Below are 115343 nucleotides of genomic sequence, written 5' to 3' on the forward strand. Positions count from 1 at the left end.
ACCCCTGCAAAAATCATCAATCTGACAAAACAATTCTTCTAAACTAGACATAGGACGGAGGCGCTGAATCGTTAAACTTAATTTCAGCTTACTTGCCTCCTCCTTTTCTTATCCCGAACTGACGTTATCTAGCCTTCAATCTGCTAAATTTGCACCATAGAGTTTAGCACCTTTAAATTCAGCACCGACTACAACTGCATTCTTCATATCTGTGTTGTACAGTTTGGCGCTGGTAAAGTTGACACCTGTAAGGTTAGCTTCTGTAAAACTAGCGTCGGAAGCAAAAGCATTTAATAAATCTGCTTGCTTGAGATTAGCTCCAGTTAAATCGGCTCCTTCTAAGTTGGTATTAGTTAGATTAGCTTGCTCTAAGTTTGCATCTCTTAAGTCTGCGCCTATTAAGTGAGCGTTACTTAGATCTGCACCTTTGAGATCGCAACCTTGACATTCATTTGTTTCTATTAGTTGCTTGACATGGGCTGGATTTTCTGCTTTTACTGGAGCCACTATACAGATTGCACTAATTAATGCTGTAGTAGCTACTATAGGCAGTTTCATCTTTTTCCCTCAAAATCACCATAGGTTTGTATAACCTTATAACTAACAGAATGCCTCTATTTTTTTGATTTTACATCCTACAATTGGCTGAGATTAAAGTATAAATTTATATCAAATCAGTCTTAAGTAAGATGATTTTGCCTGCCCTTGGGTAGTTATCTAAGCTAAGTGCGATCGCAAATACAAATATGTCAGTGTATGAAAATATTTATGCCATCGTGCGCCAAATTCCTTCAGGAAAAGTAGCAACCTACGGACAAATAGCAGATTTGGCGGCATTATATGGTAGAGCGCGGATGATAGGCTATGCATTATATCGTGTAGATACGCGATCGCTTAATATTCCCTGGCATCGGGTAGTAAATGCTCAAGGTGAAATTTCTCATTCTCCGCGAAGGCACGGTACAGACTACCAGCAAAGATTACTTCTAGAAGCAGAAGGCATCAAGTTTAGTTCTGAAGGTAAAATCAACTTACGCGACTACCAATGGCAAAGTCGTTTAGCTCAAGACCTTTGAGTTCAAACCTCTAACCTGCCTCGCTATAAACGCAGTCAGTGTCAAATTAGGTAGCTTTGTTAATGTTGTATAACTTGTTGCCTATAAAGTTATTCATGTTAAAAACAATCTGCTTAATTATTTGACATAATGTTTTGCAATAGTTTAAAATTATACCTTAAGCTTAGTTCAATGCATTGATAAATAATATATTATAAATATTTCCTGCTAGCAAATAAATAGGTAGGCGAGAAAAAAATAGGTGGGTTTAATTCAAGCGATCGCAAGTTTTATAAATGCTACTTTCGTAATGAGTAGATATTACATACAAAGCCCATTGTAGAAATTTCTGTAAATAGTTGATTGCTTCGCAGTATGGTTGTGTTGAAGGCTGTAGTCTTTATTGTTAATTGAGGATTTCCTGCATGACAGACATTATCAAAATTCCCAAATCCTCTCACAAATTGGAATTTGCCCAAGAGCGGAAGAGATATTATCTGCCGCTATGTTTGTTAGCCAATGTAGTTGTTTGGGTTCCAGCCTTACTATATTTAATTGTTGCTCCAAAAACTTATACAAGCGAATCAGCGATCGTCTTGCCAGACGTGAAAAGAGGCGGAAACGTAGATTTACCTGGTATTGGTAAAGCTTCTTATGAAGACTCATCGCCATATTCGATTACTTCGCAAGACCCTAGAGAAAATTATAAATTTTTAGCATTAAGCGATCCTATTCTAGAAGCAGCAGCCGCCGATAGTAATATGTCAGTAGATGATTTTGGCGAGCCGCGAATTAAATTGCTAGATAACACTTCAATTGTAGAAGTAAAAATCAAAGGTAGAACGCCTCAAGAAGCACATAATAAATCTTTAGCATTTTACAAAGCATTTGAAGACAAGCTCACAGAACTGCGGACTCGCGAAGCGATAGAAAGAGACTTAGGAGTAAAAACAGCTTTAGGTGATTCGCAAAAAAAATTAGCATCAGCACAGAAAAGTTTAGCTGATTATCGAGCAAGTTCAGGCGTAGTATCAGCAGAACAAATCAACGAACTGAGTAATAACATCGAACAGTTACGCAAACAACGCGCTGAAGTCATGGCGCAGCAACAACAAGCTAATACTCGCTCCAACCAGTTAGCAAGTAATATGAATTTGTCAGCGCAGCAAGCTAACGATGCATTCGCTTTGCAGACAGATCAAATTTTTCAGCAAAACTTAAAAGATTACAGCGAAGCAAACGCTAGTATTACAGCCTTAAGCGCCAAATTTTTACCAAATCACCCCACAATAGTCTCAGAAAAAGCCAAACAAGATGAGGCTTATAAAGCATTGACAGAGCGCAGCCAAGCTATTTTAGGTAGACCAATAGATCCTAGGAGCTTGCAAAAGTTTAACTTAGGAAGTAACAGTTATGCTTCAGCTAGAGAAAGTCTATTTCAAGATTTAGTAACGGCTCAAGCAGAACAAAGAGGGATGCAAACTCAAGCTCAAGAGTTAGACAGACAAATTGCTCAGTTAGAAACAAGACTAAAGAGCATGACCAAGCAAGAGGCTACCTTAGAAGAACTCAAGCGCAATATGCAAGTTGCTGAGGCAGTATTTTCATCTAATTTGACAAGATTAGACATCAATAAATCAGACAATTTTGGCTCGTATCCCTTAATTCAAAAAGTTATAGAACCGAGCATACCCAAAAAACCCAGCGAACCTAAGCCATTATTTGTGCTAGCGGGAGCGACATTAGGTTCTATATTTATCACTGCCGGAATTTTACTATATTGGTGGCGCGATCGCCAAACTACAAAAATCTACCAAAGCTTTAAAAATAGAGAGCGGGAAATTATGTAAATTAACTATTACCAATATTTATGCGATCGCCGAGCAAAATGCAACCAAGAAACTTTCCCGAACGAGTAATCTGGTATTCCATAGTTGGTACGTATGCTTTTTATTTAATTGGTGGCATATACATTATAATTCCTGCGATCGCCTGGGTATTATTTTTTTATTTTTGTAAAAAGCTTTGGCAGCAAAACGATACAACTCCTGCTAGCGAAAAAATTCATATTCCTGTAATGGTCTGGGTCTGGGTAGCAGGAATGTTACTAGAAGAACTAGCCCTAATTATGGGGCATATAGACTTCGACTTAGGACTTACAGCCCTAATTAAATCGTCAATTGGTTGGGCAAAAGGTTGGGCATTTTTCGCCATATTTCCTTTAGTTAGCTGCTTGCAAATACGCCCCCAATTACTTTATCGCGCAGCTTGCATAGTTTGCTTGCAGACATTAATATTTGCGCCCATATTTATCCTTGCATACTACATTCACTTACCCGAATTAGTCTACGTTTCGCCCTTAAAAATTGTTGGCGGACCAGGACCAGAATTTTTTGAATTTAGATTCTTTGAAATCGACCCAGACAACGGCGAACCTCGCTGGCGACTATTTACACCTTGGGCGCCAGCATTAGGATTTGTTGCCAACATCTACTTTGTTTTTTCTTTGTATGAAAAAGACAAAAAATGGAAGTGGTGCGGCATAATTGGCAGTATTTTAATGTGCTTAATTACAGCATCGCGATTGGGAATTTTATGTTTACCAGCAGTTTCAATTATTGCATGGGCATTATCTAGTCTAGCGCGACCGATATTTCTAATTTTTATCGGCTTGTTGTCCTCATTAGCCGCAATTTTTGCCTCACCCGCAATTGAAGCCGCAACTACATTTTTAGACAAAGTTAAATCTTCCAGAGCAAGTTCCACAGAAGTAAGAGGAGCATTAGCAAGAATCGCTCTAAGTCGTTTTTCAGAAGCACCAATATGGGGACATGGCGCAGTAGAAAGGGGACCCCACCTAGTCCAATTTATGGTTATTGGCTCTCATAGCACATTCTACGGCATCTTATTCATCAAAGGCATAGTTGGCTTCATCGGCTACGTAGTACCGCTATTATCAAGCTTCGTAAACCTACTTATCAAAGCGCAGAAAAGTGAGACAGCAAAAGTAGGTTTCAGCATAGTATTACTCTTATTCTTCTACTCCTTCGCCGAAAACCTAGAAATGCTAGCTTACCTAATTTGGCCAGGTTTAGTAATGCTAGGAATAGCCTTCAAAGAAAAAAATTCCTCAATTCCACATCAACCCTAAAAAAAGTCTCAACCAACTCTCCCCCTTTACTGTCTGCGTCCTCTGCGTACGCCAGTCGCACAGGTGGGGGAACCCCCGCACGGCGCTGGCTCCTCTGCAGTTCGTTTTTCCAAACACATTAATGAGCAAAATTTCAGTCTTACTAGCTCCAGTCAAGCAAAAACTTTCCAGTCAATTTGTCCGTAACTTAGGTTGGCTAGGAGGTTCAGAAATAATTAACCGAGTTTTTCGGTTACTGACAACAGTTATTTTAGCTAGAAATCTCTCAGACTACGACTATGGATTGGCAGCGATTGTAATTACCACAGGAGAATTTGTAGAAGTATTTTCGCGCAACGGTATAAACGCCAAACTAATCCAAGCAGAACAAGCAGAACTAGCAGTTTTATGCAACTCAGCTTACTGGCTCAACTGGGTAATTTACAGTAGCTTATTTATCCTCCAGTGTCTCATCGCCTTCCCTATTTCCTGGTTTTACAAAGACAGCCAATTAATCCTACCTATTTGTATTACAGCCCTACTGTACTTAACATTTCCGCCAGCGATGATTCAATTTACCCTAATTCAAAGAGAAAATCGCTTTAAACTCATAGCCGCCAACAACTTTATTCAAATCACAGGTGGCAACATCATCACGGCTAGTTTAGCGGCATTAGGTCTAGGTATGTGGGCGATTGTATTAACTAGACTCTTAATGGCTCCTTTTTGGGTTATCTTTAACCGCATTTGTCATCCTTGGCGACCGAGTGCAAAATTTACAACCAAACATTGGGGAGAAATTTTTGCTTTTGGGCGTAATGTTTTAGGTAGCGAATTACTAAAAACTGCTGTAAATAACTTAGATTATTTAATAGTTGGTCGCTTATTAGGAATTAAAGTATTAGGGCTGTATTATTTTGCTTTCAACGCTGGGTTGGGTGTGAGTTTAAGTATTATCAACGCTATTAATACAGCAATATTGCCTCATTTGTGCGCGGTACGGGCGGAATGGACGCAATTTAAACAGCAGTATTTGAGCAGTCTAAAAACAATTGCCTGCGTCATCATTCCGATGGTAGTTTTGCAGTCAAGTTTAGCGCCTATTTACGTACCGATTGTATTTGGACAAAAATGGGTTGCCGCGCTGCCAGTCTTAATCTTAATTTGCTTATCAGCAATTCCTCGCCCCTTCGCCGATGCTGCTTCGCAACTACTTATCGCTATAGGTAAACCGCATCTAATCTTACGCTGGCATTTGATATTTACAGGTATCTTTATTACTGGAATTTTAATTGGCGTGCAGTGGCAAGCTATTGGCGTAGCTACATCGGTTCTACTTACTCACTTTATTTTCCTGCCCTTATTTACATTGTGGGCAACGCGCTATGTATTTTCTAAAGCTGTTTAGCGCGAATTACTCTTGTCGTTAACTTGGTAGCTGAGATGCAAAAAGTATCTGTAATTATTCCCACCTACAAAGCCGAAAAATTTATAGAGGCGACACTGCGCTCTGTTTTGGCTCAAACTTACACCAATATTGAAATTATTATCGTCGATGATGAATCGCCCGATCGCAGTATTGCCATTTGTCAGCAATTTACGGACCCTAGAATCAGCATCGTGCGCCAGAAAAATCGCGGACTGGCGGGCGCTAGAAACACAGGTATTCGTCACGCTCAAGGAGACTATCTAGCTTTTATCGATGCTGACGATATTTGGTTGCCAGAAAAGCTAGCCAAGCACGTACAGCATCTCCAAAGTTCGCCTCATGTCGGCGTTAGTTATTGCTGTTCTGCCTTTATTGACGAAACTGGGCAGCCTTTAGGTATCTATCAAATCCCTCAATATAAAGATATTACCCCGCCGATCGTGCTGTGTCGCAATCCAATTGGCAACGGTTCTGTAGGTGTATTTCGTAAAGAAGTTTTTGCGGCGATTAAGTTTGAAGACAACTTATATGGCACAGTTGAAGATTTTTACTTTGACGAGCATTTCCGCCAGTCCGAAGATATGGAATGTTGGATGCGGATTATTTTGCAAACATCTTGGCAAATGGAAGGTATTCCCGAAGCTTTGACGCTGTATCGAGTTAATACTTCAGGGCTTTCGGCTAACGTGCTAACACAGCTAGAGTTTCTGGAAAAGGTAATTGAAAAAACCCGTACTTACGCCCCCCAGTTTGCTGCCAAGTGGAAAAACCCAGCAATGGCTTATTATCTACGCTACTCAGCGCGGCGGGCAATTCGGATGCAAGATGGTACAACTGCTGTGCAACTAGCGCATCGAGCTTTAGCAACTCACTGGCGGATTATTTTAGAAGAACCGCGTCGTACCATATTAACTTTGGCTGCGGCTTATTCGATTTGGCTGCTACCTCAGTCTTTTTACAACCATATAGAGAATCTAGCTTTGAAAATAACTGGAGCTAATCAAAAACGGCGGATGCAGCAACTTAAATCTTAACTTAGGTGCAATCCACGATGCATACTATCATTACACTATCCCAAAACGTCAGAATTTTTTAATATTCTCAGTAGTTGTACGTTAATGCGAATAATTACTGACAGTATTTTCCCATTGAATTGAGGTAAAAACCTAGCACAAAAAGCTAAATGATCGGTAAAAATTCAATTGTTTAAAGATATTACGCTCAGTTAAATTTGTTTTGTAAAGTTGTTGTGTAGGTTAAATAAAGTAGTTATTCACAATCCAGAAAATACTTATTTGTTAAGCATCAACTTATACAGTGTTTGTTAAACGTAAAATTTAGCTAGTTATTAATATGATTAATTCTCGTTTTTGGCAATCAATCAAACAAGTAACCTGTCTAGCTGCTGTAGGGCTAGCGTTAACAGCAAGCACATCGCCGTTGAAATGTGCGGCTGTCACTCCGAGCGCAGCATACGAATGGAACAACGTCGCCATCGGTGGTGGGGGGTACGTAACAGGTGTATATTTACACCCATTACAAAAAGACCTTGCTTATATAAGAACTGATATCGGCGGATTTTTTCGTTGGGATGCTATTAATAAAAAGTGGATTCCTTTAAGCGATCGCAAATCATTAAAAGAGAGTAATTTCTATGGTGGAGAAGCCTTAGCGATTGACCCTAAAGATGCAAACGTTGTATATATTGCCGCTGGCAAATATACCGCTAGTTGGAGTGGATTGGGGACAATATTTAAATCTAGCGATCGCGGACAAACTTGGACTAAATTAAATATAGACTTGCCTATGGGTGGCAACGAAGACAAACGCTGGGTAGGAGAAAGACTAATCGTTAGTCCGCATAATTCTCAAGTTATTTATTTTGGTTCGCGCGTCAGCGGACTGTGGAAATCGACAGATGCAGGCAGCACTTGGAAGCAAGTAACGTCCTTTCCCGTTAAGCCCAGCAACAATATTGGGATTACATCGATAAACTTCGACAAAACATCAGGAAACGTTTACGCCAACGCTTACGGCAGCGGCATTTACAAATCTACAGATTCAGGCGCTACTTGGAGCAAAATATCAGGTAGCCCAGCAGAAGTCAATCGTTCGGCAATTGCTAGCGATGGGACGATGTACGTCACCCATACAGGCGGAGTGAGCAAATACAAAAATAACGTTTGGAAAACTATTACACCACCCACCGCCAAAGCCAAATTCAACGGTTTAACAATCGACCCCAATGACCCAGCACATATCCTGATAGTTTACGACCAGTACGACAAACACGACGACCCCAATAGAATATTTCAATCTACTGATGGTGGCACGACTTGGCAACAAAAGAAGCCAAGTTTGAACAATCAAATTGCTTGGTGGCGTGATTGGTATTTTGGTTCCTCCGCAGCATCCATCGCTTTCGACCCCAAAATTCCTGGCAAAGTTTGGTTAACAGACTGGTACGGCGTATGGCAAACAGATAAAATTAGCGCCAATCCCACCGTCTGGGCTAACTACGCCAAAGGACACGAGCAAATAGTTGCTTTTTCTCTAGCTGCACCTCCTCAAGGCTCTTTACTTGTTAGTGGCGTAGCAGATGTAGACGGTTTCAATCACAATAACGGACTTGATGCTATCCCAACTAAAGACTTTACTCGCACTGGTGCGTGGTTCCAAGATACCTACAGCATCGCCTACAGCGAAAGCAATCCCTTACAAATGGTACGTGTAGGCGGTCATAGATGGAGCAACAGCTATACTGGAGCAACTTCTACAGATGGCGGACAAACATGGAAACAGTTCCCCTCATTTCCCGCCAATCAAATGCCTCTGCGCGTAGCTATGTCTGCAAATAACGCCAGCCAACTTGTTGTTACTCTCAGCAACGGACTGCCTATTCGCAGCACTAATGGCGGAACATCTTGGAGTTCTGTATCGGGATTGCCAAAAGGACCTGGAGGCGCTTGGTATTGGGGTCAACCACTAGCCGCAGACAAAGTTACAGGAGGTACGTTCTACTACTACGGCGATGGCAAAGTGTATCGCAGTACAGATGGCGGTGCTAATTTTAAAGTGGTTAACTCTACACTCAGTAGCGAAAGTTGGGCAATGCTGAAAACAAAGCCAGGAACCAAAGGCGATGTCTGGCTGAGTTTAGATTGGAAGGGGCTACATCGTTCGCAAGATAGCGGTACGACGTTTACCAAAATTCCCAACGTAGAACGAGCTTATTTATTTTCTTTTGGTAAGCCAGCCGAAGGTAGCAATGTTCCCGCCTTGTACGTTTACGGCAATGTTACAGGTATGGGTGAAGGTATCTTTCGTTCTTTAGATAACGGTAAGACATGGGCGAGCATTGGGGACGTGCAAAAGCCAATCGGCAATCTTCCCAATGTTATGGAAGCTAGCCGACAGAAATTTGGCTTAGTATTTATTGGCACTAATGGTAGGGGTGTATATTATGGCACACCGCAAAACTAACAGGCTGTTTGTAGTAACAGCTTAACAGTCTAAATTTTTACTTTATTACGCGGCGTACGAGCTTGAGGAATTAAATAGTTTTTCGTTCGATTTCCTAAATCGTATCCTTCCTCATGTATCGGCGCTTTATACAGGTTTAGTTTTTGCTGAATTATTAACCACAAAAAGGGTAAATCGTCTACTAAATATCTTTTCCATAACCTTTTTGGTTCTAACATCATTCTGTACAACCATTCTAAACCTGCATTACTCATCCATTTAGGACTTCTCTTGACTTTCCCTGCTTCAAAGTCAATTGTTGCACCAATAGCGAAAAATATTTGGATACTAGGTAATTTATCTTTGTACTTACATATCCATTTTTCTTGCTTGGGCGAACCTACTCCCACAGCTAATACTGTTGCACCAGATCTATTGATTTTTTCAATTATGCGATCGCATTCCTGTATATTATTCTCAAATCCATAAGATGGAGAATGAGCGCCGACAATAATATTTCTCCCCACTTTATTGTTGATTTGTTCTTGAGCGAGCTTGGCAACCCCAGCACCCGCTCCTAGTAAGAAGATTTTTACTTCACTATCTGCTTTATGGTAGTGACAAAAAGCTGGAAATAGGTCTGAGCCTGATATTTTTTCCTTGATTGGCGTACCTAAAAATTTAGATGCATAGTATAATATCTTGCTATCGCATAATTTGTAATCAGCACTACCATATACTCGCAAAAAGTCTTTATCTGTCTGCAATCTTACTAAGTGATCTACGTTAGCGGTAAATACAACACCATTTGTTAGTTGCTCTAATACATCTGTTAGTTGTAAGCTGTCAATAGAAATGTTTAATACATTAACTTTTTCCGCACTCATCTGCTTGGTGTAATTTCCTTTATTTCAAAAAACGTACCTTCAAGCTAGAAGAAAGTAAGATGCTCCCTAGCCCAACTGACATTCAATAAGATTTAGAAAATCTAACTTAAAACTAGACCTATTCTACCTAATGTATAGATTATGCGATCGCCTGTGAATATAGGGCATCTATCAGTAGAATTAGGTTTTTTCATTAATGCATACTGTTAGTTTGACGACTATTACTACAAAGTTATTGAGCTAGTTCTAATTAGATAAATACATTGCAATTAGAATACTATAGATCGCGGTAATAACGCAAAGAAAGATTTGCTATTTCCCTAGCTTACAGAAGTTTTACTCTGATAACAGGTAGCAATTGTTGCTTAATTAACTAAGTACAAAAGTTTCTAACTTGTCAAAATAAGGTGAGATATGGATGTGGTAGAGCGTAGCGTTATACCAGGTACTTGCTACTTCTATGCGTATAAATACTCTATACTTTAACCTAAAATATTAATTACTCAATATATTTAACGTTGTATGCATTAAACGGACAATAACGAAGCAGTAGAAGTAAAATAACATACAAACCTTTGCAGAAAAAGATCCGTACTTATTACAGGTGTATTTAGTAAACCTCGTTATTATAGTATGTGGCAAGTTCATCTTTGCCATTCGCTCTCAATAACTTAATAGCCAGCAAAAAATATAAGTAGAGGAAAGCGATCGCACCCTTATCAGCGATTAGAATCAAAATGAGGAAAATTTCATTGCATTCACAACCATGCTGGAACAAGGCACGATCAGTATCCATACTGAAAATATCTTCCCAATCATCAAGAAGTCTCTCTACTCAGACCACGAAATTTTCTTACGAGAACTGGTTTCCAACGCCGTAGATGCCATCGAAAAAGTAAAAATGGTATCCCGCGCCGGAGAATACAACAGCGAGATAGGAGAGCCAGAAATTGCGATAACCGTAGATAAAGAACAAAAAACGCTAGCGATCGCAGATAATGGCATCGGGATGACAGCCGAAGAGGTGAAAAAGTACATCAACCAAGTAGCCTTTTCCAGTGCTGAAGAATTCGTGAAAAAGTACGAAGGCAAATCAGATAGAGCAATTATCGGTCACTTTGGGCTAGGATTCTACTCATCCTTCATGGTGGCACAACAAGTCGAAATCGATACCCTATCATACAAAGAAGGCTCTTCAGCAGTGCGCTGGACTTGTGACGGTTCGCCAGAATTTCGTTTAGAAGATTCATCTCGTACCCAGCGCGGTACGACAATTACGCTAACGCTACAAGAAGAAGAACTAGAATACCTAGAACCAGCACGCATCCGCCAGTTAATCAAAACCTACTGCGACTTTCTCCCCGTACCAATCAAACTCGAAGGCGAGGTTATTAACCGCCAAAAAGCACCTTGGCGCGAATCTCCTAGTAGCCTGACAAAAGAAGATTACTTAGAGTTTTACCGCTACCTGTATCCATTCCAAGATGAACCTTTGTTGTGGGTACACCTAAATACTGACTATCCCTTTATCCTCAACGGTATCCTTTACTTTCCCAAATTAGTACCGGATGTAGACGTTACCAAAGGACAAATCAAACTATTTTGCAACCAAGTATTTGTCAGCGAACATTGTGAAGAAATTATCCCCAAATTTCTCCTACCAATGCGGGGAGTAATTGACAGTACCGATATTCCGCTCAACGTATCGCGTAGCGCTCTGCAAACCGATCGCACAGTCCGTAAAATAGCTGATTATATTGCCCGAAAAGTAGGCGATAGGCTCAAAGAACTCTACCGTGACAATCGCCAAGAATACATTAGTAGCTGGCAAGATATCGGCACATTCGTCAAATTCGGCGCTCTCAACGACGAAAAGTTCAAAAAACAAATTGAAGACATCATTATCTATCGCACCACTTACGAGGCGAAAACAGAGACTCCAGCAGTTGAAGTTCAATCGCAAGAGGGCGATGCATGGCAAGATGTTTCTGCTGCGCCTAGCCTTCCCTACACCACAATTAAGGAATACTTAGAGCGCAACAAAGAGCGTCACGAAAACCGAGTATTCTACTGTACCAATGAAGCGACTCAAGCAACCTACATCGAACTGCACAAGCAGCAGGGTTTAGAAGTCCTATTTATGGACTCATTTATCGATACTCACTTTATCTCCTTTTTGGAGCAAGAATACGCCAACGTCAAATTCTCCCGCGTCGATTCCGAATTGGATGAAAGTCTTTTAGAAAAAGATAAAGCAGGGGAAATAGTCGATCCGAAAACAAATAAAACTCGCAGCGAACTAATTAAGGAGTTATTCGAGCAAGCTATCAACAAACCCAAAGTCAACATCCGCACCGAAGCACTAAAATCTGATAATCCTCAAGGTTCGCCACCTGCGATCGTATTATTACCAGAATTTCTGCGCCGGATGCGCGATATGAGCGCGATGATGCAGCAGCAAACAGCGCAGTTTCCAGAGGAGCATATTTTGCTTGTCAATACGACTCACCCCTTGATTCAAAACTTAGTCAGTTTAAGCGAAGGTGGGATATTGCAAGGCGATAGCAAGTCGCCATCAGCAGAACTTGCAAACCTAATTTGCCATCACGTCTACGATTTGGCACTAATGGCACAAAAAGGCTTTGATGCGGAAGGAATGACAGCCTTTGTCGAACGCTCGAACCAAGTGCTGACAAGGCTTACCGAACGCGCTGCAAGTAGCTAGATAAAGATGAGCGATCGCACATCTATAATAAATATGCGATCGCTCTTTTAAATTAGCAATCCAACTCCTTGTCTCCTTGTCTCCCCATCCCCCCACATCACAGAAATTATCCAAGAGTTCTACTCACCCGCTTTCTCCTAAGTACCGATACAATATAAGACTGCACATTAGTTAAAAATACAGGTAAGATATGTCGCGCAAATGTCAGCTAACAGGCAAAAAGGCAAACAACGCCTTTGCAGTCTCTCACTCCCACCGCCGCACGAAAAAGCTGCAAGAAGCCAATTTACAATGGAAACGCGTATGGTGGAGTCAAGGCAATCGTTGGGTAAGACTTAAGCTTTCTACCAAAGCCATCAAAACATTGGAAAGCAAAGGTTTAGCAGCAATGGCAAAAGAAGCTGGAATTGACTTAAATCGTTACTAAAATATTTCTAATTAGGGGCTAGCTGTTCAATTTTACTGCAGCAAGTAGCCCCTGCCAGATCGACAGTTAAAGCCAATGCTATTTTAAGGTTTTGAATAGTGAGGCGATCGCGTTTTTTGAATCGCCAATTAAGTTAAGATTGCTGCTCAAAAGCCTGTTTTACTGCCTCTAAATCTATACATAGTTGTTGGGCAATTTGCTCCACACTCATTCCTGCTTGCAACAGCAGAGGTACTGCTGCCAGTTTACCTTCTTTACGACCTTGCTCTAATCCTTGCTCTAGTCCTTGCTCTAGTCCTTGCTCTAGTCCTTCTTCTAAAGCCTCTTGGTAAACTTTAGTCTGCTTGAGTTCGCTTAATCCCAACATTTGTTCAATCTCCTGCCTGCTCAAGTTTGGAAACTTATAGACAAATACTGTTTCTACTAATTCTACAATTTTTCGCTGTTCGGCAGCATCTTTTAGTTCCTGTCTAGTTCTGCTAATTAGCTGTCTTGCTTGCTGCTGGGCAACATTTTCCTTAACGCCAATTAGTTGTAGCACTCCTAACCCTAGTGAGGCGCTAGCTATTTGTGTTGATAGCTCATCTAAATAGATGCGCTGCAAGCGAGGACTATTGGCAAAGTCTTGATACTGTGGTGGTAATCCTGGATCTAAACGACGTTTGGTGAATATTAGGATTCCTCGCCAGTCGTTTACAGGTTTATAGTCGTTCAAGTACAAGAAGATTTCGCTAAAAAAGCTGGGGATTAAAGTCAGTGAAGGAGTCGCCCCCTCCACTGCTCTCCAAAACGGAACGTGATAGTTTCCGATCATTCCGCTCCTCAGTAGTACGGTTGTTGTCATCAATACGTCATTACCAACATATCGTCTTCCCAGGTAAACTTATCTGGAAATCCTGGTGGCTTTGGCTTAACACTATTACAGTTAGATTTTGTACCATAACTGCCGTCAGTGGCAGTCTTTTTGTCGTGGCAGTGTCGATGGAGTAGTTGCCAATTGTTATACGAATTCTTACCACCCAATGATGTCGGAATTATGTGGTCGACTTCTATCGGCTCTCCGTATGTAAAGTAGTTTTTGCAGTGGGCGCATTTTCCCTTTTGCCGCTTGAGTAGGGTTGCTATTCTTGCGGGGGTCTGTGGGTGCGTTCCCCTTCTTGAACTCCAATATAGCCAGTTTCCGTCATAAGGCGATGAATTACCTTTCACTTTGACATGACGGGTAATTTCTGTTGAGTTATGTGGAATGAGTGTTAGGGAATTATTACCTTCCTTAGTAGCAAACGTCCAATTGTTGCCTTGTACTGTTTTAAAGTATTTACGGCTTGTCCAACTTCTACCTTTTTTTCGATGACGGCGGCGACCCCATTTAAGCAGTTTCCAGAAAGACAAATGCCATAACCTTTTAAAGGTTTTATGACTGGAGACAGTTGAAAAGTAGTTACACCAACCCCTTATAATTGGGCTTAGTATCTTGATTAAGGTTGCTTGGTCTAATCCCCGCGACCTATTTATTATTCCAGCTATCTTTCTGTAGTGCCTTTTCTGGCTCTCCTTACTGGGGGTGATAATAGTTTTAAACCCTAGTAATCCGCCTCTATGACTACCTGATTGATATTTGCCAACAGGGAATTGTTTGATGTTGAATCCGAGAAAATTAAACCCCGATTCTGTATCACCAAATTCATTCAGGGTGTGAGCGATTCTTGTTTTACTAGGTTTTAATTCTAACCCAATGCCGTTTAACCACTTTTCTATCTCTGTTTTACACAAATTTACTACTTCTATGTCTTTATGGAGAACAACGAAGTCGTCTGCGTATCTAACAAATGTAATCGATTTAAGCTTATCTCTAACACTCAATTGAGTGAAATCTGGTCGCTTCATATCTAATTTTGGGGCTAGACCCATGATTAGTTCTTCGATTCCATGTAGGGCGACGTTTGCCAGCAGGGGTGAGATAACTCCTCCTTGGGGCGTGCCTTCATTAGTAGGGAACAACTGTCTCCCATCCATTACACCAGCTTTTAACCAAGCTCGGATTTGTCTTTGCAGGGTGGGATAGGTATTTAGTTTTGAGAGAAGTACATCGTGGTTGATGCGGTCGAAGCATTTACTGATGTCGGCATCCAAGACGTACTTGGCTTTTTTATTTACCGCAATGTATATTGCTCCAATTGCATCATGGCATGAGCGTCCAGGGCGGAACCCGTAGGAATTTGGTTCAAATCGCGCTTCCCATTCTGGCTCCATTGCCATTTTGACTAGCGCTTGCAAGGCTCGGTCGTACATTGTCGGTATTCCTAATGGTCTTTTTTCCTCACTTCCTGGTTTGGGTATCCAAACTCGGCGTGTTGGTCTGACCTTTGTCCCCAGTTTGATTTTATTCATTAGGGTGAGACGTTGCTTTGGGGATAGTGCCTTAACACCGTCCACTCCTGCCGTCTTCTTACCTTGATTGTCCTGAGTTACCCGACGAACCGATAATGCTCTTGCCGCCCAAGAACTTATCAATAATTTCTGGAGTCTGCGAACTAGCTTGACGTTTCCACGACTAGACGCTTGGTATATCCGCTTTTGCAACTTAAAGACGCTACGTTCCAGCTTTTGCCAGTTGATATCGCTCCATTCATACATCGGACATGATGCCGTGTTCATAACTTATGCATTGCTACTTGTAGCTATACCTTCCGTATTACCGTGAGTCTGTTAGCTTATCCTGGTTATTACAACTAGGCGTTTGCTTCTGACTCGATCTTTCCATTCCGTTACCTGACTTGTGCCAGATTTTTCGTCTTAGCTGACTGCTCGAAGTATTCGACCTCTTCGAGAGTAGACGGATTGGTTACTTCGTTCCTCATTACCTTTGGTTTGTTCCGTTAGGATGTCATCTCTTCACCGAGCTTTTGGGTAACGTAGGTATGTCGGTTGGTAATCCTCATACCACCTTTTGCTTCTGCCCTTTTGGGACTTCCAGCGCGTATAGCCTTATTTCGCTGGTTCGGCGTAACGATGATTCACACAATGACTTTGCTTTCGCTATCCATAGGAACTTGCTTACGGGATACCACTTTTAGGCTAGTAGCTCTTTTCCGCTTTTATCCCCGCTTCACCGATTGAGGGCTAGTCGCTACAGTGGGGGATATGCTTTCACTCCTACGTCTGGAGGACAGGACTTGACGCTTTCTAGGATACTAACGCTCACCTGCAAGGTTATGAAGTTATCATTTGCAAGGGATTAAAGTGCGAACTCAATCCTGTTGGATTACCCTACAAATGTCGCCCATCCCCCGATTTATCGGTTTCGAGCGAACGAATCGCACTACAAGTCGCCTTTTGTGTCTCGATAGCCTTGAATTTCCAGGAAATATATTGGTAAGTCGGTGGCATAAATAGGCGGAACTAAAATACCATCAATCCGAAAGCTAGTCTGTTTGACTTCTTGGGATGCAAAACTGTAAGTTGATGTTCTCGGCGAATCGTTGCCGATGAGTTCAAATAGAATAGCGGGGTAAAGTTGAAACAGTTCGTAAAATAAGCTGTCTGTCTGCACTCTTAGTTCGGTGGCTGCACTTAATGAAAGTAAGATTCATTTTAGGGCTAAGAGCGATCGCGCTATAGTGAAATCCCCACTTGAGTTATAAAAAAGCGATCGCTCTTAGTTTTGGTATGATCGCGCCTCAGTAAAATCTCAACTTAAACCACAAATAAGCGATCGCACTTTAGTGAAATCTCAACTTGAACCACAAAAAGGCGATCGCGCTTAAGTCAAATCTCAACTTGAGCCACAAACAAGCGATCGCTCTTGGCATTGGTAAAAGCGATCGCGCTTCAGTAAAATCTCAACTTAAACTACAAAAAGGCGATCGCGCTTATGTGAAATCTCAACTTAAACTACAACAAAGCGATCGCTCCTGGTATTGTTAAAAGCGATCGCGCTTCAGTGAAATCTCGACTTGAGCCGCAATACATAGCGTCACGAAAACTGAATGTTTTACTGCTCCAACCAAGCGGCTAAAAGAATGAGCGATCGCACTTCTGGTTATGCGATCGCTCATTCTTTATACTCCGTAACCTGCACAGGCGGGTTTTGTCTGTTTAGCCGTGAATTCTATTATTTAGTTTAGAGTAGCTATTCTCTCTACATCTAAGCTAAGACTTGACTTTAGCCTAGTACCTGAAACAGCCTCTTCAATACATAAAGCTAATCTACATTCAACCGTTAATCTACGTAATTAATTACTTTAACTAAATTAATAGCGTACATTTGCGGTAGATATTCATATTTGCGACTTGCTACAACTATGTATAACTCTCTTGGCAGTGCAGTTATTAAAAGTTGCGGTTTTAATTTCCCTGGCAGAGTTTATTTATATTAAATAGCGGTCGTTGATTTTATGAATAAAAACTTACTAATGCTAGGAGGGCAAAAAGCGAAAAATAATGAGGGATTTACCCTAATTGAATTATTAGTAATTATATCTTTAATAGGTATTATGGCTGCATTTAGTGCGCCTTATATAAATTTTGGAGTTAACCCATTAAAAGATACTACTAATAGAGTTGCAAGCACCTTTAAACTGATGCGCGTTAAAGCAATGTCTCAAACTTCTGCTTATCGGATCAAGCAAGCTACCTCAACTACGTTGAAAATAGAACGTAATAAATTGTGTTCTGATTCAACTGGTTGGACTGTAGATGGTAGCTTTGATTCAGAAGATTTAACTTTAACCGAAGCCAAAGATTTCAAAGGGGCAGCTAAAAATACTGTTATCGAAATTATAGCCGCAACTGAAAATAGTTCAAACATTACGCCTTTGATAGAGGCGACAGGTTCGCCAGGCTGGAGCCTTTGTTTCAATAGTAGGGGATTAGCAAATAAAACTTTAAAACTTACTATAAAAGATTTAAAAACTGCTAAAACGAAAGATATTGAGATATTTCAAGGAGGCGGAGTTCAAATTTATGAATAAAATTTTTGCTGGTAAAAATCAAGGGCTGTCATTGGTAGAAGCATTAGTAGGAATGACAATTTTCTTGATTACTTTGGCATTCATGATTCCTTTACTTGCAACCAATCAATTTAATACAATCAATAGAGAAATCAAGACAGGAGCTATTTCTGTCTCGCAAAGAATTCTAGACGAGTTCCGCCAATCTCTAGACCAGCTACCCGCAGATGAGTGGGCAACAAAATTACCATTATCAGGAACAGAGACTAAGTTACCTTTACCCTACCCCTCTGGCACTGATATTTCATCCATAACAGAGCTTGGTAAAACTTATAGCGCAAAAATTATTTATTGCGAGGTTATTTCTCCTGCTACTACTAATCCTAACTGTGATGCCAATACTAGACAAATAAAATTACAAGTGAACTACAATGGTCAACCGATTTATACTGTTGAAACAATTTACACAAAGTTCCAATAAAGGTTTTACACTACTGGAACTTTTGGTCACTTTAGTTGTAGCCTCAGTTATAACTGGGTTGGCACTCAAACTAATAGTCGATCAGCGCCAACTCTTTTTAAACGATCAAAGCCGTACTCAAGTTAATCAAAACTTACGAGCTTCTCTAGATTTAGTCGGTGCTGATATTAAACAAGCTGGCGAACGACTAACAACAAGTACATTGCCAGTAGTGAGAGTCATAAATGGATCTGCGACCGATCCTAATGTTCCTGATGAGCTAGTATTGCAGCGTTTAGTCATTGCTGAAAGCCTACCAGTTTGTAAGACAGTTACTACTGGTACTACGACAAGTGAAATAGAAGTCTCTCAAAAAGGCGGTGCTGGATTGTGCAATGCCTCTTTTTCTAGTCCTACAGCCACTTTGCCTATTACCCTTAACCAGTGGAAAGATAGCCGTTGTGCTAAAGATGGTACTTCTGCTTGCGCCAGAGCTATAGATGTAAATCGCGCTACAGTCAGCAATCGATGTGTTGAGGAAAAGGATGGTACTGACAAAGAGTGCGTATGGGCTTATATTTACGATCCTGATACTAATCGAGGTGAGTTTTTCCTTTACGGTTTTGAAAGTCCTAAAGACACTCCAGATACGCCTACTAACGCTTATCGCGTGCATCGGGTTGATGGTGAAGCTTGGAAAAATACATACCCCTATGGTGTCCTGAGTTCTACTAATCCCACTAATCCTACTCTCTACATTTTGGAGCAGCGCCGCTATCGATTAAAAGACAATGTTTTAGAGTTAATTCTTAATGAACAAATACCACCTCCATCTAAATCTACATCTGATTTTTTAGTTGACAACCAAACATCACCAATAAGACTTGTTAACCAACTAAGTAATTTTCAAGTAAAAGCTTTGATGCAAAGTGGCAACACACCACTTACTAGAGAAGATTTTAACAACACAGCTATTGACGACTGGAAGCAACTTAAAGCAATCAAGATAGATGTAACAGCTATAAACCCAGCACCTAATTCTACTAAAGTTCCTAACCTTACCGTATCTGCACAGTTTTTCCCACGCAACGTTTCTTCTAAGTAACAGATAAATTTATGAAATACCAATATAAAAATTTTCAACAATTAATGCTGCTGAGGCTGGTGCGCTTACAAAAATATAACCATGAAGAATCAGGTTTTGTGCTAGTTATTGTAATTTCTATGGTGTTGATCCTGACATCTTTGCTAGCAGCCTACGGCTTACTTAGCAAAATTGAAACAGCAAGCACTAAATCTTCTGTGACTAGCAACACAGGGTTTTATGCAGCAGAGGCTGGGCTTAACCTACGAGCTAAACAGGTTCGAGACAAATTTAATGGATTCAATCGTCCTACTGGCACTCCTCCTGGAACTGCCCCTGAATACCTTGATGCTTTACAAAAGTGTTTAAGTAATACTGGTAGTTTAGGCAGTGGTGATTTCATCTGTAAGCGCCAAACTTTTAACAACCAAGAATTATTAAGCTACGTCATTGAACATCCAGATAATTTTGACCCTACAAAAAATATTATACAGATTAATTCTGGCGAACCTTTTGCTGGCTTGAGCGCTCAAGAATATCGTTACGATGTTACATCAGTAGCACTCAATTCTCAGGAGCCAAGTGCCATACTAGGAATGCGTTTCAAAAGCCGATTGATACCACTGTTTCAATTTGTTGTTTTCTACAACAATGACGCAGAATTTACTGTGCCACCAGATATGAACTTAAATGGTCCTATTCACAGTAACGGTGATTTGTATCTAAACGTTGGTAACAGTCGTATTTTGACAATTAATGGTGTAGTTAGTACAGCAGGCAAATTATATCGTGGCGAGAAGGTAGCATCGCAATGTGGGGGTAAAGTTAATATCTATACGGTTCTTGACTCTGTATCTAGTATCAAAGAGCTTAGTTGTGGTAGTGGCAGAACTGAGTACACTCAAAGTCAAGTCAGTGATTGGAAGAAAAATATTCTTGTTACCGTCCCTAAATTAGAGGTTCCTGAACCTGATGCCTTAGATGCTAAAGCAGGAAAAGATTATTGGGACAAAGCAGACCTACGAATTGTGCTTAAACTTGACTCTTCTAGTGGCAATCCAAGCGGTATTGAAATACGCAATCAAGATAAATCGGTAGACACGACGAAAACGAAAGCCCTTCTAGAGAGTTGCCCTACTAACACCACCACTACAACACTTAGAAATGAGTTAGATGGTACATCTAACTACGAGCAAAGTGACGTTGACCTGATAGTCAATTCAATTACTGGTTTTGCGGTTGGTAATGTAGTAAGAGTAGGAAATGATTATGATAGCAATATTATTACCAGTATAAATCCATTAACTAATACAATTAGATTGAAAAGGAGGCTAGGACACACTTATCAATCAGCTACTGTAGCCTCGAAAGATGACATCGTTAGTAAAGTGAGCGTCTCTACATCTAATACATTCTACAATTATCGAGAAAAAAATGGAGGTACGACAGGCAATGATGGTACGTACATTCGTATGCTCAATGTTGACGTTCGAGGTCTGTTGGACTGTATTCATTCACAAAGTTTAATGGGTAGTAAAGCCTTGAATGATGTTACTGAAAACGGTTTAGTCTGGTTTCTGACTGTAGATGGACCTAATTCAGAAACAGATGTAAACTCTAGTACGGCTCCTAATAACTCCAATAATTATGCTGTACGCCTTTACAACGGTGACTATTTATATTCAGGTCAAAGTGGTGCACCAGAAATTAAAGGTTTGACGATTGTTTCAGACCAAGCAGTATATATTCAAGGTAACTACAATCTTAAAGATGACTCAACAACTACTGGTATTAACGAAGGTGATAACTTAGCCACTACTACTGTTACTGAAAGGTGGAGACCAGCCTCAATCCTTGCTGACACAATTAATATTCTCTCCAAAAAATGGCAATTAGATGATTCCAATGGTCGGACATATAGTACAAGTAATGTACCGTCAGGCACAATTCAATATGATGATTCTAGACGAACTGCTGAAGAAACAACCGTTAATGCAGCATTCTTGTCTGGAACCACAATTACAGGTGGTAAAAATGGTACAGATGGTCAAGACAAGGGTAGCAATAGCAATAGTGGAGGTGTGAATAACTATCCTCGATTCCACGAACATTGGAATGGTACTGTTAAATTTAACTATAAAGGGTCGTTTGTAAGTCTCAATGCACCGCGTCGCACTAATTCGCCATTCTGCGGTAGCTATGATGCAACCAACTGCAATATTTATAGTCCTCCACAGCGTAACTGGGACTTCGATTCTGACTTCAAGAATGCTGCTAACCTACCACCACTTGCTCCTAGGTTTGTCTATTTAAGGCAGGAGGTTTTTTCTCGTAGCTTTGAGCGATAATCACTTTTATAACGCCAGCCGTTCAGTAAAATCATTAACCTTGTAAAAGAAGGACTTGTCTAATAAAAACAAGTCCTTCTTTGCTTTTGCCTACTACCAAACTCAAAGCTAAAGTATAACTACGCTCAATGTTTAAGATTGAAGTCATTATTTATACCTTCAAACAGCAAGATTTCCTACTAACATAGGTAATATATATCGTAGTTCACTATAGAGCCTAGCTCTTTGTAGGAAAGCAGTCATGTCCAGCCGCAAGCAACGTCGGGTAGTTCAGAAGCGCGATCGCCAAATTTGGCAACTATCCGCTACAAACTGTAAACAGCATACGTCATGGCTGCTACGCTGCTCAATACTTAGCGATAAAAACTCCCATTCATCTGGCTTCGTCTTGCCAACTGTAGCAATGGTGTCGCTAGTAGTCGTACTAATAACTACTGCGCTCGTATTGCGGGCTTTTGATCGCTCCAGAGAGGCTAGTAATGTCAGGGTAGATGCCGCAGTATCAAATGCTGCAAAACCTGGCATAGATCGCGCTAGAGCCAAAATAGATGCATTATTATCCGATCCGAGTTTGCCAAGAGACACTCCCACTGATACCGATTTTTACAATGCCCTGACTAGCAGCAGGTATGTATTAGGTGATGAAACACGCCTGAAACTGGTTTACGACATCAATAACAATAAAATTATTGAAAAACGACCTACAGCAACAACTCTAGAACAAGACGAAGCGATCGCAACTGCTTGGAAATTTCCAGTTGATACTGACAATAATGGTAAATTCGATAGCTATACACTATACAGTATTGTCTTCCGCAGTCCCAACCGAGGACAAGATGGTAGGTTTGAGCGCTCTAGAAATCCTCTAGAAGCAAGAACTCCACCAATGAAAGGTGCGCTGAGTAGACGCTGCGAATATACTGCTGGTACTAGCCCTAACTTGGTAGGTGACTCTAGTTGGTACAAATCAGGTAGTAACCTAACCAAAAGCTTTTTTGCCTACACTGCCACAGTGCCAATTGATACTCTGCCTATATCTCCCAATGTAGGTGCTGGCAACTATGAAGTGTATAGAGGAAATCGAGGTTTTTCTGCCCTGGAGTTTCAGCAAGATCGCAGTAGAGTTCCCCTAAATAGCAATGCTGTTTTGTTTCAAAACGACCTGGAACTTACTCCTGGTGTTGACTTTCGCATGAATGGCAGAATTTTTACAAATGCCAACTTACTGATCGGCGGGCATGAGGGTAAAGCGATTAGGCTCTATCAAATTAGTAGCAAAAACTCCTGCTTTTACAAAGAACAAAACAGTAAAATTACTGTCGGTGGCAACGTCGGTACAGGCAACGTAGCCGACGCACAAAATCAAACAGCGGTAACTGTCGATCTATTTAGAGGAGTAGGTAACGACCCAAGTACCTCCACAATCGATGGCAATAATAAATCTACAAGCGAAGTAGGAGGCAAAAGAGTAGGATACAACGATGCCGCCTATAGCAAGCGGATCGGGGCAATGAAGCAGGCTATGCTAGCTTTTTCTACAACTAATCCTCCCACAGTTGCCAGCGTCAATAGCATTACTCAGTACCCTTTTTCAGTTAAAGCAGCATTTAAAGCTAAGATTGAAGCACCTGGAGGTAGCAGCTTAAACGCTCAAGAAATTCTTGCCGAACAAGTTGAAACATACCTAAAAGATCGTACCCGTCGCGTTCCTTTTGCTGAAGTACCTGCCGCCGATGGGACAGGTGCTATTCTTCCAGGGGATAGCAATGGGATTGATACAAGCTCTGGGATTGTAGAACCAATCGCTAAATGGCGAGAGCCTACAGACACTAATACTGGTTTAGCGCTAATTGCAGCCAACCTACAACAGACTCAGCCCGAACAGCAGAGAGAAGATGGTGTAGAGACATACTTAGGCGATCGCATTAATGTAGGTAACAACTTACCTGCTTACTGGAAAAATCTGACTAAATATGTTACAGGACCTTTTGAAAAGCAATTTTTAGGCAGCGCGGTTAAATGGACTAATCCTAGCGACGAAGAACGCTATCGAACTACTCAAGTAGTCGCTCTCCCAGATGTAGGTATATCTAATCGAGATGGTTTTTGGGAAGATGCAGCCGCTAGACAACCAGCAACTAAATTATCTAATGTAGGCGGTTTGAGGATAATAACTGGGGCAGGAATTTATCGCAACTTAGCATCTACTTATACAGCTTTATCTGCTCCGTCTTTTCTTCCACTCCCTCCTACCATCCTTGATGGCAATAGAGCTATTCCTAATGCTCCACTTTTAGCAGGTGAAAGCTCATCTATTCCCTACACTTTAGTTTGGTCTGACACCATGCCTATGAGTGGTGGAGTCGATAACAGCAAAACACTAATCAATGAAAGTACAGCGCCAGCCGACTTGCGGATGAGAGCTACGGCTGTTTATCACTATGCAAACAATCCTGGAACTAGCCAGACTCCGATCGCTTGTGTCAGCAGCTATTACGATCCGACAAACGCAACTACTGCTAAAAATAGAGTTAATTTTGATGGTGGATACGGCATCGATACTGCTAGCGGTAAGTCAAACAATGGTGTTGTCTATCCTACTCCCTACACCAGCGATACAGATAGGTTTAGTGCGATCGCCTCTTATTTGCCAGAGTTGAAAGCTCAAGCAAAACTGATGTTTCCCAATGGGCGCGTCGTTAACGAACCTTTGCAGCAAGCCTTGCTCAAACTTAATGGTGGTGGCGGACTATTAGACAATACCAAACCCCTAAGTTTGGCGGAAAATTCAGCAATCGATACAGCTATTTGCGGTATCAAAATTTTGACCGATAGCTCCTTCAATCCCAGCACAGAGCCTATAGTGCCACATGGCGCAATTAGAGAAGCATCTTTTCTTAATGCTAGAGAAGTTCAAGCGATTCATAAGACGAATAATACGACTGACTACGATTTAGAACTAGAACAACGCCAGCCTTTAGAAGTACGAGTGACTGACCTCGATATGGGTCAACTTGCAGCTAAAACAATTGGGACAGCAAACCTTCAAGAATATCTTTTGCCTAACAGCGGTATTATCTATGCTAGTCGAGACGATGCGCTGCTCGATCTAAGTGACACGAGCATAGAAAGAGAGTTACTTAGTTCTACCGACTTCAAACTCGACCCTACACGCCGCCCAAACGGAATTAGGCTAATCAACGGTAGTAGTTTAGAACGAGATGATGATTATCGAGAAGAAGAAAAGGGACTAACTTTAGTTACCAATTTGCCAGCTTATATTCAAGGCGACTTTAACCTGCACCAACAGTCAGGCGATCGCACGCCTACTGAAGAATTTACCGATACCTTGGCAGATAACTGGAGCGATTTTTATACACGCAACCCAACACTCGATCCTAATTTTGCTTGTCGTAAGGGGCAAAGTGGGTGTGGTGGTAATGGCGATCGCTGGCGACCTGCAACTATCATCTCTGATGCCATGACGGTGCTATCAGGCAGTTTCCGCGATGGTTTCCGTGATGAAGGAGACTACGATCTCAATAACTATGCAGGTATTGCTCCTACTTTAAATCGCACTAAAAACGGCTTGTGGAACAATAGCTTTGTTCCTAGTGCCTTATGGTGGGATACAGGCAATACAGACAATGCTTATCCTAATGAAAAAACTGAGGATAGTTATGTAGGTTCCTACCTAACTAATGCCGTGACACCGATCCAACGGCGCGTAAATGCACCTGAATATGTCATGGAAATTTGCCGTAAAGTCCCTGTCTCCGAATGTAGACCGAGCGATTGGCTAGTTGGCTACGATAATAACGGCGATGGAGATATCGATGATAATGGGGAAAGCGATGTTAAATCTGCAAATCTGCCCCAAAACGCTGATGTTACTCGCTTAGGTGCAGGTACTACTGCTAGCGCTGCTTTGCGACCTAGCGATCGCCGTTACGCTCGTCGGGTTGCATTCAAACGTAGCACTGGCAATACACTAGAGTTATCTAATTGGTCTAGCCCTAACGAAGATAATATCACTCCAATAGCATTAGGAATAAATAATAGCGGTCAAGTTGCTGAATTTCCTTATACAGAAAATGTTCTGCCCAGAATAAGAAATAATGCTCTGTGGTTTAGAACAACAACTAATACTATTGGCGAACCATACAACAATCCTAGCTACGCAAACAATAGACCGCTAGCATATACAGGCAATACTAAATTTACGTCTCCTCTTACCCCTGAAATTGACAACGTAAATAGTCTCAACCTTCCAGAGAATAACCCTGCTTCTAGCTACACAGTTTGTACTAAAACTGCTGGTTCCTCTCAAAAACCGTTAGTCAATGATTCCACGCTTCTTGATGACGGAAATTGCGATCTTGACACAACCGTAGGGCAGCTAAATGCTTTAGATCCTAGTACATCTAATACAGATGCGATCGTTACACCTAGTCAAAAGGTAACTAATCAAAAGGGAAGCTTTGCTAGCGGGGAGGAAACAACTCTCACCCAGAGTGGTCGTATAAACGTTATCGATTTAGGCCTTGGAGCGCGGACTTTAGGAGAGGATAGTACGAGAGTAACAACAATTAAATTAGTAGGCGATGAAGACTCTATATTTGTGTTCCAAAAAAAAGGAGGAATCTTAAACTTTGCTAGCAATTCAAATTGTAGCCGTCGTAACAATACCTGCACCCGCAAAGGTGTAGCTATTGAACTAGATGGGGTTGATCCTAACAATGTATTCTGGGCATTAAATGCAGATACTCAATGGAACGAAGTAGATTCTAACAGCCCTCATAGAATGAAGGGGAATTTTATTAGTAAAGGGGCTGTTAATAGTCTCAAAAATGTAGTGATAGAGGGTCGTCTTTTGGGGGTTAACCGTCTACCACCACGTTCAAACTTTGTAAACAGTAGCATCAAAGCGATCGCTTCTACAGATCAGCCTTTGCTAGTACCAGTTTTACAAATACACACCCCCGAAGGAACTCCATCCACCAACACCAATCTCCCTATAAGTGGTAATATTGTCAATCGCTGGCTGCAAAATGTAGTCGCAAATAATGCTACAGTTAACGCTGTTTTTGTATCGGGCAACAGTCCAAGCCGCCCAGAAGAAAGCGATTTAGCAGGTTTGCATAACTTCGTTCGTTTTCAAGAAAACTGGTTAGAAAAGCCGCTCAATATTCAAGGCAGCTTTATTCAGTTAAAGCGCAGTGCTTATGCTACAGCGCCATTTGCTAATGTTTTAGCAGCAAAGCGATCGGCTAACGATGGAACTTTAAGCATTTTTGGCTATACCTCCACCTCTTATAACGGCAACATCATACCCTACTACAATCCACCAACTCGGCAATGGGGTTTTGATGTAGGACTTCTATCTCAAGCACCAGACCTATTTGCACAGAAATTTACCATACCCTCAGCTACTCCTCCCAACGAATTTTTTAGGCAAGTTGGTCGAGATGATTTATGGGTTAAAACTTTGTTGTGCGCTGCTCAAGGGTCGCAGGATAACTACACTTACGCTGTAGATCGAAGCGAACGAGGTAGTTGTGAATTTGCTCCATCTGCTTATAACGATTAATGGTGATTCGTCAAATTTAGCAACTGGTAGGTGACTAGGATCGTGTCCAAATTACGACTTTCAACTCAATCTAATCAAGCTGGTTTTACAATCGTCGAGTCTTTAGTGGCTATAGTTGTAGTTAGTATTTTAATGGCAGCAATTTCTCCTGTAATTACTCTTTCTGTAGCCACACGAGTTCAAGCAAGACGAATAGAGTTAGCATCTCAAGCTGCTAAAGCATATATTGATGGTATAAATTCAGGAGCGATCGCACCTCCAACTATTACTGTTGCACGAGAGACAAATCAGTATTTTTTAGATAGCGCCCCTGTTCCTAGTGCTTTGGCAGATTTGTACTGTGTAAATCTTGACAATATACCTGGTTGTAGTAGTAACAGCGCTCAGGATTTAGCAATTCAAGGGTTTCGCAGCCAATTTAGTGCGGATGCAGATGACGCGCAAAAAGGCTATCGTCTAGGTTTGCGTGTTTATAGGGCAGATGCTTTTAGCGATCGTGGTGCTTTGAATAAAGGGTCAAAACAAGCAACTTTTACTGGGGGACTTGGAAACCTTAAAACTCCATTAGTAGAAATGACAACGGAAATTGCCACGCAGGATACTCAGTTGCCAGATTTGTGCGATCGCTTTGGTGGCTGCCAATAGTCTCAAAAGTATAAAATTTTATACAAGTATGGAAGATTCAAGGTGATGAATGCTTTAAGATTTTTGCTCAACAGTTATTTAAAACCATCCAAGCTCAGGCAAGATAATAGAGGCTTTACATTACTAGAATTATTAGTGGCAATGGTTCTTGCCGCTTTAGTAGTTACACCTTTAATGTCGTTCACGATCAATATATTAGATAGCGATCGCCGAGAACAAGCTAAAGCAATATCAGCGCAAGAAGTACAGGCTTCTATTGAATACATTGCTCAAGACTTAGAACAGGCTGTCTATATTTACGATGCCATTGGATTAAATAACAACTCAAATTTAAACACTAATACAATTTCTGGAATCAAAGATCAGATTCCACCAGAAAAAGTAGCAGACGGTTGCTCTAACAATAGAAATACAACTTGTACGCCTGTTTTAGTCTTCTGGAAACGCGAACCTGTAGAGAAGGCTGTTCCGACTAATAGGAATAGTAAATGTAGTGGTATTTCCTCGAATTGTAATGATACATTCGTTTACTCTCTTGTCGCTTATTATCTAATTAAAGGTAATAATATTAATAACGTTTGGTCTAATAGCGCTCGTATTGCTAGGTTTCAAATAACGAATGGTGTGGTAGATCCTTTTAATCCTACAAATACAACAAATGGTATTCCTACTACTAACTATATTCAAGATCGAGAGCCTAGTCCAGGGTTTAATTTATTCGATCTTTCATTACCAGGTTCTAGTCTTTCAGATAAAATGAACCGCTGGCAAAAGTCATCATTAGCTTATACAAGCAAAGCTAATGTACTAATTGATTATGTTGACAGCAGTATTACTGAAATTTCCCCAAATTGCTCTGCAAACCAACAAACACCATCAACTTTAGTTGGTGGCTTTTATGCTTGCGTTGATGCCTCTAAAACTTCGGCACAAATTTTTATTAGAGGTAATGCTCTAGCTCGCTTACAACAAAGTAGTACCTATAGCAATAATCTTTCTGCTTATTTTCCTACTGCAAGTATTAAAGTTAATGGGCGTAGTTCGTTGGATGTTAATTAGGATTTTCCGCTTGGATTTATCTTTAATTCATATAGAAAATAAATTAATTTCATTTTAGAAATTTAGATATTATGCAAAACGATTTTAGTAAAAGTAGTAGTGACAAAGGATTTACGCTTATAGAAGTAATAGTCACTATAATCATAGTTGGAATTTTAAGTGCGATCGTTGCTCCGAGTTGGCTAAATTTTGTAGAAGTGCGCCGCCTTAATATTGCTCAAGATCAAATTTATCGCTCAGTACGTGAAGCCCAAAGCCAAGCCAAGAAAGAAAAGTTGCCTTGGCGAATCAGCATTAGAGAAAAGGATCAAATTGTACAATGGGCTGTACATCCAGCTTCACTTTCTCTAGAGAAAGCTACCTGGAATGACCTCAATAATAATATTCGTATCGATCCAGAGCCAGAAACAACTGGACAAAATCAAGATGGTTTATGGCAAACTCAATTTGACTATAGAGGAAATGTTAATCTTCTAAAACAAGTGACCTTATCTAGCAAAAATAATAATAAAGCTAAAAGATGTGTAGTTATATCTACACTTTTAGGAGCAGTAAGAACTGCAAAAGAACGTCCAACTGCAAATAATGAAGGCAAATATTGTTATTGATTTAATCAAACAATACCAAAGAAAAAAAGTAGCTTGCACGAGCTATAAAATCATCTCAGCAAGCTACTTAATTAATTCTTGGGCTTATGCCTACCCAGAACGGTTATTTATTTTTAAAGCTGCTTCACTTCAGAAACTAGCTTCGCCACCATATCTTTTGCACTGCCGAAGAGCATTGTAGTTTTATCCTTGTAGAACAACTCATTGTCTACACCAGCAAAACCCGTACTCATCCCGCGCTTAATTACAATTGTCTGTTTAGCCTTATCTACTTCCAAAATCGGCATTCCATAAATAGGACTTGCAGCATCATGACGCGCAGCAGGGTTAACCACATCATTCGCGCCAATTACTAAAGCTACATCTGTCTGCTCAAATTGAGGATTGATATCATCCATATCAGACAACTGTGGATAAGGCACATTAGCTTCTGCCAATAATACATTCATGTGTCCTGGCATTCTACCCGCAACTGGGTGAATTGCATACTTTACATCTACACCCATGCGCTCAAGCTGATCTGCCAACTCGCGAACGCTATGCTGTGCTTGCGCTACAGCCATCCCATACCCTGGCACAATTACCACAGAACGCGCGTAACCTAGCATCATTGCGCCTTCTTCAGGATCGATGCTGCGGACATTCTTCTCAATCTCAGCCGCACCTGCACCGCCACTAGCCGCGCCACCAGTGCCAAAAGCACCAAATAGAACGCTAAATAGCGAACGGTTCATCGCCTTACACATAATCTGAGTCAAAATTAACCCAGATGCGCCTACCAAAGCGCCAGCAATGATCAGCATATTGTTCATTACCACGAAACCAGCCGCACTAGCAGCGATCCCCGACAGCGAGTTCAACAGCGAAATTACTACAGGCATATCGCCGCCGCCGATGGGGATAACAAATAGTACGCCTAGCAATAACGAAACAGCAACTACTCCTAAAAATAGCGGCACATTTTCTGGCGATACCAATAAGTAGCCGCTACCTACAACAAAACCAATTAGCAGCAAAATATTAAACGGCTGCTGCAACGGAAAGGTGATTGGCGAACCACTAATTAAGCCTTGCAACTTGGCAAAAGCAACCATACTGCCTGTAAAGGTGACACCACCAATAAATACATCTAACAGCATGGAAACATTGGCATCTAGCGGTATGGGCGCAGAAGCATCAATCAACCGCCAAAACTCAGCTACCGCTACCAGCGCTGAAGCTAATCCCCCCAAACCGTTTAATAAACCTACCATTTGGGGCATTTCAGTCATCGCGACTCTTTGGGCAGCAATAGCACCGATCGCGGAACCTGTCGCTAACCCAATCAAAATCATCTCATAATTCAACACCTGCCGATCTAACAGCGTTGCTGCGATCGCAAGTAACATCCCCACCGACGCTAACAAGTTGCCATTACGGGCTGTAGCAGGCGATCCCAACTGCTTTAAACCGACAATAAATAACGATGCTGCAACCAAATAACTTAGCTGAATCCCAGTTGGCAAAAAATCGCTCACGCTTTTACCTCTTTTTTCTTAAACATTTGCAACATCCGGTCAGTAACTAAAAAGCCGCCGACTACGTTAATAGTTGCCAAGACAATAGCAATCAATCCCAAAATCACCGACAAGCTAGTATCTCTGCTGCCAGAAACAACTAACGCGCCAATCACAGCAATTCCCGAAATAGCATTAGCGCCAGACATTAACGGAGTATGCAGCGTAGGCGGTACTTTGTTAATGACTTCAAACCCAATAAAAGACGCTAATACAAACACAAACAAAGCAGCAATTAGTGTTTCAGTCACGGTTTAAACCCCAACAAAAGTCAAAAGTTAAAAGTCAAAAAGACTTCTTTATTTGCCCAAAAGTCAAAAAGATTTCTTTGCACTCTAGGATCGAAATCTTCCTAGAGTGCGATCGTCGGGCTTTGTCTATGTAAGCTAGCCAGCTATGTGCGGTTTTCCCCCTCAATAGACTGGCGTGCTACTTCAACCGCCCAGCTAAGAATTAATTGCCGATTGCTGAGTATTACTTGCTAGCGCATCCTTTACCCTTTGGTTGCGAATCTCGCCGCCATGAGTAATGCAAGCAGCATCAATAATATCGTCAGCAAAATTCAAGTCAATAGCGCTATCTTTAACCAAAAGCTGCACCAAAGTAGTCAAATTCTTGGCGTACATTTGGCTAGCATGAACGGGCATTGACGAAGGCAAGTTAATTGGACCAATAATTGTCACGCCATGCCATTGCACGTCTTTACCAGGCTCCGTACAAGCGCAATTACCACCTTGTTCGGCAGCCAAATCGACAATTACCGATCCTGGCTTCATTTGCGCTACCATTTCCGCAGTTACCAGCAAGGGCGCTTTCTTACCTGGAACTTGAGCCGTTGTAATTACTACATCCGATTGCTTAATGTGTTCGGTAACAACTTCTTGAGTGCGCTGCTTTGACGCTTCGGAAATTTCCTTGGCATAACCCCCAGCAGCAACAGTTTCCTCATTTAGCTGCACTTCAACGAACTTAGCCCCCAAGCTTTGGACTTCTTCTTTTACCGCTGGGCGAATATCAAAAGCCTCTACCACAGCGCCCAATCTCCGAGCCGTAGCGATCGCTTGCAGCCCCGCAACGCCCGCACCCATGACAAATACCTTTGCGGGGGCGATTGTGCCTGCGGCTGTCGTCAGCATGGGGAAATACTTAGGTAATGCTGCCGCTGCAATCAATACAGCTTTATACCCCGCTACCGATGCTTGAGATGATAAAGCATCCATGCTTTGCGCTCTACTGCTGCGCGGGATCAATTCAATACTAAAAGCTGTTACCCCACGCTGTGCTAACTTTTGGGCGATCGCAGGTTCTCCCAATGGATTGAGAAAACCAATCAATATCGCCCCTGGTTTAAGCATATCAACTTCCGATCGCCCATCTTCTCGCTCTTGGGGCAAACCTACTTTCAGCAGAATATCTGCTTCACCCCAAAGCTTTGCCGTATCGCTGACAATTTTTGCTCCTGCGGCTTCGTAAGCATCGTCGAAAAAGAAAGAGCGATCGCCTGCACCTGCTTCTACCCAAACTTCTAAGCCTTTTTTCACTAAACGCGCCACAGTATCAGGTACTAGCGCTACTCGACGTTCGCCGACTTCAATCTCTTTGGCAACCGCTATTTTCATGCAATCTCCTAAACTCAAAAAAACTTTTTTACCTATTCGCGTTCGAGCATTTGTAGTAATTTCCTCCTTGCAGGCGCGATCGCACTTGCCAGGAATAAGAATGTAGAGATTATGCTGACAGGCAACTTTTGCAACGGTTCTCTTTGTTTAAAGCGTTACATTTCGCCCATCCTAAACCGATCTCTTGCCTTCTTATCTGTGTCTTCAGATTATTTTATGAATGTGACATTTATATTAGCTAAAGTTTTTTGGTAAATGCTCTATTTTTTTAACGTAGAGTAAATCTTAGCAATTTGCTACTAGCTACAACTTACAATTTCTTCTTCCTCAAACTAAATTTTTATCATCAGCATATTTTGCCTTGGCTAATTTAGCTTACTTAGCTCTCGATTGTGCAGGGCAATATTTCAACTTTTTTAACATAAATCGTAAATTTAGATACACTGATACATATTCCGAAACAAAAAAATATTTTCTGGAGGAAATAATGATAGAGCGATCGCCAGCGTCAAATATCATAATTAATCGGGAATAGAGGCACTTTTTACCAGATTTAGCGTCTCAAGTAGTAAATTAATAAGTACAAAAACTTACTTTATATCTTGCCGAAAGCTATGTTAGCCACAAAAAATATGCATCGCCTACTTTCTGCCTTAGCTGTTACCAGTTGCCTAGTAGCTGGATTTCCAGCAATTATTTCCGCCCAAAGTTTGCCAGGATTTACCATCTTTAGCGGTGTCAAACGCGAAAACCAACTACCGTTTAGACTAGACTTCGGCGGGCAAGCAAGTCAGTGGGATCGCTATCGGTTAAGGATTCCCCCTAAACAACTCAAACTAGCAGCAGCGCAAATATCTGTTTCCTACCCCGATTATTACAAAGGTACTTTTGATACTGACAAAATAGAAGTCAGGATCAAAGGCAAAAAAGTCCCGCTGCAAGAAGTAGTTTGGAACAAAGAGAATCGCGCAGTAGAAATTTATCCTCAAGAGCCAATTCCTGCAGGTAGCCGCGTTGAAATAGTCTTCTCTAACGTCAAAAATCCTGGTTTTGGTGGTACATACTACTTCAATTGCCAAATTCAGTCACCTGGCGATGTCCCGCTACTGCGTTATGTCGGTACTTGGATTTTGAGTATTTCCTAAGCCCTAATTTAGTGATAGAATAGGCGATTGTGATTTTGTGACTAATTCCTAAAAATTTATGCAAAGAACATTAGGTGGCACTTGCCGCAAAAGAAAACGGACTTCGGGGTTTCGCGCTCGGATGCGGACCCCAGACGGTCAAAATGTAATTAGCGCTCGTAGAAGAAAAGGTCGTCATCGTTTGAGCGTGCAATAACGCCCCAAAATTACCGTAGCAGTGGCTTTAGCAAAGGCAAATCGACTCAAAGCGCGATCGGACTTCCAAGCAGTATTTCAAGCAGGAATTCGTCACAAAAGCTCTCACTTAACACTGAGAGCTTTACGCATGAAACAGTCAATGCCAACCCAAAGTGCCAAAATTGGCATTTCAATTAGTACGAAAGTTAGCAAACGGGCAGTAGTACGCAACCGGATCAAAAGGCAAATTCGTGCAGCCTTTCGTTCGTTGCTACCACAAATCGCCCCTCAGTGGCGGCTAGTTATTATCGTACAGCCCCAAGCCGTTGCGGATAAGTGCGATTATCAGCAATTTCTGCAAGAATTAGAGCAGTTGTTGACAAAAGCTGAGGCAATCGATGGGCATTCGTGAGGAAGTTTACTATGAAGGCGGTCCCCATATTGGGGAATTGATATTTGGCTTACTATTGGGGCTAACTATCGTTGCTTTGCCGCTATCAATTGGTGCTATAGTTCGAGCTTTATGGCTGCGCTATCGCATCACCAATCGCCGGATTACTGTAACTGGTGGTTGGCTAGGACGCGATCGCACCGACATTATTTATTCAGAAATAGTTAAAGTTGTCAAAGTTCCGCGCGGACTTGGTGCTTGGGGAGATATGGTACTAACTCTTAGAGATGGCAGTCGATTGGAACTAAGAGCAGTGCCCAAGTTTCGGGAAATATATGAGTACATCAACGAGAAAGTAGCTCTGAAAAATCCTCAAGTAGGTGCAAAAGTAGAAGAAAAGTCAGCTTGATTTTTCCTTAACACCCCAAGGGGCTTAATGCCCCTTACTTGCCGCTAAAGCATATTTAGCAAATTGGTATTGATGTAGCTAAGACAATTACGGTTAACGCTACCCGTAAATAGAAACCAGTATCGGATAAATTAGATTCAGACAAATTAACATATATCAGGTTAACAGCACGTAAATGGATTTTGGTATAGGGTTTCTTTCTAACAACGTGATGCTGCCGATCCTAGATTTTTTCTACGGGATCGTGCCTAGCTATGGACTAGCGATCGTGGCGTTGACACTGGTAATTCGCTTTGCACTTTACCCGCTAAGTGCAGGTTCAATCCGCAATATGCGCCGCACGCGAGTAACTCAACCTTTGATGCAAAAGCGCGTCAAAGAACTGCAAGAACGCTACAAAGACAATCCTGCTAAATTGCAGGAAGAAATGAGTGGCGTTTACAAAGAATTTGGCAATCCCCTCGCAGGCTGTTTGCCCGTATTAGTACAGATGCCTGTACTATTTGCCTTATTTGCAACCTTGCGGGGTTCGCCGTTTTCTGACGCAAACTATAACGTCAACGTCCAAATATTGCCTCAAGGACAAATTGAGCGCATTCAACCTCAAGCTTTCGCAACAACTCCCCAAAATATTTATATTGCTGATGGCGTACACGCGCCTTTAATTGCCGTTTTACCTGGCGGTAATAACCTGGCAGTAGGAGAAAAAACAAAAGTTGAATTTCAGACTGTAGAAGGCAAATCCTTAGCAGCCCTAGAAGCAGAACATCCCGAAACAAACCTCGTACCTAAACTCAAGGTCACGAAAGGCGAGGAACGGATCAAAATTAATGATGACGGCACTATAGAAGCCTTAGCCCCAGGCGAAGCAACAATTCAAGGTACGATCCCTGGACTTGCTGCAGATAAAGGATTCTTATTTATCGATGCTTTGGGTAGAGTAGGGGCTTTTGATGATGACGGTACGATTCATTGGGATATCGTAGGGATGATTCTGGGCTTCGGACTTAGTTTGTATGCCAGCCAGACTTTATCAGGGCAAGGCGCTACTGGCGGCAATCCCCAACAGGAAACAGTCAACAAAATTACTCCTGTCATTTTCTCAGGGATGTTCTTATTCTTTCCCCTACCTGCAGGCGTATTGATGTATATGCTGATTGCGAATATATTCCAGACAATCCAAACTGTAATAGTTTCCCGCGAACCGTTACCGGAAAACGTGCAGAAAATTGTCGAAGCCGAAGCAAAAGCCACAGAGAGCAAAAATAGAGAATCGCTGCCCTTTGAGCCAGGTAGTTCCAAAAAGAAAAAGCTTCAGGGTGAAAATGACTGATAGTACAAAGCAGAAAGGTCAGCAGTGGTTAGAATCATTGCTGAAATTAGCTGGAGTGGCTGCTGATGTGCAAGCAACAGAAGTAGATAGTGCCAGCAACTCCCCAGATGAAGTGAAAAATTATTGGCTAACAATTGACGAAACTAATCTTAGTGCCAATCAAGTAGAAAATTTGATTGGTACTCAAGGCACTGTTTTAGATGGCATTCAATATTTAGCTAATGCAGCTTTGAACTTGGGGCAAAAAGAGCAGCAAGCCTTTTATACCATAGAGTTGAACGGTTATCGGGCAAAACGCCAAGCCGAACTAGAAGAAGTCGCCAAATCTGCCGCAACCCAAGTTCTAGAATCTGGAGCAGAAGTGGAAATCAAATCGCTATCTTCTGCTGAACGGCGGCAAATCCACACGATTTTGCAAGATTACGAGGAGTTAGAAACCTTTAGTAAAGGCAAAGAACCCCACCGTCATCTAGTGGTGAGACTATTACAACCTACTGTGGATGAGTGATAATACTAAACGTCAAAAGCCAACAACTAAATTCATTCAGACATTTGTTGACTTTTGACTTGAATCCATCGCTAAACTAGAAGTGTATTGTCAGCTAGAGCAAAATAGCTACAAAGATTATTTTTTGTGAGGATAGCTAGATCGTCTTATGGAGGCAATTTACATCCCCCAATTGACTAAAGCGCCAGAGCGAACCGAGGTAGTGCAACTTGACGATTTTCTGCCTGGTTTGGAAACGCTCACTCCAGTACGCGGTCAAGTCAAGATTCAGCATCATGGTAATTATTTAGAGGTATCAGGTCAGGCAGAGACAATTATTACTTTAACTTGCCACCGTTGCTTGCAGCAGTATAACCACCGCTTGAGCGTCAACACATCAGAATTAATCTGGTTAGATGAATCTGTTAACCAGCCGTATGATGGACCATTAGAGCGAGAAGTAGCTGTAGAAGATTTAGTCGAAACTCTATCACCCCAAGGCTATTTCTATCCCAGCGAGTGGCTGTACGAGCAGTTATGTTTAGAAATTCCCCAAAGACAACTATGCGAAGCTGACTGTGCAGGTATTGCTGCAACTAAAGCTAGTGTCAATAAAACTCCCGAAAAACCTGTAGACAGTCGTTGGGCATCTTTAGAAGCACTGAAAAAACAGATACCCTAGTAAGAAGATTCTATCCTTCCCCTATTAGAGGGACAAGGGGACAAGGAGATAAGGAAGACAAGGGGGTTAGGGGGATCGAAACTCAAAACTACTTTAAGTGCCAATTATGAGCTTCCGAAACGAGTTTGAACTATTTCTCCGCGCCCGATATCCTTTGATATACGTTCCTACTTACGAAGAAGAACGGGTAGAAGCAGCAATTCGCCAAGAAGCTCAAAATCAAGGCAATCGGGCAGTATATACGTGGGATTTCGTTGATGGTTATCAAGGCAATCCTAACGATGCAGGATTTGGGCGGCGCAATCCCTTACAAGCTTTAGAATTTGTCGAAAAATTGCCAGCAAGTGCGGCGGCTGTTTTCATTTTGCGGGACTTTCACCGTTTTTTAGAAGATGTATCAGTATCTCGCAAACTGCGTAATTTAGGTAAACTTCTCAAGTCTCAGCCGAAAAATTTGGTACTGCTATCGCCAAGAATTGCTATTCCTGAAGACTTGAGCGAAGTGCTGACGGTGTTAGAATTTCCCTTGCCTAGCGCCGCAGAAATTAAAGTAGAAATAGAAAGGTTGTTAGGGGCTACAGGTCAATCTTTAGGCGCAAAACTTATCGATGAATTAGTCCGTTCTTGCCAAGGATTGTCAATGGAGAGGATACGCCGCGTATTAGCACGAGCGATCGCAACTCATGGGGAATTATTACCGGAAGATGTAGACTTAGTTTTAGAAGAAAAACGCCAAACTATTCGCCAGACACAAATCTTAGATTTTTACCCAACTACAGAGAAAATCTCCGATATTGGCGGTTTGGATAACCTTAAAGACTGGTTATTGCGACGCGGTGGCTCGTTTACAGAAAAGGCTAGGGCTTACGGTTTACCGTACCCGCGTGGCTTGCTGCTGGTAGGAATTCAAGGTACGGGCAAATCTTTGATTGCCAAAGCGATCGCTCATCACTGGCATCTACCTTTGCTAAGGTTAGATGTAGGGCGATTGTTTGCAGGTTTGGTAGGCGAATCAGAGTCGCGTACTCGCCAAATGGTACAGGTAGCAGAAGCTTTAGCACCTTGTATTTTATGGATTGATGAAATAGATAAAGCTTTTGCAGGCATCGGCAGTAAAGGCGATGCTGGTACTACTAGCCGCGTATTTGGGACGTTTATCACCTGGCTAGCAGAAAAAACTTCGCCTGTATTTGTGGTAGCAACAGCTAACGATATCCAGTCATTACCGCCGGAAATGCTACGTAAAGGGCGATTTGATGAGATATTCTTTGTCGGCTTACCCAGTCAAGAAGAACGGTTAGAAATTTTCAACGTTCATTTATCGAGATTGCGATCGCACAACCTCAAAAGCTACGATCTAAACCGCCTAGCTTATGAAACTCCTGATTTTTCTGGCGCGGAAATCGAGCAAACCTTAATTGAAGCCATGCATATCGGCTTTAGCCAAAACCGCGACTTTACCACCGATGACATTTTAGAAGCCGCTAGTCAAATTATCCCCCTCGCCCGTACAGCCCAAGAGCAAATTCAATTTCTCCAAGATTGGGCGAGTGCTGGTAAAGCCCGCCTTGCTTCAAAACACAGTTCGTTAAGCTGTCGCATTCAACAACAGTTGCAATAGCGCAATTTAATGCTTAAATTTGGTATGGCTAAATGATGAGGTATCAGCAATGAAGTGGTCAGCGGCTTTAATTAAGTTGGTGTTGGGAGTAATAATTGCGATCGCACTTCTCGTTACTGGTAGCGTAGCTTTAGCACTAATATTTATCAACCGTTCCTCTACACCGCCACCCAAACCCATCTTTGCTAACGACAGCGCTGCTGTCAAAAAGCAAGCTAAAGCTTCACCCTCAAGCACCGCAGCCAAATCTAAATTAGCAGCCAAACCTACTAGCGAACCCGTGTCTAGCCCTTCTCCTGCATCAGCATCTAGCACTAACAAAGTCAGAGTTACCTGGGAACAAGGCTTAAGTATCCGCACTGAACCAAGTTTGGAGGCAGAACGTATCGGCAGTATTGACTACAATCAAGAAGCGATCGTCTTAGAAAAAAGTCAAGACCAAAAATGGGAGCGCATCCGCCTGGAAGACAGAGAATTGGAAGGTTGGATAAAAGCAGGCAATACCGAGCCAGTAAAAACAGAATAAATTCTCCACTTAAGCTCCTTCAACCTTCGCACCTCTATGGTTCGTTTACAAAGGCATCAACGCCCGCTGACAAGTCGGACAAACAGCATGAATTGTTAGCTGACAATCTAACAAGTGATATCCTTCTTTCTCCGCAGTTTTGCTTCCAGTTTTGAGGATAGAATCGTTTTTGAACTCAATCGTCTTATTACAACGGACGCAAATTAAGTGATGGTGATGATGGGGGTAAGGCTGATTGATCTCGTAATGCTTGTGTCCTTCTCCCAACTCTAGTTCGCGCAGAATACCCATCCGCGCCATCAGTTTCAAGGTGCGGTATATAGTGGACAAACTAATACCTTTCGCCTGTTCTTTGGCTTCTAGTTCGTGATAGAGATCCTCGGCACTAAGATGTTCGCCACTGGGTAGTTCTTGAAAAACGTGCAGAATAGTTTCTCTTTGAGGAGTTAAACGCCAGCCGCGATCGTTGAGTTCTGCCTTAAGTGAGGTAGCTGTGTAGACAGTCATGACATCGTTCTCAAGAAAGCTTTGTTATTGATAATTCTACTAAATTTTTGCAGCGATTGTCAACAAGTCACCGTTATTGAGAATGATTGTTAATTGAGTATAATCTAACTTTATAAAACGTGCAAGTAGAATTATAAGTGGCGATCGCAGTAGGTTAGCAAAGAAGCGATCGCATTTAAGTAGAAAAGCTAGCCATCTTCTAATAGTTGTTTTAATAAACTAGGAGCAACCCAAAAGCCAACTTCTCGCAAACGTTCAAATGTTGGTTGTAATTCAAGTAAGCCAGTTCCAGCAGCATCTTTGAGAATACCTAATAATCCAATAACTGTTAAACCCTGATTCATAGCAATGCGTCTTGCTGCTTTATCATCCAGAATTACCAAGTCGGCTTTCAGTTGCTTTGCTAGCAAAATTGCTTCTTGTTCGCCAGGATCGAGCTTTCCTATTTCTAAACTCTGCAACCTTTCAACTGGTTGAATTTGCAACCACTCAGGAGGTTGAGCAATCCAGTTTTGGACAACAGGGGGTGACTGAAGAGCATTTAATTCATCAGCTACAGCTTGAGGAATTATTACAACTTTATATAGAACCTGTAATACTTCAATACAGTCAATCAGCAGTAAGTAACAAATGGGCGATGTATCAGAAACAATAATCACTGCGCTCTAAACTTACCGAGAGTTTGAATATCTTGCGCTAATTCCGCCTCGTCATAGTTTAAGTAAACACCCATACGCTTTAGGAAGGCATGAGTTTCCTGCCGAGATTGTAATTGCAATATCTGGCGAACTTCAGCAGTGCTAACTTCACCACAACGGTAAGCATCAGCAACAATCATTTCTAAGAGCCGACGTGAAACATCTCCCCACGCTCGATCTAAGCGTTGGGCTATTGGATCGGGAATTTCAACAGTAATTTGCATAAAGGAGTTAGCTATGGTTGTTTGCTTACTTCTATAGTATGCGATCGCGATCCTACTGCTACACTCAGATTAAATAGCTAGGATTTAGAAACCCCTCTACGATTTTTGCGATCGAATGAGTTATTTTATAAATTGGTTAAATTCTTAATTAGTGTCCTTTTTTATATTAGGCTAATTATTTATACATCAATGGTTAGCTATTTACTTTGGAATTAATATAATTTACTGCCTGTTCAACAGTAATTGTTTGCTCAACCGCTTCGTCAGGAATTTCAATATCAAATTCTTCTTCTAAAATTAGAACTAACTCTACTAAATCTAAAGAATCTGCTCCTAAATCTTTGACAAACGCAGCAGTTGGCGTAACTTCACTTATATCTACTGCTAGCTGTTCAGCTATAATGATTTGAATTTTCTCAAAAAGATTTTGTTTTGAGTTTTCGTTGTTAGGAAGTTCTACTTTTGAAGTTGGCGATTCTACTTTGTTAGAGTCAAATGTCAACTCTTGCTCTCTTGACTCATCCTCAGATTTATCTCTAATTTTGAAGTACCAGTAAAGATTTGCAACGGTCAAGTTTGATGCTTTTTCTATATTTGATGATACTAGACTTTGATGATGAGCAATAGCAGCTTGCTGAGTAATATAGTTTTCATACTCCTGACGCAATTCAGATTTAAACATCATTGCTAACTGGTCGAGTAAAGAGAGAGAATGAGATTTATGATACAAATTCTCATAGCATATTTGTTCTTGGGGAATTGCATCGCTAATTAGCTCTGTCTTAGCTGTTAATTCGTAAGTATTATCCGCACTTTTAAGTAGTTTGAGTTCAAATGGTGATAAAGTTCGCAGCCAATCAACTTGATTTTGCCAGGATGCTAGTACAGCCATATCGTGAGTATGGATTCGGCTCAATTCAGGGAACAGAAAGTCTAGCTCATCTTCAGTTTCACAATTATCTATAACATTAAGGGCATCTTGACGAATTTTAGCTTGGAGACGGGACAAGCGATCGCTAACTGCGGCTGCTTCGTTTTGCACTTGATAAGTTGAAATAATCGCTTGGTCGATTGCCCAGGCACATTCCAAACGGCGCAGTTGTCCTGCGGAACAAGTAACTTCTAATAATTCGCGATTGTCATAATCCGCCAACGCCTGAAATAACATTCCTCTAGCACCATCTATTTCAGCATTCCTCCGACTAGCATCTTGAATTTGCATTGCTGAACGTAAACGGTAAAGAGCCTGAGTAAATAACCCATAAGCTCTGACTAAAATTGTGCGGTGGTTTTTAAACTCAACATCAGTAGCTACTTGCTCGATTAGTTCTCTAATTTCTGCTCCTTGATCTTTCAAAGCTTGTTTAAGGTCAATAAAGCCCTCTTTGACCTCTAGCCTAAGCTGACCTACTTCCTTTTTTAGTTTTAATGTCTGGTGCAAATTAACTGCTGACAACACACCTACAGCAACAGTCCCTACTCCGATAAAGGCTGTTGTCGCTTGCAGTACACCTAAGCTGGACTGGATAGATTGTAAGCCTGCTTGAACAGCAGCAAATCCTTGATGCGTCTGATACATCTGTGCTGCTCCCATTATCATCTGAGCAGGACTAAATACAGTTGAGATAGGAGTATTTTGAGCCATCATTCCGACGGCTTGAGCTACAAACCTTCCTGTAGAAGCATCTCTAGCCAAACCTATTGGTACTCCAGAGGATGTAAAAACTTGTACGTACTTACCAGCTTCGATAGCAGCTTGAACAGTAGGGTCAAATTGGAACAGCATAGCTCTATTTATATTGTCAGCTAATTTTGTTCGAGCCTAGCTTCTACCTCAAAGCGAAGATAACCGTATTTCCTCGGTATTTTTTCTATAAATTTGGGAATACTAATCTGCAAGTAACCACATTGACTATACAGACTATATGAATACTGTTCTAATTGGCACTGAAGCGGTTGATTTGTTGTCGCGGATTACTGGGCAAAAGCTTAGTCAGAGAGACATTACGCCACCAGTAGTTTTTCTAGCTACTTTGGTGACTATTCTATCGGGTGTAATTTACGTTGATGGTGTGGTGACAAATGAGGAGAAGCAAAGACTACATAGTACGCTCAACCGATTTTCTCTAGCTAATAGCAGTTTAGGTCAGTTAACCCAGCTAATGTTGAAAGGAGTAGCAAAAGAGCAGATTTACAAAAAACTTGGAGAATTAACACCACTTATAGCTTTACTTTCACCATCACAACGATTGCTGTTAGTTGGCTTTGGCTACGAAATGTCAGCAGCCGATGGCGATATAGATATTCGCGAACAGAAGTATTTACAGATTGTTGCTAATCGTTTAGAGATTGCGCCCAGACATCTAGCAGTTATAGAAGCTAGCTTTAGTGGTCAAGGGGATTTTGAGAAAGAGGCTTTAGCAGAAGTACAGTCTCTACTAGACTCTGCGCGGTTTCATGACTTAGACGCTGTATTTATTAAAGCTGCTAGCGATTTAGTAGCAGTTTTACCTACTATAGTTGAGCCTACAGTAACTCAAAAACAAAACTTTTCTACTTACGAACAGCTAGCAGAGTTTCAAAAACATCGGCAGCAAATTGATGGCTTATGCTTTGAAATTTATAAGATTGTCAAAGACTGTGCTGATAGTGATTTTTTGCCTAGTACGCTTGAAAAGGAGGTAAAAACAATTTCCAATAAGCTGCAATCTCAAAGGTTTAGAGTAGCGGTCATAGGTGAGTTCAGTCAAGGCAAATCTACATTATTGAATGCTTTACTAGGTCAAGAAATTCAGCCTGTAAGAGCAGTTCCTTGTAGCGGAACAATTACCATTCTTAGATATGGCAAGCAAAAAAGAATCATTTGTCGCTATAAAGATGGACGCGAAGAAGAAATTTCACATGAAGAGTATAAAGACAAGGCATCCATTTCTAAACAAGCCGCATTAGATGGTCTTAGTGAGGAGCTTAGAAGCTCTGAGATAGACGAGATCATCTTTGAAAGTCCTGACCTAAGTTTATGCCAAAACGGTGTAGAAATTCTTGATTCACCAGGATTAAATGAACATCCACAGAGAACAGCTATTACTCAAAAATTACTTAAAGAGACAGATGCAGCTATTTTCTTAACAAATGCTATGCGTTTGCTTCCAGAGAAGGAAAAAGATTTATTACGAGATGTTAAAAGTCAGCTAGTTGACGGACAGGAGAACGAGCCTGCTGACAACTTATTTATATTAGTAAACTTTATGGATTTACTAGACGATGAAGAGGACAAAATTGATATAAAACAGCGGCTTAATAGTTTTATTAATGGTAAAAATCTGTTGATTAAAGGAGAAAAGCGCATTCATTATATCTCTGCTAAAGCTGCTCTCAAATCCCACTTAAACGGTACAGAGGATGAATATTTACAAGCTTTTCATAATTTCACAAATCATTTAGAGCAATTTTTAATTTCTGAGCAGGGAGACATAAAAATCAATGATGCTACTAGGAACATTCATAAGTCAATAGAATCATGTGTGAATGGATTAGACCGAGCAGTTGAGATTTTAGAGGGTAAACTCAAAATTTCTGAACAAGAAAAACAGCAGATTTTAGAACAGATAGGAGAAGTTAGTGGGCGAGATGTAAAAATTCGTCTACTTGTAAACACTTTACTTGATAATGTATATGAGCAAGCAAACGCATCATGGCAGGAATGGCTTGAAGGATTAGATGAGCGTTTAGTAAAAAGATCTGAACAATGGTCTTCTCCACATTCTCCCATATGGAGCCGTAATGAATTAGCTAAAGACTATGCTCGTCAATTTAATCAAGATTTGTCTACAGAATTGGATCTCTGGATAAATAATCAGCTAAAAGAAAGTGTTTTAAAAGAATCCTTAGAAATACTTGATAATGTAATTCAGCAAGAATTACAGGCAATTCAGTCAAACTTTCAAAACATTAGCTATTTATTAAATAAAGATTCAATAAATATGCAATTTCTCCAAGAAAGTCAGGTAAACTTCAGTAGTGAAGCTACCAAGGGATTTTGGGGTGGTTTTGGCGTACTTGGTTTTGGTGCGGCTATATTACCTGTAATTTTATTTACTGGTCCCATTATGGCTATTATCTTAGGTATGGGTGCTGGGACTTGGGGTATGATAGGAATAACTGCACTGGAAGAATCTATTAAAAATAATGTTTTTCAGATGGGAGGTGAACAGTTTGCCAACTCTTTAGATGATATTTTAGAAAAAATAAATCAAGTTATTAATTCATTATTTATTGAAAGACTTGAATCAGTTAGCCAAGTTATTGAGCAAACAATTTTAATTTCTGAAAATTTGCTAGAACAGCAGAATAATGTACATCAGGCAACGTTAGAACAACGTAATGTAGAGAAAATCTGGATTGAACAAAAGCGCAAAGAACTTAAAAAATTGCAATTAGAGCTAAAGAAGACTATTGGTTAGCAACAATGATTTTCTTGCTGTTATCTAAAATTTATTTTGCAGATAGCAGTGAGAACACAACTTTGCTGTATGGAAATAATACAAAGCAATGACAATAATCAAAAAATGAGTGAAACATTATTCACATTACATTGAATGATGTTATAAAGCTTTTGATTGATTTTAGCCTTGCCCTAGTTAAATAAATTTATATAGGGTTCGAGTAGGAATTAGCTATGAGAGGATGCTTGAACTAAAATATAAGCAAATTTTTACGCGATCGCAGTATTATAAAAATGCAGCTTTTAGGTTAGTGGCTGTGTCTGCAAAGGACATCTTTCATCAAGCAGTCAAACAGGCTCTTCAAAGAGAACAGTGGGTAATTACTGACGAGCCACTTAAGTTTAAGTTTGGTGATGTCAACTTTCAAATCGATTTAGGTGCAGAAAAAGTATTAGCCGCCCAGAAAGTAGGGGAAAAAATAGCTGTAGAAATCAAAAGCTTTCTTAATCCTTCTGCTATTACTGATTTTTATACTGCCTTGGGTCAATTTCTTAGCTATCGTCTTGCTTTAGAAGTTACGGAACCAGAGCGATTGCTGTATCTAGCTGTACCTCTTGACGTTTACCAAACATTTTTTCAACTTAACTTCGCTCAAGTCGCAACCCAAAAATATCAAGTTCCGCTAATTGTGTACGATCCAGTTAAGGAGGCGATCGCACTATGGATAAAATAGACAGGTATCGCACATACGTTCAACAACTGCTGACTCGCTACGCCGAAAGCGACATAGATAATACTATAGAAGTTCAACTAATTCTAGATGCCGAGCGCGACCATTACCAGTGGATGAATGTAGGCTGGCATGGGTTAAATCGTATTTATCGCTGCATTATGCATTTTGACATCAAAGACGGCAAGATTTGGCTTCAACAAAATTTGACAGACCAAAATCCAGCCGAAGATTTAGTAGAGATGGGAGTACCTAGAGAAGATATTGTGCTTGGTTTGCAACCACCATTCAAACGCCAGTACACCCAGTACGGTGTTGCTTGATCTTGCGACTAGCAAACAAATATCATCAAACAAGCTCCCTAAGTGACGGATTTAGGAAGCTTGCTACTCAAATATTACAGGTAATTCTTTAAATGGCTGCCGCAGCCGCACGGATAATAGCCAATGTAAGATTAAGCTTGTCTTGAATAGTATTCAACTACTAGCAGTTCGTTAACTTGCAAAGCTACCCATTCACGCTCTACTAAGCTATTTACCTTGCCTGTCATCTTATTTTTATCAAATTCTAGATGACTGGGTAAATTTGCCAAACCTGGGTATTGGAGGTTATTTTCTACTAGCTTGCGCGATGCATCTCTGTCTCTAACGCTAATTGTTTCTCCTGGTCTGCACTGGTAACTCGCAATATCTACTACCCGACCGTTTACCGTGACGTGACCGTGATTTACTAATTGACGCGCCGCCGGAATTGTTGGAGCCATCCCCATGCGAAATACGGTATTATCTAAACGCATTTCTAATAATTGTAGCAATACCTGTCCGGTAGAGCCAGTAACTCGTCTTGCTCTACGTACGTAGCGCAGCATTTGCTTCTCTGTCAAACCGTAGTTGAGACGGAGCTTTTGCTTTTCCTCTAAACGAATAGCGTATTCCGAGCGCTTCTTGCGGTTTTGCCCGTGCTGTCCAGGGGGATAAGCTCTTCTCGCACTCTTGCGGGTTAATCCTGGTAAATCGCCCAGGCGACGAATAACTCTGAGGCGTGGACCTCTATATCGGGACATGAATTTTCCTGTGTCTTGACTATGCTTATAAGTTTGCCAAATATATCATTCTACAAGTTTTGCGCCAGCTATGCAAATATTTCCAATTTTTAGCTATACCGTTGCATAGTGAAATATTTTTGCCCATCGATCTTATACTGTAATAATGCTTATTTAACAAGCCTAATTTACAGTAACTTTATAAAGTGGGGAAATAAGTATCAATAAAAACACGTAAACTAAGGAATAATACTTATGCAATTTAGCAAATTTCCGCAGACAATATAGGAGATGCTAGAAATTATCGCCGCTTGCTCAAATCGAGTCGAACGATTATTAGTTAATTTAACTACAAATTACTCATAGCTCAATTTATTTATAATTATTCCTCAGAAAGTGGGTAGATAAATAACCATGATGACTGCTAATGGTTCAACTACAAACAGCCTTAGCACCCATATAGAAACTTGCCAACAGCAGCAGTACACAGGTAGTTTGCACGTTGAGACTGCCGACAAAGCGCAGCATTGGAGTTTGTATTTTTGTTTAGGTCGCTTGGTTTGGGCTACAGGAGGCTTGCACAATATCAAGCGGTGGTGGCGGCTGATGTCTCAATATTGTCCGCAAGTGCCTAACATCCACAAAACAGATGTATGGCAAATTGGCGAATACCAGGTATTGATAGCTTTAGTCAAAAAACAAAAAATTAAGGGAGACGAAGCTGTTAGAGTTATCCGCAACACTGTAACTGAAGTATTATTTGATGTTCTGCAACAAGAGAAACACACTCAGCTAACATTTATTAGCGACAAACAAGATACATTAAATGCATCGCTGACACTAATTAATCCCCAACACGCCCTCAGACACGCTTGGCAAGCTTGGCAAGACTGGTGTAAAGCTGGTTTAGAAAATACTTCTCCTAACTTGGCTGTATTGCTCAAACAGCCAGAGCAGTTGCAACAGCACACCTCGCCCCCAGTTTATCAAACTCTAGTTAGAGTTACTGACGGTCAAAGAACTTTGCGCGATTTAGCAGTGTTGATGAAGCAAGATTTGCTACTATTAACGCGGTTACTAATGCCTTATATCCGTAAAGGCATGATGGAGTTAATTAAAATCGGTGATTTACTGCCTCCTGCCGGAGTTAGCGTTAAAAATAACCCTAGATTAGCAGCCAAAGTCTTACCACGAGCAATTGAGTTAAAATCTGCGCCTTTGATAGCTTGTATAGACGATAGCCCGATTATGAACCAATTGATGGAACACATCTTAACTAGATCTGGCTATCGCTTTGTAGGGATTAACGATGCTGTAGAGGCGCTACCCGTACTTTTAGAAAATCAGCCAGACTTAATTTTCCTAGATTTGATGATGCCGATCGCTAATGGTTACGAAGTATGCAGTCAAATTCGCCGTATTTCTCAATTTAAAAATATTCCTGTGGTAATTTTAACAGGCAACGATGGTATTGTTGACCGAGTACGGGCAAAAATTGTCGGCTCCTCAGAATTTTTGAGCAAGCCAATCAAACCAGAACAAGTATTAGCAGTTTTGCGAAAGTATTTGCCATTACCCGCCTCGCAACCAAATCGACCAGATAATAAGCGATCGCCCATATAACTAGAATAGATTGCTAATGCCAGCAATCTGCAATTCATTATCCCGATAGGTTCATGCGTACTGTCCTAATTGTCGAAGATAGCTTGACTGAAACCCAAATCCTGACTCGTCATCTCCAACAAGCAGGCTTGGTTGTAGTCAGCGTCACCAGTGGCGAGGAAGCTCAAATCAAATTGAGCCTACAAAAACCAGACTTAATCATTTTAGATGTGATTTTACCAGGGCAAAGCGGCTTTGAATTATGCCGAGAAATCAAAAAAGATCCTCATACCAAACAAATTCCTGTAGTAATTTGTTCTACAAAAAGTACAGACGTAGACAAAATGTGGGGTAATATGCTGGGAGCAGACGCTTACCTACCTAAACCAATCGACGGACAAGAATTAGTCCAACTCGTGCACCAACTGATCAAATAGGAAGAGTTTGATGAGCTTATCTACCGATTCAGTATCGCTCGCCAACAGCCTAGATACATTAGATTCTATTTTTCCTCCAGCCGATAAACAAAAATTTCTCCGCTTTGGCTTGCAAGCAGAAAATACAGCCTTGATTGAAGTCGCTGACACCGCAGCGATATTTCAAGTCACCCCAGCCGAAATATTGCCCGTACCGCAAATGCCTAGTTGCGTACTAGGTATTTACAATTGGCGCAGCGAAATGCTTTGGACAATTGATTTGGCTCATCTACTCGGCTCACCACTACTATTTGCACAAAACAACGCTGCAGCTAGCGCGATGGTAGTAGTAATAGAAGTTGACAATCAATACTTAGGTCTTGTTGTTGCCGAAGTCATTGATATTGAGTGGTACGATTTGGCAGAAATACAGACTCCCTCAGCCAAATTATTTACGCCAGAATTATTACCATTTATGCAGGGGTATATTAGCGATGGTAGCATCGTCCTCGATCCAAGTGCGATCGCGCAATCGCCTTTACTCCAGCTTACTTAGGACAAATACTATCCTTCATTCCTATATATAACAGTGAGAAGACTATTTTCTACCCGCTCTGAAGACCAAAACGGCGACGCACCTCTGGTTCTGGGAACTCCCGCAATGGCACAGCAATACCACCAATCGAGCACAAATGTGGTAGATGGGAATGGAACCAACGGCTCAGGACAAGACCTATTTAAAAACCAGCGCCAAAAATTAGCAGCAATAGTCGAGCAAATGCGTCAAGCTGCTAACTTAGAAGCTTTGTTTGATACAACTGTCAGCGAAGCTCGTAAAAGCTTGCAAGCAGACCGCATACTTATATATCGGTTTGAAACTAGCGACCGAGGAATCGTAGTTGCAGAAGCTATAGGACGAGAATGGACACCTACACTAGGTGAAAACCTACCATGCACTTGCTTTGGCATGGATGAAGCTAAATTGTATTTGCAAGAACAGATAGTAGAAATCGATAATACTCATACGAATAACGCTCCACTTACACCCTACCAAAAGCAGTTATTAGAACGCTTTCAAGTGCAAGCAAGCCTTAGCTTGCCAATTTTGGTAGATAGAGACGTATGGGGTTTACTCGTCGTGCAGCAGTGCGCTATGCCGCGCCATTGGGAAGAAGTAGAAATTAACCTGTTGTCTCAGTTGGTTTTAGAACTGACGCTTACAGTCCAAACACTAGAGTTTCGCCTCAAACTCCACCGCCAAACTGAATATAGCCGCACAGCAACTCAAGTAGCAGCGAAAGTAATGGAAAAAATTCGCCGCGCCTTTGATGTCGATACAGTGTTTCAAACTACAACTTACGAACTACTGCAATTACTCAAAGCCGACCGCGTGGCAGTGTATAAATTTGCTCCTGACTGGAGTGGTGAATTTATCTCAGAAGCCGTTGCACCTGGCTGGATTCCCTTAGTTGGACCAGGAATTAGGACTATTTGGGAAGATAGTCACCTGCAAGAAACCCAAGGCGGTAGATATCGCCATAACGAAACTTATGCTGTAGATGATATTTACAAGGCTGGATATGCCGCTTGTCACATCAATATTTTGGAAGAGTACCAGATCAGAGCAACAGCGATCGCACCTATTTTCTTCGGCGGTACTTTGTGGGGACTACTTGCAGCCTATCAAAACTCTGGACCTCGCCACTGGGAGGAGATAGATATAAATTGCCTTGCTCAAGTAGGCGCTCAACTTGGAGTTGCCTTAAAGCAAGCTGAATACTTAGAACAAGTAAACACCAAAAATGAAGAACTAGCAAAAGTAGCAGAACAAGAACGTACAGTTGCCAAAATAGTCGATAAAATCCGCAAATCCTTAGATATCGATACAGTTTTTAAAACTACTACCCAAGAAGTTCGACAAATTTTGCAAGTGGACCGAGTAGTAGTTTATCGATTTAACTCTGATTGGAGCGGTGAATTTGTCGCCGAATCAGTAGCCCCCGACTATGCATCTGTTCTGAGCAAAGGATTTGAAGAAAAAGTAGGTAACTGTAGTGGCATAGTCAATCTTAGACCTAGTGGAAGTATGGCGAGTAATTCCCCAAGCATTTATCAACAGCAAGGTATAGCCGCTCAAAATCGCAACAGACAAGCCTTCTCGGTCGATGATATTTCCCAAGTCGGCTTTTCGCCGGAATATCTAGAAGCAATGGACCGGATAGAAGCAAAAGCTTATCTGACAACGGCTATTTTTGTCGGCGATAAACTTTGGGGATTACTAGGCACGTATCAAAACTCAAGTCCGCGCCAATGGCAAAAATCTGAAGAAAAACTGCTAACTCAAATTGGCACGCAATTCGGGATTGCCTTGCAGCAAGCAGAATATCTGCAACAAGTAGAAGCAAAAACACAGCAACTTACCCAAATTACCGAACAAGAACGCGCTGTTACTAGAGTAATTGACAAAATTCGGAAATCGTTAGACTTAGATACGATTTTTAGAACTACGACTCAAGAAATTCGTAAATTAATCAAAGCTGACCGCGTTGCTGTCTACCGCTTTAACCCTGATTGGAGCGGTCAATTTGTCTCAGAATCAGTAGGGACAGATTGGACACCTCTATCAACTCAGAAATTAGACAGTGATGTAACTAATTGCGATAGCGTACGCAATTTAGGGGGTGGACAAGCGCGTTTAGAACAAGACACCTACCTCCAAGATACTCAAGGCGGTCGGTATCATCAAGATAAAGAAGGCTTTGCCGTCAATGATATTTATCAAGCTGGATTTTCACCTTGTTACATTGAAAGCTTAGAAAGATTTGAGGCAAAAGCTTACATCACTATTCCCATTTTTGCAGGCGAGCAACTTTGGGGCTTACTGGGAACCTACCAAAATTCAGGTCCGCGTCAGTGGGAAGAATCCGAACAAAAGTTACTCAGACAAATTGGGACGCAGTTTGGAATTGCAATTCAGCAAGCTGCTACTTTAGAAAAAGTCCAACTGCAGTCGCAAAAATTGCTAGATGCAGCCAAAAGAGAAAAAGCAGCTAAAGAACAACTGCAAAAAAGAGCAGTGCAACTATTGGTTGCAGTTCGTCCAGCTTTAGAAGGAGATTTGACAGTCCGCGCCCCAATTACTGAAGACGAAGTAGGCACGATCGCCGATGCTTACAATAACACGATTCAAAGCTTGCGTAAGTTAGTAACTCAAGTCAAAAACTCCGCAAATAACGTCGCCCTGACATCGCGCCAAAGCGAGTCAGCAATCGTCAACCTCAGCACTCAAGCGCAGTATCAAGTTGAAGAACTCACCGATACTTTAGAGCAAATTCAACAGATGATTAACGTCACTCAAATTGTGAGCGCCAACGCTCAACAAGTAGAAGTTGCCGTACAGCAAGCCAACCATACAGTACAAACAGGTAATACTGCTATGAACCGTACTGTAGACGGCATTTTGGAAATTAGAAAAACAGTTGCCGAAACGGGTAAGAAAATTAAGCGCCTGAGCGAATCATCGCAAAAAATCTCGCGGGTTGTTAACTTAATTAGCAACTTTACTACGCAAACGCAACTACTAGCTTTGAATGCCTCAATCGAAGCTACCCGCGCCGGAGAGTACGGTAGAGGTTTTGCTGTAGTAGCAGATGAAGTCCGCTCTTTAGCCCGTCAGTCAGCCAAAGCAACTACAGAAATTGAGCAATTGGTTCAAGATATTCAAACAGAAACCATTGATGTCGCAGCAGCGATGGATGCTGGAGTAGAACAAGTAGTAGCTGGGACTAATCTGGTTAATGAGACTAGACAAAGCTTAAATGCGATCGTCGAATCGACAGCCCAAATCAGCCAGTTAGTGCAAGGAATTACTCAATCAACCTTAGCTCAAACTCAGCAATCGCAATCTGTCACCCAAACGATTGCCGATTTAGCTTCAGTTGCAACAAGAACATCCGAAGGTTCGGTGCAAATTTCCAACTCTTTCAAAGAATTACTGGCAATGGCTAAAGACCTCCAAGCCAGCGTCGAACAGTTCAAAGTCAATTAAAACTGAGAAATGAGCATAGTTATAAATGCTAAATCAACTTAAGATTTAGTATTTATAACTAAAATCATTAATGCTTCAGCATCGATCGCTAAAAATTATTAAGAAATGCTAAATTTCAGGTCAATTTAGCACTTATAACTAAAAACTATCAACCTTCTAAAATTACTAACTCAAAACTCAAAACTTAAAACTCAAAACTATTAATGACCAGCATCTACGACGAAACGCGCAATCTATTCTTGCTTGAAGCGCCAGAACTATTAGAAAATATCGAACGCGACTTACTCAACTTAAAAGAAGACCGCAGCCCTGCTAAAGTACACAACCTCATGCGGATGACGCACACCCTCAAAGGCGCTGCTGCTTGTGTTGGGTTAGAAACAATTAAAACAGTGGCGCATTCTTTGGAAGATGCATTCAAGGCACTGTATAACCCTGATGTAGTTATCGATCCAGAGTTGGAATCATTATTATTTCAAGGTTATGAGTGCTTGCGCCTGCCTTTAACTGCCGAATTTACAGATACGCCTATAGATGAAGCTGAAGTCCTTAACCGCGCTGCTGGAGTATTTACTAGCCTGCAAGGAAAGTTAGGCGACTTGTTTGACAACCAAGCACAAATTCCTTCATCAGCAGAATTGGGATTTGATATTACTCAGTCAATCTTTGAAACTGGAGTTAGCAAAAGGTTAAAAGATTTAGCTGCAGCTTTAGAACATTCCCAAACAGCAGAGATAGCATCACTTTTACAAGAGCAAGCTACAGTATTTGTGGGTTTAGCAGAGTCGCTCAAATTACCTGGTTTTGGCGCGATCGCTTCCACTATTTTACAAGCTCTCCAAGTTCGCCCAAATGAGGTTATTAGTATTGCTCAAATAGCTTTAGCAGACTTAGAAGCAGCGCAAGCAGTTATCCTTGCAGGCGATCGCGATCGCGGCGGCGAACCTTCTGCTGCTTTGCAAGCATTAGCGGCTAACGATAACCAACAAGATTTAGATTTGCCCGATTTAAGCCTACTCGAACAGCTTGGAGATGATCTTGAATCTCAACTACCAAATAGTTTAGAAGAGACGGAATTTGCGCTGGAATTAAATGATACATGGGACTTTAGCCCAGAATCTATGGAGCAAGTTTTTGGTAGTTTGCCGTTAGAGACAGCACCAGAAGTTGCTGCTAACAGTGAAGTTAATCTTCCTACTTTAAATTCAACTAGCGAACGACCCAAAGAGCAAGCTACCCCTAATCCAACTGTACGCGTCGAACAATTAAAACTGGCTAGGCTCAATCAACTTTCTGGAGAACTACTTACCAATCAAAATCACCAATTTGCAGCAGACGAGCAAATTCAAGCTACTATCCAGAAATTGCAGCAACAGTTGTCTCAACACCAGAAAGTTCTCACTCAACTACGCGACTGGTCAGATATGCTGACAATAGAAATGGAGCAGCCCGTAGCCACCGATACAGAGCGACTACACAACCTGCAACAGTCATTTACTAGCGAGTTTCAGCAGCTTTTAAACTCTGCTTGGGACGATACTATTCAAATGGAAGAAACGCTAGAAGAAACTGGCTTATTTAGCAGCAAATCAAGCCAAATTCTCGAAAAACAACAAAGGCTATTAACTAGCGTCCGCGACGACTTGCTCTCAGCCCAGATGTCACCTTTAGGCGAAATTTTTAGTCGCTTTGAGCGAGTATTACAGCAATTAAGTAGCGTACATGGCAAACAAGCACAACTAGAAATTAGCGGCACAGAAGTGTTGATCGATAAAGCGATCGCCCAAAAACTATACGATCCCATCCTCCATTTAGTTCGTAATGCTTACGATCACGGTATTGAAAGCGCGCAGCAACGCCTGCAATTAGGGAAATCAGAGCAAGGACAAATCTGCATTCAAGCTTATCAGCAAGAGCGCTGGACAGTAATTGCCGTCAGCGATGATGGCAAAGGTTTGGATTTTGAGAAAATTGGCGAACGAGCGCTGGAAGTAAACTTAATTGCCCCAGAACAAGCAGAAAGCCTCACAGAAGAGAAGCTGATCGATTTATTGTTTACACCAGGATTTTCCACTGTAGCTCAAGTTAGCGATTTATCTGGGCGCGGTGTGGGGTTAGATGTCGTGCGATCGCAAATAGAAAGCCTGCAGGGGCAAATTTCAGTGCGATCGCAACCCCAACAAGGTACGACTTTTTATCTCCAAATTCCTGTCAGCTTAAAGATTGCTAAAGTATTAACTGTCCAAGTAGGCGATCGCGCTTACGGTTTTGTCGCCGAAGCGATCGAGCGAATTTTACTGCCGCAACCAGAGCAAATTAACCAATGGCAAAGCGGACAAAGAGTTATGCAATGGCAGGAAGACGAGCAACAATATTCTGTACCCGTCTATAAACTATCCCATATAGTTCAGCATTCTTCCTTAGCTAAAGCAAGTCAACAGCCATCCCCTTTACTACTAATTCAACACCAAGAAGAAGTAATTGGCATAGAAGTTGACCGAGTAATTGGCGAACAAGAGTTAGTAATTAGACCTGTAGGCGAAATAATTAATCCTCCTAGTTACGTGCTGGGCTGTTGTATATTGGCTGATGGCAGTTTGACCTTGATGCTTGATAGTACAGAACTAATTACACAGTTACCCAAGCAAAAAGGAATCGATAGTGAGCCAACTAAAGCTATTCTCCCTGCACCCGTAGGTAACACCGAAAGTATCGGCACAGCACAGATATTAGTAGTAGATGATTCAGTTACAGTACGACAAAACTTAGCGGCAGTTTTACAAAAAGCTGGTTATCAAGTTTGGCAAGCTAAAGACGGCACAGAAGCGATCGCTACCTTAGAGCAATATCCAAAAATCAAACTAATCATTTCTGATGTGGAAATGCCAGGAATGAATGGCTTTAAGTTTTTAAGCCATCGTTCGGCACATCCAGCTTGGCAGAAAATTCCCGTAATTATGCTTACCTCGCGCAGCAGCGAAAAATATCAACAGATTGCTTTTGAGTTAGGTGCTAATGGCTACTTGACCAAACCCTATTTGGATCGAGAAATTTTAAATGCTGTTACTAATGCGATCGCGGCTTAATTAAGCTTAATTGCAACTTTTTCCACCAATTGGGCTTAAAATTTTGCTAACGTTTTCCTGGCTAATATGCTTAATTTACAGAAAAATTGCTTATCCTCAGTTAGAAAGCGGCTATATTGGCGGCTAATTACCAGTTCGTTTGTAGTAACTGGGCTAGCAATGACGGTTCCTGCTACTGCTGTAACGATTCCCTCTTCTTACCGCAACGATTATCGCTTTTGCGCAGCGAGGTTGTTAGCGCTGAATATTCCTGCAGCGGAAGTATCTTCAGCTTGTTCTACTGCTTTAAATCCGAGAAGATTATCTACCTGCGTCTATGATATTGGGCGGCGTACGAATATCTTAGCTACTGATGCGCTATCTACTTGCAGACAAGTTAGGCAACCAAATGAGTTAGCAAGTTGTGTAGTCGGAATTAGCGTCAATGCTCAAGAAGAAACTATCCCCGAAGTTCTCGATTATTGCCGTCGCAGCCTTCTGCCTGTAAGATTTGCCCAATGTGTAGTTGGCTTGCGTCAAGAAATTGACGTTTCTCCTATTCAAGCAATGGATACTTGCATTAGTGCTAGCGATCGCGCTTTTCCTGCTACCTTAAGATAATCAAACTCTACAGTTAAGAGTCACAGTAGTTAATAGTAACTAGCTACTGCCTCTTAACTGGTCACTGGTCACTGATTACTGGTCACTGATTAAATGTAATTGCCAAACACAACAGCGCCAAAACACCTGTAATTGCATAAAACGTTGCCACTACTTGCGTTTCTGCCCATCCAGACAGTTCTAAATGATGGTGTAAGGGAGCCATCTTTAATAAGCGCTTGCCAACTCCATCAGGTCCTTTGGTAGCTTTGTAATAGCTTACTTGTGCCATTACAGACAAAGTTTCGACAAAAAAGATCCCGCCGACAATAAATAGCGCCCACAAAGTGTTAGATAACAGCGCTACAGATGCTAAAGCACCTCCTAACGCCAAAGAACCAGTATCGCCCATAAAAACGCGAGCAGGGTTGCGGTTGTGAACTAGAAAACCCAAGCAGCTACCGCTCATACAAGCGCAAAATACCATCAAGCCTGTGGAAGTAGGCGCAACCAAAGCACCTAAGCCTAATAAAGCGATCGCTGCTACGCCTGCAGCTAACCCATCAACGCCGTCAGTTAAATTAGTAGCATTGCTCTCTGCAACTAATACAAACGCTGCTAATAGCCAAAATAGCAATCCCAAAGGCAAAGCAAAACCAAACGGTAAAGCGATCGTTGTAATATTGCCCGATTGACTCCAAGCAAGCCACAGACAAAACGCTACACCAAAACCAATTTGCAAGGCAAGTTTCATGCGTGGCGAAATGCCTTTATTTGACTTGCGGCGCAAAATTTGCCAATCATCTAGCCACCCTATAGCAGCATAGCCCAAAGTCAAAGCGGATACAGCAATTACATCAGCCGCAAAGCCCGATAATAAGATAGCAAAAACAACCGCTACAGGCACAAAAAACACCCCGCCCATTGTCGGAGTGCCTGCTTTTTTCAAATGTGCTTGGGGACCATCTTCGCGGATAATTTGCCCAGTTTTCAGCTTCAGTAATATAGGTACAACCCAGTAGCCTAAGAGTGCAGTAACTAGGGCGCAAATCCCGAAAGGCAAAGTTAGCGAACTCAATTGCCAGGGTAGGCGGTGCGCTAGCCAGTCGCCAAGCAATACCGCTGTCCCCAACACCGTACTAATCGATATAAGTAAACTGGTTCCAGAAAGATTTAACGACCAACGAGAAGATGATTTAGCTTCCACGATATTATTTAATCACTCACACCACATTATGCAGGCGATCGCCAACTTTAAGACTTGCTTTTATTAGCCAATGTCATCATCCTCAATTGGATCGTCGCTATCATCAAAGTCTTCATAACTAGAATCATCTGAATCAATGATGTCTACTAAATCGGGAATCGGTTCGCCTGATGGTAACAAATCGGGTTCTTGGCGATCGCGTGCCACCAGTCTACCGCTAGATTGCAACCAGTCTAAGATTGAAGATTCGTGCTTTGAAGGAATTACTGCCGCTACGCGATCGCGGGGCTGTTCTTGCAGAGGAGATTTGGGCATATAAAAATGCTCGGTTAAACGGCTCTAATTATACTACAAAGTTTACCACTTACTAATTCGTAAATATCAGCAAATTGTCAATTAAAAGTAAAAAAACTTATTAAATATGCGAACAGAAATGATTAGCATGAGGAAAGAGAAAATAAGGCTGAAAAAGGCGATGATTGGAAAATCGACACTAATGGAAGCGATCGCTGGAAAAAATCGCGGATTGCTAGCAACAGACACCCAAAAGCAAGCAATAGCAGTAGCGATCGCGCAATTAGAAGACCGCAACCCCACCCCGCGCTCGGTAGAGGCGGGAGAGTTGTTAGAAGGCGATTGGCGACTGCTTTATACAACTAGCAAAGGTTTACTTGGTATTGACCGATTTCCCTTTCTCAAGCTCGGTCAAATATATCAATCTATCCGCGTCAAAACTAGCAGCGTTTATAACATTGCCGAAATTTATGGCTTACCTTATTTAGAAGGCATAGTTAGCGTTGCTGCTAAATTCGAGCCACTTTCCGAACGCCGAGTACACGTCAAATTCGAGCGATCGATCTTAGGCTTGCAGCGCTTCATCGGTTATCAATCGCCAGCAAGTTTTATCAGTCAAATTGAAACAGGCGACAAGTTCGCAGCCATAGATTTTGGTATCGACAGCCGCGAACAACAAGGTTGGCTAGATATTACTTATCTTGACAATGACTTGCGAATTGGGCGAGGCAATGAAGGCAGCGTATTTGTCTTAAGTAAGGTTTAAACTGCTAGCTGGCGGCGGAAAGATAAATTGGGCAGCAGCAGCAATAAAAGTAGCGCGATCGCTTTGATATTGAGCAAGACGCAAGCGCCGCTCATCATTCCAGCCATCAATTTGAGCTTGAGCATTCAAAGCTGCTAGCCCCAAGCGCCGCAACCGCGCTTCATGATGATTGGCAAACGCTGTTTCAATGGCGATCGCATCTGCCAATTTATAATTCCCTGCGCGTTGACTAATTGCATTGACAGCAATAAATAATTCTTCTGGCATTAGCGTCACAATTTGGGTGATCGCCAGATCGATTAACTCCGATGTAGGTAAAGTTGCGATCGCGAGTTTCCATCTAGGCGCTGCTACCAACGCCTCGCTAGTTAGTACCGCTAACACCGCTCTAATTGTAGGTAAAAGTTGGCTGCGTCGCCAATATGCCTGACTTTGGAGAGTATCAATGATTGTTATCAGGGCGCGTCTATTAGGTAGAATTTGCTCTACGGTAGCGGCAACAACTTCTATATCTGTGCCGCTATAAGTAGCAAAGAAAGCTTGCGCCGCAGCTTGCGATTCATCGGGTAAAGGGGAAGTCAATCTTTGTAATAATGGTTGTTGCAACACGCGATCGCGATCGGCAACGGGAAGACTTCCACAACGCCGTAAAACATCAAGTCTAACTAATGGTTCGGGATGTTGTACTAGTGTTGCTAATAGAGTCAGTAATTTTTTTTGTGCAGTAAGAGACAGGCGATCGCTCGGTATTCTCGTTACCATAGTTGCGATCGCGCTATCAGGAGAAACAGCCGCTTGCTGGAAAATTGTCCAAGTTTCATCGCGTTCGAGGTGCGTCCAGAAGGCTCTTAGCAAAGCAATTCGCACATCTCGGTGTAATTCTCGCTCGTTCCAAGTAAGCAACTCTTGGTAAGCGGAATCTGTAGCAAATTCACCAATCAAACGCACAACTTCTTTAGCAACAGTAACTTTTTCTTGTGGAACCGATTTTAGTAAGGCGATCGCATTTTCCGGTGACATAGCAAGTATTGCCGTACGCAGCGCATAAATCGCAATTCGGGCGCGATCGTCCTCCATTGCTTCTAGTAATACTGGAATGCCATCACCATTATCGCGGCGGGCTAAAAGTCTTAACGCGCGATCGCGGATGGCAAGTTGAGTATTTTCTCTTTGAGCTAACTGTATGAGCCGAGTTGGAGCAACAGTTTGTAAGTTTCCTAGTTGTTCCATAACTTGAAACAAAGTAGATTGATTTTGCCAGCTATCTCGCGTTACAGCCACTAGCGTTTCAGCAAATTTATGCTGCATAGTATTAGTCCAGCGCTGAAAATTATCGCTCACACCTAAAACTAAGTAAGTTTTACCCGTACTAAATCGCCCTTTATACAACTTGCGTTCGAGAAACTGACTGAGCAAATCTTGACGATGACGGTGCAAATAATTTTGCACAACTGGCTGATAGATCCAGCTAGGATCTTGGCTAATCAAAGTAGGAATGAGAGTTGCCAAGCGATTGTAATGATAAGTTGCTAATACTTGTAATCCTGAAGCCGCAACCCAATCGCTGTAGGGAAGTTGAATAGCTTGTTCTAATAGTTCAACTAAACCATCAAATACTTGCAAGCGTTGAGCAAAATATCTTGCTACCATAACTAAATGCTGCGATCGCTCTCGATCTGCCCAAGCTTGGAAAATCGGCAATAATTGAGGGGCAATTGCTCTTACTTGAGTATTTGATAAGCGATCGCCTAAATCATAAAAACTAAGTTTTCCTCGCGTTTTAACTAATAAAGCAAGTTGCTCGGCTGCCCAAACTGGATGAAAAGGTAAGAGAAAAATAATAAATCTTTCTGCTGAACTACCAGTCGCAAGAGATAAGTCAGCAGCATTGAGCGTATCTTGGAGAATTTGGCTTAAATCTGCTAAATGCTCGACCTTCCATATCCCAGGCGGCAAACTTGCCATTGCACCTAGTATTGCACCTCGGATCGGATCTTGTTCGTTGCGACGGGCAATTATTTGTTGCAATAAGCTAGCGATCGCTTTACGTTGATACCTGACTGTTTCTACTAAGGTTTTTAGGGCAATACTGCGAATTTCTGGATCGGGATTTTGGATAAAAGGTTTGAGCGTCTCCCCTGCTTCTTCCCAAGGTAAAAAAGCCGCATAAGCAAGCCTCTGGCTGAGGCGAGTTGCTAAAATTGGCGAATTTAAATGCCATCTCGCTTCATGCTCTCGAAAGGAACGCGATAAGCTTTGAATGAGATTTATATTGAGGATGCCTTTAGAGTCACGCCAGCGCGTGTTGTAGTCTACGTAAAGTTGCGATCGCATTTCAGGCGCTAGCTTGCTTAACCATAATTGCGGATTTGGTAAATAACCGCGTTCGATTAAAGCTTGCAAGCGAGGCAAATCTAGGTTTTTGGCGACGCGATCGAAGTTACAATTTGCCCGATCTTCTGATTGCAATACTAAGTCTGCAACTTCTTGGCTGCACCTAATTACTAGCGGTTGCAGGTGAATTTGAGCAATAGGAGTTGTTCGCAGCAAAGCACGACATAAATTTAAGGCTTGATCGGGGCATCTATCGGCAAGAATTGGTAAAACTGCATTAACGTAAAATCTTAAACGCGGATCTAACTCTGTTGCAGTTTCAGCTTGCTGTTGTAATGTGATAGCAGTCAGCATAGGGTGACGACGAGCTAGCCTTTGCCCGTCATCATTACTACTTTGGTGCAACAATAGTTGCATATGCTGGTTAACAAATGCCGCCGAACCGAAAGCTAAAATTTGCGTAAGTTGTTCGGGGTGGGCGATCGCAACTTGTGCTAAATAACGGTCAATAACTTTGTATCGACGTTGTTTAAGCGATAGTTTGAGGATAAAATAGCGTTGCTTGATAGGCGCTGCTTGCAACGATGACAGTAGTTGAGCATCATCGCCAAACAAGATAATCAAACGCGTTGCTAGCGAACGTAATTGGCGGGAGCGATCGCTTATTCCTTGTAAAATTAACTCTATATTTTGACTGCCATAACAAGATTGCAACGCTAAATAGCGCTCGTAGAAATTGCCGCAAGCAAGTTGGTTTAATGTATCTGCTAAATTCTGCTCCTGCCTTGAGCGCCTACCTATTTCTACCATCTGTCGCATTCGAGCTTTGTGGGTAAGCGTCTCTAGAGATTGCAGCAAAGTAGTTGGTGTCATAAGATAGCTTGATATAGATTTCTAAATATAGGATGCCTAATAGATAGAACTGCGTTTTTGAGGTAGAAAGCTAAAGAGCGATATGTTGAAAGACAATTCCTGACAAGATTTGGCGAAGATACGACCGCCTAACGCTACAAACTGGAAGTGAAATTTACTGCATGGAAGTTAGAAAAAATTCAGCTAAAAGGTTGAGAAGATTGGCAAAATTAAATCGGCGCTCGCTTTTAGGATTGTCTTTACTTGTTGTTGTGCCTATAGTATGGCTCCAATTTAAGCCCCATCCTCAACAGACACAGAAAGATAACTTTGTTGCTAATTCAGTGTCTTTGCAGTTACCACAGTCCTCACCTTTAGTTGCTTTTGACAAGCCTCAGCCAATAACTCCAGTTCAACCCCAGCAGAAGCAAGCCAAGGAACTTGCAACCAAGAGCGTTAATCACAAACGCCCAACAAACAAAGCTGCTACCAAACACAGACCAAAACGCAAGCAAAAACCTCACAAATATACTGCTCCAGCTATCGAACTTAGAGTAGCGATCGCTAAAGATACCAGTCAACTGGCGATCGCTTCTTCAACAACAGCAAAGGTAATAGATGCTAATAAGCGAGTAATTATGCAACTATTACCTGGGCAAGCGTTTCAAGCACAAACAGCTAATTCAACTATTTTCTTCCAAGATTGGCAAGTACCTTCATTTATGTGGATCGAGCCGACAAGAGGAGGAGCGGTATATGTAGGCGATCGCTGGTATAGAGGTAAAGTTTTATTGTTGTCGCAAGGAGATACATTACTAGCTGTTAATTACGTAGATTTGGAGCAATATTTAACAAGTGTAGTCGGCAGCGAAATGAGTGCCGCAGCACCTATTGAAGCACTTAAAGCTCAAGCGATCGCTGCTCGCTCTTACGCTTTAGTGCATAAGTTTCGCCCTGCAACTGGGTGGTATGACTTGGGCAACGACGAGCGGCATCAAGCATATAAAGGTGTTGCCACTGAGTACAACACAACGCACCAGGCAGTTAACCAGACATCAGGACAGATTCTTAGTTACCAAGGTGGTGTAGTCGAATCTCTTTATGGAGCGACGCAAGAGATTGTAACTAACGCTCATAATGGTTGGGGAATGAGCCAAACAGGAGCATACACTTATGCCAGTTCTGGTTATAACTATCAGCAAATTTTAGCGATTTATTATCCCAAAACAGAGATATCCAGGCTAGAGGCAAAACGCTAACAATGATTTTCTTTCACACTCTTTTTCACTTTGAAACTTGAACAAATTAATTATTAATCTTGTCCGTAATGCGCGAATTACGAATTACGAATTACGAATTATTTAAGGGGGATTTGAAACCTGAATAAATGAATGATTAATCTTGTCCGTAATGTGCAAATTACGAATTACGAATTACGAATTATTTAAGGCGGTTTGGGCAATTAATGTTTCAACATCGATCGCTGGCACTAATTCATTAGTTTCTAACTGAGCGTATCCAGCGATATAAACTGGCGATCGCACTGAGTTTCTAGGCGGCTGAAGCACAATTTCTGGTTTAGTTATCAAATGCTTGATTGCTGCTTCTATAGCAATAAGTTGTTGCTCGTATCTAATAATCAGAACGCTTGCCAAGCCAGAATTAGCTTTATGTTCAACTGCTAATGAGCGATCGCTATTTAATAACTCTATTAACGGATAAAGTTGGAGCATTTGGTTGCGCCAATGAAAAAACCACTGATTTTGAGATTGAATTCTTTGCTGCGGTTTATATGGCAAATTTTCTTCAATTTTGCTGTAAGGTAAGAAAAAAATCAAAGATGCTGATGCCCAAATCAAAAGCTGTGCCGTTTTTAGCGATCGCTCTGATAAAGGGCAAGAAAGGGAGAGCGCCGAACTTGCATCTACTTCTAACGTCGGAAAAATCAACTCACTGCGATCTGCGAGCGGAATATCAAGCGGTGGATTTGCAAAAATATCATCTAAGGAAGCAGGTATAGAAGATTCCCCAACATTATCAACCATTAGCAGTTCTCGCTGTTCGACGCGAGAAAACGTTGGTAGAGGCGCTATCACTGGAAGGAGGGGAATCTGCATCGTGAAGGTAGTTCCTTTTTGAGGAATAGATTGCACTTGGATCGAACCTTGCATTGCTTGCAACGCAGAGCGCACAATCTCTAATCCAAACCCTCGCCCAGATAGTTCGCTCACTGGAGCCGAGGTGGAAAATCCTGGCTCAAACAGCAATTGCTGAATTTCCAAGTCCGATTGCTCTGTTGCTTCTGCCTGTGAAAGTATCCCCCATTGGACAGCCCGTTCTCGAATGCGATCGCAGTCTAACCCCGCACCATCGTCTGCAACCTCAATAAACAGTTCTCGTTCTTGCTCGCGAGCGAGAATTTGAATCTGCCCGATGTCAGGCTTCCCTTGCTGCTGCCTTTGCGCGCGCGGCTCAATTCCATGAGCAAAAGCATTACGCACTAGATGCAGCAGAGGTTCGTAAAGTTTTTCGGCGATCGCTTTATCTACAATAATTTGCGTCCCGCTCAACTTTAACTCTGCTGGCTTGCTATAAACTGTTACTAATCTTTGCAAGACAAGAACAAAGCGATTAAAGACATCTCCTAGCGGTGCCATCTGTGCTTCTGTCAAATTATCTTGAATTAGTGTCACGATTTGCTGTTGATCTGCTAAGGCTTGGCTCCATTGTTGATGTACTAATTCGACCTGCACGAGCGATTCTTCTAGCTGGGCGCTTTCCTCCATTGCTGACTGCATCAATCCGTTCAAATTGGGCGTGGTGGCAATATCTTGCTCGATTCTAGGACGAGCGCGAATTTGATTGAGGGTTTCGCGAATTTGGTTGAGGGTTTGTTGATGTTGCTCGAAGCTCGTTCTAAATTTTTGTACGGTCTTCTCAAGCCTTTTTTTCGCCGAATCCTGTTGGTTTTGGTTGACAATTAAACCACCTGTGGAATATTTCAAGCGATTGAGTCGTTCTAAATCGACTCTGATTGTTTGCGGAGCTAAGACAGGCGGCAGTGGCGATAATTTGGATTGGACAAATGTCGATCGCTCTGGAGGCAATTGATTGGGAGCGATCGCAAATTGCTGTAGGGTAACGGACGGTTTGCCGCCCCAAGTGCGATCGCCTGCTAAAACGAGCGCTTTTCCCTGTTGAAAATCAGCTAAGGCGATCCGAGCGATCGTAGCTGCTCGATCGGGATGCGCTGTTAAAGCGGCAATTGTAGTTTGCGCGATCGCGGCAAATCCAGGCAGGTTCAATCCTTCTGCTAAACTTAAAAACACCTTGGCTTTTTTGCGTAGAGTCGCCGCTAAGTGCGCCGAATTCGGTTGCCTCAGCGCTTCTTCAAGAGCGCTTAAATCTTCAGCGATCGCACCTGCAAAAATCGAGCGAGTAATATCTGTTTTCAACTCTGCTTGTGTGGGCAGATAAGTTTCTCGCCCTAAAACATCTCCTAGCTTTTGCCCAATTCGAGCAAAGATTTCATCTGCGCGATCGCATATCGGGTCAGGGTCAATCACGATCTGAGCGCTCTGAGCATTCAACAGTAGCCTTAGAGACTCAAAAGCCTGAAACAACAACGATTCAAGCTCAGAATCAATTTCACAAGTAGGGTCGTAGAGCGCGTTAAAGACATCTTCTAGCGCATGAGCAATTTTTTCAATCTCAGTAAATCCCAAGCTGGCAACTACTGATTTGAGCGTATGAGCCGCCCGCATCAAACTGTAGATTTTGTCGCAACTGCGATCCTCTTGCAATGTCAGGAGGTCTTGCTCCAAGGTTTGCATAAGTTCGGGGGCTTCTGTCAAAAAGCAAGCATAAGCTTGAGCGTAAGCTGAAGAGTCATAAATCATGGCTAATTTCCCATACAGCTAAGAATCGAGCAAACGGCTTTCAACTTTTCATCCGTTTACCTCGTCGATTGCAGCAGGTGCTAAGGTCGATGCTTCTGCTTGACTTACTATAAAGGAATTTACGACGGCGATCGATTGCTCTGAAGTGTATTTAGCAAATTCGGCAATTTCTTGAGCAATATGATTAGCAGCAGTTGAGGACTGAACTTGAATAGCAGCCGTCTGGGCAACTTTACTTACTAACTGACCGATTTTATCGCTACTGTCGGCGATCGCACTAAATTTGTTCAGCGCTTCTTTTGCCATTTTGGTTCCAGCTTTTCCTTGTTCTGCGCCGTTTTCCATCTCACTAATGACATTTTCTGATTCAGCCGAAATTTCCGCAACTAAGTGTTCGGTTGCCTCTATAGTGGTTGCTAATTGGACGTTGAGCGAACGTACTGTCTCCGCCGCTGACAGCACAGATACTTGATGTCCGTCGCCCGATCTGCCTAGAGCGATCGCTGATTGAAAAACTTCTTGGTTCATTTGGGTCGCCAAGTCGTTGATTAAGTTCAGCGAGTCGGAAATACGATAAGAAGATACGCTCAACTGTTTTAGCTTCTCAACCGCGTCAGTTAAAGTCTGCTGTACGGTAGTAATACTCTCTACTGTTAGCCCTACAAGTTCTTGTCCTGTTTGGATAGTTTGCTCGGCTTGTTGAACTTGCAATTCAGTTTGGTGGACAGTCGAGAGAATGTCTTGCGCTTGTTCTGATACGGTCTGGATTTGCCCAAGTGCAGCCGCAGTTGTTTGGGCTTGGCGATGAGTATCGTTGGAGAGGTTTCGTAGTAGTGCTGAAGATTGTTGCTGAAGTTCCGCTTCTTGAGATAGTTCGTTGATCCGTCCGACTAACTTAGAATTATCGAGCGCGTAGCCAATTTGTACGGCAATTTGCTTGAACCACCCGATTTCTAGCGGCTTCCAATGTCGAGGATTAGCACATTGGTGGGCAACTAATAGTCCTAGTAGTTTTCCTTCGTGCAGTACAGGTGCGACTAAGTTGGCTTTGACTCCTAAAACTTCTAACTGGTCTATATAGCACTGCGTCATGCCACTTGTATAAATGTTGTCGAGCGCTCGTACTCGACCGTTCTCATACTTTTGCACGTACCTCGCTTCAAAACACGGGTCTTCAATTTTTCGCCCTAGTGCTTTGACCCAACCTTCGCCCACAGATTCGGCAATTACAATGCCCATCGATTCGCGATCAACACTATAAATTAGCACGCGATCGCCAGCTAAGACTCGCCGAATTTCTTCTACGGCTGTTTTAAAAATATCCTCGCGGCTGAGGGAGGCATGAATTTGCGCTGTGGCATCAGCGAGGTATTCTTTCCATTCAATTTCTCGTTCTGCTTGCTTTTGCAGATTTTCTTTGTCGGCTAATAAAGCAGCATTGCGCAACGCAAAGCCTGCTTGATTGGCTAGCTGCGAAAACCATTGAGTCTCAAAGTCCTGCCATTGTCTTGTGTTAGAGCATTGATGGGCGATTAACAGTCCGTACAATGTTTCACCCACCACAATCGGAGTTACCAAAACGGCTCTAATTGCATAAGGTTCTAGCAATCCTATGTAACAAGGACTTAGTTCGGTATAAATATCGTCAGTTGCTTTAATTCGACCTTGGCGATATGCCTCAATGTATTTTGCCCCCAGACACGGATCGTTAAAGACTGCTTTGAGGGTTTTAGGAAAACCTGTGGCGATCGCTTCGGCAACTACTGTTCCTGTCTTGTCTTCGTTTATCTCCAGAATGATGACGCGCTCTGCCGCAATCATACTCCGACCTGCTCTCACGGTTTGGGTGAGAATTTCTTGCTGGTTTGTCGTGTCGCGAATTTGACTGATGGTTTGCTGAAATATCCGAGCTATACTAGCTTCAGCCGCAATGTACTGTTGAAACTTAACTCCATCTAGAGAAATCCCCACCTGCCCGGCAAGCTGGGAAAATGATTCTATTTCCGATGTTTTCCAGTTTCGAGTTCCAGAACATTGGTGAGCGATTAATAGCCCATACAAGCGATCGCCGTTCAAGATGGGCGCAACTAAATTTGCTTTAACGGCAAATTTTTCTAGCTCTTCAATGTAGCAGGGACTATATTCCGCGTAGATATCGCTAGTTGCTTTTACCCTTCCTTGCCGATACACTTCAGTGTATTTAGCTGCAAAGCACGGGTCGTTAATTCTTGCCCTGAGCGTTTTGGGCCACATAGGATCTACCGATTCAGCCACAACTGTGCCTACACCTTCTCGTTCGAGCATATAGATTGCAATGCGATCGCAGTCGATGACTTTACGGGTTTGGGCAACTGCAACTTTCAAAATATCTTCCGCCGTTGCTGCTTCGCGAATGCGGTGGATTGCTGTTGTTAGTTGCTGTGCTTCCTCAGCCTCAGCTTGATTGGCTACAGTTGATTGTACGGCTGTTGCTGTTTTGACGGTAGAGCCAAGCGTTCGGTTTGCCCAAGCGGCGGCGATCGCTCCTGATAGTAGGGCAGTCGCACCCGTACCTAGTAGCAAGTTCGCCAACTGCTCTTTTTGCTGCTCCATTGTGGCAGTCAAGCGCGTTGATCCTTCTCTTTGGGCTTGAATGCTCTGCTCGTCAATTGCTTGCGTGCCAAAGCGGTAAATTGCCGTGCCAACTATCAAAACTGGTAGCATTCCCAGCGCGATCGCAAAGGCGATCGTTTTTGTTTTTAATCCTTGGAAGCTCAAAGCTCTGTCAACTTGCTCTTGAAGTTGAGTGGTTGACTCAAATTCAGTCATGATGAACCCTCAAAATGGCATAGGTGGATGGATGTATCTGCATTCTCGATTGTCAAAGCCCCGACTTTAGCGAATCCGCACAAAACCAGCTTGGGCGATCGCATCTTGTCCTCGCTCGGTGAGGAGAAATTCGGCATAGGCGTTTCCAGCACGGGCATCGAGCGCTTTATTCTCTTTAACGACTACGTAGAGGTAGCGGGCGATCGGATATTGACCAGAGCGAAACGCTGCTAAATTTACTTGATGGCGCTGCTCTAAGCAGTCTGCACGCGCGGGTTCTTTTTGGGGACTAATGAAGTTCCTCGCTCCCTGACCAATTGGCACTGTTTTAATCGAGCATTGCGGTACTAAAGTCGATGCAGAAGCATAATAGATTCCTCCTGGTGTCTTAGACAAGCGGCGAATCGCTTGAGTAGTAGTTGAAAAGATTTCGATATTCTGGGCAAATGCTTTATTTCCCAGCACGTCGTTACGGAAAAACTGGGCAGTGCCATCGTTTTTGGGACTAGAGAATAAAGAAATCGCCATATCTGGACCGCCGAGTTCTTGCCAATTAGAGATTGCACCTGTATAAATTCCCTGCAGGTCAGCTATTGTTAAGCCAGGGAGTTTAAGATTGGGGTTAACTGCGATCGCAATTCCATCAATTGCTACCGGAATTTGCTTGAGTTTGAAGCCGCGTTGTTCTGCCTGACGATATTCTGCTGGAGCAATTGGTCGGTCTGATTGCACAAAACTCAATTGGTCATCAATCAACATCTGTATGGCAGTAGTGGAGTTAGCCATACTGGTATTTGGTTGGGTAAATCGCAGTTGAAATCCCAGCCGCTCGGATTGAATTGCTGAGTCAATTTTTAACCTAATTGGCGCCCAAGTATTGCTGCCGCCATAACTGAAAACCCCAGATGGAACGTTTTGAACTTGAGCAAAAGTTTCCACTTGGGGCGACTGCGTGCTAGATTGCACGGTGGGATTCCGTAAGATTCGCCATAGCCCGCCTCCCAGTAGTACAACTGCCCAAATAAAAGCCAATGCGATCGCAATTTGACCTAATATTACAGCTAGCGAATCACGCCTTGCTTTTTGCTGGTTCATTAATTTTTCTGCCCAAAATCTAAGTGCTTGACGCAGTATTAGATTAACTAAGTTTTATTTTATACAATTATTAAGTTTTATTCGCAGTTCGATTCAGGTTTGCTAATTATTGATTAACAAAATATAAATTTGATTGAAGTTTATACTACTTTAGGTTGTTAAGATTGACGAATTTATAGATTTCGTCCTTGTAATATATAGATTTCAACTTTCCTTTTAATTTAAGTAAAATTGAAACTCTACTCGCCTACTACTGCAATAAGAGCAATTTGTTTTACTACTTGCTAGAGCATTTTGCACCGAGACTTTAGCCAATTTCCCCGCAAGTCAAAAATCTGCTACATTTAAGAGTATAGAATGCTACTAATAATTGCAATGATGCCCGATCGCCTACTTTGGTATATTTGCTAGGTGCTCTTAAAGTTAGTAGCTATGCGGACGATCGCACTTTATGCTCGCTAGATTGAGATCTTAGTTAAAATGAACATTTAGCCCTGTGCTAATTTTTGCCAAAAATGCGCTCGCCAACTTTTTAATTCCTCTCAATCCAGCAATCTTTTATAATGTAAAAAATTTTGTTTTTTTACTATATTTATCTTGCTTCTTGACAGCGATTGACTTATAATTAAATAATGGAAATTTGTGCGACAATATTATTTTAGTTTAGCCTCCCATTATGACATAATTTTATAGCAAAAAGCAAGCACAAGTCAAGCTTTAACCTTCTTTTTAATTTAAACTTTTTGACTGCAAAAACTCGCTAACGACCTCTTTAATATCGCGGAACTCTCCTTCAACTTGATAATTTAATCGCCGCATTTCATCAGCAGTAATCAATCCATCTAATTGCTGAAAAACTTTGACAAGTTCTGGGTGCTTTTTTAAAGTTTCTTGACGCACAATTGGCGTAGCTTCATAGGGGGGGAAATAGCGTTTATCATCTTGCAACACTACCAAACCCAAACGCTCAATTTGCCCATCAGTAGAATTGCCTGCAACAAAATCAACTTGCTTTTGAATCAGCGCTCGATAAATTAGTCCTAAATCCATAATGCGCGGCGCTTGGGCAAATCTGAGATTGTAAGTTTTAGCTAAACCAGGAAACCCATCTTCGCGTTGGCTAAATTCGTAGCCAAAACCTGCTTGCCATTGGGGAGTATATTTAGCCGCTTGAGAAAGAGTCTGCACGTTATATTTTTTTGCATCTTCACGCCGAATAATCATCGCAAAGGTATTTTCAAAACCCAAAGATGGCATTACCTCTAAGTTGAATTGCTGGGCATAAGCTTGTTTTAGACGTTGGTAAACTACTTTGGGGTCGCTGATAGTTTTTTGTTTGAGGATGCTAGTAAAAGCCGTCCCTATGTATTCTACATAAGTATCAATTTGCCCCGCAGTTAAAGCTTGATGGCAAACAAAAGAGCCACCTAAATGCAAGCGGCGGTTGACTTTTAACTTGGTTGTAGCTTCAATTTGTTGGGCAAGCAGTTCGCCCAAAATATCTTGTTCGGTGAAATCTTTAGAAGCAACGACAATATCGCCACTACCATTATTTGAGATACGAGGATTGCAACTAGCGATCGCCAGCAATAAGCTAAAGGCAAGTAAGCAAAGAACAAAAAATTTTTTCATAGGCGATCGCTTCTAGAACGCACACTGTTACACAATACACTAAGTTTCAATTAGACTAAAGGCAACACAACATACATACTGTGCTGCAATCTAGGCGATAAGATATGGTACAAAGCAGTAAGCATGATGCCCCAATTTTTCCACCTAGCGATTTACTAAGTAATGAACCACCGTTGGAAACTTACCGCCATCTCAAACAACTCATCTTACTGTTAACTTCCTTAGAGCGATTGTGGCGCAACCGCCAGGATTTCTTTGCTGGTGGGAATATGAGTGTTTACTACAGTACCCGCCAACTCAAATCCGAAGATGTTAGAGGACCAGATTTTTTCGTAGTTTTAAACACCGAACGTAAAGAGCGCAAAAGCTGGGTAGTGTGGGATGAGGACGGCAAATACCCTAATTTTATTTTGGAGATTCTCTCAGATTCAACAGCCAAGAACGATCGCAGCTTGAAAAAGCAGTTGTATCAAGATATTTTCCGCACGCCGAATTACTTTTTGTTTGACCCTTATACATTAGAATTTGCTGGATTTGAACTTAATTATCATCAATACCAACCAATAATTGCCAACGAGCAGGGTTGGCTGTGGAGCCACCAATTGCAATTATACTTGGGGATTTTGAACGAACAGTTAAGGTTTTTCACCCCAGATGGAGATTTAGTTCCAACTCCAGAAGAAGCAGAAGTAATAAGTAATCAACGGGCTAATGTTGCTGAAGCACGAGCAGAACAATTGTTACGAAAGTTGCAAGAATTGGGAGTCGATTTGGATGAAGAGTAGAAGTTGCGATCGCCCCAAGAAGCAGTTAGAAAGCTTAAATGTAAGATTAATCTGTGGAAAGTAACTGAAATTTCTCTGTTTATAACAACAGTTCTAGGCGTTGCCCTTTATCGCTAAGTTTATTACTTATTTAGCTACCACCCAGAATCATTTATACCCCTTGCTGATTCCGCTTGGAGTAAGCAGACGCTCAAGCCAACCGATCGCCAATTCCGCAAATATAGCCAAAAAAGCGGCGGGAACTGCGCCAGCAAGTAATAACTGATTATTAACAACCGAAATTCCCCGAAAAATAAATACGCCCAAGCCCCCAGCACCAATAGCAGCCGCAATTGTGGCAATTCCAATCGCAATTACTGTTGCTAGACGCACGCCTGCTAAAATAACGCTCAAAGCTAGAGGAATTTCAACTTGCAATAACATTTGGCGATCGGTCATTCCCATCCCGCGCCCAGCCTCTTTAATTGCTGGATCGATACCTGTAATTCCTGTATAAGTATTGCGAATAATTGGTAGGAGTGAATATAAAGTCAAAGCGACGATCGCCGGAACAGCACCAATCCCCCCAATTATTGGTACTGGTAGCAGCAAGCCAAACAACGCCAAACTAGGAATAGTCTGCAGAATATTTGCAACACCTAAAATTGGTTGGCGCAGACTTGCTTTACGAGTAATCAAAATCCCTAAAGGAATACCAACTAACGTTGCAATCCCAATTGCAGTAACAACCAAAAGTAAGTGTTCGCCAGTATGCTGCAAAATCTCTGCACCATACCTAAATAAGAAAAAATCGTTTAAATTCATAAACTACCTGGTGCTGCTAAACGCAAACACTGCATAAAAGAAACCGCTTCTGGTTCTGGGGAATGCATAAACTCTTGTGGCGTTCCTAACACCGCCAACCTTCCAGTATCCATCAAACCAATTCTAGAAGCGAGTACAAAAGCCTCTTGAATATCGTGAGTAACGAAAACAACAGTCTTATTCAATTCTTGTTGCAATCTACGAAACTCCTGTTGCAATTCCAAGCGCGTAATTGGATCTAGCGCCCCGAAAGGTTCGTCCATGAGTAAAATCGGCGGGTCGATGGCTAAAGCCCTAGCTACACCTACTCTTTGGCGCTGTCCGCCCGATAGTTCGTGCGGATAGCGATCGCTAAACTGCGCTGGATCTAAGCCAACTAGCTGCAACAACTCATACACCCGCGTTTTGATTTGTTTGGGTTTCCAACCTTCTAAAGCAGGGACTAAACCAACATTACGGGCGATCGTAAAGTGAGGAAATAAGCCAATTTCTTGAATCACATAGCCAATCTGTCGCCGCAGTTTAATCGGATTCCAATCAGTAGTAGAGCGCCCTTGAACTCTGACTTTTCCTTGAGTTGGAGTAAATAAGTTATTAATCAGCTTCATAGTAGTAGTTTTCCCGCTACCGCTACGCCCTAGCAAGATTAGGGCTTCCCCTTGGTAGATAGTAAAGTTGAGATTTGCGACCATTGAGCGATCGCCACGATTAAAAGTAACATTATCAAATTCAACAGCAATTTCTCGATTAGTCGGCACGATCGTAAATAGAATGCATTTTTGCTATTATCCACTGCGATCGCGCGACCCGTAATTTTTCCTATCCCCAGTTAGATAAACTTAAAGCAGCCTTAACTGCCAACCTCAGTGATATGGTACAAAGCAGTAACCCAGACATCCCAATATTTCCACCTAGCGATTTATTGAGCGACGAGCCACCTTTGGAAACTTACCGCCACTTAAAACAAATTATCCTGCTCCTAACTAGCCTAGAACGCTTATGGCAAGATCGACAGGACTTTTTTGCTGGTGCTAACTTGAGCATCTATTACAGCACTCGCCAACGCAAGTCAGAAGATGTGAGAGGACCAGATTTATTTGTAGCTCTAGACACAGAACGCAAAGAACGCAAAAGCTGGGTAGTCTGGGCGGAAGATGGCAAGTATCCCAACTTTATTTTAGAAGTTCTTTCTGACTCCACCGCCAAAACAGATCGCGGCTTGAAAAAGCAGTTGTATCAGGATATTTTCCGCACGCCCGATTATTTTTGGTTCGATCCCTACACCTTAGAATTTGCTGGATTTCAACTCAATTATCGTCGCTATCAAGAGATAATCCCCAACGAACAAGGTTGGTTATGGAGTAATGAATTACAGTTATACTTGGGTATTTTGAACGAACAGTTAAGGTTTTTCACTCCAGATGGAGATTTAGTTCCGACTCCAGAGGAAGCAGAAGCAGTAAGCAATCAAAGGACTCAACAAGCACAAGCAGAAGCGCAAACAGAACGCCAACGTGCTGAAACAGAACGCCAACGTGCTGAAACAGAACGCCAACGCGCCGATCGCTTGCTGCAAAAACTGCAAGAATTAGGCATAGAGCCAGAATAGCGAGCCTTAAGTATTGACTAGAATTACCAGTTTGGCGATCCTATGGCTAGAGGCTTTTGTTATTGGTACTTGAGGTAATTTGTGGATATTCAGCAGCTACGCCAATCATTAAAAGTTAAATGGCTTCTTTACTATCGGCGCAATCGTCCTTGGATGACAAAACTACGCATTTGGGGAACGTATGACGGTCAACGCCGCCCCTCATCTAGCTTTATTTTGGCAACTTTAACTAATTTAGAACCGCAATTAGTGCAAATGTTTCCCTTTATCGTCGCTTTGAGCAATCATCCCGACCAAATTGTTGCCGCATTAGGATTGAATTTCAATCCTGAAGTAGAATTAAAATCTCTTTCAGAAGCAACCAATATTGCAGAAATCAACAGTAATAGTAACGGAGTAGTTTATAAAAGCCCAATAGTACAAACAAATGGTAATAACCAAAACGGTTCTGCGCCCAAGCTTCCCGTAACAAGTCAAGAAGTTAGAGTAGCGCCTTCCAACCGAGTTAGCAACATTGCTTCTTGGGTAGATGAATCATGTCAAGGTGTCAGAAGCACAGATATTTAAAAAACAACCAATGTAGAGACGTAGCACTGCTACGTCTCTTTTCCCCGTAATTAGTTTTAGAAAGTGAAGGTAGTCCTAACAGCGCCAATCACCACATCTTCATTATCTTCGTTGAAGCCTGGCGCTGTAATCCAAATCACCCCTGGCGTAATAGCAATATTTTCTGTCAACTGGAACTGATAAAACCCTTCTATATGCAGTGAAGTATCTTCATCTTCCGCTAGTTCCGCATTTATGTCTGGGTTCGTGGAACTAATGGTAGAATCAGTAACTTTTGGTTCCATCCCCACAACAAAGCCTAACAGATTCCCTTCCTTGCCTAAATCTGGGAACGCCAACGTTACCGCATAATTCCAAACATTGATATCGCCTCTGTCGAATAATCCACCAGCCGTAGAAAGTAGTTGCGTATTGGTGTAACCAACCCAACCACCCAAAACAAAGCGATCGCTCAACTGCCATGATACTTCCACACCGTAGGAATTACTGCTAGTTGGCACATCTACCGCAGGTATCCCCAAATCCTCGAAAAAGGTATCGTCAAATCGAGCAAAAGTATTGCGACTGCTACCAGTACCCGTATCGTCAGCATTGTAAGAATTGATGTACGTTAAGCCAATATTAAAGCGCTCGCTTGGCTTAATTGTTAGCTGCGCTATGCCACTATAAGGACCATTAAATAAGCCATTTCCCTCTGTCGGATCGTTAGCTTCGCTTGCCAAATACCCCAAACTCAATTCTAAGCGATCGCCAAACTCTTTCCGCAAGCCTATACCCGCACCATCTGCTAAGTAATAAATCGGGTTGCGCGTACCAAAACTAGACAGCGCCCCAGAACCCCCATCACCATCTAAAACGTTGACAGTGTTAGTAAAATCATCTGCTGCACCACCTGTCGCCGCTAGAAAAACCTCTGTACTCTCGCCAATTGGGAAAGCATACGCTAAAACTTCTAACCCAATCTGATTATTTTCATCTTGAGTAAAAGCAAGTTCGCCTTCTGTAGTACCTGTAAGTTCGGAAAATCCGACAAAGTTGCCAGTAGAAAGCCTTGCTAGTAACTCATCTCGACCTGTAAAGCTACTAATAAATTCTAGCCGCGTCCGCTGTCCGAGAACTGTTGAAGAGGCATCAAGGTCATTACCTGCTTCATCTTGCCCTGCAACTACCCCTGCCAATCCTACTACAACTTCACCGCTAAGTTTGGTTGTGGTAGAAAATTGATTTGCTTCTAGTTCTGCTGTTGCAACTTCTAAAGTATCAACTCTTCCTCGCAAGCTAGCTAGTTCTGTAGCAAATTCTTCTTGCAACCTCTGCAAAGTTGCTAAATCTTCTTTACTTACTAAATCGCTGGTTGCTGTAGCGATCAACTCATTTACTCTATCTAAACAAGCATTAACGCCCGCAGCAAATTCATACCTTGTCAGCGCCCGATTACCGCGATACGTACCGTCAGGATATCCTGCAATACAGCCATAACGTTCTACTAGAGATTGCAATGCCTGAAATGCCCAATCTGTAGGCTGAACGTCCGATAGCTGTGAAACAGATGTTACCTGCGCCATCGTGTTATTACTTGGTTGTTCCTGGGCGTAAGCGCTATGAGAAACTACTATTGCGCCCAATATTACCGGACTTGCCAGCAACAAGTTCCATAAACTTTTATACATTCGCTTGATTCCTCACTACCACACTTGCGAAAACAGAAGGTTGTACCGCAAGCAACTGTTTGCACTTCACGCAGTGAAATTTACACTACGCATGAAAATAATTGGCAATTTAGCATATCTAGTCTGTTTTGATTAACAAAAATTTAGTTCTGTCATGAGATTGATTCTCATTCTATAGGTAAAATGGTATTCGTGCTAATCAGATTTACGACAAAAATGCAAAATAGAACGAGCAAGCAAGGAAGTGTAGTTCTAGTGGCATTGCTGCTAACAGCATTGTTTGGCTGCAACAACCAAACCTCCTCGCAAGCGCAGCAAAGCCCTACACCAGTAACGTCAGCAAACCAACTAAAAGTAGTTACTACATTTTTACCGATGTATTGGTTTACTAAAGCGGTGACAGGAGACACAGCACAAGTAGAAATCTTGATTCCACCAGGGACAGAAGTACACGATTACCAAGCCACCCCAGCAAATGCTCAAGCGATCGCCAATGCCGATATCTTAGTAAAAAATGGCATTGGTTTTGAGGAATTTTTAGAAGCAACTGTAGCAAATGCCAAAAACAGCCAGTTAAAAGAAATTGATGCTAGCGCTAGCATCAAACCTTTAGATAATGCTACCCCGGAAGAACACGCACGCGATCGCGTAGACGAACACGCAGAGGGAAATCCTCACGTCTGGCTAGATCCCGTACTAGCAAAACAGCAAGTAGCAAATATAAGAGATGGTTTGATAGCAGCTAATCCTGAAAATAAAGCAACTTTTCAAGCTAACGCTACAGCTTATATGCAAAAACTAGAGGCACTAGACAAAGAATTTCAAGAAAGTTTACAAAAGTATCCTAATTGCACGTTTGTTACTTTTCACGATGCTTATCCTTATTTAGCTAATCGCTATCAAATTAAGCAAGTTGCAGTAGTAGAAATACCTGAAGATCAGTTATCGCCAACAGACATACAAACCACTATTAATGCTGTCAAAAAGTATAATGTCAAAGCATTGTTTGGCGAACCAGGAACAGATAATAAATTGCTAACTGCACTATCGAAAGACTTAAATTTAACCTTGCAGCCGTTAGATTCCTTAGAATCTGGCACACTCGATCCGCAGCATTATTTTACAGCAATGAGGGCTAACCTGCAATCATTAGAATCAGCTTGCCAATAATTATATGTACTCGCAAATACCGATATTAAAAGTAGAAAATTTAACAGTAACTCTCGGCAATCATTTAGCAGTATGCGATGTTTCATTTACACTGCAAGCAGGGACAAATACAGCAATAGTTGGTCCTAATGGTGCGGGAAAAAGTACGCTCGTACAAGCAATTTTAAACTTAATTAGGCGCTCTGATGGCAAAGTGGAAATTTTTGGTCGTCCAATCGAACGCCTAAAATCCCTGCGCCAGCAACTAGCTTATATGCCACAAAACTTTATTTTCGATCGCAGTTTCCCTATTTGCGTTCGCGAATTAGTAGGGATGGGATGGGTAAAAGCTTGTCAAACTGGATTTTTTCCAAATCGACAGTATCGCCAAGAAAAACAAGCCGCCATTACCCAAGCTTTGCGGCGAGTTAGCGCTTATCATCTCCAAAATCGTGCAATTGGTACTCTTAGCGGTGGCGAATTAAAACGGGTATTATTAGCCTACTGCTTAGTCATACCCAGACAACTTTTAATCTTAGATGAAGCTTTTGCAGGTGTAGACGTGCAAGGCGCAGCAGACTTTTACCAGTTACTAGATGTATTAAAGCAAGAAGAAAACTGGACAATATTGCAAGTTTCTCACGATTTGGATATGGTCAGCCGTCATTGCGATCGCGTTATCTGTTTTAATCAGACTGTAACGTGCTACGACACACCAAATACAGCACTATTACCGCAAAACTTACTAGCTACTTACAACCCCACTGCTAGCCAAGCTTGGTTGCAAAATTCTTTACATAATTTGAACGGCAAGGGACATCTGCACGATTTTAAGTTATAGACTTCTAGTAATTTCAATTGTAATTTTGCCTTCAAAGTCAGGAATTGGTGCAGTAGGCTTGCTCAAACGGACTTTAACTTGAGCAATACCATCATTTTCTAGGATAGAATCAGCGATCGCCTCTGCCAAGCGTTCTACCAAGGAAAATTTAGCAGTCTTAATTAGCTGCTTGACGTTACTAATGATGCTGCGGTAGTCGATAGTATCTGTAATTTCATCGCTTCTACCTGCAACAGACAAATCCAGCCACAGCATCACATCTACCTCAAACCATTGTCCTAACACTTGTTCCTCAGCTAAATAACCTGTATAGCCATAGCTGCGAATCCCAGTTAATTGAATCGAGTCCATAATCTTCCTCAAAAGCCAAGCAAACTGCAAACTAAAATAGTAAGATGCAGCTTACTTAATGATGGGGTACTTGGTAAATCCCCGATTAGGGATGAACACGATCGATTCACGAAACACTAACTTACTATTTGCCTCTATCCTGACTGAGACACTCAAACGCTTAGGATTGACTACCGCCATAATTTGCCCTGGATCGCGTTCTACGCCCCTGGCGATCGCCTTTGCCAGGCAGGAAGGAATAGAAGCTATATCCATCCTTGACGAACGTTCTGCTGCCTTCTTCGCCCTGGGAATAGCCCGTAAATCGAAGCTTCCCGTAGTATTGGTGTGTACTTCGGGTACTGCGGGAGCAAATTTTTATCCAGCGGTAATTGAAGCAAAAGAAAGCAGAGTACCTTTACTTGTATTAACTTGCGATCGCCCGCCAGAACTTAGAGACTGTCATTCTGGGCAAACAATCGATCAACTAAAGTTATTTGGTACTTATCCCAACTGGCAAACTGAGTTAGCCTTACCTGTTGCAGATTTAGGAATGCTGGCATATTTGCGCCAGACAATTATTCATGCTTGGGAAAGGGCGCTGTATCCGGTTGCTGGCGTAGTGCATTTGAATATTCCCTTTCGCGATCCTTTAGTACCGCTTCCCAATAGTAACGAGCATAATTTGCAAATTCCTGACGATTTTTTTGCTGGAATTAGCGATCGCGCACTTGCCAATATAAATAATTATGTTTGTGAGTTTCCCAAACAATGGGATTGCGATCGCGGCATTATTATTGCTGGCGTTGCTCAACCGGAAAACCCTAGAGAATATGTAAGTGCGATCGCTCAATTATCTAAATTACTTAAATTTCCCGTACTAGCAGAAGGGCTATCCCCAGTTAGAAACTATGCTGATTTAAATCCTTATCTAATTTCTACCTACGATCTAATTTTAAGAAATCGTAGACTAGCCCAAAAACTTCAGCCAGAAGTCGTAATTCAAATAGGAGAGTTGCCCACCAGTAAAGAGTTACGAACCTGGCTAGAATCTACTCAACCGCAAAGGTGGATAATTGACCCTAGCAACCATAATTTAGACCCTTTGCATGGTAAAACAACTCATATAAGAACTTCTATAGAACAGTTAGTTACCTCCTGTTCGCTGCAGCCAAAAAAATTTAGTGATTATCTAAATTTATGGTGCGATCTTGAAGCTCAAATCAGAGCAAATATTGATAGAGTAATGCTAGAAATAAAGCCAATGATTGAATGCAAAGCTGCTTGGCTACTATCAAACATTCTGCCTCAAAACACGCCAATATTTATTTCTAATAGTATGCCAGTAAGGGATGTAGAATTTTTCTGGCAACCTAGCAACTTTAACGTGCAACCATTTTTCAATCGAGGCGCAAATGGTATAGATGGAACTTTGTCCACAGCTTTAGGTATAGCTCATCGCCAACAAAGCAGTATATTACTAACAGGCGATCTAGCCTTACTGCACGATACCAATGGATTTTTGATAAACAATAAATTTGTCGGTCATTTAACAATTATTCTTATTAATAACAATGGTGGTGGTATTTTTGAAATGCTACCTATCTCTAAAATTGCCCCACCATTTGAAGAGTTTTTTGCTACTCCTCAAAACATCAATTTTCAAGGGCTATGTGCCACATATAATATAGAACATGAATTAATTACCACATGGCAACAACTAGAGCAAAAATTAAATCCTCTGCCAAGTACAGGAATCCGCGTATTAGAGTTGCAGACAAATCGCAAGCTTGATGCAAAGTGGAGGCAAGAAAACTTAGGTAAATTTGCAGCAGATATAATTTAAGTTTTAGCAAAAATCATTATATGTTGAGTAGGTAGAAAATCTTTAGTTTCTAGCCATTGCAAACCAACTGATGACATTTCCTTAATTGCTTGTTTCTGCGTCATTTTATGCAACCCTTTAATAGCAATAAAGGGATTCTCGCGTCGATACTCAACTAATACCACTCGCCCATTAGGTTTGAGCGCTTGCACAACTTTATCCATAATTTCGTAAGGCTGCGATAGCTCGTGATAAGCATCTACCATAATTGCTAAATTGATGCTATTTTCCAGCAAATTAGGATTATCAATACTGCCCAAAACAGGCTCTACATTAGTAACATTATTCTCCTTTTTAAGGAATTCAATAATATCGAGCATCTCAGGTTGAATATCGACAGCTAGCACCTTCCCTAAAGGCACTTTTTGGGCTATTCTAAAGCTAAGATAGCCAGTTCCCGCGCCTATATCAGCTACAACGTCAGTAGGCTGTAAATTTAAAGCTTCAACTAACTTTCGCGGCTGTTCTTCAACTTCCCGTGACGGACGCTCTAACCATAGGGCTTCTGTATGCCCCATTACCTTAGCTATTTCGCGACCTTGGTAAAACTTACCAATTCCGTCAGGACTATGAATAGTTCTTGTTTGGTAAACATCAACCGTACTTGCTCCTACTGTTTGGCAAGCACACAAAAATAGGCATAAACATAGTGCCACAAGCGATGCCTTCGGCGGTATGCTCTTCGACCATGCTACGCAAACGTGTAGCGACCTTCGCACTTTTACCATATTTCTACTTCCAACCCTTATCAGCTTGCTCCAACACATAGGCAGACACATCAAGAATTTCTTGCTCAGTTAGCCGACCTTGATAAGCTGGCATAGCATTTTTACCATTTGCAACCAACTGAGAAATCGCCTCAACAGAATCCATACCGTATTTTCTCAGCGCTTTTGTCTTAAGATTCTTACCGCGCCTGACTATATTACCGCCATTAATATGACAACCCGCGCAATTATTAGTAAAAAGCGTTGCTACATCAGTATTTTGTTCAGCCAGACTAGGAAAAACACTCGTACTGCAAAAAATTGCGATCGTCAAAACTAAAATAGCTATTAACTTACTCACAATACGTCCCCTCCTTTCTCTTCATCTTGGCGTACTAAACGCTTCGCTACACGTACGTGTTGGCTGTTAGCTTAAAAAATATTCCCTGCACCGCAAATTTTTGTAAGCCAGTCGCAGCGCAAGTTAAAATTTTCAAGCCGAAACAAGCTGCACTAATCCTTATGGAAACTACTTGGCAAACCGCTAAAACCTACGAAGACATCCTATATCACAAAACTAATGGTATCGCCAAAATTACCATCAATCGCCCCCACAAGCGCAACGCTTTCCGTCCAAAAACAGTGTTTGAACTATACGATGCATTTTCCAACGCTAGAGAAGACACAAACATCGGTGTAGTCCTATTTACTGGCGCAGGACCTCATAGTGATGGTAAATACGCCTTTTGTTCCGGCGGCGATCAAAGCGTGCGCGGTAATGCTGGGTATATAGACGATGACGGTACGCCTCGCCTCAACGTACTAGACTTACAAAGGCTAATTCGTTCTATGCCCAAAGTAGTAATTGCCCTAGTAGCAGGATATGCGATCGGTGGCGGTCATGTTTTACATCTAATTTGCGACCTAACTATTGCTGCAGATAACGCCATATTTGGGCAAACTGGTCCTAAAGTCGGCAGTTTCGACGGTGGATTTGGCGCTAGCTATCTAGCACGAATTGTCGGACAAAAAAAAGCGCGGGAAATTTGGTTTCTCTGTCGCCAATATACCGCAGCACAAGCGCTAGAAATGGGCTTAGTTAATTGTGTCGTCCCAGTAGAACAATTAGAAATAGAAGGCATTCAGTGGGCTAACGAAATCTTAGAAAAAAGCCCGATCGCAATTCGCTGTCTTAAAGCTGCATTCAACGCCGACTGCGACGGACAAGCAGGATTGCAAGAACTAGCAGGTAACGCTACTTTACTTTATTACATGACTCAAGAAGGAGCCGAGGGCAAACAAGCATTTTTAGAAAAACGTCCGCCCGATTTTCGTTCCTTTCCTTGGCTACCTTAGTTGGGAAAGATGATAATTTTGCTTTAACCTCAATCAAAAACGCACCTATGTTTGTCACAGGTGCGCTTCTCATAAAGATATTAAATTGATGTATGTTATTAAGTTTTTTACTGATTTGTAACTTTGAGAGCAAAATCTAGCCCAAACTTTAAGCAATCTCGAACTAAACTAGCGCTACATCAGTAGAATGAGCCTTTTGCTTGTTAGATGCTATTGATGGCTCGTTTACACCACAACTAACAGTGCGAGAATCCAAAGCTACAGGTTGTGCATCTGGCAACTTCATCATCTGCTCTAAGTTTTCCCAAGAGGGTGCAAATGCGGGGATCGCCAAATGACAAGCATTCCAACTGCCTTGTACTTGAGCGCCCAATAATTGACACATACCGCCGCGTCGTCCTTCTGGTTTGTAATATCGACAATAGCGACAAGCAGATGTGAGGGAATTTAGGGTTTTCATAAAAGTCTCTTGAGAACCATCTATGACTTTTATTTTGCTTGCATGAAGAAATCATGCTATCTACATCAAATCATTATCATGCAAGCTTTCTAGCGATCCCCGCTCAATTTTTCTTTCATATTTTCTTTAGATTCGCGTTATATTCATTAATTTTTTTGTTAAAAAATTGATACAAAGCATTTTTAAAAGCATTCATTTTAATCCTCAACGATTGGGGATCAAAGAGAATAGATAAAAAATGTTGTAACTTCAACTACAACTCAGCTAAAAACAAGATTAAGAAATAGTAAAAATATTTGCGATCGCCTGCTGAATTTGTAGGAAAAATAGCTAAATCAAGCAGTATTTTCAGTAATTTATAGGTGTAAATATCTACTATTTAATGCTTGTCGCAATGAAATGTTAAAAATCTACGTAAATATACGTTGAAGAAATGAAGAAGAACAGATAAGCTTTTTGCAGCAGCGATCGCTCCAGCTATCCTTAAAAAAACTACACAATTAAAATTCTTTCGCAGCACACAAACAACAAACTTGCCAGCGTTCGAGTTCGCCAGGGGGAGTAGGAGATTGGCACTGAGGGCAAAGCGGTAAATTGTGCGATCGCTCTTGCGTAGTTTTTACCCACTGCGCGAAAGCCGAGCGCGGATCTGGGCATTTGCCTTTAATTGCAGTTTGACTGGCAGCAGGAAAAGAACTAGGATGATTGCGCCCAGACACTTCCTGAGTATAAGTCGCTTGGTTTCGCTGCCATTGTGCCGTAGAGAAACGAATATCTGTTAACGGACTAGGTAATTTTTGATTGAGCTTGGCAAGAATGCGCTGGCGCTCAAAAGTCAGAGTTTGCGCCCAGGAGGCGCTAGAAGTAGCTACCCACAATACATCTCTTTGAATCGACAATAATTGAGTATGGGCTGCAACTACTTCTCCTACAGCCTCAGCCCAATATTTCAGCGCAAGTTGTATAGGTTGTTGTTGCAGGTTAGTTTGCTGGGCGATCGCCCTTAAAACGCGATCTAGCGAATTGAACGACATTGATTTCAAGATAGAAAAAGAAAAACTACTGGCAAAGATGCGATCGCATAAATTCAACTACTGATAGATACAAAGCTAGCGTGACACCCTCCCAACCCTGAAACGAGGACGTTTACAGCGTGGGCTTCCCAAGATTGCTCTTGCGAACTTCCTGCTTCACGGGAACCCCCAGGCGGTCAACCTCCACAGGCAGCATTACCGTTTGTCCAACGGCTGTCAGACCTCGCTGTTCTACGACGATTGCCGCAGCTACATCTCGGTCAGTTATATATCCACAAAAGGAGCAATTATGCACTCGCTCTAGAAGTTCTTTTTTCCCGGTATGAGTCCCGCAATTAGGGCAAGTTTGGCTTGTTCCTTTAGGGTCGACTTTGGCAAAATAAACACCCCGCTTTTTACATACCCAGCCTAGAATCTCCAAAAATCTACCCCAGCCAGCATCCAAACAATGCTTTGCCAACATTCCCCTACACAAGTTGGTCAGGTTCAAGTCTTCGGCAAATATCATTCCTACTCCATCACAAAGCTGATGAGCAGTCAAGAAATGAAACTCACGCCTAGTATTGTGGATGTGTTCGTGCAGTTTAGCTATTTGCTTTTGAGCCTTTTTATAGTTGTTCGAGCCTTTAACTTTATCCTTCAGTTGGCGTTGCAGCCATTTAAGCTTGCTTTGCAATTGGATGAAGAATTTAGGACGAGCAATCAATTTACCGGAACTTGTAGCTAAGAAATTGAGCAGCCCTAAGTCAATCCCGATAGATTCGCCGTGTGGCTGCAAAACTGGAACAGAGATATCGCAAGATAGTATCAGTTGTGTGTACCAGCCGGAAGCTTTACATACCACTCGCACTTGCTTGACCTCAAAACCGTCGGGCAACGGTCTATGCAGATTAATCCGCACAGCCCCAATTTTAGGCAGTTTTATCTGCCAACCAGTAACCAGATTAGCCACGTCACTCCCTACAACAGGGTGGCTCTTGAACTGCGGGAATACAAAGGAGCGATACTGTCCAACCTTTTTAAACCTTGGGAATCCAAAACCACGTTCTTGCCTAAACTTGAAAGCTTTGTCCAAGCGTTTCAAAGCGTCTTGCAATACTTGAGATTGCACGTCTTGAAGGTCGCTCAAGTTCTTTTTAGCAAGGGAGAGCGCGTTTTGCTGTTTGTAATAGTCTGGATACAGCGTATCAGCACTAATGATGTATTCCTGCTTGATATTGCAAGCATTAACCGCGCATTTGCGCGACGCTATCCAGTCCCGACGTTCAGCCAGGGCGTAGTTGTAAACACGCCTACACTGTTCCATCCAAGTCAGCATTCGCGCTTCTTGGGCAAGATCTGGGTAGATTCGGTAAGAGTAGGTCAGACTCAACATGATAACGTTCTAACACATTTTGTCTATATGTTAGAATTAGGCAATATAGATATGATAACTTCCGCGCTCGTCGTTACCCGCCTTATATCCCGACGCTCACCGAGGCGGTAGAGCGCTATATTTTCGGTGCAGTAGTTAGAAGTTACGCTAATAAGTAGTAGTAACGAGCAGGGAGAGTAACATGGGAATATTCGATCGCATCACGCGAGTAGTTCGCGCTAATGTCAACAACTTGGTAGGTAACGCGGAAGATCCAGAAAAAGTCCTCGAACAAACAGTTGCAGATATGCAAGAGGATTTGGTACAACTGCGCCAAGCAGTAGCAAGCGCGATCGCTACCCAAAAGCGCACAGAAAGGCAAGCAAACCAAGCAGATTCTACAGCCCAAGAATGGTACAATCGCGCCCAAATGGCTTTAAATCAAGGCAATGAAATATTAGCAAGGGAAGCGCTAACCAAGCGTAAATCTTATCAAGAAACAGCAACAGCCCTAAAATCGCAACTAGAGCAACAAAGTACCATCGTATCCAGACTAAAAAAGGATATGCAGACTTTAGAAGCAAAAATTGGCGAACTGAAAACCAAGAAAGATATGTACATCGCTAGAGCAAGATCGGCTCAAGCATCGCAAAGATTAAATGAAATGCTCGGCGGGGTAGATGCTACTAGCTCCTTAAGTGCATTTGAGCGCATGGAAGAAAAAGTATTGCAACTTGAAGCTCAATCAGAAGCGATCGCCGAATTAGGCGGTGACGATTTGCAAAAACAGTTTAATTCGCTAGAAGCAAGTAATGATATTGATGCCGAACTAGCAGCAATGAAAGCCCAAGCTTTACCAGGTAGCAATCCCAGCCAAGCTAAACTACCACCGCCAACTAATTAACAACCTAGAAGAATCTACGCAGCTTTGTTAGCATAGCTACATAGATGAATTTGCATAAAAATTAGCACCTGCCCGTAGCAGAATATGAAATTGAGCTTATGTTACAAATAAGAGCAAAACGTCATTAATACCTGCATCATTAGATTACATTGGGCAAATCTTAGCTAGCATCCTGCACTCCACTGTTCGTTGTCAACCTGGAAAGGAATCATACAGTTATGGGATTATTCGATCGCATTAGCCGAGTGGTCAAAGCTAACCTGAACGATATGGTCAGCAATGCTGAAGACCCAGAAAAAATGTTAGAACAGTCTATCCTGGAAATGCAGGAAGACTTAGTTCAACTGCGCCAAGGAGTAGCACAAGCGATCGCTGCTCAAAAGCGTACCGAACAACAATACAATCAAGCTCAAAATGAAGCCAACAAATGGCAGCGCAACGCTCAATTAGCATTGCAAAAAGGCGACGAAAATCTCGCTCGTCAAGCATTAGAGCGCAAAAAATCATTTGCAGAAACAGCAAACACCCTCAAAACTAATTTAGACGGACAAGTAGGGCAAATAGATACCCTCAAGCGCAGTCTAATTGGCTTAGAAAGCAAAATTTCGGAAGCCAAGACCAAAAAAGATATGCTCAAAGCCCGGATCAGTGCAGCTAAAGCTCAAGAACAACTGCAAAGCACTGTCGGCAAAATTGGCACTAGCAGCGCGATGGCAGCTTTTGAGCGCATGGAAGAAAAAGTTTTACTCCAAGAAGCCCGCGCTCAATCCGCCCAAGAACTAGCAGGAGCAGATTTAGAAAGCCAATTTGCCGTCTTAGAAGCGGGTAGCGATGTAGATGATGAATTAGCAGCCCTTAAGGCGCAAATGTCTTTAGGACCTGCTACATCGTCCAATCAGCCCTCTTTACCTCAAGCGTCTGAATCGTCTAGTGCTAAATCTAACCAAGTTGTAGATTCAGAACTAGAGCAGTTACGCAAGCAGTTGGATCAGTTATAAATCAGCGCCAATTTCGGCAAAAATTAATATAGTGCTTGGATAGACCGCTTGTATGTATTCTTAATTGAATAGGCGAGGGTCTATCTCGTGCTTTGCAGGGAAAGCAGTTAGGCGTTTAAAAAAGCAAAAAAGAGTAATATGAGTAGCACGATCGCAATTAAAGATCCAGAGTTTGAAACAGAAGTATTGCAGGCAAATCAGCCCGTATTAGTGTATTTTTGGGCTTCTTGGTGTGGTCCTTGCCGCTTGATGTCACCATCTATAGACTGGGCAGCACAAGAATACAGCGATCGTCTCAAAGTAGTCAAAATGGAAGTAGACCCCAATCAAGCTACTGTTAAGCAGTACCAAGTGGAAGGCGTACCTGCACTACGGCTATTTCAAGGTACGCAATTGCTAGCTTCTTCTGAAGGAGTAATTGCGAAACCAAAGTTAATTGACTTTTTAGATACACACCTAAAATAGTTTTGAATTTTGAGCCAGTGAGTTTTGAGTTAAAAAGACTTGAAATAGTTTTGAGTTAGGAAGATTCTGAACTTGTGACTGATACGTTTGTTAGTTAGGAAAAATGCAATTTGCTCAACGGTTAGATTTTCTGCAAGCTAATGTCTTCGCTGATATGGATAGAGCGAAGGCAAAAGCTAAAGCTGCAGGAAAAGATGTGATTGATTTGTCCTTGGGTTCTTCAGATTTAGCTACCCAACAGCACGTTATTGATGCGATCGCGCAATCTTTAGCAGATCCTAGCACTCACGGCTACTTGCTATTTCACGGCACGCAAAGTTTTCGTCAAGCTGCGGCTGCTTGGTACGAGCAAAAGTTTGGTATATCTGTAGATCCAGAAACAGAAGTATTGCCCCTGATTGGTTCGCAAGAAGGTACAGCCCATCTACCGCTAGCAGTTTTAAATCCAGGGGACTTTGCTTTACTACTCGATCCTGGCTATCCCTCTCATGCTGGCGGTGTAACCCTTGCTGGCGGGCAAATTTATCCGATGCCATTACAAGCGGAAAATAATTTTCTGCCTGTGTTTGATGATATTCCTGCCCCAGTTTTGGCGCAATCTCGGATGATGGTACTGAGCTACCCTCATAATCCTACAGCGGCGATCGCTCCAGAATCCTTCTTTAAGTCGGCAGTCGCTTTTTGTCAGCAGCACAACTTAGTGCTAGTCCATGATTTTCCTTATGCTGATTTGATTTTTGACGGCGTTGCTCCTTCTATTTTGCAAGCTGACCCTGATAAAAGCGTGTCGATTGAGTTTTTTACTCTATCTAAGTCTTATAATATGGGCGGCTTTCGCATCGGCTACGCGATTGGCAACGCGCAGCTAATTAAGGCTTTACGACAAGTCAAAGCGGCTGTTGATTTTAATCAGTATAAAGGGATTTTAAATGGCGCGATCGCAGCCCTAACAGGTCCGCAAACTGGCGTTGAAGTTGCCAAAGATACTTTCCGTCAAAGACGAGATGCTTTTGTCGACGCTTTGCAGCAAATTGGTTGGCAAGTCCCCACACCGCCAGCAACAATGTACGTATGGGCAAAATTACCTGCTCGTTGGCAGCAAGATTCAGTTGGTTTTTGTACGCGCATGGTAGCCGAAACTGGCGTTGCTGCATCTCCTGGTAGTGGCTTCGGTAAGTTTGGTGAAGGTTACGTTAGGTTTGCCTTAGTACATGAGCCAGCAATTCTGACAATAGCCGCCAAGAGAATCGCTAGCATAATTTCTTTGGCTTGATTGTTGTTAACAGTTCGCTTTATCAAAATATTGGTTGCCGATCGCCTGTTTATGCTAATAAGCAATTTGTCGTCTACCGAAAGTTTGATATTTTTATATCTTCTCCCAGTATATATCTATATAAATTGGCTTTAAAATTGTGGTATATTGCGTTTATTCGAATGACAATTAGCTGCAAAAGCTTTTATCAATTTTGCCTTAAATATTAATTCAAGTAGCATTTTTGACATAGTTTCATAATTGACAAACTCTTGAGTAGTAATCGAGAAACCCAAGCAAAGTTCGGTGCAGTCTCACCCACAGGTAGCAGCCGTAAGCGAATATTAATAGTTGAAGATAATAGCCTTAATCGACTTATGCTTGAGGACTATCTAGGTTTTTGCGGCTATCAAGTGCTAAGTCTTCCTACCGCAGATAAATTTTTTGAGGAAATAGCTAGATTTCAGCCTGACTTGATTTTGTTAGATTTAAAGCTACCTGGTATCGATGGCTACACCTTATTAGAGCAACTAAAAGCAAAACCAAACCTCCAGCACATTCCTGTAATTATTGTTTCTGCCTTTGCTTTTAGGATGGATAGACAACGAGCTTTTAACTTAGGTGCGTGCCGATATTTTATTAAACCTGTAGACCTAACAGAGCTTAAAACGGCTATTTACGATCAATTAAGCCATGAACTAAAAGATTAGCTTACTTCTCTTACTTATTTCTTTGGCTATCTACATATTCTTCAAATGTCAAGGTAAGATTCTGTAAATCCTGACCTACATTAGTTACAATAGTCTCAAGTTGAGCAATTAATAATACTGCCGTTTGTAGTTGATTGAGATTGTTTTCAATCGCCGTACGATATTGAGTTTCAAATTCGTCTAAATTCATAAGTAGTAGTTGCACTAATATAATGTTACTGAAACAGTAAAACTTGTAAGTTTTAGCTCCTTAGACTACTCTAATCCGATCGCCCCTAAAAATTAGCCTCAATTGCCGTAAATTCATCCTTTAATCTTAAAAATTGACCCCAACTTTACAAAAATAAGTGTGTGTATATTATAGCACTTACAGATAGATGATAATGGTATATAGTAGCACTTACGTTCAAAAATATGTCAGTGATTTTACCAGCGTACGGTAATTGAAAATATATGGCGATAAATATTCATCTTTGCTAGTAAAAACCATACTGTAGGCTAGCGTGGAAATTGAACGCTGCTGCTAAAAAAGTGTCATGACAATAAACACGACCTTGCCAGATTTAAATCGGTTCCCCTCAGAAACACCAGCAAATACCGCGATCGCCCCAAACGCCGATCGCATTCAACTACCATTGGTAAAAGATCCCGAACGACTAGCAGCGCGTCTCAAAGAAATTCCCCCAGAACCAGGCGTTTATTTGATGCGCGACAAAAGCGATCGCATTATGTATATAGGCAAATCGCGCAAATTGCGATCGCGCGTGCGATCTTATTTCCGCCAGGCACAGAAATTGAGCGATCGCATTGCCATGATGGTAAGACAAGTAACAGAAATTGAATTTATCGTTACTGATACCGAGTCTGAGGCATTAGCGCTCGAAGCAAATTTAATTAAACAACATCAGCCCTATTTCAACGTCCTACTCAAAGACGATAAAAAATATCCCTACGTGTGCGTCACTTGGTCGGAAGACTATCCACGCATATTTATTACCCGCAACCGCCGCATCGGCAAAGAAAAAGATAAATTTTACGGACCATATACAGATTCAGGTTTACTGAGAAACATATTACGCTTATCAAAACGAATTTTTGCCCTCAAGCAACGTCCGCAACCACTATTTAAAGATCGCCCTTGTTTGAACTACGATATGGGGCGCTGCCCTGGGGTATGTCAAAAATTAATTACGCCAGAAGAATACCGTAAAACAGTGCAAAAAGTAGCAATGGTATTCCAAGGGCGATCGCAAGAACTAATCGAAATTTTGACCGAGCAAATGCATAAATCTGCTGAAGAAATGAACTTTGAATCAGCAGCGCGAATTCGCGATCAAATAGCCGGACTTAGATCGCTAAATGCCAATCAAAAAGTATCCTTGCCCGATGATACAGTATCGCGAGATGCGATCGCCCTTGCAGCCAACGAACAACACGCCTGCATTCAATTATTTCAAATTCGCGCGGGGCAATTAGTTGGGCGACTAGGATTTGTCGCCGACGCACACGCCGAACCAGGAGCAATTTTACAAAGGGTATTAGAAGAACACTATCAAACTGCCGACGATGTGGAAATACCCACAGAAATCTTAGTTCAGCACGAATTACCGCAAGCAGAGATGCTAGCAGAAGTATTGAGCGATCGCAAAGGGCGAAAAGTCACAATTGTTGCGCCGCAGCGGGCAACTAAGGCAGAATTGATCGAGATGGTAGAACGCAACGCTGAGTATGAGTTGCAAAGGACGCAGAAATTAAGCGATCGCAATACTCAAGCAATGGAAGATTTAGCCGCAATTGTAGACTTGCCCGATTTACCGCGCCGGATCGAAGGCTACGATATATCACACATTCAAGGCTCAAACGCCGTCGCTTCGCAAGTAGTATTTATAGATGGATTGCCAGCCAAGCAATATTACCGCCACTACAAAATTAAAAATCCCACAGTTACAGCAGGTCATTCCGATGACTTTGCGAGTCTTGCTGAAGTCATCCGCCGCCGTTTTCGCAAGTACGCAGAAGATCCGCAACTACCAAGAGTAGGCAATCCTGATTGGCCCGATTTAGTGATGATAGATGGCGGTAAAGGGCAATTGTCCTCAGTAGTCGCCCAATTGCAAGAGATGAATTTGCTAGATGAATTGCGAGTAGTTAGTCTAGCCAAGCAACGGGAAGAGATATTTTTGCCTGGAGAATCTCAACCGATAGAAACAGAAGCAGAACAGCCAGGAGTGCAATTATTGCGGCGCTTAAGAGATGAAGCACATAGATTTGCCGTGACATTTCACAGACAACAAAGAAGCGATAAATTAAAGCGATCGCGTTTAGACGAAATTCCTGGTTTGGGATACCACAGACAAAAACAATTGCTAGCACATTTTCGCTCTATCGATTACATCCGCCAAGCCTCTCTAGAACAGCTAGCACAAGCGCCAGGAATCGGTCCGCATTTAGCCCAAGAAATATACAATTACTTTCATCCTGCCTAAGATGAAATTCCTATCTATATTTTTAAATCAACGAAGTAAACAAGATGGCTGACACGATTGAATATGACTTAAAAGAGATACTCACAAGACTAGAAGGCAGATTTGACAAGCTAGACACCAAAATAGACAGGCTAGATGAAAAGATTGATAAAGTTAGCGAAGACCTGAGTAGTTTCAAAATAAAAGTAGCTGAAGATAATGGCGCTTTGAGGTCATCTATGAATGCAGGTTTTGGTGAATTGAGAACAGACTTAACTAGAGTGGAAAATTCTTTAAAAGGAGAAGTAGAGGTTTTAGCAGAAAAAGTTGATGGCATATCCAAGCGAGTAGATACTCAAGAGTTTATCAATCGCGGCGTAATTATCGGTTTAATCATAGCTGTATTAGGCGGTTTTGCGAAGGTTTTTGGGCTAACAAATTAAATGTACCCAAGTTAATTTTTTATTAGCTACCAAAAGTCATCGCATTTAAGTTCAACGACTGGTAAGTTGCTGTAGGCGGCGAACACATCAGCTATATTACCTGGAGCGTAACTACTCTGCCATGAAAGCAAAAAAACTGACCCTATTTGGCGTAAATTTAGTGGAATCCAAATTGTAGGAATATCAGTAAACCAATCTCCATCTAACATCTCTAAGCTAACTAAACGCTGAAAAACAATTTTTGTATAACCATTATCTAAGTGAAATTCAACTTTTACAGGCTCAAATCGCCAAACTAACTTCATAGCAAGAGCTAAGAACAATGAATACTCTATGATATTAGTAAACAATAGCAATTTTTTTGTATGCACATTACCTTAAACTCAGAGCAAGAGCAGTTTATTCAAGCAAAGCTCCAAAGTGGTAAATACCAAAGCGTAGATGATGTGGTTGAAGCTGCCTTGCATTTGTTAGAAGAACAAGATGAAGCTTACGAACAGTGGGTGGTTGACACTCGTGCGAAGGTAGATGCGGCAGCCGCATCATTGGATCGAGGAGAAGGACTTGACGGCGAACAAGTAGTTAATAGTATTTTAGATAAATTCCGCCACGCGCGTGAGGATAGAGGATGAGTCGCTATACCATAGCACCTGAAGCCAGTAGCGACTTAGACGAAATCAGCAATTATTTTTTTCTAAGTAATGTCGAAGCAGGAGAGCGTTGGTTTGAGGCTTTTAATCAAAAATGTCAGCAACTAGCACAATTTCCTTTTATGGGAAGGAGGTATGCTCATATTCGTTCCGACTTGCGAGGTTTGCCACTAGAAGGATTTATTATTTTTTATCGAGTTCAAGATACCCGTATTGAAATTATGCGAGTTGTTAACGGTAAACGCAATCTAAAAACTTTATTTACGGAAGATGAGTAGTGACATTAGATTTAAGTTAACTATCTCTAAATAATCAGTATTTCGATAATGAGCTTAGTTGAAGAAGTCTTACAAAAATTGCCAGGAGATGTCTTAGGGGGCTTGCGAAAAAGCGATCGCCTGCTAAAATCCTTACGAGAAAATACTACACCTATTCCCCAAGTAGTAACTCAAAGCGACGTACCGCTAGAAAATATAGATTGGGATGTAGTTATTTGTGGTGGCACATTAGGAATTATTATTGGCTATGCATTGGTGAAGCGAGGCTGGCGAGTAGCTTTGCTAGAACGGGGAATTTTGCGCGGTAGAGAGCAAGAATGGAATATATCGCGCTCGGAATTAGAGGTATTTGTTGAATTAGACTTACTTAGCGAAGAAGAATTAAAAAAAGCGATCGCCACTCAATACAATCCCGCTCGTGTCAGCTTTTTTGGCGGTACAGAAGTATGGGTAAACGACGTTCTCAATATCGGCGTAGATCCTGTCTATCTCTTGGAAACCTTAAAAACTAAATTTTTAGCTGCTGGCGGTAGTTTGTTTGAAAACACTCCATTTAGTACAGCAGTAGTTCACCCCAACGGCGTTTTAGTAGCCGACACATTCAAAACTCGCTTGCTCGTAGATGCTATGGGGCATTTTTCGCCTATAGTCCAGCAAGCCAGACAAGGACAAAAACCAGATGGTATATGTTTAGTAGTGGGTAGTTGCGCTCAAGGATTTACTCAAAATACTACAGGCGACTTGTTAGCCTCATTTACTCCTATCCAAAATCACTGTCAATACTTTTGGGAAGCTTTTCCAGCGCGAGATGGGAGAACTACATATCTATTTACCTACATGGATGCAGATCCCCAGCATCTAGGTTTAGAAGACTTATTTGCCGAGTATTTACGTTTGCTGCCAGAATATCAAGGTGTAAATATCGAGCAATTGCAACTAAAACGAGCGCTGTTTGGGTTTTTCCCAGCATACCGCCGTAGCCCTCTACATTTCCCTTGGAACCGAATTTTACCAGTTGGAGATAGTAGCGGTAGTCAATCGCCCTTAAGTTTTGGTGGCTTTGGTGCGATGGTACGTCACCTCAAGCGTTTGACATTGGGAATTGATGCAGCACTCACTACAGAGCAATTATCATCGTCAGCATTAGCACTACTGCAACCTTATCAACCGAGTTTGAGCGTTACTTGGTTGTTCCAAAAGGCAATGAGAGCAGATATCGAGCAAAAACTGGACTCGAATCAAATTAATCAGCTACTTTCAGCAGTATTTTTAGAAATGCAACAATTAGGCGAACCAGTATTAAAGCCTTTTTTGCAAGATGTAGTCCAGTTTCCAGCCTTAACGCAAACTCTAATAAAAACTGCCCTCAACCATCCCCAATTAATTGCTCAAATTATTCCCCAAGTTGGATTTGTTAGCTTAATAGATTGGACTATCCATTACATCAATTTAGGAATTTATACAGCTTTATATCAGCTAGGCGTAAAACTAGAGCCAACGGTGAAAAACTTGTCACCCCAACAGCAATATTATTATTACCGCTGGTTGGACTCTTGGCAGTATGGTGCTGGTAACGACTACTAACTTGCCATCAAACTTGTCAAATCGTGTTCTATAGGCTGGCGACTGCGAATCACTCGTGCTGGTACGCCAACCGCGATTGAGTAAGGCGGAATACTTTTGGTTACTACTGAACCTGCGCCGATAACGCTGCCTTGCCCAATAGTAACTCCATCGAGAATTTTTACACCAAAACCCAGCCAACAATCATCCCCGATCGCAATTCCCTGACGAGTAATGCCTTGTTTGTTGATTTTCTTGGTAGGATCGGCAAAATTGTGATTATTAGCAGCGATCGCACTGTGCGCTGCAATCATACAGTCTTTACCAATTTTGATATTACCTGGACCTGTCACGCATACATAGGGTCCAACAAATGTGCGATCGCCAATTTCAATCGAGCAATCACTACCTGCGCTTCTAATATCAACGCCATGTTCGAGGGTGACGCTAGAGCCGAGATTCATGCTATTTTTGGCACACCTGAGCGCAATCCGAACGCCACGAGAAACTGAAGTTCCAGCACCAATTTCAATATTATGAGCGCCAATAAATTCAGCGCCGTCTTGTATATAAACTGAGCCTTCTTGCTTTTTAAAGATAAAGCGGTATGCTATATTTCTGATTAATACTCCCAAAGCAATAGTAGGAATCCAGTCCACACAAGTAGTCAGTAAAAGTTCTTTAATCCGCATCAATCTTGTAGATTCTTTAATTGGCATAATTTTCAGACTCCCAACTATAGTTTGCGGTTATGACTTCTTTATTTGTTTGAGCGCGATCGCCTTTCCAGTGCGTTTAAATTTTGTAAGTAGCTATATCGTTACCTAGAATTAGACATATTTTTGCCCAGATACTTTGCATAAAAATAGTAATTGCTTTTGCAAATTAATTTTGTGCAAATTTTATCGGAAAATATATCAAATAACTTAAATTTGTAACTACTATTTGTTCTACTTATGGCGGACAATCCCCAACATTAGACATTACATTTAAGTCCGCCATCAGCGCAATTATATAAAGACTACCTCGGATGCCATGTCTACTTTCTTGCATCCAATTTCTATAATTAATTATTTTCCTGGCAATAGAAAAAACCAACTTACAATCCCTTTTCTACTATCCACCCACTTAAAGGTAATCTTAACAATTCAAGTCAGTAACTTTATGAAGTTTAGATAAAGATATCCGTACTACCACCGAGGGAAATTATAAAGAAATCATAAAGAAACTTCTCGCCCCAGGGCAAAGTAGACCTGTTGCATAAGTCTATAATTTCAACGGACAAGGGGGACTCCAGGGGGATCGGATTGCTAATTTACAGAGCGTTGCCTACTTTTGCAAGAAGTTTAGTAATTGCTGCAAAAGAAGCGAAAACTGCGATGAGAGCAACAATCTATCGAGATATTAGCGATCGCTTAAAGTTGATTGAGCATTTTATGCGTCTGCGGGATGGCGCGGACAGACTTGAGAGCGCGTTTCATCTGTGCTTGCCAATCTAACACCTGTGCGGGTGTTGGAGCTAATATCAATTCTTTGTTAGGGTGCGATTCTGAGTCTAAAGGAGTTACTGGTTGCAAAAACACTGGAATTTCTGGACTAACAGCAGCTACTAATTGAGCAGCGCGTTCTAAATCGGCGGTATCAGTTTGTTGAGAAACAATTATCTTAATAAATACTTCTACTTGCGATCGCACGCAAGCTTGCAAAAATTTGGCGTGTTCCTCCCAATGCTCCTCACCGCTGACGCTAGGTAATTTTATATCCATACCTACCGAGTCTAAATAAGGCAAAATAGTCTGTAATTGGGCGGGACGATGACCGCCAGTTTCTAAATATATAGGTAAACCAGTAGCTAGTCGCACTTGAGGCAAAAATTGCTTTAAAAATGGTGCATGGAGCAACGGCTCTCCGCCTGTAAGGCTGATACTATCGTGCAAACCTGGGACATTTTGACGCTCAACCCAAGCTAATAGAGTATCGGTATCTACAGGATTGGGATGCATGGCAAAATCGCGCAATCCTGGTGTCATTTCTACTCGACACTCATCGGAAGCTACCCAAGTATGAGCGCTATCGCAATAACTGCAGCGCAAGTCACAAATGGCAAAGCGGATAAATATTTGACGAGTACCGACATTGAGTCCTTCCCCTTGAATTGCAGAGAAAACTTCGATTAATCTGGCTGTACGGTCGGTATTTATATTCATTTAAAATGGAAAAATATACTTACAAAAACTGTTATAGTGTCATCTTTTAACCATAGCTTGGAGTCTCATACCATTGACCGCGATCGCGTATTAACTTGGTTAAGAAGTCGCGTACCTCAATCTCGCATCGCTCACATCCTCGGTGTAGAACAAATGGCAATAGAGCTTGCTTGTCATTATCAAGTAGATAGACAAAAAGCTGCTGCAGCAGGCTTGCTGCACGATTTGGCAAAGTATTTCAAGCCGCAACTACTATTGGAAATTGCCCGCACTGAAGGCATAGATATCGATCCAGTCAGTGCTGCTACTCCGCACTTATTACACGCAGATGTCAGCGCGATCGTTGCTAGAGATACCTTTGGCGTAAACGATGCCGAAATATTGAGTGCGATCGCCAATCACACTTTAGGTAGACCAGGCATGGATAAACTTAGCTGTATCGTATTTTTAGCAGATACTCTAGAACCTGGGCGCGGCAATACTCCTGAGTTAGAGAGTTTGCGGCAAGTTAGCTATCAAAATTTGGCTAAGGCTGTTTGGTTGACCTGTGACTACTCCTTGAAGTTCTTACTAGATACTCACTGCTTAATTCATCCTCGGACAATTGCTACCCGCAACTGTTTTTTGCAAGCAGCCAAAGAGAAACAACCAAGCACTTTGTAGATTTTGAATCGCAAATATTAAATTCCTCAACGCTAGCCGCTCAATTTCTGCATAAATACTTGATTTTTGCTAGGATGCAGAAAAACTTTCTCATAATTATTGCCTTTGATTTGTCCGATTGAATTGCAATATAAATAAACTTTTTGAGGTTTGATGTCAGATTACCCCCAAGCAAATTTACCTTCATCAGTATTTGTGGCTGCCAATACTTCCACCTCGGCTCAAGAAGGCTTAGATGAAAGTAGAGAACTAGCCTTGAGCGTAGCAAGTGCCGCCGCAGACCGTAAAGCTGGAGACATAGTATTGCTCAAAGTAGCAGAAGTATCTTACCTAGCTGACTATTTTGTATTAGCAACAGGCTACTCTAGGGTGCAGGTACGAGCGATCGCCCAAGCAGTAGAAGACAAGGTAGAAGAGAATTTTCTCCGCCGCCCCTTGCGCTCCGAAGGCAAAGCTGAGGGAACGTGGGTGCTGCAAGATTATGGCGATGTCATGGTGCATATCATGATGGCTAAAGAGCGAGAATTTTACAATCTAGAAGCATTCTGGGGTCATGCCGAAAAAATTGAGTTGCCTGATGACATCGCGCTAGGGGATGAAAAATATGATTGAGTCAACGCTAGCAGTTTGCCCCGTACCTACAGAACAGCAACCCCTAAATGAGTACGAAGAATTGAAAGAATCAGTCTTTTTTAAGACTTGTACTTTAACTTGGCAGCAATATGTAACTAAACTTGCTTGGCTGTGGGGTATATCGTGGCTAATAGCTGGACCTGTAGCCGCTGCTAGCTTTGCTCCCCATAAATATATTGCTCAATTTATCCTGTGCGGTGGTGCGGGGGCGAGTGTGGGCGTACTGTTAGTATTGGTACGAATGTATTTAGGTTGGTCTTATGTAAAAAGTCGCTTGGTCAACTCGACAATTTTTTATGAAGAGTCGGGCTGGTATGACGGTCAAACCTGGACTAAACCAGAAGAAATACTAACCCGCGATCGCTTAATTGTCACCTATCAAGTTCAGCCAATTTTGCACAGACTGCACAAAACTTTTATTGGTTTTGCCTTGATGCTAGGTGCGGGTATTTTTGTTTGGAATTTTTTATAAAACTTTAGCGATCGCGTCAGCGCAAATGATACATTTTTACCCATGACAAGGGGAAAACGAACTCAAACGGCAGAACTTGAAGTCAGGTTACTGCGTGAAGGCATTATCGAATCGAGGCATCTAGTCCAAGCTGTTGTTTGCGATGACCGAGGGCGGGTTTTATCCGTTGCTGGCAATGCGGAAACGGCTACATTTGTGCGATCGGCGCTGAAGCCATTTCAGGCTTTGGGCGTAACTACAACTGGAACTCTAGAGCGCTACAACTTAAATGACCGAGACTTAGCAATTATCTGTAGTTCCCACAAAGGGAGTATAGAGCAGGTGCGTCAAGTCTTTAATATTCTCTGGCGGGCTGATATCGATGCTTCTGCCCTGCAATGTCCTATCCCTGAAGGTAGAAGTAGTTCGCTGCAATACAACTGTTCGGGCAAGCACGCAGGTATGCTAGCTGTATGCCAGCAAAGGCATTGGCCCTTAAATACCTACTTGCAGCACAATCACCCGGTACAGCAATTAATTTTTGGCAAAGTTGCAGAATTGCTGCGGATGCCCGCAGCAGAGTTTATTCACGCCCGCGATGACTGCGGTGCGCCAACTTATTTGCTGCAATTAACCCAAATGGCATCTTTGTATGCTCAACTTGCTTCCGGCATGAGTTTAGATATGGAGCGGATTGTCCGCGCCATGACTCACCATCCGGCACTGGTGGCAGGAGAGGGCGAGTTTGATACCGAATTAATGCGCTTGACGGAAGGGGAGATTGTCAGCAAAGCTGGGGCTGAGGGTATCCAGTGTATCGGTAGAATCGGCGAGGGTATGGGTTTGGCAATTAAGGCAATGGACGGCGCTAAACGAGCTAAGTGTGCTGTGGCGATTTATCTGTTGCAACAAATGGGGTGGATTACTCCTAGCGTTGCCGAAACTATGTCTGAGAGGTTTATGGAGCTAAACAAATTCAAGCGTTTGGAAGTAGTTGGAGAATTATCTATGCTTTAGTTGTCAATTTTGATAATAAGGGTTATAGTAGATAAGGCGGCGCGGGATAGAGCAGCCTGGTAGCTCGTCGGGCTCAACAAGCAAGATTAACTATACGCTTAAAAGTTAGTTTTGTGATGGGCGGTACATGAAGTGATTCATGTGCGTTTACTTGTCAAATTCGGGGAAGCCAATAGCGCGGTAATCCCGAACCAAGCTCTAGAAATAGAGAAGGTGTAGAGACTGGGAGGCAAGCACCCAAACGGTTAAGCCGAGGGTGAAGGGACAGTCCAGACCACAAACTGGTTCATCCAGGCAGTGAAAGCTGTAGATGGTAAGCATAACCCGAAGGTCAGTGGTTCAAATCCACTTCCCGCCACTTAATTTACAAAACCCTGCAATACTAAGAGATTGCAGGGTTTTGTTCTATGCTGGTTATTAAGAAAAACTTTAATTAGACGTATTGGACACAAAGCTAAGAGGAGATATAGCAGAGCAAGCCGCAGTTCTTCATGCCTTGAAACGTGGTTGGGGAGTGCTGAAACCTGTAGGAGATAGGCTAGCTTACGATCTAGTCTTTGATGTCTATGAGGTGCTAATCAAAATTCAGGTGAAGTATGCTTGGTGGGACGAACCTTCTAGTAACTATATTGTAGATAACCGTCGTACTAAGACTAATAGGCGATTGATGATTAGAGAAGGATACAAACAATCGGACTTTGAATTTGCTTTAGCATACATAGAGCAACTGGATCTATTCTATGTTTTCCCAGTAGATATATTTATTGGCTACGGCAGCGAAATTCATTTAGTAGAAGCTACTAAACGGCAAAGAAAGACCCGTTCTGCAAATTATCGTGATGCTTGGGGATTAATATTACAAAGAGCTAAACAGAAAGAAGCTTGCGAATCACCGCTTGTTAATCCAGAAAATATTGTTATTGAATCTGTATAGCGAAAATCGCTACTCAATTGTGTGACTGAGTTAATAAAATACCGTCAATTAGGAATATTGCTGCTGATTTGGCTAGTGGGTGCGGCTGGTGACTTGTTGTGGTTAGCGCTCGATAATGCTGTCCCTGATTGGGATCGGGCAGATTATTTGACGGGAAGTTTGAATTATTGGCACGCTTTGCAGCAAGTTCGCTGGCTAGATGGTGATTGGTGGCGCAGTTTTTGGCTGCTTTCTAGTAAAATTCCTCCATTTACTTATACTGCCGCTGGTGCTATTCAAAGTTGGGTTGGTACTGGTGTAGATCGAGCTATGCTAGTCAATCTACTGTTTAGTGGGGTGCTTTTGAGTGCGGTTTATGGGCTGGGAGTGGAGTTGTTTGATGCTGAGGTGGGGCTGTGGGCTGCTGGATTATGTCAGCTTATGCCTGGGCTTTATCGGTTGCGATTAGATTTTTTGCTAGATTATCCGCTGGCGGCTGTTGTTTGTTTGTGTTTTTGGTGTTTGACGGTTTGGAGAGAACGAACTGCCAAGACGCGAAGAGAAGAAGGGACTTGGTGGTGGGCGATCGCTTTTGGGGCTTCGTTTGGGGTGGCTTTGTTGGTGAAGCAGACGGCTTTGTTGTTTTTGCTGATACCGATTGTTTGGGTTGGGGTAGAGGCGGTTGTAGGGAAGCGCTGGAAACTGCTGTTGCAGTTAGCGGTTGCTTTGGTTGTGGCGCTGGCGATTTGTGGTTTTTGGTATCGGGTTAATTGGCTGTTTGTGTTGACTTCTGGGAAACGGGCGACGATTGATTCGGCGATCGCGGAAAATGACCCAGCTTTGGATAGTTTGGCTGCTTGGTCTTATTATTGGCAGGTTTTACCTTATCAGGTTTCTTGGTTGTTGCTGGTTGTGCCGATTGGTGGTTGGCTGCTTTTTGGCTGGTGGCGATCGCGTAGGCGGGAAAAGAAATTTTTTGATGCTCGGTTTGGTTGGTTGATGGTTTTTTGGCTGGGTGCTTATTTACTGTGTTCTTTGAATGTAAATAAGGATAGTCGTTATGTTTTGCCTTATTTGCCTGTAGTGGCGCTGTTTCTAGCTTATGGGTTGAGGTTTTGGGCTGGGCGTTTGGCTGCTGTTCGTTGGGTTACTCTTGGTTTTGCTGGGTTGTTGATGTTGCTGAATTTGTATCCTGTTGGCGGTTTGGGTAATGCTTTAACGGCTGTTTTTAGTCCTTATGCTCAACATTATGCTTACTTGAAGCCAGAATTGCCTCATCGTCAGGTAATTGGGGAAATTGTCCGCCAGCAACCTTATTTACGTTCTACTTTGGGTGTGTTGCCTTCGACGGCAGAATTTAATCAACATAATTTTAACTATTTTGGCGCTTTGCAGAATTTTCAGGTTTATGGTCGTCAGGTGGGTACTAGGGAAAAGCAGATTGATCGAGATGCGCGTAGTATCAACTGGTTTTTGACTAAATCAGGGGATCAAGGCTCGGTTTCTGATGTTCAAGCCAAAATGGTAGCTGCTGTTGAGCGATCGCCTGATTTTCAATTAGATCGTAGTTGGCAATTACCGGATAGTACCTTAAATCTTTATCGTCGCCGAGTGATTCCTGTAGAAGTGCAGGAAGGTGGACACAGGGGGATCGCCCTATCGCAAGTTACTGTACCAGCAAGTTCTCCGCCTGGAGTAGCTGTACCTGTAACTTATGAATGGTCTGGATCTTGGGACAATCTACGTTCTGGCTTAGTGCTGCTAAGTTGGGAAAATCAGCAAAATGCTACTGGCTGGTTGCACGATCGCGCTCTGGGTATGGGGAATTTGTATAGCGGTACTGCACTCCAAGGCGATCGCCAGTTTCATGTTACCGAACGCTTGGCGATGCTACCGCCACAAGATACGCCTCCAGGAATTTATACGCTTAAATCTGCTACTTATTTAAACCGATTTACTGGCGAGAGTTATGCAATTTCTGTCCCGCCTGTGAAGTTAGAGATTAACTCTGCTAGCAAGGCTGTTTCAGCGCCAGAATTAGATTTGGCTACTCAATTACGAACTTTAGCTGCAAGTTTGCCTCAAGGAACTAAGGTAATTGAGTCTATATTTGCCGAAGTTGCGCGGATCAATCAGTACGATCCGATTCAAGACTACCTCAAACAAGTCGAGTTGACGATGAAATATCGGCTAAAGTCAGAACCAGCAAATCCTGCTTGGGCTTATGCTCTAGCTTTATCAGAGGTGCTGCAAAGAGATGTTGATGGCGCGATCGCAGCTTTAGAGCAAGTAACTAAGCTAGACGAGCAAAATCCCTACGCTCATGCTTATCTAGCGTTTGTGCGTCTCTACAATTTTCAACCCCGTTTTGCCCAAATATCTATCGATCGGGCGCTAACACTTAACCCCAATATCAAAGAATTGCAACTTCTTGATGCCATTGCGGCTTTAATGCAGGGTAATTTAATTAAAGTTTGGCATTATCTACCTCTAATTAAATCCCTTTAATCTATTGCAAATGTCGCATCAAGATTGACTCTAATTGGGGAATGCCAAAAGGCTTGCTGAGATAATCGTCAGCGCCAGCTTCTAAGCATAGATCGCGATCGCCTACCATTGCCATAGCTGTGACCATTACTACTGGTAAATGCCTCAAATCTGGTTCTTGACGCAAACAGCAAATTAAATCTAAGCCTGTCACTTCATCGCGCAGTTGTACGTCTAAAAGAATTAAATCTGGAGCGAAGCGTCTGACTCGCTCTAAAAAATTACTCGCATCTGCTGCATATTCAATCTCGTAGCCGATCGCTTCTAGATAATCTTGCAATAGCATGGCAGTGCAATCATCATCTTCAACAATCATAATCCGTTTGGGTGCTTGCAGTCGTGGCGATTGCTCTTGTTCGCTGCAAACACCGTCGTTGCAAGATAAAACAGTTGTCGCATCGGTTGGTAAAAACAGTGTGAATTGGCTGCCTTTACCTAATGTTGATTGTACGGTTACGTCGCCACCGTGTAGTTGAGCTAGTTTGCGTGTCAAAGCAAGTCCCAAGCCCGTTCCTTCATATTGACGATTTAAGCGGCTGTCGAGTTGTTTGAACGGTTGAAATAAAAACTTTATTTGCGCTGGAGCGATGCCAATGCCTGTATCTGATACTGTAAAAGCAATACCTTGGGGTACTTGTTGAATCCGCAAGGATACTGTGCCTGCTGGAGTAAATTTCACTGCATTTGTCAGCAGATTGAGTAACATTTGTTTAACTCGACGCTCGTCACCTATACAGGTGTCAACTTGCGGATCGATTTGATGAATTAATTGCAGTCCTTTGGCTTGAGCGCGATCGCGTACTAATGCCAAACAAGCATCTGACAGTTCTTTCACATCTAAAGGTACGCGCGTAAGTTCTTCTCTTCCTGCTTCTACTTTGGATAAGTCGAGAATGTCATTTATAAGTGCCAAAAGGTGTTCGCCGCTGCTATGAATGCAACTTATATATTCTTTTTGCTTGGCATTAACTTCACCAAAAATTTCTTGTTCTAATAACTGCGACAATCCTAGAATCGCATTTAAAGGTGTTCGCAGTTCGTGACTCATTGTTGCGAGAAACTCACTTTTTGCTCTACTTCCCGCTTCTGCGGCTTCTTTCCTGTCGCGCAAAGCACTTTCTATTTGTTTGCGATCGGTAATGTCTCGCACAATACTTATTACTTCGTCATCGCCACTTGCCACAATTCGCGCTTCGTAATCGTGTAATTTGCCGTTAACTGGCAACTGATATTCAACTGCTTGAGGTTCGCCAGTAGATAATGTTCGCTCGATGCGTAACATTAGTTGCTGAGCTATGGCTTGTGGCAGTATATTCTCAATTTGTTTGCCGAGAAATTGACTAGGAGTAGTATATAAGTCGCTATCTTTTGCCGCTTTAAAGTCTAATACTGTGCCATTTCTATCCAATCGAAATATTAAGTCAGGGATAGCATCTAATAAAGCTCGGTTTTTTGCTTCGCTTTTGCCTAAAGCTTCCTCGGCTGATGTTTGCTCGGTAATGTTGTTAAGAGTGCCGGAAATGCCAATAATTGTACCATCGCTATCTACAATCGGTCGGGCATAAACTTCTAGCCAACAGTAGCCGCTATTAGCTGTTAGATAGCGCACTTCATTGCGACAAAAATCTTTTTGGCATTCTAGTAGCGGCGCAAATAGCTTGATATTTAGTTGGCGATCGTCTGGATGAACGTAATTTAAGTAGTTTTCGCCTATACTTTCGCCAATGCTGTAACCTGTAATTTCTAACCAAGCAGGATTTAAAAATGTCCAGCAGCCTGCTATGTCGATCTGAAAAATTACTTCTTTGAGGTTGTCTACTACCGAGCGGTAATTTTGTTCGCTTTGGTGCAACGCGGCTAAAGTCCGTCTGTGGACGATCGCGCTGCCAATGCTAGCGGCGGCGGCTGCTAAAATTAGTTGTTCGGTTTCCGTCCATTGGCGATCGCTATGGCAATCATCAAAACCGATAAATCCCCAAAATTCTCCAGCAACAAATATTGGTACTGCTAATACAGAGATGATGTTTTGCGCTTGGAAAATTTCCCGCTCGTCTGGGGGAAAATTTCGGACTAAGTTGCTTAAAGTTTGCCCTTGCGTCAGCGTCTCGTACCAGCGCGGAAATAAGCAAGCAAACGGCAAATTTTGGAATATAGGGTTATTAATTTGACCTTCGACTGGAGATTGACACCATTCAAAGCGCCGACTCATCAACGGTTCTTTTGTCAAGCGATCGCTATGACTTTCAAATATATATACCCGATCTACTCCGCACGCTTTACCTAAGCTAGCAAGAGATTCGTTAATGGCACAGGAAAAATCTTGAGTAGTAAGCAGATGATTTGTAGCACGAGCAACGCCTGCAAGCAATCGCCCGCAGGATCTTTGAGTAACTTCTGTTTGCTTGCGTTCTTTAATATCGCGTTTGATGCCGACATAACTCAATACTTCACCCTCACGACTTTTTACAGCGAAGGTTGATAAGTCTAGAGGATTTACTATGCCATTTTTAGCAATGCTACAAACTTCTCCATGATAACTACCGCACTCTTCTAGAACTCTAAGTATTTGCGCGAACTCTGTATCGCCTAAATGAAGTGCTGGTGTTTTGCCTAAAAGTTCCTCGTCAGAGTAACCCAATAGTAAGCGATGAGCTTCGTTTTGTCCTAAGTAGTAGCCTTGAGGGTCAATAATTGCGATTGCATCGTTGGCATTAGCAATAATTTCTTTGTACAATTTTAAGTCTGCTACTAATTGCTGGCGTTCTGTAACATCTTTTTGAGTTAAGTTTAGTTGGTTTTGTAAGCTGCCTAGTTGGATGGCGATCGCTATTTGAACTACAAGTTCGTTTAAAAAATTTATTTCCGCTATTTTCCACTGACGGCAGTTAGATTGCGCTAACTCCAGCAATCCCCACAATTTGTTACTCTCAATAATTGGTAATATCAACTGTGCTGCAATTACTGGATATATTTCTAACGGATAGTTTTCGTTATTTTGCCGAGGAAAGCTAGGGATGAGACATAGACATTGCCCGTAAGTATTAACAGCATTTTCTCCTACATTCCCCGATTGGGCTACTATTTGAGTTCCTTCTATATTGTTAATTTGCCAAATAGCCGCGCCATCTAACGCGAATATTTGTTGGAGTTCTGTAACTATACTATTAAGTAGCTCGCTTATAGGTTGGGCGCAGTGAGTTTTCAGGGCAATTTCTTTCAATAAGCGATGCCTATAGTTGGCTGCGCTACTCTTGACTCTCTTGTTGGCAATCTTCACGCTCCGTTTCAAAGTCTTCTTGCCTACGTACTCCATTTGCCACTACCTTCTCACCTGTACTACATAACCAAGTTTTTACTTACACCTTCGTTAAATGTGCTAATGCTATGTTTTCTTACTGCTATAAGAACTTTTGCCTTTCACTTGGTTTTCTAACTGTTGCCAAGCCTTAAATATTCTTACTCGCATACACATCAGCGATTTGCTGAAGCTGTATAAATTCGCTCTATTCCTCTCATGCTGCCAATTGTATAATTAAAATCGCTATTACCAAAATAACATTCCTGTATTTAAATACCTATACTAGAAAATACCGATTTATCTATAACTTTTATTACTTGCGTACGTAAAATTTCTGAGTTAACACGGTCATAAGTTTATATGTGAAGAACTAAAAATCGACTTGAATTATTTTAAGGAAGGGCATTAAAATATTATTATTGAATAAATTTGCCAATAAATATTACTTAAGACAGATTTTTAATTAAACACAATTATTACGTGGTGTTAATTGATAATATTATTACAAATTTCATTGGTATTACGAGTAGGTTTTAAAACAAGGAAAGTAGAATATTTTAGTTTGAAACTTACCTAATGCAGATAGTTAATAAGAGATAGCAAAGGAAGTTTAGAGCGTGGTGTTGTGAGTTTGACAATAAAATAGATGTTGTAAAAGGGCAAAAAATATGAGCGATCGCAAGTTGAAAATAGTTTCGCTGCTCCCTAGTGCCACAGAAATTGTTGCTGCATTAGGATTGACTGAGGCACTTGTGGGGCGATCGCACGAATGCGATTATCCGCCAGAAATTCAAGCCTTGCCAGTTTGCACGCAAGCCCGTTTAAACTCTCAAGCACCTAGCAAGCAGATTGACGAGAAAGTAAATGAGGTATTGCAATCTGCCTTAAGTATTTATGAAATAAAAACAGATATTTTGCAGCAATTAGCGCCAACTCACATTCTGACTCAAGATCAATGCGAGGTATGTGCTGTAAGTCTTCAAGACGTTGAACAAGCTATTGGCAAGCTTACCGACAGTTCGCCAAAAATAATTTCCTTGCAACCAAATATTATCGCCGATTTGTGGTCTGATATCGAGCGCGTAGCTGATGAATTAGGTGTTGAATCCAACCGCTTAGTAGAAGATTTGGCAGCAAGAGTCAAAATTTGCCAGCAAAAAACAGAAAAGCTCTCAGCAATGGAACGCCCCAGCGTAGCTTGCATTGAGTGGACAGATCCGTTAATGATTGCAGCTAATTGGATTCCAGAATTAGTTATGTTTGCAGGCGGACAGCCACTATTTGCTAGTTCCGGTCAAAATTCTCCTAAACTAGATTGGGAAACATTAGTAGCCACCGATCCTGATGCAATTATTTTTATGCCCTGTGGTTTTGATATAGAAAGAACTCGCACTGAATCAATGACACTATGCGATCGCCCAAAATGGCAAAGTCTCAAAGCCGTACACAGTGGTAGAGTCTATATTACTGATGGTAATGCCTACTTCAACCGTCCAGGACCAAGGTTAGTAGATTCAGTAGAGATTTTGGCAGAAATTTTGCATCCAGAAATTTTCGCCTACAGTTATCGCGGAAAAGGTTGGGAGAGATTGGAGTAGGGGAGACAAAGAAACAGGGGAGACAAGGAGGAAAATTATATTAGTCTTTAACAAATTAACTGGTCAAGCCGCAAAGCTGCACGCCCTCTTAAATTACGAATTACGAATTACGAATTATTTAGTCGCTGATTTAAAGGAGTACCGAGGCTAGTAAGGTTAAGGGCGTAACCACCTGTAACAAGATAAACGGCTTGGGCGATCGCACCGATACGCCGGACTAAATTGCCTAAGCGATCGCGGAATACACGCCCGCTGGGATATGCTGGCACTACTCCCCAGCCTGTCTCTTCGGCTACTAAAATTACATCTTGGGCTTGAACTTGCTGTAATGTCAGCAGTAGACTTTGCATGGATTCTTGCCAGCTAACATCATCCTCAGCTAGTAGATTAGCTACCCAAGTACCCAAAGAATCAATCAACAAACAGCTAGAGACAGGTGCATTGGCGATCGCCTCAATTAAGCCTAGATGTGGTACTTCGCAAGTTTGCCAACTTTGCGGGCGGCGGCTTTTGTGCTGCGCGATGCGCTTTACCCATTCGCGATCGCTACTATCTACTTGAGCAGTTGCTAAATAAATAACCGATTTGCTAGACTTTGTAGCTAAACTTTCTGCCCATTCGCTTTTTCCCGATCTAGCTGGTCCTGTTACTAGAATAATACTCATTAGATGGAGACTACTTTTCTACGGAAAGACATTTTATTTTAATTGTCGAGCGTAGATAGAATTAACTACCTTATCAGCAGTACAATAACCAAAAATTTAGTTTGCACCAGCAGCTTGCTATCGGGTTATCAATCAAATAGTCTTTAATTTTTAGCGATCGCTCCTTATGAAAGCAGATTTAGAAAAAATTGCCGCAGCCTTGAAAAAGTTGGAATCTATGAATAATAGTCCCCAGCAGCAGCCAGTTAAATCTCAGCCTATTCCCTCTCCTATAGTGCCAGAAGCCAAGGATAGCGCTCGTAGTGCTTCTCAAGCAATTCCACCGTTGTCAGTACCGCCAAATCAGCGCAAAACGCCAACATTACCTGCATTTACTGCTCAAGGCGAGCCTAAGCCAACTCCAGAACCAGCGATCGCTAACCCAGCACCCCAAAGTGAAGATCCTGCTTTATTAGAGGCACAGGAACAAGAAATCGTGCAGCAAATTGAACAGCTTTACTATGAAGGTCCAATTGTTGACGGACATTTAGAATCTTATCATCCATCTCAGCCGCAAAGCGATGTAATTGTCTACGATGTAAGACAGCAAGTGGAGTATGTAGAGGCTGTTAGTAGTTCGCCAGGTAAAGTTACTTGCGAAGCGCCACGATCTGCATATCGCTTGTGCGGCGTTCATCCTTCTGGGCAAAATTGGTCGTATCCTTGTCCCCTCGAACAGCTAGCTAGCGTCAGTATAGCGATCGCTCGTTACGAAAAGTTGGTGCAGTTAGTAGAACGCAGACAAGCTATTACCAAGCGCCTGAGCGAACTTACTAAATCTTAAGTTTTACTCGTTCATGTTGCGATAGGTAGCAACTGCGGAAGGAGAAATTCTGTTGAGATATCGGAAAATCCAATATTTGAATATTGTGTCTAAAATTACGGGAAATGTGGCAATAAACAGAAATATAAAACTGTGATTTTCTGGTAGTCCTAAATGACGCGATATACCTGATAAGATTACTTCCCAGCCATGAGGTGAGTGAAAACCTACAAATATATCAGTAAATAAGATAATAATAAATGCTTTAGCGCTATCGCTTAAGCCGTACACAACCTGATCGATAAAGTCTTTTAATATTGCTATTTCTCGTTTACTGGTAACGATTAGCCAGCTAAAAGCTATTAAAGCACACAAATCTGCAAAAACATTTTTAACCGCATTGGTACTTTCACGACGAAACTGTTGAGCAATCTTATTGACTTCTTCTTTAGTTTGTGCTTCTAAAGCTTCTGGCGAAAGTTGAGGAAATCCATTCAAAAATTGATTAAATTTGAGCCTTTCTTCAAATTTTTGCATCTCTTGCAAGGCTCTTTCTTCCATCTCATAATTGAGGAATATATTAGCTTGGTCTGTATTTCTCCACCGATCTATTATCGGGCTAATTAGTAAGTTTTTTGATAATTGAAAAGTTAAAAAAGGTACTATTATAAATAGAAGAATTAAGCGAATAGAAGTAATTGTTCTAACTTGAGAAGAACGAAACTTCTGCACAACTTCTTCTTCAGATTTAGGGTCTAGCTCAATTTTTAGCCGATTAAGCGTACTGAGAATAGAGCGAGGCAAAATACTTGTTTCTTCTGCCTTACTTTCCTGCTTTTTAACTAATCGAGGAGCAGATAAGTTTTGCGGATTATCGTCTGTATCTACTTTTTCTAATGTAACGAGCGAAGACGATGCAGGTGTGGGTAAGTTAGTTGGTTCGGAGGCGCGATCGACATATTTGCCAACAACTTTATCAATAAAAGTAAGTTTTTCTAAAACTTCTTGAGAATAATGCCTAGCTTGAGAAGTGCGAGCATCTTTAATAATAACTGCACCATTGGTTTTTGCAGTTATTAAACTGGTAGAATTAGAATTATTAAACCAAGAACGACTAATATTAAATTCTGTCAGTCTCATGCGGACAGTTTTCAAAAACTTGTTAAGTTCAGAGTTAAGATAATTCATAACGCTACTGCCATAACGCTGGGATTGGTAAGGTATTTTTTGCCCATCAAAATACTCTTGCTCAATTGCCTGAATCATTAAAGCAGCTTGATAAGCTTCATCGAGCGATCGCTCTGGGGTATGCATATACCACTGCTGTGCCGAGAGCAAGTATGAGTAGACGTTTTGAAACCAACTAGGCTTTTTCATAGCAGGAAATTAGCCAGCCCTACGGAAGTAATTTTTAAGCTTACATTAAATGTACGAAGGATCTTAGCAAATCTACGAGGTGTCAGTTGGTAAGATTAGATTCTATTTGGCTAGAAGGTACGAGCCAAAGTGGTAAAACTACTCGTTTGGTAGAGCAATTTTGCCAGTGGATGCAAAAACCAAAAGGAAAACAGGTGCAGCAAAGACTAAATCTGCAACTTGCAGAACCAGCAGTTTTAGTTATGGCAGCAAATGACGATAATCGGCGAGTATTAGTAGATCGTCTAGTTGCAGCTACCAGTGGTAAATATCCTATTCGTGCCAAGACACCTTTAGGATTTTTTCAAGATGAAGTAATCTTATTTTGGCCCTTGCTCATTAGTTTACTCAACCTCAAAGCGCAATTTCCAGTCAGGCTGCGCCCAGAAACAGAGCAAGAGTTAGCAACTATGCTGTGGAAAGAGCAGTTAGACACATCATTTATTTCTGGAATCAGCGAGTATCGGTTGGTGCGGCGGATTCTTGACTTACTGCAACTAGCAGCTTACAGTGGTACACCTTGTGAGGACATTAAAACAGTCTTGGAGCAGGGCTTAGTTGAGTCAGAAGGCGGGGGAGAACTGGAAAATGAAGCGATCGCCCGAATGCTAATAGAGTGGCGTAGTTGGTGCTGGCAGAGGGGTTTACTAACTTATGGCATAATTACCGAACTGTATTACCAGCATTTATTACCAGATCCGCATTATCAAGAGCATTTACTGCGGCGCTATCGGTACGTACTAGCAGATGATGTGGATGATTATCCTGGTGTAGCGCGGTACTTATTTGAGTTTTTGTTAGATCGAAGTGTAGTTGGTGCTTTTAGTTATAACCTTGACGGTGGAATTAGGTTGGGGTTAGGTTCAGATCCGCAATATTTAGCCGATTTGCGATCGCGCTGCATAGTAGAAACGTTACATCAATCGCCATTGCAGTCTCTAGCAGATACTTTAGCTGTACCAGTGGTGGAATTAGTAACTGAGCCGCTAACGCTGTTGACGCTGCCAAATACGATGCAATCGCTGCAAACTACTTCCCGCGCCGATTTGCTCAGAGAAACAGCTATGGCAATTATTCAAGCAGTAGAGTTAGGGGAAGTACAGCCGCAAGAAGTAGCCATAATTGCTCCTGGTTTGGATGCGATCGCGCGTTACACTCTAGTAGAAATCCTCAGTAAAAAGGGAATAATCGTTGCACCCATCAACGATCAGCGTCCTTTAAACAGCTATCCTATAGTTCGCGGCTTATTAACATTGCTTGCCTTAGTTTATCCAGGCTTAGGGCGTTTGGTAGATCGAGATGCGGTAGCTGAAATGTTAGTCGTACTCAGTCAAGACACATCAACTCAAAATGCCCACAAAATCGACCCTGTAAGGGCTGGTTTGCTAGCAGATGCCTGTTTTGAGCCGCACCCCGATCGCCCTAACTTGCTGCCCCATACAGCCTACGATCGCTGGGATAGATTGGGGTACGATGCAACTACTACGTACGAGCAAATATTGCAGTGGATAGAAAAGCAAAAAGCACAGCAAGAATTAAGGCTTTTACCTAGTCCAATTTCGCTGTTAGATAGAGCAATTCAAGACTTTTTATGGAAAGATAATAATCTGCCTTACGATTTGGTAGCAGCACTTAGAGAGTTATTAGAAACGGCTCAACATTATTGGGAAGTAGATGTGAGGCTGAGGCAAATAGAAGCTAGCGATGCGCCTGTAAATGCAACTATTGCTCAATTTATCCAACTGCTGCGGCGGGGAACTATTACCGCCAATCCTTACCCAGTACGCCCGATTGGTGCAGCTAGTCGTGCTGTAACGCTAGCAACGATCTTTCAATACCGTTCTAGTCGTCGCGCCCACAGGTGGCAATTTTGGTTAGATGCCAGTTCGCCTTTATGGTTGAGTGGTGGTGCAGCTACTTTGTTTGGTGCTAATTTATTTTTGCAGCATCGTTTTGCCCGTCCTTGGACGGCAGAAGATGCAAAGCAAGCAGATGAGGAGCGCTTGCAGCGAATTATCCGCGATTTGTTAGCTAGGGTGGGAGAGCGTGTTTATTTGTGTCATAGCGATTTGGCTGTAAATGGGCAAGAACAACTCGGTCCTTTGTTAAACTTGGTTAATGCTTCTATCCCCGTTGCTTCTGAAGTTGCAGCCACTCCCGAATCTCTTGAGCTAACCAAATAAGTTCGGCTTCGTCTAAAGTATGACCAAATGTAAAGGCGTGTAAATTTGTTGCTTTTCTCTCTTATTATTAAGCTTCTACTTCTTTGCTTTCTGCCTTCGTCGCATTGAAAAGAAACATCTTCAATTAATGAAGTGCCAGGAATATAGTCTTTATACTATGGCAAACCATAACGCGCGATCGTCTATGCAAAAATAATCTTTATATTTAGGGATATGGGTAAGTAACAACAACCATTAACCAGGCTATCCCCAAAAAACAATTGCATCCTTGTCGTTTCAAATGTTTATTGGCACTCTAGATGCGGGTTGCTTACTCTATAGTAGCGACATACCTTTTTTTGTTTTGGACGCGGCGGGATGTGACTTTTCGAGGCGCTAGAAAAATTCCTTACCCCAAATTGATTCAAAAAGTTCAAGGACGATAAGCAGCACAAGCGTAATAAATTGCAGTACCTAGTACACTGTTATCACCAGCTTCTTGAACTGGAAACTCAATTCCGTCAGGAGGTGGAGAAGGGATATTATTGATTGCTTTCTTTTGGTATTGAAACGCTAAAGTATTACATTCTGCTATTACACGAGAGCTTATTATCTCTCTAT

General features: G+C 42.0%; 100 protein-coding genes and 2 pseudogenes (1 of these 102 running past the window's edge). 63 read left to right on the forward strand and 39 right to left on the reverse strand.

Going from position 1 to position 115343, the window contains the following annotated elements; all coding sequences use genetic code 11:
- Window positions 1-135 precede the first annotated feature (135 nt).
- On the reverse strand, window positions 136-558 hold the full coding sequence (locus tag UH38_RS07210; protein ID WP_045053980.1) for a pentapeptide repeat-containing protein: 423 nt from the start codon (window positions 556-558) through the stop codon (window positions 136-138).
- 188 nt (window positions 559-746) lie between these two features.
- Between UH38_RS07210 and UH38_RS07215 the strand changes: the two genes are divergently transcribed.
- From UH38_RS07215 to UH38_RS07240, 6 genes are all read left to right on the forward strand, one after another.
- Window positions 747-1076: an MGMT family protein gene (locus UH38_RS07215; protein ID WP_045053981.1), complete on the forward strand. Its 330-nt coding sequence runs from the start codon at window positions 747-749 to the stop codon at window positions 1074-1076.
- A 404-nt stretch (window positions 1077-1480) separates the two neighbouring features.
- Window positions 1481-2905, forward strand: coding sequence for a GumC family protein (locus UH38_RS07220; protein WP_045053982.1), 1425 nt, complete (start codon window positions 1481-1483; stop codon window positions 2903-2905).
- Window positions 2906-2943: 38 nt separating this feature from the next.
- Window positions 2944-4206, forward strand: a complete 1263-nt coding sequence (locus tag UH38_RS07225) for an O-antigen ligase family protein (protein WP_045053983.1) — start codon at window positions 2944-2946, stop codon at window positions 4204-4206.
- A 121-nt stretch (window positions 4207-4327) separates the two neighbouring features.
- Window positions 4328-5593, forward strand: a complete 1266-nt coding sequence (locus UH38_RS07230) for a lipopolysaccharide biosynthesis protein (RefSeq protein WP_045053984.1) — start codon at window positions 4328-4330, stop codon at window positions 5591-5593.
- Window positions 5594-5628: 35 nt separating this feature from the next.
- A complete protein-coding gene (locus UH38_RS07235) occupies window positions 5629-6648 on the forward strand; it encodes a glycosyltransferase family 2 protein (protein WP_045053985.1) in 1020 nt (339 codons plus the stop codon).
- 319 nt (window positions 6649-6967) lie between these two features.
- Complete coding sequence (locus UH38_RS07240; protein ID WP_052672294.1) at window positions 6968-9097, forward strand: VPS10 domain-containing protein; 2130 nt, start codon at window positions 6968-6970, stop codon at window positions 9095-9097.
- Between the two features lie 29 nt (window positions 9098-9126).
- On the opposite strand, the gene UH38_RS07245 is transcribed toward UH38_RS07240, so the two are convergent.
- Window positions 9127-9963 carry a WecB/TagA/CpsF family glycosyltransferase gene (locus tag UH38_RS07245; protein ID WP_045053986.1) on the reverse strand — a complete coding sequence of 279 codons (837 nt, stop codon included), beginning with the start codon at window positions 9961-9963 and terminating at the stop codon, window positions 9127-9129.
- A 766-nt stretch (window positions 9964-10729) separates the two neighbouring features.
- Between UH38_RS07245 and htpG the strand changes: the two genes are divergently transcribed.
- Window positions 10730-12688, forward strand: a complete 1959-nt coding sequence (gene htpG, locus UH38_RS07250; protein WP_045053987.1) for a molecular chaperone HtpG — start codon at window positions 10730-10732, stop codon at window positions 12686-12688.
- Between the two features lie 190 nt (window positions 12689-12878).
- Complete coding sequence (gene rpmB / locus UH38_RS07255) at window positions 12879-13115, forward strand: 50S ribosomal protein L28 (protein ID WP_045053988.1); 237 nt, start codon at window positions 12879-12881, stop codon at window positions 13113-13115.
- A gap of 133 nt (window positions 13116-13248) precedes the next feature.
- Here the strand turns inward: rpmB and UH38_RS07260 are convergent, their stop codons facing one another.
- From UH38_RS07260 to UH38_RS07270, 3 genes are all read right to left on the reverse strand, one after another.
- Window positions 13249-13929 (reverse strand): Rpn family recombination-promoting nuclease/putative transposase, encoded by a 681-nt coding sequence (locus tag UH38_RS07260; protein WP_052672295.1) that lies wholly within the window; start codon window positions 13927-13929, stop codon window positions 13249-13251.
- Window positions 13930-13958: 29 nt separating this feature from the next.
- Window positions 13959-15773, reverse strand: a complete 1815-nt coding sequence (gene ltrA / locus UH38_RS07265; protein ID WP_045053989.1) for a group II intron reverse transcriptase/maturase — start codon at window positions 15771-15773, stop codon at window positions 13959-13961.
- Between the two features lie 664 nt (window positions 15774-16437).
- Window positions 16438-16668, reverse strand: a complete 231-nt coding sequence (locus UH38_RS07270) for a DUF2887 domain-containing protein (protein ID WP_052672296.1) — start codon at window positions 16666-16668, stop codon at window positions 16438-16440.
- 185 nt (window positions 16669-16853) lie between these two features.
- Between UH38_RS07270 and UH38_RS07275 the strand changes: the two genes are divergently transcribed.
- Window positions 16854-17042, forward strand: coding sequence for a hypothetical protein (locus tag UH38_RS07275; RefSeq protein WP_045053990.1), 189 nt, complete (start codon window positions 16854-16856; stop codon window positions 17040-17042).
- Here the strand turns inward: UH38_RS07275 and UH38_RS27850 are convergent.
- Window positions 17039-17173, reverse strand: coding sequence for a hypothetical protein (locus tag UH38_RS27850; RefSeq protein WP_268748868.1), 135 nt, complete (start codon window positions 17171-17173; stop codon window positions 17039-17041). The two genes, UH38_RS07275 and UH38_RS27850, sit on opposite strands and share 4 nt — an antisense overlap.
- 339 nt (window positions 17174-17512) lie before the next feature.
- On the opposite strand from UH38_RS27850, the gene UH38_RS07280 reads away from it, so the two are divergent.
- The 8 genes from UH38_RS07280 to UH38_RS07315 all read left to right on the forward strand — a co-directional run bounded on the left by UH38_RS07280 (window position 17513) and on the right by UH38_RS07315 (window position 29861).
- Complete coding sequence (locus tag UH38_RS07280; protein WP_045053991.1) at window positions 17513-18088, forward strand: pilus assembly FimT family protein; 576 nt, start codon at window positions 17513-17515, stop codon at window positions 18086-18088.
- The gene (locus UH38_RS07285) at window positions 18081-18548 is read left to right on the forward strand and encodes a type IV pilus modification PilV family protein (protein ID WP_045053992.1); all 468 of its coding nucleotides are present in this window, start codon (window positions 18081-18083) and stop codon (window positions 18546-18548) included. The genes UH38_RS07280 and UH38_RS07285 overlap by 8 nt, the downstream gene beginning before the upstream one ends.
- Window positions 18499-19632 carry a prepilin-type N-terminal cleavage/methylation domain-containing protein gene (locus UH38_RS07290; RefSeq protein WP_082065332.1) on the forward strand — a complete coding sequence of 378 codons (1134 nt, stop codon included), beginning with the start codon at window positions 18499-18501 and terminating at the stop codon, window positions 19630-19632. The genes UH38_RS07285 and UH38_RS07290 overlap by 50 nt, the downstream gene beginning before the upstream one ends.
- Before the next feature lie 11 nt (window positions 19633-19643).
- Window positions 19644-21959, forward strand: a complete 2316-nt coding sequence (locus UH38_RS07295) for a hypothetical protein (protein ID WP_045053994.1) — start codon at window positions 19644-19646, stop codon at window positions 21957-21959.
- Between the two features lie 241 nt (window positions 21960-22200).
- A complete protein-coding gene (gene hpsA / locus UH38_RS07300) occupies window positions 22201-27549 on the forward strand; it encodes a hormogonium polysaccharide biosynthesis protein HpsA (RefSeq protein WP_052672297.1) in 5349 nt (1782 codons plus the stop codon).
- Between the two features lie 42 nt (window positions 27550-27591).
- Window positions 27592-28194: a hormogonium polysaccharide secretion pseudopilin HpsB gene (gene hpsB, locus UH38_RS07305; protein ID WP_200892337.1), complete on the forward strand. Its 603-nt coding sequence runs from the start codon at window positions 27592-27594 to the stop codon at window positions 28192-28194.
- Window positions 28195-28239: 45 nt separating this feature from the next.
- Entirely contained in the window at window positions 28240-29253 is a 1014-nt protein-coding gene (hpsC, locus tag UH38_RS07310; protein ID WP_045053995.1) for a hormogonium polysaccharide secretion pseudopilin HpsC, read from the forward strand.
- A 71-nt stretch (window positions 29254-29324) separates the two neighbouring features.
- Window positions 29325-29861: a pilus assembly FimT family protein gene (locus UH38_RS07315; protein ID WP_045053996.1), complete on the forward strand. Its 537-nt coding sequence runs from the start codon at window positions 29325-29327 to the stop codon at window positions 29859-29861.
- A gap of 113 nt (window positions 29862-29974) precedes the next feature.
- Here the strand turns inward: UH38_RS07315 and UH38_RS07320 are convergent, their stop codons facing one another.
- The 3 genes from UH38_RS07320 to UH38_RS07330 form a co-directional block, all read right to left on the reverse strand.
- Window positions 29975-31378, reverse strand: a complete 1404-nt coding sequence (locus tag UH38_RS07320; RefSeq protein ID WP_045053997.1) for an NAD(P)(+) transhydrogenase (Re/Si-specific) subunit beta — start codon at window positions 31376-31378, stop codon at window positions 29975-29977.
- Window positions 31375-31668, reverse strand: a complete 294-nt coding sequence (locus UH38_RS07325) for an NAD(P) transhydrogenase subunit alpha (protein ID WP_045053998.1) — start codon at window positions 31666-31668, stop codon at window positions 31375-31377. The genes UH38_RS07320 and UH38_RS07325 overlap by 4 nt, the downstream gene beginning before the upstream one ends.
- Before the next feature lie 195 nt (window positions 31669-31863).
- Entirely contained in the window at window positions 31864-33036 is a 1173-nt protein-coding gene (locus UH38_RS07330) for a Re/Si-specific NAD(P)(+) transhydrogenase subunit alpha (RefSeq protein ID WP_045053999.1), read from the reverse strand.
- Between the two features lie 632 nt (window positions 33037-33668).
- On the opposite strand from UH38_RS07330, the gene UH38_RS07335 reads away from it, so the two are divergent.
- The 9 genes from UH38_RS07335 (at window position 33669) to UH38_RS07370 (ending at window position 39807) form a co-directional block, all read left to right on the forward strand.
- Entirely contained in the window at window positions 33669-34181 is a 513-nt protein-coding gene (locus UH38_RS07335) for a DUF2808 domain-containing protein (protein ID WP_045054129.1), read from the forward strand.
- A 58-nt stretch (window positions 34182-34239) separates the two neighbouring features.
- On the forward strand, window positions 34240-34377 hold the full coding sequence (rpmH, locus tag UH38_RS25290; protein ID WP_072044893.1) for a 50S ribosomal protein L34: 138 nt from the start codon (window positions 34240-34242) through the stop codon (window positions 34375-34377).
- Window positions 34378-34398: 21 nt separating this feature from the next.
- A complete protein-coding gene (gene rnpA, locus UH38_RS07340; protein WP_045054000.1) occupies window positions 34399-34770 on the forward strand; it encodes a ribonuclease P protein component in 372 nt (123 codons plus the stop codon).
- Entirely contained in the window at window positions 34757-35158 is a 402-nt protein-coding gene (locus UH38_RS07345) for a PH domain-containing protein (protein ID WP_045054001.1), read from the forward strand. The genes rnpA and UH38_RS07345 overlap by 14 nt, the downstream gene beginning before the upstream one ends.
- 175 nt (window positions 35159-35333) lie before the next feature.
- Window positions 35334-36491, forward strand: a complete 1158-nt coding sequence (gene yidC / locus UH38_RS07350) for a membrane protein insertase YidC (protein WP_045054002.1) — start codon at window positions 35334-35336, stop codon at window positions 36489-36491.
- A complete protein-coding gene (locus UH38_RS07355) occupies window positions 36484-36999 on the forward strand; it encodes a Jag family protein (RefSeq protein WP_045054003.1) in 516 nt (171 codons plus the stop codon). The genes yidC and UH38_RS07355 overlap by 8 nt, the downstream gene beginning before the upstream one ends.
- Before the next feature lie 148 nt (window positions 37000-37147).
- The gene (locus UH38_RS07360; RefSeq protein ID WP_045054004.1) at window positions 37148-37660 is read left to right on the forward strand and encodes a YceD family protein; all 513 of its coding nucleotides are present in this window, start codon (window positions 37148-37150) and stop codon (window positions 37658-37660) included.
- 106 nt (window positions 37661-37766) lie between these two features.
- The gene (locus tag UH38_RS07365; RefSeq protein WP_045054005.1) at window positions 37767-39281 is read left to right on the forward strand and encodes an AAA family ATPase; all 1515 of its coding nucleotides are present in this window, start codon (window positions 37767-37769) and stop codon (window positions 39279-39281) included.
- Window positions 39282-39330: 49 nt separating this feature from the next.
- A complete protein-coding gene (locus tag UH38_RS07370; RefSeq protein ID WP_045054006.1) occupies window positions 39331-39807 on the forward strand; it encodes an SH3 domain-containing protein in 477 nt (158 codons plus the stop codon).
- Window positions 39808-39852: 45 nt separating this feature from the next.
- Here UH38_RS07370 and UH38_RS07375 read toward each other — a convergent pair whose 3' ends face one another.
- The 4 genes and pseudogenes from UH38_RS07375 to acpP all read right to left on the reverse strand — a co-directional run.
- Window positions 39853-40314, reverse strand: a complete 462-nt coding sequence (locus tag UH38_RS07375) for a Fur family transcriptional regulator (RefSeq protein WP_045054007.1) — start codon at window positions 40312-40314, stop codon at window positions 39853-39855.
- 188 nt (window positions 40315-40502) lie between these two features.
- Entirely contained in the window at window positions 40503-40973 is a 471-nt protein-coding gene (locus UH38_RS07380; protein WP_045054008.1) for a DUF3368 domain-containing protein, read from the reverse strand.
- On the reverse strand, window positions 40970-41236 hold the full coding sequence (locus UH38_RS07385) for a UPF0175 family protein (protein ID WP_045054009.1): 267 nt from the start codon (window positions 41234-41236) through the stop codon (window positions 40970-40972). The genes UH38_RS07380 and UH38_RS07385 overlap by 4 nt, the downstream gene beginning before the upstream one ends.
- 193 nt (window positions 41237-41429) lie before the next feature.
- Window positions 41430-41672, reverse strand: a pseudogene (acpP, locus tag UH38_RS25865) (acyl carrier protein); the annotation flags it as partial.
- Window positions 41673-43161: 1489 nt separating this feature from the next.
- Between acpP and UH38_RS07400 the strand changes: the two are divergent.
- From UH38_RS07400 to UH38_RS07410, 3 genes are all read left to right on the forward strand, one after another.
- Entirely contained in the window at window positions 43162-45699 is a 2538-nt protein-coding gene (locus UH38_RS07400) for a dynamin family protein (RefSeq protein ID WP_045054010.1), read from the forward strand.
- Window positions 45700-45997: 298 nt separating this feature from the next.
- The gene (locus tag UH38_RS07405; protein WP_045054132.1) at window positions 45998-46414 is read left to right on the forward strand and encodes a XisH family protein; all 417 of its coding nucleotides are present in this window, start codon (window positions 45998-46000) and stop codon (window positions 46412-46414) included.
- Window positions 46402-46734, forward strand: coding sequence for a XisI protein (locus UH38_RS07410; protein WP_045054011.1), 333 nt, complete (start codon window positions 46402-46404; stop codon window positions 46732-46734). The genes UH38_RS07405 and UH38_RS07410 overlap by 13 nt, the downstream gene beginning before the upstream one ends.
- A 131-nt stretch (window positions 46735-46865) precedes the next feature.
- Here the strand turns inward: UH38_RS07410 and rpsD are convergent, their stop codons facing one another.
- Complete coding sequence (gene rpsD / locus UH38_RS07415; protein ID WP_045054012.1) at window positions 46866-47474, reverse strand: 30S ribosomal protein S4; 609 nt, start codon at window positions 47472-47474, stop codon at window positions 46866-46868.
- A gap of 393 nt (window positions 47475-47867) precedes the next feature.
- Between rpsD and UH38_RS07420 the strand changes: the two genes are divergently transcribed.
- The 6 genes from UH38_RS07420 to UH38_RS07445 all read left to right on the forward strand — a co-directional run bounded on the left by UH38_RS07420 (window position 47868) and on the right by UH38_RS07445 (window position 57205).
- A complete protein-coding gene (locus tag UH38_RS07420; RefSeq protein WP_045054013.1) occupies window positions 47868-49076 on the forward strand; it encodes a response regulator in 1209 nt (402 codons plus the stop codon).
- A 53-nt stretch (window positions 49077-49129) separates the two neighbouring features.
- Complete coding sequence (locus UH38_RS07425; RefSeq protein WP_045054014.1) at window positions 49130-49492, forward strand: response regulator transcription factor; 363 nt, start codon at window positions 49130-49132, stop codon at window positions 49490-49492.
- A 10-nt stretch (window positions 49493-49502) separates the two neighbouring features.
- On the forward strand, window positions 49503-50027 hold the full coding sequence (locus tag UH38_RS07430; RefSeq protein WP_052672299.1) for a chemotaxis protein CheW: 525 nt from the start codon (window positions 49503-49505) through the stop codon (window positions 50025-50027).
- Between the two features lie 33 nt (window positions 50028-50060).
- Window positions 50061-53519, forward strand: a complete 3459-nt coding sequence (locus tag UH38_RS07435) for a GAF domain-containing protein (RefSeq protein ID WP_144405643.1) — start codon at window positions 50061-50063, stop codon at window positions 53517-53519.
- 203 nt (window positions 53520-53722) lie between these two features.
- Window positions 53723-56605, forward strand: a complete 2883-nt coding sequence (locus tag UH38_RS07440) for a hybrid sensor histidine kinase/response regulator (protein WP_045054016.1) — start codon at window positions 53723-53725, stop codon at window positions 56603-56605.
- A 66-nt stretch (window positions 56606-56671) separates the two neighbouring features.
- On the forward strand, window positions 56672-57205 hold the full coding sequence (locus UH38_RS07445; protein WP_045054017.1) for a hypothetical protein: 534 nt from the start codon (window positions 56672-56674) through the stop codon (window positions 57203-57205).
- An 82-nt stretch (window positions 57206-57287) separates the two neighbouring features.
- Here UH38_RS07445 and mraY read toward each other — a convergent pair whose 3' ends face one another.
- Both mraY and UH38_RS07455 read right to left on the reverse strand, forming a co-directional pair.
- Window positions 57288-58391 carry a phospho-N-acetylmuramoyl-pentapeptide-transferase gene (gene mraY / locus UH38_RS07450; RefSeq protein ID WP_045054018.1) on the reverse strand — a complete coding sequence of 368 codons (1104 nt, stop codon included), beginning with the start codon at window positions 58389-58391 and terminating at the stop codon, window positions 57288-57290.
- Window positions 58392-58454: 63 nt separating this feature from the next.
- Window positions 58455-58706, reverse strand: a complete 252-nt coding sequence (locus UH38_RS07455) for a DUF3134 domain-containing protein (RefSeq protein ID WP_045054019.1) — start codon at window positions 58704-58706, stop codon at window positions 58455-58457.
- Between the two features lie 160 nt (window positions 58707-58866).
- Between UH38_RS07455 and UH38_RS07460 the strand changes: the two genes are divergently transcribed.
- Window positions 58867-59451 carry a PAP/fibrillin family protein gene (locus UH38_RS07460; protein ID WP_045054020.1) on the forward strand — a complete coding sequence of 195 codons (585 nt, stop codon included), beginning with the start codon at window positions 58867-58869 and terminating at the stop codon, window positions 59449-59451.
- Here UH38_RS07460 and UH38_RS07465 read toward each other — a convergent pair.
- Window positions 59437-62658: a HEAT repeat domain-containing protein gene (locus tag UH38_RS07465; RefSeq protein WP_045054021.1), complete on the reverse strand. Its 3222-nt coding sequence runs from the start codon at window positions 62656-62658 to the stop codon at window positions 59437-59439. The two genes, UH38_RS07460 and UH38_RS07465, sit on opposite strands and share 15 nt — an antisense overlap.
- Window positions 62659-62819: 161 nt before the next feature.
- On the opposite strand from UH38_RS07465, the gene UH38_RS07470 reads away from it, so the two are divergent.
- On the forward strand, window positions 62820-63896 hold the full coding sequence (locus UH38_RS07470) for a SpoIID/LytB domain-containing protein (RefSeq protein WP_045054022.1): 1077 nt from the start codon (window positions 62820-62822) through the stop codon (window positions 63894-63896).
- A 174-nt stretch (window positions 63897-64070) separates the two neighbouring features.
- Here the strand turns inward: UH38_RS07470 and UH38_RS07475 are convergent, their stop codons facing one another.
- The 4 genes from UH38_RS07475 to UH38_RS07490 all read right to left on the reverse strand — a co-directional run bounded on the left by UH38_RS07475 (window position 64071) and on the right by UH38_RS07490 (window position 72071).
- Window positions 64071-66536, reverse strand: coding sequence for a chemotaxis protein CheA (locus tag UH38_RS07475; protein WP_052672300.1), 2466 nt, complete (start codon window positions 66534-66536; stop codon window positions 64071-64073).
- A gap of 48 nt (window positions 66537-66584) precedes the next feature.
- Window positions 66585-69344: a GAF domain-containing protein gene (locus UH38_RS07480; RefSeq protein ID WP_052672301.1), complete on the reverse strand. Its 2760-nt coding sequence runs from the start codon at window positions 69342-69344 to the stop codon at window positions 66585-66587.
- A gap of 66 nt (window positions 69345-69410) precedes the next feature.
- Window positions 69411-70439, reverse strand: a complete 1029-nt coding sequence (locus UH38_RS07485; protein ID WP_045054023.1) for a PstS family phosphate ABC transporter substrate-binding protein — start codon at window positions 70437-70439, stop codon at window positions 69411-69413.
- A 729-nt stretch (window positions 70440-71168) separates the two neighbouring features.
- On the reverse strand, window positions 71169-72071 hold the full coding sequence (locus UH38_RS07490) for a glycine betaine ABC transporter substrate-binding protein (protein WP_045054024.1): 903 nt from the start codon (window positions 72069-72071) through the stop codon (window positions 71169-71171).
- A gap of 104 nt (window positions 72072-72175) precedes the next feature.
- Here UH38_RS07490 and UH38_RS07495 point away from each other — a divergent pair, with 104 nt between their 5' ends.
- Window positions 72176-72856: a Uma2 family endonuclease gene (locus UH38_RS07495; protein WP_045054025.1), complete on the forward strand. Its 681-nt coding sequence runs from the start codon at window positions 72176-72178 to the stop codon at window positions 72854-72856.
- Between the two features lie 147 nt (window positions 72857-73003).
- Here the strand turns inward: UH38_RS07495 and UH38_RS07500 are convergent, their stop codons facing one another.
- On the reverse strand, window positions 73004-73660 hold the full coding sequence (locus UH38_RS07500; RefSeq protein WP_082065333.1) for an ABC transporter permease: 657 nt from the start codon (window positions 73658-73660) through the stop codon (window positions 73004-73006).
- Window positions 73657-74418: an ATP-binding cassette domain-containing protein gene (locus tag UH38_RS07505; RefSeq protein ID WP_045054026.1), complete on the reverse strand. Its 762-nt coding sequence runs from the start codon at window positions 74416-74418 to the stop codon at window positions 73657-73659. Before UH38_RS07505 ends, UH38_RS07500 begins: the two co-directional genes overlap by 4 nt.
- A 113-nt stretch (window positions 74419-74531) precedes the next feature.
- Between UH38_RS07505 and UH38_RS07510 the strand changes: the two genes are divergently transcribed.
- Window positions 74532-75269, forward strand: coding sequence for a Uma2 family endonuclease (locus UH38_RS07510; RefSeq protein WP_045054027.1), 738 nt, complete (start codon window positions 74532-74534; stop codon window positions 75267-75269).
- Between the two features lie 81 nt (window positions 75270-75350).
- Entirely contained in the window at window positions 75351-75836 is a 486-nt protein-coding gene (locus UH38_RS26685) for a DUF5331 domain-containing protein (RefSeq protein ID WP_052672302.1), read from the forward strand.
- A gap of 56 nt (window positions 75837-75892) precedes the next feature.
- Here the strand turns inward: UH38_RS26685 and UH38_RS07520 are convergent, their stop codons facing one another.
- A complete protein-coding gene (locus UH38_RS07520; protein WP_045054028.1) occupies window positions 75893-77506 on the reverse strand; it encodes an iron uptake porin in 1614 nt (537 codons plus the stop codon).
- Between the two features lie 216 nt (window positions 77507-77722).
- Here UH38_RS07520 and UH38_RS07525 point away from each other — a divergent pair, with 216 nt between their 5' ends.
- Complete coding sequence (locus UH38_RS07525; RefSeq protein WP_045054138.1) at window positions 77723-78676, forward strand: metal ABC transporter solute-binding protein, Zn/Mn family; 954 nt, start codon at window positions 77723-77725, stop codon at window positions 78674-78676.
- 4 nt (window positions 78677-78680) lie between these two features.
- Entirely contained in the window at window positions 78681-79496 is an 816-nt protein-coding gene (locus UH38_RS07530; protein WP_045054029.1) for a metal ABC transporter ATP-binding protein, read from the forward strand.
- Here the strand turns inward: UH38_RS07530 and folB are convergent.
- A complete protein-coding gene (gene folB / locus UH38_RS07535) occupies window positions 79491-79847 on the reverse strand; it encodes a dihydroneopterin aldolase (protein ID WP_045054030.1) in 357 nt (118 codons plus the stop codon). The genes UH38_RS07530 and folB overlap by 6 nt on opposite strands.
- A gap of 91 nt (window positions 79848-79938) precedes the next feature.
- Here folB and menD point away from each other — a divergent pair, with 91 nt between their 5' ends.
- Entirely contained in the window at window positions 79939-81672 is a 1734-nt protein-coding gene (gene menD, locus UH38_RS07540) for a 2-succinyl-5-enolpyruvyl-6-hydroxy-3-cyclohexene-1-carboxylic-acid synthase (RefSeq protein ID WP_045054139.1), read from the forward strand.
- Here menD and UH38_RS07545 read toward each other — a convergent pair.
- Both UH38_RS07545 and petJ read right to left on the reverse strand, forming a co-directional pair.
- The gene (locus UH38_RS07545) at window positions 81669-82439 is read right to left on the reverse strand and encodes a class I SAM-dependent methyltransferase (RefSeq protein ID WP_082065334.1); all 771 of its coding nucleotides are present in this window, start codon (window positions 82437-82439) and stop codon (window positions 81669-81671) included. The genes menD and UH38_RS07545 overlap by 4 nt on opposite strands.
- A gap of 4 nt (window positions 82440-82443) precedes the next feature.
- The gene (gene petJ, locus UH38_RS07550; RefSeq protein ID WP_045054032.1) at window positions 82444-82779 is read right to left on the reverse strand and encodes a cytochrome c6 PetJ; all 336 of its coding nucleotides are present in this window, start codon (window positions 82777-82779) and stop codon (window positions 82444-82446) included.
- Window positions 82780-82940: 161 nt separating this feature from the next.
- Between petJ and menB the strand changes: the two genes are divergently transcribed.
- A complete protein-coding gene (gene menB, locus UH38_RS07555; RefSeq protein WP_045054140.1) occupies window positions 82941-83774 on the forward strand; it encodes a 1,4-dihydroxy-2-naphthoyl-CoA synthase in 834 nt (277 codons plus the stop codon).
- A gap of 163 nt (window positions 83775-83937) precedes the next feature.
- Here menB and UH38_RS07560 read toward each other — a convergent pair whose 3' ends face one another.
- From UH38_RS07560 to UH38_RS07570, 3 genes are all read right to left on the reverse strand, one after another.
- A complete protein-coding gene (locus UH38_RS07560) occupies window positions 83938-84234 on the reverse strand; it encodes a hypothetical protein (protein WP_045054033.1) in 297 nt (98 codons plus the stop codon).
- A gap of 500 nt (window positions 84235-84734) precedes the next feature.
- Window positions 84735-85268 carry a DUF721 domain-containing protein gene (locus tag UH38_RS07565; protein ID WP_045054034.1) on the reverse strand — a complete coding sequence of 178 codons (534 nt, stop codon included), beginning with the start codon at window positions 85266-85268 and terminating at the stop codon, window positions 84735-84737.
- Window positions 85269-85380: 112 nt separating this feature from the next.
- Window positions 85381-86643, reverse strand: a complete 1263-nt coding sequence (locus tag UH38_RS07570; protein WP_045054035.1) for an RNA-guided endonuclease InsQ/TnpB family protein — start codon at window positions 86641-86643, stop codon at window positions 85381-85383.
- Window positions 86644-86824: 181 nt separating this feature from the next.
- On the opposite strand from UH38_RS07570, the gene UH38_RS07575 reads away from it, so the two are divergent.
- The 5 genes from UH38_RS07575 to UH38_RS07595 all read left to right on the forward strand — a co-directional run bounded on the left by UH38_RS07575 (window position 86825) and on the right by UH38_RS07595 (window position 90951).
- The gene (locus tag UH38_RS07575; protein ID WP_045054036.1) at window positions 86825-87526 is read left to right on the forward strand and encodes a PspA/IM30 family protein; all 702 of its coding nucleotides are present in this window, start codon (window positions 86825-86827) and stop codon (window positions 87524-87526) included.
- Between the two features lie 218 nt (window positions 87527-87744).
- The gene (locus UH38_RS07580) at window positions 87745-88524 is read left to right on the forward strand and encodes a PspA/IM30 family protein (protein ID WP_045054037.1); all 780 of its coding nucleotides are present in this window, start codon (window positions 87745-87747) and stop codon (window positions 88522-88524) included.
- A gap of 138 nt (window positions 88525-88662) precedes the next feature.
- Window positions 88663-88989 (forward strand): thioredoxin family protein, encoded by a 327-nt coding sequence (locus UH38_RS07585; protein WP_045054038.1) that lies wholly within the window; start codon window positions 88663-88665, stop codon window positions 88987-88989.
- Between the two features lie 103 nt (window positions 88990-89092).
- Entirely contained in the window at window positions 89093-90262 is a 1170-nt protein-coding gene (locus tag UH38_RS07590) for an LL-diaminopimelate aminotransferase (protein WP_045054039.1), read from the forward strand.
- 251 nt (window positions 90263-90513) lie between these two features.
- On the forward strand, window positions 90514-90951 hold the full coding sequence (locus tag UH38_RS07595; RefSeq protein ID WP_045054040.1) for a response regulator: 438 nt from the start codon (window positions 90514-90516) through the stop codon (window positions 90949-90951).
- A 10-nt stretch (window positions 90952-90961) separates the two neighbouring features.
- On the opposite strand, the gene UH38_RS07600 is transcribed toward UH38_RS07595, so the two are convergent.
- Complete coding sequence (locus UH38_RS07600) at window positions 90962-91156, reverse strand: hypothetical protein (RefSeq protein WP_235355125.1); 195 nt, start codon at window positions 91154-91156, stop codon at window positions 90962-90964.
- A gap of 331 nt (window positions 91157-91487) precedes the next feature.
- Between UH38_RS07600 and uvrC the strand changes: the two genes are divergently transcribed.
- Entirely contained in the window at window positions 91488-93437 is a 1950-nt protein-coding gene (gene uvrC / locus UH38_RS07605; RefSeq protein WP_200892338.1) for an excinuclease ABC subunit UvrC, read from the forward strand.
- A 44-nt stretch (window positions 93438-93481) separates the two neighbouring features.
- Complete coding sequence (locus UH38_RS07610) at window positions 93482-93859, forward strand: hypothetical protein (protein ID WP_045054042.1); 378 nt, start codon at window positions 93482-93484, stop codon at window positions 93857-93859.
- 26 nt (window positions 93860-93885) lie between these two features.
- Here UH38_RS07610 and UH38_RS07615 read toward each other — a convergent pair whose 3' ends face one another.
- Window positions 93886-94164, reverse strand: a complete 279-nt coding sequence (locus UH38_RS07615) for a hypothetical protein (protein ID WP_144405645.1) — start codon at window positions 94162-94164, stop codon at window positions 93886-93888.
- 60 nt (window positions 94165-94224) lie between these two features.
- On the opposite strand from UH38_RS07615, the gene UH38_RS07620 reads away from it, so the two are divergent.
- Genes UH38_RS07620 through UH38_RS07630 form a run of 3 tightly spaced genes read left to right on the forward strand, consistent with a single transcriptional unit; the run spans window position 94225 to window position 96371 of the window.
- Window positions 94225-94491 carry a ribbon-helix-helix domain-containing protein gene (locus UH38_RS07620; protein ID WP_045054044.1) on the forward strand — a complete coding sequence of 89 codons (267 nt, stop codon included), beginning with the start codon at window positions 94225-94227 and terminating at the stop codon, window positions 94489-94491.
- Window positions 94488-94787 (forward strand): type II toxin-antitoxin system RelE/ParE family toxin, encoded by a 300-nt coding sequence (locus UH38_RS07625; protein ID WP_045054045.1) that lies wholly within the window; start codon window positions 94488-94490, stop codon window positions 94785-94787. Before UH38_RS07620 ends, UH38_RS07625 begins: the two co-directional genes overlap by 4 nt.
- Window positions 94788-94835: 48 nt before the next feature.
- Complete coding sequence (locus tag UH38_RS07630; protein WP_045054046.1) at window positions 94836-96371, forward strand: FAD-dependent oxidoreductase; 1536 nt, start codon at window positions 94836-94838, stop codon at window positions 96369-96371.
- On the opposite strand, the gene UH38_RS07635 is transcribed toward UH38_RS07630, so the two are convergent.
- Together UH38_RS07635 and UH38_RS07640 are read right to left on the reverse strand one after the other, a co-directional pair.
- Window positions 96368-97069 carry an acyltransferase gene (locus UH38_RS07635; RefSeq protein ID WP_045054047.1) on the reverse strand — a complete coding sequence of 234 codons (702 nt, stop codon included), beginning with the start codon at window positions 97067-97069 and terminating at the stop codon, window positions 96368-96370. The two genes, UH38_RS07630 and UH38_RS07635, sit on opposite strands and share 4 nt — an antisense overlap.
- A gap of 696 nt (window positions 97070-97765) precedes the next feature.
- Complete coding sequence (locus UH38_RS07640) at window positions 97766-98557, reverse strand: 7-carboxy-7-deazaguanine synthase QueE (RefSeq protein ID WP_045054048.1); 792 nt, start codon at window positions 98555-98557, stop codon at window positions 97766-97768.
- Window positions 98558-98593: 36 nt separating this feature from the next.
- On the opposite strand from UH38_RS07640, the gene yqeK reads away from it, so the two are divergent.
- The 6 genes from yqeK (at window position 98594) to UH38_RS07670 (ending at window position 104742) form a co-directional block, all read left to right on the forward strand.
- Entirely contained in the window at window positions 98594-99220 is a 627-nt protein-coding gene (gene yqeK, locus UH38_RS07645) for a bis(5'-nucleosyl)-tetraphosphatase (symmetrical) YqeK (RefSeq protein WP_082065335.1), read from the forward strand.
- A gap of 153 nt (window positions 99221-99373) precedes the next feature.
- Complete coding sequence (gene rsfS / locus UH38_RS07650; protein WP_045054049.1) at window positions 99374-99832, forward strand: ribosome silencing factor; 459 nt, start codon at window positions 99374-99376, stop codon at window positions 99830-99832.
- Window positions 99825-100325: a CGLD27 family protein gene (locus tag UH38_RS07655; RefSeq protein ID WP_045054050.1), complete on the forward strand. Its 501-nt coding sequence runs from the start codon at window positions 99825-99827 to the stop codon at window positions 100323-100325. Before rsfS ends, UH38_RS07655 begins: the two co-directional genes overlap by 8 nt.
- 42 nt (window positions 100326-100367) lie before the next feature.
- A complete protein-coding gene (locus tag UH38_RS07660) occupies window positions 100368-101321 on the forward strand; it encodes an asparaginase (RefSeq protein ID WP_045054051.1) in 954 nt (317 codons plus the stop codon).
- Between the two features lie 442 nt (window positions 101322-101763).
- On the forward strand, window positions 101764-102255 hold the full coding sequence (locus tag UH38_RS07665; protein WP_045054052.1) for a group I intron-associated PD-(D/E)XK endonuclease: 492 nt from the start codon (window positions 101764-101766) through the stop codon (window positions 102253-102255).
- A 21-nt stretch (window positions 102256-102276) separates the two neighbouring features.
- Window positions 102277-104742: a phospholipid carrier-dependent glycosyltransferase gene (locus UH38_RS07670; RefSeq protein ID WP_045054053.1), complete on the forward strand. Its 2466-nt coding sequence runs from the start codon at window positions 102277-102279 to the stop codon at window positions 104740-104742.
- A 1-nt stretch (window position 104743) separates the two neighbouring features.
- Here UH38_RS07670 and UH38_RS28425 read toward each other — a convergent pair whose 3' ends face one another.
- Both UH38_RS28425 and UH38_RS28430 read right to left on the reverse strand, forming a co-directional pair.
- Window positions 104744-106282, reverse strand: a complete 1539-nt coding sequence (locus UH38_RS28425; protein WP_456151166.1) for an ATP-binding protein — start codon at window positions 106280-106282, stop codon at window positions 104744-104746.
- Window positions 106262-108094: pseudogene (locus UH38_RS28430) on the reverse strand (PAS domain S-box protein); the annotation flags it as partial. The pseudogene UH38_RS28430 and the gene UH38_RS28425, both read right to left, overlap by 21 nt.
- A 653-nt stretch (window positions 108095-108747) precedes the next feature.
- Here UH38_RS28430 and UH38_RS07680 point away from each other — a divergent pair.
- Window positions 108748-109677 carry a cobalamin-binding protein gene (locus UH38_RS07680; protein ID WP_045054054.1) on the forward strand — a complete coding sequence of 310 codons (930 nt, stop codon included), beginning with the start codon at window positions 108748-108750 and terminating at the stop codon, window positions 109675-109677.
- A gap of 107 nt (window positions 109678-109784) precedes the next feature.
- Here UH38_RS07680 and cobU read toward each other — a convergent pair whose 3' ends face one another.
- Window positions 109785-110342, reverse strand: coding sequence for a bifunctional adenosylcobinamide kinase/adenosylcobinamide-phosphate guanylyltransferase (gene cobU / locus UH38_RS07685; protein ID WP_045054055.1), 558 nt, complete (start codon window positions 110340-110342; stop codon window positions 109785-109787).
- Window positions 110343-110508: 166 nt separating this feature from the next.
- Here cobU and UH38_RS24730 point away from each other — a divergent pair, with 166 nt between their 5' ends.
- Window positions 110509-111165 (forward strand): hypothetical protein, encoded by a 657-nt coding sequence (locus UH38_RS24730; protein ID WP_052672304.1) that lies wholly within the window; start codon window positions 110509-110511, stop codon window positions 111163-111165.
- A 3-nt stretch (window positions 111166-111168) separates the two neighbouring features.
- Here UH38_RS24730 and UH38_RS07695 read toward each other — a convergent pair whose 3' ends face one another.
- Window positions 111169-112521, reverse strand: a complete 1353-nt coding sequence (locus UH38_RS07695) for a proton extrusion protein PcxA (protein ID WP_045054056.1) — start codon at window positions 112519-112521, stop codon at window positions 111169-111171.
- Between the two features lie 86 nt (window positions 112522-112607).
- Here UH38_RS07695 and UH38_RS07700 point away from each other — a divergent pair, with 86 nt between their 5' ends.
- Window positions 112608-114743 carry a hypothetical protein gene (locus UH38_RS07700; protein WP_045054057.1) on the forward strand — a complete coding sequence of 712 codons (2136 nt, stop codon included), beginning with the start codon at window positions 112608-112610 and terminating at the stop codon, window positions 114741-114743.
- Window positions 114744-115155: 412 nt separating this feature from the next.
- On the opposite strand, the gene UH38_RS07705 is transcribed toward UH38_RS07700, so the two are convergent.
- Window positions 115156-115343 carry the 3' portion of a hypothetical protein gene (locus UH38_RS07705; RefSeq protein WP_045054058.1) on the reverse strand. 184 nt of this gene lie beyond the right edge of the window, so only the last 188 of its 372 coding nucleotides appear in the window; the start codon falls outside the window, past its right edge; its stop codon occupies window positions 115156-115158.

Origin of the sequence: Aliterella atlantica CENA595 (genome assembly GCF_000952155.1) — a bacterium.
GTDB classification, from domain to species: domain Bacteria; phylum Cyanobacteriota; class Cyanobacteriia; order Cyanobacteriales; family Chroococcidiopsidaceae; genus Aliterella; species Aliterella atlantica.

Coding starts and splice junctions, on each gene's coding strand:
- UH38_RS07280 (WP_045053991.1), top strand. CDS start 17,513: ATGAATAAAAACTTACTAATGCTAGGAGGGCAAAAAGCGAAAAATAAT.
- UH38_RS27850 (WP_268748868.1), bottom strand. CDS start 17,173: ATGAGCGATCGCATAACCAGAAGTGCGATCGCTCATTCTTTTAGCCGC.
- UH38_RS07615 (WP_144405645.1), bottom strand. CDS start 94,164: ATGAAGTTAGTTTGGCGATTTGAGCCTGTAAAAGTTGAATTTCACTTA.
- UH38_RS07680 (WP_045054054.1), top strand. CDS start 108,748: ATGAGCGATCGCAAGTTGAAAATAGTTTCGCTGCTCCCTAGTGCCACA.
- UH38_RS07495 (WP_045054025.1), top strand. CDS start 72,176: ATGGTACAAAGCAGTAAGCATGATGCCCCAATTTTTCCACCTAGCGAT.
- htpG (WP_045053987.1), top strand. CDS start 10,730: ATGCTGGAACAAGGCACGATCAGTATCCATACTGAAAATATCTTCCCA.
- UH38_RS07560 (WP_045054033.1), bottom strand. CDS start 84,234: ATGAAAACCCTAAATTCCCTCACATCTGCTTGTCGCTATTGTCGATAT.
- UH38_RS07330 (WP_045053999.1), bottom strand. CDS start 33,036: ATGAAAATAGCGGTTGCCAAAGAGATTGAAGTCGGCGAACGTCGAGTA.
- UH38_RS07625 (WP_045054045.1), top strand. CDS start 94,488: ATGAGTCGCTATACCATAGCACCTGAAGCCAGTAGCGACTTAGACGAA.
- UH38_RS07490 (WP_045054024.1), bottom strand. CDS start 72,071: ATGAAAAAATTTTTTGTTCTTTGCTTACTTGCCTTTAGCTTATTGCTG.
- UH38_RS07525 (WP_045054138.1), top strand. CDS start 77,723: ATGCAAAATAGAACGAGCAAGCAAGGAAGTGTAGTTCTAGTGGCATTG.
- UH38_RS07565 (WP_045054034.1), bottom strand. CDS start 85,268: ATGTCGTTCAATTCGCTAGATCGCGTTTTAAGGGCGATCGCCCAGCAA.
- folB (WP_045054030.1), bottom strand. CDS start 79,847: ATGGACTCGATTCAATTAACTGGGATTCGCAGCTATGGCTATACAGGT.
- UH38_RS07655 (WP_045054050.1), top strand. CDS start 99,825: ATGATTGAGTCAACGCTAGCAGTTTGCCCCGTACCTACAGAACAGCAA.
- UH38_RS07585 (WP_045054038.1), top strand. CDS start 88,663: ATGAGTAGCACGATCGCAATTAAAGATCCAGAGTTTGAAACAGAAGTA.
- UH38_RS07360 (WP_045054004.1), top strand. CDS start 37,148: ATGGAGGCAATTTACATCCCCCAATTGACTAAAGCGCCAGAGCGAACC.
- UH38_RS07660 (WP_045054051.1), top strand. CDS start 100,368: ATGACAAGGGGAAAACGAACTCAAACGGCAGAACTTGAAGTCAGGTTA.
- UH38_RS07260 (WP_052672295.1), bottom strand. CDS start 13,929: ATGATCGGAAACTATCACGTTCCGTTTTGGAGAGCAGTGGAGGGGGCG.
- menB (WP_045054140.1), top strand. CDS start 82,941: ATGGAAACTACTTGGCAAACCGCTAAAACCTACGAAGACATCCTATAT.
- UH38_RS07220 (WP_045053982.1), top strand. CDS start 1,481: ATGACAGACATTATCAAAATTCCCAAATCCTCTCACAAATTGGAATTT.
- UH38_RS07620 (WP_045054044.1), top strand. CDS start 94,225: ATGCACATTACCTTAAACTCAGAGCAAGAGCAGTTTATTCAAGCAAAG.
- UH38_RS07370 (WP_045054006.1), top strand. CDS start 39,331: ATGAAGTGGTCAGCGGCTTTAATTAAGTTGGTGTTGGGAGTAATAATT.
- UH38_RS07355 (WP_045054003.1), top strand. CDS start 36,484: ATGACTGATAGTACAAAGCAGAAAGGTCAGCAGTGGTTAGAATCATTG.
- cobU (WP_045054055.1), bottom strand. CDS start 110,342: ATGAGTATTATTCTAGTAACAGGACCAGCTAGATCGGGAAAAAGCGAA.
- UH38_RS07400 (WP_045054010.1), top strand. CDS start 43,162: ATGAATACTGTTCTAATTGGCACTGAAGCGGTTGATTTGTTGTCGCGG.
- yidC (WP_045054002.1), top strand. CDS start 35,334: ATGGATTTTGGTATAGGGTTTCTTTCTAACAACGTGATGCTGCCGATC.
- UH38_RS07630 (WP_045054046.1), top strand. CDS start 94,836: ATGAGCTTAGTTGAAGAAGTCTTACAAAAATTGCCAGGAGATGTCTTA.
- UH38_RS07345 (WP_045054001.1), top strand. CDS start 34,757: ATGGGCATTCGTGAGGAAGTTTACTATGAAGGCGGTCCCCATATTGGG.
- uvrC (WP_200892338.1), top strand. CDS start 91,488: ATGACAATAAACACGACCTTGCCAGATTTAAATCGGTTCCCCTCAGAA.
- rpmH (WP_072044893.1), top strand. CDS start 34,240: ATGCAAAGAACATTAGGTGGCACTTGCCGCAAAAGAAAACGGACTTCG.
- UH38_RS07230 (WP_045053984.1), top strand. CDS start 4,328: ATGAGCAAAATTTCAGTCTTACTAGCTCCAGTCAAGCAAAAACTTTCC.
- UH38_RS07580 (WP_045054037.1), top strand. CDS start 87,745: ATGGGATTATTCGATCGCATTAGCCGAGTGGTCAAAGCTAACCTGAAC.
- UH38_RS07285 (WP_045053992.1), top strand. CDS start 18,081: ATGAATAAAATTTTTGCTGGTAAAAATCAAGGGCTGTCATTGGTAGAA.
- UH38_RS07635 (WP_045054047.1), bottom strand. CDS start 97,069: ATGCCAATTAAAGAATCTACAAGATTGATGCGGATTAAAGAACTTTTA.
- UH38_RS07695 (WP_045054056.1), bottom strand. CDS start 112,521: ATGAAAAAGCCTAGTTGGTTTCAAAACGTCTACTCATACTTGCTCTCG.
- UH38_RS07430 (WP_052672299.1), top strand. CDS start 49,503: ATGAGCTTATCTACCGATTCAGTATCGCTCGCCAACAGCCTAGATACA.
- UH38_RS07455 (WP_045054019.1), bottom strand. CDS start 58,706: ATGCCCAAATCTCCTCTGCAAGAACAGCCCCGCGATCGCGTAGCGGCA.
- UH38_RS07420 (WP_045054013.1), top strand. CDS start 47,868: ATGATGACTGCTAATGGTTCAACTACAAACAGCCTTAGCACCCATATA.
- UH38_RS07245 (WP_045053986.1), bottom strand. CDS start 9,963: ATGAGTGCGGAAAAAGTTAATGTATTAAACATTTCTATTGACAGCTTA.
- UH38_RS07530 (WP_045054029.1), top strand. CDS start 78,681: ATGTACTCGCAAATACCGATATTAAAAGTAGAAAATTTAACAGTAACT.
- UH38_RS07640 (WP_045054048.1), bottom strand. CDS start 98,557: ATGAATATAAATACCGACCGTACAGCCAGATTAATCGAAGTTTTCTCT.
- UH38_RS07375 (WP_045054007.1), bottom strand. CDS start 40,314: ATGACTGTCTACACAGCTACCTCACTTAAGGCAGAACTCAACGATCGC.
- hpsA (WP_052672297.1), top strand. CDS start 22,201: ATGTCCAGCCGCAAGCAACGTCGGGTAGTTCAGAAGCGCGATCGCCAA.
- rpsD (WP_045054012.1), bottom strand. CDS start 47,474: ATGTCCCGATATAGAGGTCCACGCCTCAGAGTTATTCGTCGCCTGGGC.
- UH38_RS07460 (WP_045054020.1), top strand. CDS start 58,867: ATGATTGGAAAATCGACACTAATGGAAGCGATCGCTGGAAAAAATCGC.
- UH38_RS07445 (WP_045054017.1), top strand. CDS start 56,672: ATGCTTAATTTACAGAAAAATTGCTTATCCTCAGTTAGAAAGCGGCTA.
- rsfS (WP_045054049.1), top strand. CDS start 99,374: ATGTCAGATTACCCCCAAGCAAATTTACCTTCATCAGTATTTGTGGCT.
- UH38_RS07545 (WP_082065334.1), bottom strand. CDS start 82,439: ATGGTAAAAGTGCGAAGGTCGCTACACGTTTGCGTAGCATGGTCGAAG.
- menD (WP_045054139.1), top strand. CDS start 79,939: ATGAACACGATCGATTCACGAAACACTAACTTACTATTTGCCTCTATC.
- UH38_RS07225 (WP_045053983.1), top strand. CDS start 2,944: ATGCAACCAAGAAACTTTCCCGAACGAGTAATCTGGTATTCCATAGTT.
- UH38_RS07335 (WP_045054129.1), top strand. CDS start 33,669: ATGCATCGCCTACTTTCTGCCTTAGCTGTTACCAGTTGCCTAGTAGCT.
- UH38_RS07570 (WP_045054035.1), bottom strand. CDS start 86,643: ATGTTGAGTCTGACCTACTCTTACCGAATCTACCCAGATCTTGCCCAA.
- UH38_RS07215 (WP_045053981.1), top strand. CDS start 747: ATGTCAGTGTATGAAAATATTTATGCCATCGTGCGCCAAATTCCTTCA.
- UH38_RS07210 (WP_045053980.1), bottom strand. CDS start 558: ATGAAACTGCCTATAGTAGCTACTACAGCATTAATTAGTGCAATCTGT.
- UH38_RS07235 (WP_045053985.1), top strand. CDS start 5,629: ATGCAAAAAGTATCTGTAATTATTCCCACCTACAAAGCCGAAAAATTT.
- UH38_RS07480 (WP_052672301.1), bottom strand. CDS start 69,344: ATGACTGAATTTGAGTCAACCACTCAACTTCAAGAGCAAGTTGACAGA.
- hpsC (WP_045053995.1), top strand. CDS start 28,240: ATGAATGCTTTAAGATTTTTGCTCAACAGTTATTTAAAACCATCCAAG.
- UH38_RS07425 (WP_045054014.1), top strand. CDS start 49,130: ATGCGTACTGTCCTAATTGTCGAAGATAGCTTGACTGAAACCCAAATC.
- UH38_RS07365 (WP_045054005.1), top strand. CDS start 37,767: ATGAGCTTCCGAAACGAGTTTGAACTATTTCTCCGCGCCCGATATCCT.
- UH38_RS07485 (WP_045054023.1), bottom strand. CDS start 70,439: ATGAACCAGCAAAAAGCAAGGCGTGATTCGCTAGCTGTAATATTAGGT.
- UH38_RS07610 (WP_045054042.1), top strand. CDS start 93,482: ATGGCTGACACGATTGAATATGACTTAAAAGAGATACTCACAAGACTA.
- UH38_RS07240 (WP_052672294.1), top strand. CDS start 6,968: ATGATTAATTCTCGTTTTTGGCAATCAATCAAACAAGTAACCTGTCTA.
- UH38_RS07470 (WP_045054022.1), top strand. CDS start 62,820: ATGGAAGTTAGAAAAAATTCAGCTAAAAGGTTGAGAAGATTGGCAAAA.
- UH38_RS07440 (WP_045054016.1), top strand. CDS start 53,723: ATGACCAGCATCTACGACGAAACGCGCAATCTATTCTTGCTTGAAGCG.
- UH38_RS07295 (WP_045053994.1), top strand. CDS start 19,644: ATGAAATACCAATATAAAAATTTTCAACAATTAATGCTGCTGAGGCTG.
- UH38_RS07510 (WP_045054027.1), top strand. CDS start 74,532: ATGGTACAAAGCAGTAACCCAGACATCCCAATATTTCCACCTAGCGAT.
- UH38_RS07575 (WP_045054036.1), top strand. CDS start 86,825: ATGGGAATATTCGATCGCATCACGCGAGTAGTTCGCGCTAATGTCAAC.
- UH38_RS24730 (WP_052672304.1), top strand. CDS start 110,509: ATGAAAGCAGATTTAGAAAAAATTGCCGCAGCCTTGAAAAAGTTGGAA.
- rpmB (WP_045053988.1), top strand. CDS start 12,879: ATGTCGCGCAAATGTCAGCTAACAGGCAAAAAGGCAAACAACGCCTTT.
- UH38_RS07475 (WP_052672300.1), bottom strand. CDS start 66,536: ATGATTTATGACTCTTCAGCTTACGCTCAAGCTTATGCTTGCTTTTTG.
- ltrA (WP_045053989.1), bottom strand. CDS start 15,773: ATGAACACGGCATCATGTCCGATGTATGAATGGAGCGATATCAACTGG.
- UH38_RS07520 (WP_045054028.1), bottom strand. CDS start 77,506: ATGTATAAAAGTTTATGGAACTTGTTGCTGGCAAGTCCGGTAATATTG.
- UH38_RS07410 (WP_045054011.1), top strand. CDS start 46,402: ATGGATAAAATAGACAGGTATCGCACATACGTTCAACAACTGCTGACT.
- UH38_RS07315 (WP_045053996.1), top strand. CDS start 29,325: ATGCAAAACGATTTTAGTAAAAGTAGTAGTGACAAAGGATTTACGCTT.
- UH38_RS07385 (WP_045054009.1), bottom strand. CDS start 41,236: ATGCAAATTACTGTTGAAATTCCCGATCCAATAGCCCAACGCTTAGAT.
- UH38_RS07290 (WP_082065332.1), top strand. CDS start 18,499: ATGGTCAACCGATTTATACTGTTGAAACAATTTACACAAAGTTCCAAT.
- UH38_RS07465 (WP_045054021.1), bottom strand. CDS start 62,658: ATGACACCAACTACTTTGCTGCAATCTCTAGAGACGCTTACCCACAAA.
- UH38_RS07590 (WP_045054039.1), top strand. CDS start 89,093: ATGCAATTTGCTCAACGGTTAGATTTTCTGCAAGCTAATGTCTTCGCT.
- UH38_RS07500 (WP_082065333.1), bottom strand. CDS start 73,660: ATGAATTTAAACGATTTTTTCTTATTTAGGTATGGTGCAGAGATTTTG.